Annotated in this window: 96 protein-coding genes, 1 tRNA gene and 7 pseudogenes (1 of these 104 running past the window's edge); 51 read left to right on the forward strand and 53 right to left on the reverse strand. The window is 62.6% G+C overall.

Annotated elements, in window-relative coordinates; all coding sequences use genetic code 11:
• Positions 1-325, reverse strand: a pseudogene (locus AC1DVN_RS10530) (hypothetical protein); the annotation flags it as partial.
• Between AC1DVN_RS10530 and AC1DVN_RS10535 the strand changes: the two are divergent.
• Positions 281-598 (forward strand): DUF2322 family protein, encoded by a 318-nt coding sequence (locus tag AC1DVN_RS10535; RefSeq protein ID WP_020907542.1) that lies wholly within the window; start codon positions 281-283, stop codon positions 596-598. The pseudogene AC1DVN_RS10530 and the gene AC1DVN_RS10535 overlap by 45 nt on opposite strands.
• Here AC1DVN_RS10535 and AC1DVN_RS10540 read toward each other — a convergent pair.
• Entirely contained in the window at positions 569-1,246 is a 678-nt protein-coding gene (locus tag AC1DVN_RS10540; protein WP_046378481.1) for a Pr6Pr family membrane protein, read from the reverse strand. The genes AC1DVN_RS10535 and AC1DVN_RS10540 overlap by 30 nt on opposite strands.
• 53 nt (positions 1,247-1,299) lie before the next feature.
• Between AC1DVN_RS10540 and hrpA the strand changes: the two genes are divergently transcribed.
• Entirely contained in the window at positions 1,300-5,205 is a 3,906-nt protein-coding gene (hrpA, locus tag AC1DVN_RS10545; protein ID WP_477993779.1) for an ATP-dependent RNA helicase HrpA, read from the forward strand.
• A 286-nt stretch (positions 5,206-5,491) separates the two neighbouring features.
• On the opposite strand, the gene nrdR is transcribed toward hrpA, so the two are convergent.
• Positions 5,492-5,989 carry a transcriptional regulator NrdR gene (nrdR, locus tag AC1DVN_RS10550; protein ID WP_020907539.1) on the reverse strand — a complete coding sequence of 166 codons (498 nt, stop codon included), beginning with the start codon at positions 5,987-5,989 and terminating at the stop codon, positions 5,492-5,494.
• 195 nt (positions 5,990-6,184) lie between these two features.
• Positions 6,185-6,925, reverse strand: a complete 741-nt coding sequence (locus tag AC1DVN_RS10555) for a LysM peptidoglycan-binding domain-containing protein (protein WP_477993780.1) — start codon at positions 6,923-6,925, stop codon at positions 6,185-6,187.
• A gap of 256 nt (positions 6,926-7,181) precedes the next feature.
• Here AC1DVN_RS10555 and lexA point away from each other — a divergent pair, with 256 nt between their 5' ends.
• Positions 7,182-7,910, forward strand: coding sequence for a transcriptional repressor LexA (gene lexA, locus AC1DVN_RS10560; protein WP_020723648.1), 729 nt, complete (start codon positions 7,182-7,184; stop codon positions 7,908-7,910).
• A 92-nt stretch (positions 7,911-8,002) separates the two neighbouring features.
• Here the strand turns inward: lexA and AC1DVN_RS10565 are convergent, their stop codons facing one another.
• From AC1DVN_RS10565 to AC1DVN_RS10575, 3 genes are all read right to left on the reverse strand, one after another.
• A complete protein-coding gene (locus AC1DVN_RS10565; protein ID WP_019748214.1) occupies positions 8,003-9,145 on the reverse strand; it encodes an acyl-CoA dehydrogenase family protein in 1,143 nt (380 codons plus the stop codon).
• A 185-nt stretch (positions 9,146-9,330) separates the two neighbouring features.
• A complete protein-coding gene (locus tag AC1DVN_RS10570; RefSeq protein WP_020907537.1) occupies positions 9,331-10,611 on the reverse strand; it encodes a uracil-xanthine permease family protein in 1,281 nt (426 codons plus the stop codon).
• A 75-nt stretch (positions 10,612-10,686) separates the two neighbouring features.
• A complete protein-coding gene (locus AC1DVN_RS10575; protein WP_477993781.1) occupies positions 10,687-12,360 on the reverse strand; it encodes a putative PEP-binding protein in 1,674 nt (557 codons plus the stop codon).
• A 191-nt stretch (positions 12,361-12,551) separates the two neighbouring features.
• Between AC1DVN_RS10575 and AC1DVN_RS10580 the strand changes: the two genes are divergently transcribed.
• The 4 genes from AC1DVN_RS10580 to AC1DVN_RS10595 all read left to right on the forward strand — a co-directional run bounded on the left by AC1DVN_RS10580 (position 12,552) and on the right by AC1DVN_RS10595 (position 16,754).
• Positions 12,552-13,319 (forward strand): DeoR/GlpR family DNA-binding transcription regulator, encoded by a 768-nt coding sequence (locus AC1DVN_RS10580; protein ID WP_020969481.1) that lies wholly within the window; start codon positions 12,552-12,554, stop codon positions 13,317-13,319.
• Positions 13,316-14,311 carry a 1-phosphofructokinase family hexose kinase gene (locus AC1DVN_RS10585; RefSeq protein WP_021344070.1) on the forward strand — a complete coding sequence of 332 codons (996 nt, stop codon included), beginning with the start codon at positions 13,316-13,318 and terminating at the stop codon, positions 14,309-14,311. Before AC1DVN_RS10580 ends, AC1DVN_RS10585 begins: the two co-directional genes overlap by 4 nt.
• 18 nt (positions 14,312-14,329) lie before the next feature.
• Positions 14,330-16,399, forward strand: coding sequence for a PTS fructose transporter subunit IIABC (locus AC1DVN_RS10590; protein ID WP_020969479.1), 2,070 nt, complete (start codon positions 14,330-14,332; stop codon positions 16,397-16,399).
• A gap of 97 nt (positions 16,400-16,496) precedes the next feature.
• Positions 16,497-16,754 carry an HPr family phosphocarrier protein gene (locus tag AC1DVN_RS10595; protein WP_003942144.1) on the forward strand — a complete coding sequence of 86 codons (258 nt, stop codon included), beginning with the start codon at positions 16,497-16,499 and terminating at the stop codon, positions 16,752-16,754.
• Positions 16,755-16,793: 39 nt separating this feature from the next.
• Here AC1DVN_RS10595 and AC1DVN_RS10600 read toward each other — a convergent pair whose 3' ends face one another.
• From AC1DVN_RS10600 to AC1DVN_RS10630, 7 genes are all read right to left on the reverse strand, one after another.
• Positions 16,794-18,119: an alpha/beta hydrolase gene (locus AC1DVN_RS10600; protein WP_477993782.1), complete on the reverse strand. Its 1,326-nt coding sequence runs from the start codon at positions 18,117-18,119 to the stop codon at positions 16,794-16,796.
• Between the two features lie 55 nt (positions 18,120-18,174).
• Complete coding sequence (locus tag AC1DVN_RS10605) at positions 18,175-19,182, reverse strand: hypothetical protein (protein ID WP_477993783.1); 1,008 nt, start codon at positions 19,180-19,182, stop codon at positions 18,175-18,177.
• Positions 19,175-20,650 (reverse strand): GTPase HflX, encoded by a 1,476-nt coding sequence (gene hflX / locus AC1DVN_RS10610; protein ID WP_003942213.1) that lies wholly within the window; start codon positions 20,648-20,650, stop codon positions 19,175-19,177. The genes AC1DVN_RS10605 and hflX overlap by 8 nt, the downstream gene beginning before the upstream one ends.
• A gap of 75 nt (positions 20,651-20,725) precedes the next feature.
• Entirely contained in the window at positions 20,726-21,595 is an 870-nt protein-coding gene (gene dapF / locus AC1DVN_RS10615; RefSeq protein WP_031331591.1) for a diaminopimelate epimerase, read from the reverse strand.
• Positions 21,596-21,627: 32 nt separating this feature from the next.
• Positions 21,628-22,299 (reverse strand): class F sortase, encoded by a 672-nt coding sequence (locus AC1DVN_RS10620; protein WP_020907529.1) that lies wholly within the window; start codon positions 22,297-22,299, stop codon positions 21,628-21,630.
• An 84-nt stretch (positions 22,300-22,383) separates the two neighbouring features.
• Positions 22,384-23,319 carry a tRNA (adenosine(37)-N6)-dimethylallyltransferase MiaA gene (gene miaA, locus AC1DVN_RS10625; protein ID WP_060938481.1) on the reverse strand — a complete coding sequence of 312 codons (936 nt, stop codon included), beginning with the start codon at positions 23,317-23,319 and terminating at the stop codon, positions 22,384-22,386.
• On the reverse strand, positions 23,307-24,065 hold the full coding sequence (locus AC1DVN_RS10630) for a class III extradiol dioxygenase subunit B-like domain-containing protein (protein WP_020907527.1): 759 nt from the start codon (positions 24,063-24,065) through the stop codon (positions 23,307-23,309). The genes miaA and AC1DVN_RS10630 overlap by 13 nt, the downstream gene beginning before the upstream one ends.
• A 139-nt stretch (positions 24,066-24,204) precedes the next feature.
• Between AC1DVN_RS10630 and AC1DVN_RS10635 the strand changes: the two genes are divergently transcribed.
• Positions 24,205-25,590, forward strand: a complete 1,386-nt coding sequence (locus AC1DVN_RS10635) for a DUF349 domain-containing protein (RefSeq protein ID WP_019748202.1) — start codon at positions 24,205-24,207, stop codon at positions 25,588-25,590.
• Between the two features lie 92 nt (positions 25,591-25,682).
• On the opposite strand, the gene AC1DVN_RS10640 is transcribed toward AC1DVN_RS10635, so the two are convergent.
• Both AC1DVN_RS10640 and miaB read right to left on the reverse strand, forming a co-directional pair.
• Entirely contained in the window at positions 25,683-26,273 is a 591-nt protein-coding gene (locus AC1DVN_RS10640) for an Rv2732c family membrane protein (protein ID WP_020907525.1), read from the reverse strand.
• A complete protein-coding gene (gene miaB, locus AC1DVN_RS10645) occupies positions 26,270-27,817 on the reverse strand; it encodes a tRNA (N6-isopentenyl adenosine(37)-C2)-methylthiotransferase MiaB (protein ID WP_477845989.1) in 1,548 nt (515 codons plus the stop codon). The genes AC1DVN_RS10640 and miaB overlap by 4 nt, the downstream gene beginning before the upstream one ends.
• A gap of 231 nt (positions 27,818-28,048) precedes the next feature.
• Here miaB and gluA point away from each other — a divergent pair, with 231 nt between their 5' ends.
• The 4 genes from gluA (at position 28,049) to AC1DVN_RS10665 (ending at position 31,413) form a co-directional block, all read left to right on the forward strand.
• Complete coding sequence (gluA, locus tag AC1DVN_RS10650) at positions 28,049-28,777, forward strand: glutamate ABC transporter ATP-binding protein GluA (RefSeq protein WP_007735175.1); 729 nt, start codon at positions 28,049-28,051, stop codon at positions 28,775-28,777.
• Positions 28,778-28,903: 126 nt separating this feature from the next.
• Positions 28,904-29,740 carry a glutamate ABC transporter substrate-binding protein gene (locus tag AC1DVN_RS10655; RefSeq protein WP_477993784.1) on the forward strand — a complete coding sequence of 279 codons (837 nt, stop codon included), beginning with the start codon at positions 28,904-28,906 and terminating at the stop codon, positions 29,738-29,740.
• Positions 29,741-29,839: 99 nt separating this feature from the next.
• Complete coding sequence (locus AC1DVN_RS10660; RefSeq protein WP_019748198.1) at positions 29,840-30,520, forward strand: amino acid ABC transporter permease; 681 nt, start codon at positions 29,840-29,842, stop codon at positions 30,518-30,520.
• The gene (locus AC1DVN_RS10665; protein ID WP_007735172.1) at positions 30,517-31,413 is read left to right on the forward strand and encodes an amino acid ABC transporter permease; all 897 of its coding nucleotides are present in this window, start codon (positions 30,517-30,519) and stop codon (positions 31,411-31,413) included. Before AC1DVN_RS10660 ends, AC1DVN_RS10665 begins: the two co-directional genes overlap by 4 nt.
• 86 nt (positions 31,414-31,499) lie before the next feature.
• Here the strand turns inward: AC1DVN_RS10665 and recX are convergent.
• The 8 genes and pseudogenes from recX to AC1DVN_RS10705 all read right to left on the reverse strand — a co-directional run.
• Positions 31,500-32,000, reverse strand: a pseudogene (gene recX / locus AC1DVN_RS10670) (recombination regulator RecX); the annotation flags it as partial.
• An 8-nt stretch (positions 32,001-32,008) separates the two neighbouring features.
• Complete coding sequence (gene recA / locus AC1DVN_RS10675; RefSeq protein ID WP_007735170.1) at positions 32,009-33,046, reverse strand: recombinase RecA; 1,038 nt, start codon at positions 33,044-33,046, stop codon at positions 32,009-32,011.
• 337 nt (positions 33,047-33,383) lie between these two features.
• A complete protein-coding gene (locus tag AC1DVN_RS10680; protein WP_003942185.1) occupies positions 33,384-33,578 on the reverse strand; it encodes a DUF3046 domain-containing protein in 195 nt (64 codons plus the stop codon).
• 52 nt (positions 33,579-33,630) lie between these two features.
• Positions 33,631-34,794 (reverse strand): glycosyltransferase, encoded by a 1,164-nt coding sequence (locus tag AC1DVN_RS10685; RefSeq protein WP_020969470.1) that lies wholly within the window; start codon positions 34,792-34,794, stop codon positions 33,631-33,633.
• Positions 34,795-34,806: 12 nt separating this feature from the next.
• On the reverse strand, positions 34,807-36,357 hold the full coding sequence (locus tag AC1DVN_RS10690; protein WP_477993785.1) for a glycerol-3-phosphate dehydrogenase/oxidase: 1,551 nt from the start codon (positions 36,355-36,357) through the stop codon (positions 34,807-34,809).
• 2 nt (positions 36,358-36,359) lie between these two features.
• A complete protein-coding gene (locus AC1DVN_RS10695; protein WP_069146049.1) occupies positions 36,360-36,998 on the reverse strand; it encodes a TetR/AcrR family transcriptional regulator in 639 nt (212 codons plus the stop codon).
• 73 nt (positions 36,999-37,071) lie between these two features.
• A complete protein-coding gene (locus tag AC1DVN_RS10700; protein WP_019748191.1) occupies positions 37,072-37,785 on the reverse strand; it encodes a PIG-L deacetylase family protein in 714 nt (237 codons plus the stop codon).
• 17 nt (positions 37,786-37,802) lie between these two features.
• Positions 37,803-37,979: a hypothetical protein gene (locus tag AC1DVN_RS10705; protein ID WP_003942133.1), complete on the reverse strand. Its 177-nt coding sequence runs from the start codon at positions 37,977-37,979 to the stop codon at positions 37,803-37,805.
• Positions 37,980-38,215: 236 nt separating this feature from the next.
• Between AC1DVN_RS10705 and AC1DVN_RS10710 the strand changes: the two genes are divergently transcribed.
• Genes AC1DVN_RS10710 through AC1DVN_RS10720 form a run of 3 tightly spaced genes read left to right on the forward strand, consistent with a single transcriptional unit; the run spans position 38,216 to position 40,101 of the window.
• Positions 38,216-38,812, forward strand: coding sequence for a biotin transporter BioY (locus tag AC1DVN_RS10710; protein ID WP_019748189.1), 597 nt, complete (start codon positions 38,216-38,218; stop codon positions 38,810-38,812).
• Positions 38,813-38,818: 6 nt separating this feature from the next.
• Positions 38,819-39,499, forward strand: coding sequence for an energy-coupling factor ABC transporter ATP-binding protein (locus AC1DVN_RS10715; protein WP_019748188.1), 681 nt, complete (start codon positions 38,819-38,821; stop codon positions 39,497-39,499).
• Positions 39,496-40,101, forward strand: coding sequence for an energy-coupling factor transporter transmembrane component T family protein (locus tag AC1DVN_RS10720; RefSeq protein ID WP_019748187.1), 606 nt, complete (start codon positions 39,496-39,498; stop codon positions 40,099-40,101). Before AC1DVN_RS10715 ends, AC1DVN_RS10720 begins: the two co-directional genes overlap by 4 nt.
• 39 nt (positions 40,102-40,140) lie before the next feature.
• Here AC1DVN_RS10720 and pspM read toward each other — a convergent pair whose 3' ends face one another.
• From pspM to pgsA, 5 genes are all read right to left on the reverse strand, one after another.
• On the reverse strand, positions 40,141-40,986 hold the full coding sequence (gene pspM, locus AC1DVN_RS10725; protein WP_477993786.1) for a phage shock envelope stress response protein PspM: 846 nt from the start codon (positions 40,984-40,986) through the stop codon (positions 40,141-40,143).
• 31 nt (positions 40,987-41,017) lie between these two features.
• Complete coding sequence (pspA, locus tag AC1DVN_RS10730; protein ID WP_477993787.1) at positions 41,018-41,830, reverse strand: phage shock protein PspA; 813 nt, start codon at positions 41,828-41,830, stop codon at positions 41,018-41,020.
• Positions 41,831-41,986: 156 nt separating this feature from the next.
• Positions 41,987-42,367 (reverse strand): helix-turn-helix domain-containing protein, encoded by a 381-nt coding sequence (locus AC1DVN_RS10735; RefSeq protein WP_003942191.1) that lies wholly within the window; start codon positions 42,365-42,367, stop codon positions 41,987-41,989.
• Positions 42,368-42,457: 90 nt separating this feature from the next.
• Positions 42,458-42,955 carry a CinA family protein gene (locus tag AC1DVN_RS10740; RefSeq protein ID WP_021333594.1) on the reverse strand — a complete coding sequence of 166 codons (498 nt, stop codon included), beginning with the start codon at positions 42,953-42,955 and terminating at the stop codon, positions 42,458-42,460.
• Positions 42,952-43,593, reverse strand: coding sequence for a CDP-diacylglycerol--glycerol-3-phosphate 3-phosphatidyltransferase (pgsA, locus tag AC1DVN_RS10745; protein ID WP_477993788.1), 642 nt, complete (start codon positions 43,591-43,593; stop codon positions 42,952-42,954). Before pgsA ends, AC1DVN_RS10740 begins: the two co-directional genes overlap by 4 nt.
• Before the next feature lie 120 nt (positions 43,594-43,713).
• On the opposite strand from pgsA, the gene AC1DVN_RS10750 reads away from it, so the two are divergent.
• Together AC1DVN_RS10750 and AC1DVN_RS10755 are read left to right on the forward strand one after the other, a co-directional pair.
• A complete protein-coding gene (locus AC1DVN_RS10750) occupies positions 43,714-44,238 on the forward strand; it encodes an amino-acid N-acetyltransferase (protein ID WP_019748183.1) in 525 nt (174 codons plus the stop codon).
• Positions 44,239-44,297: 59 nt separating this feature from the next.
• Positions 44,298-44,582, forward strand: coding sequence for a YciI family protein (locus AC1DVN_RS10755; protein WP_019748182.1), 285 nt, complete (start codon positions 44,298-44,300; stop codon positions 44,580-44,582).
• 10 nt (positions 44,583-44,592) lie between these two features.
• Here the strand turns inward: AC1DVN_RS10755 and AC1DVN_RS10760 are convergent, their stop codons facing one another.
• From AC1DVN_RS10760 to thyX, 6 genes are all read right to left on the reverse strand, one after another.
• Complete coding sequence (locus tag AC1DVN_RS10760; protein WP_019748181.1) at positions 44,593-45,573, reverse strand: TerC family protein; 981 nt, start codon at positions 45,571-45,573, stop codon at positions 44,593-44,595.
• A 45-nt stretch (positions 45,574-45,618) separates the two neighbouring features.
• Positions 45,619-48,390: a DNA translocase FtsK gene (locus AC1DVN_RS10765; protein WP_019748180.1), complete on the reverse strand. Its 2,772-nt coding sequence runs from the start codon at positions 48,388-48,390 to the stop codon at positions 45,619-45,621.
• Between the two features lie 124 nt (positions 48,391-48,514).
• Positions 48,515-49,138, reverse strand: coding sequence for a TIGR03085 family metal-binding protein (locus AC1DVN_RS10770; RefSeq protein WP_172933549.1), 624 nt, complete (start codon positions 49,136-49,138; stop codon positions 48,515-48,517).
• 59 nt (positions 49,139-49,197) lie between these two features.
• Positions 49,198-51,207, reverse strand: coding sequence for a ribonuclease J (locus tag AC1DVN_RS10775; RefSeq protein ID WP_019748179.1), 2,010 nt, complete (start codon positions 51,205-51,207; stop codon positions 49,198-49,200).
• Positions 51,208-52,113, reverse strand: coding sequence for a 4-hydroxy-tetrahydrodipicolinate synthase (dapA, locus tag AC1DVN_RS10780; RefSeq protein WP_003942142.1), 906 nt, complete (start codon positions 52,111-52,113; stop codon positions 51,208-51,210).
• A gap of 43 nt (positions 52,114-52,156) precedes the next feature.
• Complete coding sequence (gene thyX, locus AC1DVN_RS10785) at positions 52,157-52,909, reverse strand: FAD-dependent thymidylate synthase (protein WP_020907513.1); 753 nt, start codon at positions 52,907-52,909, stop codon at positions 52,157-52,159.
• A 154-nt stretch (positions 52,910-53,063) separates the two neighbouring features.
• On the opposite strand from thyX, the gene AC1DVN_RS10790 reads away from it, so the two are divergent.
• The 25 genes from AC1DVN_RS10790 (at position 53,064) to AC1DVN_RS10910 (ending at position 78,386) form a co-directional block, all read left to right on the forward strand.
• Positions 53,064-53,543, forward strand: coding sequence for a toxin-antitoxin system HicB family antitoxin (locus tag AC1DVN_RS10790; protein ID WP_019748177.1), 480 nt, complete (start codon positions 53,064-53,066; stop codon positions 53,541-53,543).
• 86 nt (positions 53,544-53,629) lie between these two features.
• The gene (locus AC1DVN_RS10795) at positions 53,630-54,064 is read left to right on the forward strand and encodes an SRPBCC family protein (RefSeq protein ID WP_020907512.1); all 435 of its coding nucleotides are present in this window, start codon (positions 53,630-53,632) and stop codon (positions 54,062-54,064) included.
• A 180-nt stretch (positions 54,065-54,244) separates the two neighbouring features.
• Positions 54,245-54,637: an Rv3143 family two-component system response regulator gene (locus AC1DVN_RS10800; RefSeq protein ID WP_044480360.1), complete on the forward strand. Its 393-nt coding sequence runs from the start codon at positions 54,245-54,247 to the stop codon at positions 54,635-54,637.
• Positions 54,638-54,899: 262 nt separating this feature from the next.
• Complete coding sequence (locus AC1DVN_RS10805; protein ID WP_003942165.1) at positions 54,900-55,259, forward strand: NADH-quinone oxidoreductase subunit A; 360 nt, start codon at positions 54,900-54,902, stop codon at positions 55,257-55,259.
• 80 nt (positions 55,260-55,339) lie between these two features.
• Positions 55,340-55,894 carry a NuoB/complex I 20 kDa subunit family protein gene (locus AC1DVN_RS10810; RefSeq protein ID WP_003942234.1) on the forward strand — a complete coding sequence of 185 codons (555 nt, stop codon included), beginning with the start codon at positions 55,340-55,342 and terminating at the stop codon, positions 55,892-55,894.
• A complete protein-coding gene (locus AC1DVN_RS10815) occupies positions 55,891-56,553 on the forward strand; it encodes an NADH-quinone oxidoreductase subunit C (RefSeq protein WP_019748174.1) in 663 nt (220 codons plus the stop codon). Before AC1DVN_RS10810 ends, AC1DVN_RS10815 begins: the two co-directional genes overlap by 4 nt.
• The gene (nuoD, locus tag AC1DVN_RS10820; protein ID WP_019748173.1) at positions 56,553-57,884 is read left to right on the forward strand and encodes an NADH dehydrogenase (quinone) subunit D; all 1,332 of its coding nucleotides are present in this window, start codon (positions 56,553-56,555) and stop codon (positions 57,882-57,884) included. Before AC1DVN_RS10815 ends, nuoD begins: the two co-directional genes overlap by 1 nt.
• Positions 57,881-58,705: an NADH-quinone oxidoreductase subunit NuoE gene (nuoE, locus tag AC1DVN_RS10825; RefSeq protein WP_172933548.1), complete on the forward strand. Its 825-nt coding sequence runs from the start codon at positions 57,881-57,883 to the stop codon at positions 58,703-58,705. The genes nuoD and nuoE overlap by 4 nt, the downstream gene beginning before the upstream one ends.
• 1 nt (position 58,706) lies before the next feature.
• On the forward strand, positions 58,707-60,026 hold the full coding sequence (nuoF, locus tag AC1DVN_RS10830) for an NADH-quinone oxidoreductase subunit NuoF (protein WP_019748171.1): 1,320 nt from the start codon (positions 58,707-58,709) through the stop codon (positions 60,024-60,026).
• On the forward strand, positions 60,023-62,440 hold the full coding sequence (locus AC1DVN_RS10835; RefSeq protein ID WP_477993789.1) for an NADH-quinone oxidoreductase subunit G: 2,418 nt from the start codon (positions 60,023-60,025) through the stop codon (positions 62,438-62,440). The genes nuoF and AC1DVN_RS10835 overlap by 4 nt, the downstream gene beginning before the upstream one ends.
• Positions 62,437-63,777, forward strand: coding sequence for an NADH-quinone oxidoreductase subunit NuoH (gene nuoH / locus AC1DVN_RS10840; protein WP_477845969.1), 1,341 nt, complete (start codon positions 62,437-62,439; stop codon positions 63,775-63,777). Before AC1DVN_RS10835 ends, nuoH begins: the two co-directional genes overlap by 4 nt.
• Positions 63,770-64,372: an NADH-quinone oxidoreductase subunit NuoI gene (gene nuoI / locus AC1DVN_RS10845; RefSeq protein ID WP_477845968.1), complete on the forward strand. Its 603-nt coding sequence runs from the start codon at positions 63,770-63,772 to the stop codon at positions 64,370-64,372. The genes nuoH and nuoI overlap by 8 nt, the downstream gene beginning before the upstream one ends.
• Positions 64,369-65,166, forward strand: coding sequence for an NADH-quinone oxidoreductase subunit J (locus AC1DVN_RS10850; RefSeq protein ID WP_019748167.1), 798 nt, complete (start codon positions 64,369-64,371; stop codon positions 65,164-65,166). The genes nuoI and AC1DVN_RS10850 overlap by 4 nt, the downstream gene beginning before the upstream one ends.
• Positions 65,163-65,462: an NADH-quinone oxidoreductase subunit NuoK gene (gene nuoK, locus AC1DVN_RS10855; RefSeq protein WP_003942238.1), complete on the forward strand. Its 300-nt coding sequence runs from the start codon at positions 65,163-65,165 to the stop codon at positions 65,460-65,462. Before AC1DVN_RS10850 ends, nuoK begins: the two co-directional genes overlap by 4 nt.
• 1 nt (position 65,463) lies before the next feature.
• Positions 65,464-67,356: an NADH-quinone oxidoreductase subunit L gene (gene nuoL / locus AC1DVN_RS10860; RefSeq protein WP_477845967.1), complete on the forward strand. Its 1,893-nt coding sequence runs from the start codon at positions 65,464-65,466 to the stop codon at positions 67,354-67,356.
• Complete coding sequence (locus tag AC1DVN_RS10865; RefSeq protein ID WP_477845966.1) at positions 67,350-68,954, forward strand: NADH-quinone oxidoreductase subunit M; 1,605 nt, start codon at positions 67,350-67,352, stop codon at positions 68,952-68,954. The genes nuoL and AC1DVN_RS10865 overlap by 7 nt, the downstream gene beginning before the upstream one ends.
• Complete coding sequence (gene nuoN, locus AC1DVN_RS10870; RefSeq protein WP_020969452.1) at positions 68,951-70,546, forward strand: NADH-quinone oxidoreductase subunit NuoN; 1,596 nt, start codon at positions 68,951-68,953, stop codon at positions 70,544-70,546. Before AC1DVN_RS10865 ends, nuoN begins: the two co-directional genes overlap by 4 nt.
• Before the next feature lie 4 nt (positions 70,547-70,550).
• Positions 70,551-71,234, forward strand: coding sequence for a lysoplasmalogenase family protein (locus AC1DVN_RS10875; protein ID WP_020969451.1), 684 nt, complete (start codon positions 70,551-70,553; stop codon positions 71,232-71,234).
• Positions 71,235-71,264: 30 nt separating this feature from the next.
• Complete coding sequence (locus tag AC1DVN_RS10880) at positions 71,265-71,849, forward strand: RNA polymerase sigma factor (protein ID WP_020969450.1); 585 nt, start codon at positions 71,265-71,267, stop codon at positions 71,847-71,849.
• A complete protein-coding gene (locus AC1DVN_RS10885) occupies positions 71,846-72,565 on the forward strand; it encodes a hypothetical protein (RefSeq protein ID WP_099697714.1) in 720 nt (239 codons plus the stop codon). Before AC1DVN_RS10880 ends, AC1DVN_RS10885 begins: the two co-directional genes overlap by 4 nt.
• Before the next feature lie 20 nt (positions 72,566-72,585).
• A complete protein-coding gene (locus tag AC1DVN_RS10890; protein WP_020969448.1) occupies positions 72,586-73,212 on the forward strand; it encodes a class I SAM-dependent methyltransferase in 627 nt (208 codons plus the stop codon).
• 103 nt (positions 73,213-73,315) lie between these two features.
• Positions 73,316-73,386 (forward strand) — tRNA-Cys (locus AC1DVN_RS10895).
• A gap of 121 nt (positions 73,387-73,507) precedes the next feature.
• The gene (locus tag AC1DVN_RS10900) at positions 73,508-74,299 is read left to right on the forward strand and encodes an ABC transporter ATP-binding protein (RefSeq protein ID WP_477993790.1); all 792 of its coding nucleotides are present in this window, start codon (positions 73,508-73,510) and stop codon (positions 74,297-74,299) included.
• Positions 74,296-75,918 (forward strand): ABC transporter permease, encoded by a 1,623-nt coding sequence (locus tag AC1DVN_RS10905; RefSeq protein ID WP_477845965.1) that lies wholly within the window; start codon positions 74,296-74,298, stop codon positions 75,916-75,918. The genes AC1DVN_RS10900 and AC1DVN_RS10905 overlap by 4 nt, the downstream gene beginning before the upstream one ends.
• 1,022 nt (positions 75,919-76,940) lie before the next feature.
• Positions 76,941-78,386 carry an MFS transporter gene (locus AC1DVN_RS10910; RefSeq protein ID WP_477845964.1) on the forward strand — a complete coding sequence of 482 codons (1,446 nt, stop codon included), beginning with the start codon at positions 76,941-76,943 and terminating at the stop codon, positions 78,384-78,386.
• Here AC1DVN_RS10910 and AC1DVN_RS10915 read toward each other — a convergent pair.
• The 4 genes from AC1DVN_RS10915 to AC1DVN_RS10930 are packed head-to-tail and all read right to left on the reverse strand — an operon-like array spanning position 78,338 to position 93,990.
• Entirely contained in the window at positions 78,338-79,180 is an 843-nt protein-coding gene (locus AC1DVN_RS10915; protein WP_477845963.1) for a siderophore-interacting protein, read from the reverse strand. The two genes, AC1DVN_RS10910 and AC1DVN_RS10915, sit on opposite strands and share 49 nt — an antisense overlap.
• Positions 79,177-80,478 (reverse strand): enterobactin transporter EntS, encoded by a 1,302-nt coding sequence (entS, locus tag AC1DVN_RS10920; RefSeq protein ID WP_007735127.1) that lies wholly within the window; start codon positions 80,476-80,478, stop codon positions 79,177-79,179. The genes AC1DVN_RS10915 and entS overlap by 4 nt, the downstream gene beginning before the upstream one ends.
• Positions 80,475-81,488: a Fe2+-enterobactin ABC transporter substrate-binding protein gene (locus AC1DVN_RS10925; RefSeq protein WP_029538034.1), complete on the reverse strand. Its 1,014-nt coding sequence runs from the start codon at positions 81,486-81,488 to the stop codon at positions 80,475-80,477. Before AC1DVN_RS10925 ends, entS begins: the two co-directional genes overlap by 4 nt.
• Positions 81,489-81,528: 40 nt before the next feature.
• A complete protein-coding gene (locus AC1DVN_RS10930; protein ID WP_477993791.1) occupies positions 81,529-93,990 on the reverse strand; it encodes an amino acid adenylation domain-containing protein in 12,462 nt (4,153 codons plus the stop codon).
• Positions 93,991-94,153: 163 nt separating this feature from the next.
• On the opposite strand from AC1DVN_RS10930, the gene AC1DVN_RS10935 reads away from it, so the two are divergent.
• The gene (locus tag AC1DVN_RS10935; protein WP_477845960.1) at positions 94,154-94,765 is read left to right on the forward strand and encodes a DUF6642 family protein; all 612 of its coding nucleotides are present in this window, start codon (positions 94,154-94,156) and stop codon (positions 94,763-94,765) included.
• Between the two features lie 221 nt (positions 94,766-94,986).
• Here the strand turns inward: AC1DVN_RS10935 and AC1DVN_RS10940 are convergent, their stop codons facing one another.
• The 5 genes from AC1DVN_RS10940 to AC1DVN_RS10960 are packed head-to-tail and all read right to left on the reverse strand — an operon-like array spanning position 94,987 to position 98,894.
• A complete protein-coding gene (locus AC1DVN_RS10940; protein ID WP_019748153.1) occupies positions 94,987-95,439 on the reverse strand; it encodes a flavodoxin family protein in 453 nt (150 codons plus the stop codon).
• A 47-nt stretch (positions 95,440-95,486) separates the two neighbouring features.
• The gene (locus tag AC1DVN_RS10945; RefSeq protein WP_029255214.1) at positions 95,487-96,134 is read right to left on the reverse strand and encodes an isochorismatase family protein; all 648 of its coding nucleotides are present in this window, start codon (positions 96,132-96,134) and stop codon (positions 95,487-95,489) included.
• Between the two features lie 35 nt (positions 96,135-96,169).
• Positions 96,170-97,834 carry a (2,3-dihydroxybenzoyl)adenylate synthase gene (locus AC1DVN_RS10950; RefSeq protein ID WP_477845959.1) on the reverse strand — a complete coding sequence of 555 codons (1,665 nt, stop codon included), beginning with the start codon at positions 97,832-97,834 and terminating at the stop codon, positions 96,170-96,172.
• A gap of 41 nt (positions 97,835-97,875) precedes the next feature.
• The gene (locus tag AC1DVN_RS10955) at positions 97,876-98,676 is read right to left on the reverse strand and encodes a 2,3-dihydro-2,3-dihydroxybenzoate dehydrogenase (RefSeq protein ID WP_378666341.1); all 801 of its coding nucleotides are present in this window, start codon (positions 98,674-98,676) and stop codon (positions 97,876-97,878) included.
• Entirely contained in the window at positions 98,664-98,894 is a 231-nt protein-coding gene (locus AC1DVN_RS10960; protein ID WP_003942230.1) for a phosphopantetheine-binding protein, read from the reverse strand. Before AC1DVN_RS10960 ends, AC1DVN_RS10955 begins: the two co-directional genes overlap by 13 nt.
• 200 nt (positions 98,895-99,094) lie before the next feature.
• On the opposite strand from AC1DVN_RS10960, the gene AC1DVN_RS10965 reads away from it, so the two are divergent.
• Positions 99,095-100,252, forward strand: coding sequence for an isochorismate synthase (locus tag AC1DVN_RS10965; protein ID WP_477845958.1), 1,158 nt, complete (start codon positions 99,095-99,097; stop codon positions 100,250-100,252).
• Positions 100,253-100,262: 10 nt separating this feature from the next.
• Here the strand turns inward: AC1DVN_RS10965 and AC1DVN_RS10970 are convergent, their stop codons facing one another.
• Together AC1DVN_RS10970 and AC1DVN_RS10975 are read right to left on the reverse strand one after the other, a co-directional pair.
• Complete coding sequence (locus AC1DVN_RS10970) at positions 100,263-100,658, reverse strand: DUF1801 domain-containing protein (protein WP_211916861.1); 396 nt, start codon at positions 100,656-100,658, stop codon at positions 100,263-100,265.
• A gap of 636 nt (positions 100,659-101,294) precedes the next feature.
• Positions 101,295-101,624, reverse strand: a pseudogene (locus tag AC1DVN_RS10975) (integrase core domain-containing protein); the annotation flags it as partial.
• Positions 101,625-101,954: 330 nt separating this feature from the next.
• On the opposite strand from AC1DVN_RS10975, the gene AC1DVN_RS10980 reads away from it, so the two are divergent.
• The 4 genes and pseudogenes from AC1DVN_RS10980 (at position 101,955) to AC1DVN_RS10995 (ending at position 105,188) form a co-directional block, all read left to right on the forward strand.
• The gene (locus AC1DVN_RS10980; RefSeq protein ID WP_477993792.1) at positions 101,955-102,587 is read left to right on the forward strand and encodes a TerD family protein; all 633 of its coding nucleotides are present in this window, start codon (positions 101,955-101,957) and stop codon (positions 102,585-102,587) included.
• 9 nt (positions 102,588-102,596) lie between these two features.
• A complete protein-coding gene (locus AC1DVN_RS10985) occupies positions 102,597-103,658 on the forward strand; it encodes a DUF4236 domain-containing protein (RefSeq protein ID WP_477993793.1) in 1,062 nt (353 codons plus the stop codon).
• Positions 103,659-103,727: 69 nt separating this feature from the next.
• The gene (locus tag AC1DVN_RS10990; protein WP_477845955.1) at positions 103,728-103,871 is read left to right on the forward strand and encodes a hypothetical protein; all 144 of its coding nucleotides are present in this window, start codon (positions 103,728-103,730) and stop codon (positions 103,869-103,871) included.
• A gap of 53 nt (positions 103,872-103,924) precedes the next feature.
• Positions 103,925-105,188 (forward strand): annotated as a pseudogene (locus AC1DVN_RS10995) (IS256 family transposase).
• Positions 105,189-105,291: 103 nt separating this feature from the next.
• Here the strand turns inward: AC1DVN_RS10995 and AC1DVN_RS11000 are convergent.
• Positions 105,292-106,281: a hypothetical protein gene (locus tag AC1DVN_RS11000; protein ID WP_477845954.1), complete on the reverse strand. Its 990-nt coding sequence runs from the start codon at positions 106,279-106,281 to the stop codon at positions 105,292-105,294.
• 357 nt (positions 106,282-106,638) lie between these two features.
• Here AC1DVN_RS11000 and AC1DVN_RS11005 point away from each other — a divergent pair.
• Positions 106,639-107,336 (forward strand): annotated as a pseudogene (locus tag AC1DVN_RS11005) (IS6 family transposase).
• Between the two features lie 67 nt (positions 107,337-107,403).
• On the opposite strand, the gene AC1DVN_RS11010 reads toward AC1DVN_RS11005, so the two are convergent.
• Entirely contained in the window at positions 107,404-107,847 is a 444-nt protein-coding gene (locus AC1DVN_RS11010) for a CocE/NonD family hydrolase C-terminal non-catalytic domain-containing protein (protein WP_477917065.1), read from the reverse strand.
• Positions 107,848-108,413: 566 nt separating this feature from the next.
• Between AC1DVN_RS11010 and AC1DVN_RS11015 the strand changes: the two genes are divergently transcribed.
• Positions 108,414-110,708, forward strand: coding sequence for a pentapeptide repeat-containing protein (locus tag AC1DVN_RS11015; protein WP_477993794.1), 2,295 nt, complete (start codon positions 108,414-108,416; stop codon positions 110,706-110,708).
• 117 nt (positions 110,709-110,825) lie between these two features.
• Here the strand turns inward: AC1DVN_RS11015 and AC1DVN_RS11020 are convergent.
• Both AC1DVN_RS11020 and AC1DVN_RS11025 read right to left on the reverse strand, forming a co-directional pair.
• Positions 110,826-110,958 (reverse strand): annotated as a pseudogene (locus tag AC1DVN_RS11020) (transposase); the annotation flags it as partial.
• A 214-nt stretch (positions 110,959-111,172) separates the two neighbouring features.
• Positions 111,173-112,039, reverse strand: a pseudogene (locus tag AC1DVN_RS11025) (IS256 family transposase); the annotation flags it as partial.
• Here AC1DVN_RS11025 and AC1DVN_RS11030 point away from each other — a divergent pair.
• Positions 112,038-112,190 (forward strand): helix-turn-helix domain-containing protein, encoded by a 153-nt coding sequence (locus tag AC1DVN_RS11030; RefSeq protein WP_477993800.1) that lies wholly within the window; start codon positions 112,038-112,040, stop codon positions 112,188-112,190. The pseudogene AC1DVN_RS11025 and the gene AC1DVN_RS11030 overlap by 2 nt on opposite strands.
• Before the next feature lie 70 nt (positions 112,191-112,260).
• Here the strand turns inward: AC1DVN_RS11030 and AC1DVN_RS11035 are convergent, their stop codons facing one another.
• The 3 genes from AC1DVN_RS11035 to AC1DVN_RS11045 form a co-directional block, all read right to left on the reverse strand.
• A complete protein-coding gene (locus tag AC1DVN_RS11035) occupies positions 112,261-113,226 on the reverse strand; it encodes an FUSC family protein (RefSeq protein WP_477845951.1) in 966 nt (321 codons plus the stop codon).
• Between the two features lie 239 nt (positions 113,227-113,465).
• On the reverse strand, positions 113,466-114,455 hold the full coding sequence (locus AC1DVN_RS11040) for a linear amide C-N hydrolase (protein WP_477845950.1): 990 nt from the start codon (positions 114,453-114,455) through the stop codon (positions 113,466-113,468).
• Between the two features lie 159 nt (positions 114,456-114,614).
• Positions 114,615-115,343, reverse strand: the 3' portion of a protein-coding gene (locus tag AC1DVN_RS11045) for an oleate hydratase (protein ID WP_477845949.1). The gene runs 1,038 nt beyond the window's last position; only the last 729 of its 1,767 coding nucleotides appear in the window; the start codon falls outside the window, past its right edge — the gene reads right to left on this strand; it ends in the stop codon at positions 114,615-114,617.

Genomic DNA, 115,343 nt, shown 5'->3' on the forward strand with positions numbered 1-115,343 from the left:
TGGTGAACCACAGGCCCGCCGTCGCATCCAGATACCGAGTGCCCTCGCGGTCCCAGATGTACGCGCCCTCACCGCGAGAGACGACAAACGCGCCGTTCTTCTCCACAGCGCCCATGTCCGCGAACCCGTGCCACAATGCCGAAGCCATCATTGTCCCCTTCGAATACAAACGATGCTGGTGTGCAAACGATGTGCTGCGACTATATCGACACCGGGAATCGGCGGACGACGGCGCTCGCCGGGCACCGGCATTTCCGGGTACACACGTAATCTGTCGACCATGACTTTTGCCGACAATCTCGCCGCACTGCCCACCATCGATCATCTGGCCGCCATCGAGGTACTCGACGCCGACGGAACCGTCATCGACACCGTCGAGAACAAGCCCGGAAAGTCCGGCTCGGTCAAGGTGTACAACCATCTCGCTCAGGTCTACGGCGCGCTCACACCCGAAGCCGCCTCGGCAGGACTGACGATCTTTGCCGAACACACCGAGGACGCGCGGGCGAACCCCGGCAAGCACCCGAACGTGGACCGCCTCGAGCAGGTGCTCGCCTCCGGCAATCCACTAGGACTTCGCAGCGTTCCGTCCGCGTAGCCCGGCTCCCAGCCGTCCGACGGCATTGACCGCCAACGCCATCAGGGCCATCGCGATGCCCAGTACGACAAATCCGATGAACAGGGCCAGATAGCCCTGGTGGCGAGGATCCATGAACGGATACGGATACCAGTCGACGATCGGCCCTCGAATCAACGTGTACACCGCGTAGATCACTGGAAACAGCAGCCACTGCAGCGAGCGGATTTCGGAGATCCTGTGCCTCGAAGCGAAGAACACCCAGTCGAGGAGCATCACCAGCGGAAGAATGCGGTGGAGCGCCGAGTTGATCCACGCGTCGTTCAAATTGACGTCGATGTTCGCCAGTAGAACGGCGTAGATGATTCCGGTGATCACCATGTAGAGCGTCACCGCACCGCGAACCGACTGCCATGTCCGAGACTGCGGATCCCGAAGGGCGCCGACCAGCAATACGATCACCGCAAGGATGTTGCTCTCGATGGTGAAGTAGCTCAGATAGTTCGACAACGAGAATCCGTCGGCGTTTCGAATCGGAATCCACAGCAGCGCCGTGAGTCCGTAGATCGCGAACAACAAGCGAAGTACTCGCACGGCAACAGGCGTCGACGCGACCGGTGTAGCTGCCTCATTTGCGGTATTTGTCGTCACTGGTCGATATTTGCACATCAAAACGATCTGCGAGCGGTAGTTGTGAACGCGTTCGATAGGCTGTCATCAGCATGTCTACAACACCACCGGCCCCAATCTCCCCCAAGCGGAGCGACCTGAAGAGCGCGCTGGCGCAGGTCTCACTCCGCGACGAGAGTCGACTCCGTCGCAAACTCGACCGTGCCCGCACACCAGACGCTTTGGTGGCGCTGGCCGAGGAAATTGAAACGGCGCGCGCACGGTTGGCGGCACGCTCCGCCAATGTTCCCGCAGTCTCGTATCCGGAAGCTCTGCCCGTCAGTCAGCGCAAGGACGACATCGCGACCGCGATCTCGGAGAATCAGGTTGTCATCGTCGCCGGCGAGACCGGCTCGGGTAAGACAACTCAGATCCCGAAGATCTGTCTCGAACTCGGACGTGGCGTCCGCGGCCTGATCGGACATACACAGCCTCGCCGACTGGCAGCACGCACCGTTGCCGAACGTATCGCCGAAGAACTCGACACCGAACTCGGCGACGCCGTCGGATACACCGTGCGGTTCACCGACCAGGTCTCGGACCGCACCTACGTCAAGCTCATGACCGACGGCATTCTCCTCGCCGAAATTCAGCGCGACCGTATGCTCCGACGCTACGACACGCTGATCATCGACGAAGCGCACGAACGCAGCCTCAACATCGACTTCATCCTCGGTTACCTGGCTCAGCTGCTCCCCCGCCGACCCGATCTCAAGGTCATCATCACGTCGGCGACCATCGATCCCGAGCGCTTCGCCAAGCACTTCGCTGTCGACGGTAAGCCCGCGCCGATAGTCGAGGTATCCGGTCGAACATTCCCCGTCGAAATGCGTTACCGGCCACTGACCGTCGAGTCCGGCGACATCACCTTCGACCGTGATCCCGTCGACGCGGTCTGCGAGGCGGTCGACGAGCTGAGCGCGGAGGGCGAAGGCGACATCTTGGTCTTCCTCTCCGGCGAACGCGAAATTCGCGACACCGCAGACGCTTTACGCGATCGGCGTCTTCGCAACACCGAAATCGTCCCGCTGTACGCGCGACTGTCTGCTGCCGAGCAACACAAAGTGTTCTCGCCGCACACCGGCCGACGCGTCGTCCTTGCCACCAACGTGGCCGAGACCTCGTTGACCGTTCCCGGCATTCGGTACGTCGTCGATCCGGGAACCGCGCGCATTTCGCGATATTCGGTGCGCACCAAGGTTCAACGATTGCCGATCGAGCCCATTTCGCAGGCGTCAGCTCGTCAGCGGTCCGGGCGTTGCGGCCGCGTCGCCGAAGGAATCTGCATCCGCCTGTATTCCGAGGAGGACTTCGAGTCACGGCCGGCGTTCACCGAGCCGGAAATCCTGCGGACCAATCTCGCATCCGTCATCTTGCAGATGACGGCCCTCGGTCTGGGCGACATCGCTGCCTTCCCCTTCGTCGAACCGCCGGACCAGCGCGCCGTCAAGGACGGAATCGGACTGCTCGAAGAACTCGGCGCCATCGCGCGAGGTTCCGAGGCAAGCCACCCCGAACTGACGCCGGTCGGCCGCGAGCTGGCCCAGATTCCGGTGGATCCGCGGATGGCACGAATGCTGGTGGAAGCCAAGAACAACGGTTGCCTTCACGAAACCCTTGTCATCGTCGCGGCGTTGTCCATCCAGGACGTTCGCGAGCGGCCCGCCGAGTTCCAGCAGGCCGCCGACGAAAAGCACGCCAGGTTCAATGTCGAGAACTCCGACTTCCTGGCATACCTGAAACTGTGGGACTACTTACGCGAACAACGTAACGATCTGTCCTCCAACCAGTTTCGCAAGATGTGCCGGAACGAGTTCCTGCACTGGCTCCGCATCCGCGAATGGCAGGATTTGCACGGTCAACTCCGGCAGATCACCCGCGGCCTCGGCTGGACGGTGGGTGAGACACCCGCAAGCGAGAACGCGATCCATCAGTCACTCCTCGCCGGCTTGCTCTCACACATCGGGCTACGCGAGGGCGAGAAGCGGGACTACCTGGGCGCCAGGGGCAGCCACTTCGCGATCTTCCCCGGATCAGGACTGTTCAAGAAGCCACCACGCTGGGTCATGGCCGCCGAACTCGTGGAAACGTCGAGACTGTGGGCTCGCATGTCCGCGCGCATCGAACCCGAGTGGGCTGAAAAGCTCGCCCCGCACCTGGTGAAACGGACCTATTCCGAACCTCACTGGTCCTCCAAGCGCGGTTCGGCGATGGCATACGAGCGGGTCACTCTCTACGGAGTTCCTCTGGTGACCGGCCGCGCAGTGACGTACTCACGAATCGATCCCGAGGCCTCTCGCGATCTCTTCATCCGCCATGCGCTCGTGCAGGGCGAATGGCAGACGAACCACAAGTTCTTCCACGAGAACCGTGCACTGCTCGACAACGTCGAGGAACTCGAGAACCGCGCGCGTCGCCGCGACATCCTCGTCGACGACGAAACTCTCTACGAGTTCTACGACGAACGTATCGGCCAGGAAGCCGTATCCGCCAAGCATTTCGACCAGTGGTGGAAGACCGAGCGGCGCAAGAATCCGAGTCTGCTGACTTTCACGCCGGAAACGGTGGTCAACTCCGACGCGGCTGCAGTACTGGGCGGCGAGTACCCGGACGCCTGGCGCCAGGGCGACATGCAGTTTCCGCTCACTTACCAATTCGAGCCCGGAAAGGACGACGACGGCGTCAGCGCGCACATCCCGGTCGGCCTGCTCGCGCAACTTCAGCCGGTCGGCTTCGACTGGTTGGTCCCCGGTATGCGCGTCGATCTGGTTACTGCTCTGATCAAGACGTTGCCCAAGAACATCCGACGCGCTGTCGTGCCCGCACCTGACTACGCCGCCGCAGCATTGGCAGCAGTCAAACCTCGATCCGAGCCGTTGATGACCGCAATGGCCCGCGAACTCTCGCACTTGGGCGGGATCCAGATCGACGCCAAGGACTTCGATCCCGCCGCGCTGCCCGACCATCTTCGGATGACATTTGTCGTCGAGGACGAATCGGGCACGGTTCTCGCGAAGGGTAAGGATCTGGCGCAGCTACGACGCACGCTCGCCCCGCGCGTACAGAAGGAAGTGGCCAAGGCGGCAACCGGTACCGAACGGGCAGCGGCAACCGTCTGGACATCCGAAACGCTCGGCGCGCTGGAACCGACCATCACTCGCTCCATCGGCGGACAGCAGGTAACCGGCTACCCAGCACTGGTGCCGGAAAACGGCGGAGTTGCCGTTCGTGTCCTGAGTACGCCGGCTGCGCAGGCGCAGGCGATGCGGGAAGGCACTCGGGCGCTTCTTCTCGCGGCCGTTCCCACCCAACTCAAGGCCGTGACCGCCGGCTTGTCGAACACTCAGCGTCTGGCTCTCGGCCAGAATCCGGACGGCGGCTTGGAGGCCCTCGTCGAAGATTGCCGGGTGGCAGCTGCCAACGAAGTGATAGCTGCCCACGGCGGACCGGTACGCACGCCTGAGGCGTTCGACGCCCTGGTGAAGATCGCACGCTCCGAACTGGCCGGACGCGTCTCCGCGATCCTGCGCATGATTGTTCCGATCCTCGAACAAGCACACCAACTGAGCGTCGTTCTGGACCGCTCGCGCGGCGAAGCAGCAGACGACGTCCGAGAACAGTTGACCTCACTGCTGTTTCCGGGATTTGTCGCCGAATTGGGCTCGGCCCGCCTGCGCGATTTGCCGCGGTATCTTGCCGCAGCAAAATTCCGTCTCGAAGCTCTACCCGCAAGTGCACAACGAGATCAGCAGGCGATGGACGTCCTCGACCGGGTGTACGCAGCGTACGACCGGTTGTTGAGTTCACTTCCCGAAGAGCGTCGCACTGCTCGAGATGTCGACTCGATCAGCTGGATGATCGAAGAACTGCGCGTGAGCCTGTTTGCGCAGTCCCTCGGTACACCCACACCGATTTCCGAAAAGCGAGTCCTGAAAGCTATCGAAGCGATCAAGCGTTGATGTTCGGCGAGAATTGCGCGATCAGTAGATTGTCTGAATGTTGACGTTGGTGAGGAAACCACCAAAGGTGGCAACAGTGTTGGCGAACCCGAGGGTTACCAGGCTGTTCACGACTCCGAGAACTGCAACTAAGTTCATAACGCCTCCGTGAAGATCCGAGATGCGGACGAACGTACTTGGTCGACACTAAGCGAATAACTTGCCCGATTTGTTCGATTGTTCGCTTTGTGTTCTCAGCGTTACCTACGGCCGCTTTGTGCTCTCAGCGTTACCTAAGGCGACGGCCTCAGTCGACGGAAACGGTCTCGGCGCCGGAAGCCTTGTCGGCAGCACGGGTCTCGGCATGTTCGCGCATGTCGGTGATCTCACGTTCGAAATCCGCGGCAGAACTGAAGGACTTGTACACCGATGCGAATCGCAGGTATGCAACCTCGTCGAGATTTCGAAGCGGATCGAGAATCGCGAGCCCCACCTCGTTGCTGGGAATTTCGGCAGAACCCGAAGCACGTACGGCATCTTCGACCTGTTGGGCCAGCAAATTCAGCGAATCGTTGTCCACTTGGCGGCCCTGGCATGCGCGACGCACTCCTTTGACCACCTTTTCTCGGCTGAACGGCTCCGTCACGCCGCTGCGCTTCACAACCGAGAGAACTGCCGTCTCAACCGTGGTGAATCGGCGGCCACACTCGGGGCACGAACGGCGCCGCCTGATCGCCTGGCCCTCGTCGGCCTCGCGCGAATCGACCACTCGGGAATCAGGGTGCCGGCAGAACGGGCAATGCATCGGGGTTCCTTCGTTGTCGCCGAAATGGCCGCAACTCAGATTCGCTACCGACTGCAAATCCTCCGACGATTTACAGAGCAGATCCACGTACTCAACGCGACCACCCGAGGTGGTGGGACTGTCAAGTGGACAGCTTACTCGCTGTGAACCGACTGCTCTCACGCTCGGTACGCCCCCGCCTGGCACGGGGTACGGTCAGCGGCCCGAGGCCGGCACGATCAGCGTTTGCCCAACGGACAGTCCGGAACTCGACATCGCATTGAGATCCATGATCTGCTCGATCACCGAGCCGACAGCCTGGCCAGGCGCAACCTTGGCAGCAATATCACTGAGGGATTCACCCGCAGCAACACGAACCACTTCGGTCGCACCGTTTGTCGCAGCGACATCACCACTCGACAAAGCGCCGATCCCCAGCAACGCCAACACTGCCAGTGCAGTGAATACGGCGCCAAGGAACACTGTCTTCCAACTGACGTCCTCGGCAGCCACTTCATGTTCGACCCGTGAGACACCGACTCTGTTTCGGTGCGCGAAACTTCCTCCGTACGGGCGTGACGAATCGTGCTCGCCGTCCCACCGGCGAGGAGATTCACGCAATGAACGCGAACCTGAAACCGCGCCCACCGCCGGAACACGACGAACGACGGCCGCCTGCGGTTCGTTGTCGACATACCTGGCCACGCCCCGCATTTCGGCCGTGCCGCGCCGTTCGAACGACACACCGTCAGCGTCGGATCCACCATCGGGCCCATAGAACGAGGGGTGGTACTTCAACGCCGACGTGCCGTCGAAACCAATCGCGTCATCACCAATCGCGTCGTCACCAATCGCGTCGTCGAAAACCCTGTTGCTTCTCAGTGCTGCGTTACCCATCGTGACCTCCGCTGGTCGACACCGATCGATGTGTTCGATCATGCGTTCGATGGAACGCATGTTCGAATTTCTACCACGCCCGGCCGACAATGTCTCTACTTCAAGCGACACGAATCGAACAGATGTTTGAAACCGCGAGCAAATCCGGCTAGATTCGTGTCAGACCACACAGCGGGAATTGCGAAAGCCTCCGTGTTTGTCGACAGCTCGAATGTTGGCAGGAGGCACCGACAGGTTTCTGCGCGATTTGCACCAGGCACTTTCTCAGACACGACTTTTTCAGACACGACTTCTTCAGACACGGAGGCAACAGGCCATGAAGGACGATCGCTCCAGCACAGCCGCGGAGGCAGGAGCTTCTGCAGTTCCGTCTCCGTCGAGCGAGACGCTCACCGAGCGTCAGCGGCGCGTTCTCGAAGTCATCCGCGATTCGGTGACGGAGCGCGGGTATCCGCCGAGCATTCGCGAGATCGGTGATGCGGTGGGGCTCACCTCCACGTCGTCGGTCGCACATCAACTGCGAACGTTGGAGCGCAAGGGCTTCCTTCGACGCGATCCCAATCGCCCTCGCGCAGTCGATGTTCGAGGTCTCGACGAGGTTGCGGCCGATACCGCCATCGCGTCGGTGTCAAAGCATTCCGGCGAGTACAACAGTGCCGACCCGCTACCGGAGCCGGCGTTCGTCCCCATCCTGGGTCGCATCGCTGCCGGCGGACCGATCCTTGCCGAGGAAGCGGTAGAGGACGTGTTCCCACTCCCCCGCGAACTCGTCGGCCAGGGTTCGCTTTTCATGCTCAAGGTTGTCGGCGAGTCGATGATCGATGCAGCGATCTGCGATGGCGACTGGGTTGTCGTCCGTCAGCAGAACGTCGCGGAGAACGGTGACATCGTGGCCGCCATGATCGACGGCGAAGCCACCGTGAAGACGTTCAAGCGTACGAAGAAGGAGGTGTGGCTGATGCCGCACAACGAACTCTTCGAGCCGATTCCCGGCAACAACGCCGTCATCCTGGGCAAGGTTGTCACCGTCATGCGGAAGATCTGAGTTCGCTCGCACCCTCGATCACAAGACTCTGGGCCCCGGCATCAGCCGGGGCCCAGAGTCTTTTCGTGACGATCAGCGGTCCATCACCCGAATCAGAGATTCAGCGAACGTCCGATGATCTCCTTCATGATCTCGGTTGTGCCACCGTAGATGGTCTGCACACGAGAGTCCATGTACGCCTTTGCAACCGGGTATTCCTTCATGTAGCCGTAGCCTCCGTGCAGCTGGAGGCAGCGGTCGATGAGCTTGACCTGGGCTTCGGTGGTCCACCACTTCGCCATCGCAGCTTCCTGCACGGTCAGCTTCTCGGCATTGAGCTGCTCGATGAACTTGTCCACCAGGATGCGCACTGCCGTGGTCTCCGTTGCCAATTCGGCCAGTACGAATCGGGTGTTCTGGAAGCTGCCGATCGACTTGCCGAATGCCTTGCGGTCGCGGCAGTACTGGATCGTGCTCTCGAGAACCGATTCCATTGCGGCAGCGGCAACGACGGCGATCGAGAGTCGTTCCTGGGGAAGGTTCTTCATCAAGTAGAAGAATCCCATTCCCTCTTCGCCCAGCAGGTTGGCAGCGGGAACGCGTACGTCGGTGAAGCTGAGTTCGGCAGTGTCCTGAGCCTTCATGCCGATCTTGTCGAGGTTGCGTCCACGCTCGAAGCCAGGCATGTCCCGCTCGACCACGAGGAGGCTGAAGCCCTGAGCACCCTTATCCGGGTCGGTGCACGCGACAACGATGATGATGTCGGCGTTGATTCCGTTGGTGATGAAGGTCTTCGAACCGTTGAGGACCCAGTGGTCCCCGTCGCGAACCGCTTTCGTCTTGATGCCCTGCAAGTCGCTACCGGTACCCGGTTCGGTCATCGCGATCGCCGAGATCAGCTCACCCGACGCGAATCCGGGTAGCCAACGCTGCTTCTGCTCCTCGTTGCTCAACTCCAGGAGGTACGGTGCCACCACGTCGTTGTGCAGCGTGAAGCCGATACCGCTGAACCCACCCTTGGTGGTTTCCTCGGTGATGATCGCGTTGTAGCGGAAATCCTTGACACCGCCGCCGCCGAATTCCTCAGGGACCGCAGTTCCCAGGAAGCCCTGCTTTCCGGCCTCGACCCAGACGTCACGATCGACGATGTTCTGCTCTTCCCACTTCTCGTGGTTCGGTGCCACGTGCTGTGCCAAGAACTTCTGGTACGACTCCCGGAAGAGTTCATGTTCCGGTTCGAACAGGGTGCGCTCCACGCCGACTCCTTGCAATTCGATATATGGCACTTCAGTGATGTACCCGCTGGGGATATACCCGCTGGGGTGTATTCGCTGAGACTGGGCACGCCGAAGTGCGCGGGCCCACGTCACTGCCTCCGACGGTAGAACCTGTTGCGATACCCGTCGATGACCCGAACGATCACGATTCGTGACTGTAGCGGTTATCTGTTACTTGAAGTACGGAATTTGGCGAGATATCGCATGATCGGGTACGCGACGAGGATGCCGATCGATCCCCAGGCGATGCCGCCCAACTCGACCGAACCGATGGTCAGCGTCAAGTTCCCGATGCCGGCGACCAACGCTGCCGCGGCGACCGTGAGGTTGACCGGATCGGTGAAGTCGACCTTCGCTTCCATCCAGATGCGCACACCGAGAATGCCGATGAGGCCGTAGAGAACCATCGTTGCGCCGCCGATGACGCCGTTCGGAACCGTGAAGACCAGTGCGCCGAATTTGGGCGAAAATGCCAGGATCACAGCGGTAGCGGCGGCTACCCAGTACGCGGCGGTCGAGTACACACGCGTCGCTGCCATGACACCGATGTTCTCGGCATACGTGGTGGTTCCGGATCCGCCACCGGCGCCCGCCAAGGTAGTGGCGAGACCGTCGGCAAACAGTGCATTGCCGGCCAGATCGTCGAGGGACTTACCAGTCATGGCGGACACCGCTTTGACATGTCCGACGTTTTCGGCGACCAGAACGATCACCACGGGGAGCGCGAGCACGATCACCGACCAGTCGAACGACGGTCCGTGCAGACTCGGCAGCCCGAACCAGTCCGCTTCGCGCAGAGCGGACACTCGTTCACTGTCGAGTCCGCCGATGACCGCGGCGAAAACCCAGCCGATCACGACGCCGACCAGAATGCCCAGCCGGCCGAGCAACCCGGGACCGACGACCGTGACCAGCAGGATCGAAACGAGCGTCACCGTGGCGATCAGCGGCTGCGATTCGAAGGAGCCGACCGCCGTCGGAGCGAGGTTGAGACCGATCAGCGCGACGACAGCGCCCGTCACCACCGGCGGCATGACGGCGTCGATGACCCGGCTGCCGATCAGACGTACGGCGACGCCGATCAACATCAACACGATGCCGACGGCCATGACGGCACCGAGTTGCGCGGCCGGGCCCGATCCTGCCGACGCTGTCAGCGGGGCGATGAACGCGAAGGACGAACCGAGATAGCTCGGGATCCGGCCCCGGGTGATGAGCAGGAACAGCGCGGTGCCGATACCCGAGAACAGCAGCGTCGTCGTGACGGGGAAGCCGGTGATGGTCGGAACGAGCAGTGTCGCTCCGAACATCGCGATGACGTGTTGCATCCCGATTCCGATGGTGCGCGGCCAACTCAGTCGTTCGTCCGGCGCCACGACGGCTCCGTCGGCGATCCGCTTGCCGTCTCCGTGGACAGTCCAGCCGATTCCGCCGGCCCCGGTCATTGTTTCTCGTTCGATCACAGGTCGAAATACTAGAGGTCAGGCGCTCGGTCTCCGACCGAGACCAACGAAACCAGTTCAGCTGATTGCGTCGGCCGCCGCTTTGCGCGCTGCCACCGGATCACCGGTTGCCAGCACCGCCGCCGCAGCCGCCTCACATTGCGCCATGGTGACTGACCCGACCTTCGCTCCCACACCCGCGACCGACGCCGCAGCGCACGACAGCGAGGAAACTCCGAGTCCGGCCAGAACACACGCCAACAGTGGATCGGCGGCCGCCTCACCGCAGACGCCGACGCGCTTGCCTGCCGCCTGACCGGCCTGGGCCGTACGTGCGACAAGGGCGAGCACCGCGGGCTGCCACGGATCGGTCAGGTCGGCGAGTTCGGAGGACATCCGATCAGCGGCCATCGTGTACTGAGCGAGGTCGTTGGTACCGATCGAGAGGAATTCGACGTGTTCGAGAATCTGGTCGGCCAACAGCGCCGCCGCCGGGATCTCCACCATCACACCGGGAACAAGATCGCGTGCCCGCACCGCATCGGCAAAACGTTTCGCCTCGGCCGGGGTGGCGATCATCGGTGCCATCACCCACGGCGACGAGTTGGTCGACGCCGCAGCTGATGCGATCGCGTCTAGCTGGCGGTCGAGAATTCCCATGTCCTGCCAGGCGATTCGGACCCCACGAACGCCGAGTGCCGGATTCGCTTCCTCTTGATGGTTGGCGAATTTGAGCGGCTTGTCCGAACCCGCGTCCAACGTGCGAATGATGACCTTCTTTCCTGCGAAGGCCTCGAGAACCTCGGCGTAGATCGCCGCCTGCTCGTCTACGGTCGGTTCGGTCTCACGGCCGAGGAAGCAGAGTTCGGTCCGGAAGAGCCCGATGCCCCCGGCAGCAGTCGACGCCGCGGCGCGAGCGCCCGCGCCGTCTTGAACGTTGGCGAGAACGTCTACCGGCCGGCCGTCCGCCGTCTGGCCCGGTCCGGTCCAGGTGCTGACGCGTTCGCGATCGATCCGGGATTGTTCGACCAGTTCACGCGCGTGCCCGGGATCCGGCTCCGCGATCACGTCGCCGGTTGTTCCGTCGATCAGAATCGGTATTCCTGCCGAGATGGATTCCAATTCCTTCGCGGCGACGATGCACGGGATGCCCAACTGCCGCGCGATGATTGCCGTGTGGCTGGTCGGGCCGCCGTAGATGGTCACGAGTCCGATGATCTTGGATGCATCGAGGCCCGCGGTGTCTGCAGGAGCCAGATCGTCCGCGCACAGCACCGACGGTGTCTCGGGCATCGGAACTCCAGGTTCGGGTAATCCGGAGAGTTCGGCGATCACGCGGTCGCGGATGTCCTCGAGGTCGGTGACGCGCTCGGCCATCAAACCGCCGACCTTGGTGAACAGCACCACGAACTGCTCCGTCGCCGCGATCGCAGCCTGCACCGGGGGCACTCCGCCGGCGATCGACTTCTTGGCCGCCCCGATCCAGCCACGATCAGCTGCCATCGCCGCGTTGGCCTGCAAGACCTCTGCGGCCGCGCCGGTAGCTTCGGCGGCCCGTCCGAGAAGGCGGTTCTCGACAGCCTTCGCCGCTCCGACGAAGGCGTCTACGGCGGCCTCTCGATCGGCCTCGTCGAGTGCCGGCGCATCGGTGACGAGTTCTGGTCGGCTGGACGGCCAGATCGCCGGTCCGTAGGCAACTCCGGGCACCACGGGGGTGCCGTGCACGGTGATTCGGTTGAGCTGTTCGGTCATCTGTCCTCCTTGAGCGATGGGCCCGGTGTCACACCGGATCACCTCGAGCGCGTAAAGCCCTCACCTTCGTTGTGACGAAGATTACTCCCAAGTCTTGACATGTCAACACACTCGGGCGTAAAACAACATAAAGCAACATTCACTGTGATCCACAACGCACCGTCGGATCACACTTCGGAATCGGAGAGCACGTGTACGCGGAAGAACGCCAACAAGCGATCGGCACCATGGTGTCGCAGCGCGGACGCATGTCCGTGGCGGCTCTGTCGGAGACCTTCGGTGTGACCACCGAGACCGTGCGTCGCGATCTGGCCTTCCTCGAGCGGATCGGACAGATCAGGCGTGTACACGGCGGCGCCGTTCCCACCGGATCCCTCCACGTCACCGAACCGGGCATGGCGGAACGCGATCAGACCCGCGCGCAACAGAAGGACCGGATCGCCCGCTGCGCGGTCACCTACCTCCCTCCCACCGGCGGCAGCGTGATCTTCGACGCGGGCACGACCACGGGCCGCATGATCCCCGAACTGCCGACCGAGAACGACTTCACAGCCGTCACCAATTCCGTCCCGATCGGCGCACGCCTGGCATCGATGAACTCGATTTCCCTGATACTGCTCGGCGGTCGAGTACGCGGGGTGACTCAAGCCGTGGTCGGCGAGGACGCCCTACGCCTGCTGAGCACGTTGCGAGTCGACGTCGCCTTCATCGGAACGAACGCGATCAGCGTCGGGCACGGACTCTCCACTCCGGACAGCGAAGAGGCCGCCGTCAAACGAGCAATGGTCAAAGCCGCCAATCACGTTGTGGTGGTGGCCGATTCCACCAAAGTCGGCCGCGAGCACTTGATCAGCTTCGCCCCGCTCGACAGCATCGACGTCCTCATCACCGACGAAGAGATCAGTCCCACAGACACATCCGAGTTCCACGACCACGGAATCGAGGTGGTGATCGCATGATCGTCACACTGACAGCCAACCCGAGTATCGATCGGACCGTGCAACTCGAGCAACGGCTCGAACGAGGCTCCGTCCTACGCGCCCACTCCACTCGCAGCGACCCCGGCGGCAAGGGGGTCAACGTCGCGCGTGTTCTCGCCGCAGCGGACCTCGACGTTCTCGCGGTACTGCCGGGAAACGGTGGTGACCCTCTGCTCTCGGCGCTGGCAGCCGGTGGGATTCCCCACATCGGTGTCGCCACAACGGGTCTGGCTCGCACCAACATCACCATTGCGGAACCGGACGGGACAACGACGAAGATCAACGAACCCGGCGCAACGCTGTCCGGTTCGACGCTCGACGCCCTGGCACAGGAGTTGATTGTTCGCGCCGATACCGCACTGTGGTTCGCGCTGTCCGGCTCACTGCCCCCCGGCGTTCCGCTCGGGTGGTACGGCGAACTCGTCGCGGCGCTGCGCGATCACCCGTGCAAGGTGGCGGTCGACACCTCGGACGCCCCGCTGACGGCACTCGCCGAAGCGTTCCCCGACTCGGCACCCGACCTGCTCAAACCCAACGGCGAGGAACTCGCACAACTGACCGGCGTCGACGGCCACGTCCTCGAACGTGCTGCCGAGAACGGTGATCCCGGGCCTGCGATCACGGCGGCGCAGCGATTGGTCGACCGCGGCGTCGGCAGTGTGCTCGCCACGCTCGGCGCAGCAGGTGCTGTCCTCGTCACCGCCGACGGCGCGTGGATCGCCACCGCTCCCCCGATTGTCGCAGTCAGTACCGTCGGCGCAGGCGATTCGTCGCTGGCCGGCTACATCCTCGCCGAAGCGGGAGGCGGCTCGGAATCCGAGCGGTTACGTCACGCGGTCGCCTACGGAAGCGCCGCTGCCTCCCTTCCCGGCACAACTCTTCCCACGCCCGAACAGATCGATCTGGCAGCGGTTTCGGTATCTGCAGCCGATGCCTCCTCTCCCATCCCCGTCCCCACCGAACTCGCCTGACGCCCTAAGGAACCTGACATGTCCGATACCAACGCAGCCGGCGGTTCCGGCCCCGAGATCATCAGTCCCGAACTGATCTCACTCGACACCGACCTGGGTACGACCAAGGAAGATGTCATTCGTTCTCTCGCAGCGCGATTGACTGCAGCGGGACGGGCGAGCGACGCCGCGGGGCTGGTCGATGCCGCACTCGCTCGCGAAGCGCAGTCCGCGACCGGACTGCCGGGCGGAATCGCCATTCCCCACTGCCGCGCCGAGGCCGTCTCGTCCGCGTCCCTGGGATTTGCTCGACTGGATCCGAAGGTCGATTTCGGTGCACCCGACGGCCCCGCCGATCTGGTGTTCCTGATCGCGGCACCCGAAGGCGCCGGAGCCGAGCACATGAAGCTGCTCTCGTCCTTGGCCCGAGCGCTCGTCCGACCCGCGTTTGTCACGTCGCTTCGTGAGGCGTCGACGCCGAACGAGATCGTGAGACTGGTCGACGAGGTACTCAATCCCGCGCCGAAGGATGCTCCAGCAAAAGCTGCGGCAGCCACACCCACTCCTCCTGTTTCCACCGGGAAACACGCCACCGAGGAGGCCCCGGCTCCAACGCCCGCGGAGCGTCACATCGTCGCGGTCACCGCGTGCCCGACCGGAATCGCTCATACCTACATGGCTGCGGACTCGCTCGTCGCCGCGGGTGAACGCGCCGGGGTCAAGGTTCACGTCGAAACGCAGGGCTCGAGCGGAAGCACCCCCCTTGACCCTTCGGTCATCGCCGGAGCCGCCGCGGTCATCTTCGCCACCGACGTCGGAGTGAAGGGCCGCGACCGGTTCGCCGGCAAACCCGTTGTCGCTTCCGGTGTGAAGCGGGCGATCAACGAGCCGGACAAGATGCTTGCAGAAGCGTTGCGCGCCTCCGAGAATCCCGCCGCCGCCACCGTGGACGGCACCGCCGCCGCGGCTGCGGATTCCGATGCCGGTTCCGTAGGGTTCGGCACCCACCTCCGTCAGGTCCTCCTGACCGGTGTCAGCTACATGATCCCGTTCGTCGCGGCCGGCGGTCTGCTGATCGCACTCGGCTTCCTGCTCGGCGGATACGAGATCTCCGGTCCTGCCAAGGACATCGTTCTCAACAACTCGATCACCAACCTTCCCGACGGTGGTCTGGCCACCTATCTCGGCGCAGTGCTGTTCCAGATCGGTTCGTTGGCATTCAGCTTCCTGGTGCCCGCGTTGGCCGGCTACATCGCCTTCGCTATCGCCGACCGGCCTGGCATCGCTCCCGGCTTCACAGCCGGCGCGGTCGCCGTGTTTGTCGGTGCCGGATTCATCGGCGGCCTGGTCGGTGGTCTCATCGCCGGCGTCGTCGCACTCTACATCGGCCGGATCGCCGTCCCGCAGTGGCTGCGGGGCCTGATGCCGGTGGTGATCATTCCGCTGTTCGCGACGCTGGTTGTCGGAGCACTGATGTTCATCGTCCTCGGTCGTCCGCTCGCTGCGATCACCTCCGGTCTCACCGACTGGCTCAACGGACTGTCCGGCAGCTCGGCCATCTTCCTCGGCATCATTCTCGGCCTGATGATGTGCTTCGACCTCGGCGGACCGGTCAACAAGGCGGCTTACGCCTTCGCTGTAGCCGGACTCAACGTCAACGACCCGGCCACTTTGCGCATCATGGCGGCAGTCATGGCTGCCGGTATGGTTCCGCCACTGGCCATGGCACTTGCCTCGACGGTGCTGCGTCCCAAGCTCTTCAGCGAAGCCGAACGTGAGAACGGAAAGGCTGCCTGGTTGCTGGGTTCGGCATTCATCTCCGAGGGCGCGATTCCTTTCGCCGCTGCCGACCCGCTTCGCGTGATCCCCTCGATGATGGCGGGCGGCGCCGTCACCGGTGCGCTGATCATGGCTTTCGACGTCACTCTCAGCGCCCCGCACGGCGGGATCTTCGTCTTCTTCGCAGTCGGCGGAATCGGCTGGTTCCTGGTCTCGCTCGCCGCGGGAACCGTGGTAGCTGCGCTCGCCGTCGTCGGAGCCAAGGAGTTCTTCCGCAAGGGGCCGTCCGATGCCGAACTCGACCCCGAAATCGTGCCCGCTGCGGCATGATCGACAGCAAGCAACGCTGCAGTCACCACTGTTGTCACCAAATCCGCCCAAGGACCCCACAACGTCCGCACCGATAGATTCACAACGAGGAGATCCCATGCCCAGCAAGACAGTTGCCGTCGGTTCCGCAGTCGGCCTCCACGCCCGCCCCGCCGCTCTCATCGCCGAAGCAGTCGGAGCCTCCGGCGCCACGGTCACCCTCGCAGTCGCCGACGGCGAACCGGTGGATGCAGGTTCGGCACTGATGATCATGACGCTCGGAGCCGCCAAGGACACCGAAGTCACCATCGAGTCCGACGACGCCGACGCACTCGCCAAGGTCGCCGAACTGGTAGCCGCTGATCTCGACGCCTGACCTGATGTCAGTCGGTGCTGTGTAGCGGGCCGGACACTCTCACGGAGTCAGTGCGAGTGTCCGGCCCAGCCAGTCCATTTCGAGTTCCAGAGCAGTGCCCCACACATCACCCGAGTGCCCGCCGGGAAGGGTGTAGTAGTCCACGTTCATGTCGGCGGCGCGCGCAGCCTCGAACATGACCTCCTGCTGAGGGCGGTAGATGTCGTCGTCTTCACCCGCGACAAATACACCAGACAACTGCGGATACCGATTCTGCGCCATCAGGTCTCGGGCGTTGACCGCGTCGAAAGCGTCTTCGTCGCCGTTGAACATCGCAGCCACAGTGTCCTCGTGGTCACCGGTCGACGGTTCGTCCTGGCCGGAGAAGTCCAGGAACGACGGGTATCGGTCCGGGAAGTTCACGGCCATTTCGATCGCGCATGTCCCGCCGTACGAAAACCCACCGATAGCCCATTGCGCAGCGTCCGGATTCACTTGAAGGTTCGATTCGATCCAGTTCGGGACGTCCTGGTCCAGATACGTCGCGACGTTGCCGAGCACAGAATCCATGCAGCCGGGGTTGGCGTCGTAGTCCCCCAACGCGTCGGGCACCACCACCACGGGAGCAAGCCCGGAATGCCTCGATGCATAGGCGTCGACGGTGGTCGCGAGACGGCCACTGTCCAGCCAGTCGCTGGGGCTGCCGGGCTCACCCGCCACCAACACCAGGACGGGCAACTCGGCACGTGGATCGGCAAGATAGGCCGGCGGGAGATACAGCGTCGCCGGCCTCGCGTCGAATCCCGAAACGTTTCCTGGAATCGACGCTTCCGTCACGACGCCGTTGCTCGGCATCCGCACCGGAACCTGCCAATGAGTTTCGGTGGGCAGTCCCCGTTGTAGCCAAGGTTCGGCCCCGGGGAGTGAATCGAAGGCAACGTGCTCGACCGAGCCGACCGGCCAGTGCCCGACCAGTGAGCCGAGTGTGGGATAGGTGCCGGTCTGGGCGTTGACCTGACCCACTGCGACGATCGCGGCCAGACCGGCGAATGCCGTCACCGAAAGGCCACGCGCAAGTCCTGGGCGCCGAAGGAGAACGAGTGCGGCGCCGATGACTCCGAATATCGCCAGCGCTATCCAGACAAAATTCGACGCCGGTAGCTGCGCGGGCAACGGCCGAAAGCTGAGCCACACGAACATCGCGCCGCCGGCAGACCCGACCACTGACAAGCCCAGTGCGACAAGCACGGCCCGACGCGGCAACCAACGAAGCAAAAGCAGCGTGCCGACGCCGACGAGGACGGAACCAACGAGCAGCGCTGCGGTGATGTGTCCGTGCTCGAGTGAGATACGCGAGAGCCGCGTCAGGAGTTGATGCCCGTGCATTCGTTCCAGTATCCACATCTACCGGCAGTCTGCGAATTCGTGGAATTGGTGGGAATCAGCGGCGTCGTCGAGATCTCACGAACGCCGCGCCCCCGAGCGCGCATCCTGCCGCGACCAATCCGGCCCACACGAATGTCCATGGATCGACCCCGACGCCGACCGAACCGGCAGACGAGTCAGCCGTCGATTCGGTCGCTTCCACGAGCGCGCGCATCACGTGAACCGGCGGCAACGCTCCGCCGGTAGATTCCGATCCGATCAGAACATCGCCCGCGTCGTTGAATGCCACGGCCTCGCCCTGAGGCTCCGTCGGGAGCGGGATCCGCAGGGGTTCGGTATCGGTGAGCGTCGCGCCGATTCCGCCGTCCACGACTTCGTACAGGTACAGATCGGAGTAACTCCGAAGCGCGATCGCCGAACCGTCCGACGACACCGCTCCCCCGGTGAACATCACCGACACGGGCTTCTCCGGTCCGAGAGATACGGCTCCGACGCGCTCGAGCGGCGTCGGGCCGGGTTGCGCCAAGTCACTCAGTTTCTGATCCCCGACGGGTGTGTAGACACTGCTGGAGCCGAACAATTCCTTGGTCACGACAAACACATGGCCATCAGGGTCGAGCAGAATCGATTCGGTGTCGTGCGCGCCGTCCGGGTACGTGAGGCGGTGCAACGTACCGTCACCGGAATCGAGGTCCATCGTGATGAACGCCACCGTGTCGCGGGTTCGGAGGTTGTCGCCGGTATCCGACAGAACGAGCGTCCGACCACTCACCGCAAGATCTTCGACGTCGTATGGATCAATCGGAACCGGAATCTGTTTCTGGACAACACAGTTCAGGTCCATTTCGAACACGAAGTCGTCACTGCCACCGTCACCCATCGCGTAGATCCGATCGTCGACGACGACCATCCCCGACAACTCCTGGAGCGCAGGATCGGTAGGTGTACAGAGTGGGGCGAACTCGCTCGGCTCGAACGACGACGCCTGTGCGAGCGCTCCGGGAAGCAGTGCGGTTGCCGTAGTCGCAGCAAGCACCGCGACCACGACCCCGAAACTACGCACTAGGTGCGTACTCCACCAATGCCGAGGCCAACATCTGTGGCACGCGTGCGTGCACCCGCGTTCCCGCCTCTTCGTGAGTCGATTCCAAAATCGTTCCGTCCGAGTGGATTCGAGCCATCAGATCACCGCGCGTGTACGGCACCAGCACGTCGACCTCGACCTCCGGCCGAACCAGCACCTCGCTGAGATGTGCTCGTAGTTCAGCGATTCCTTCACCGGTCCGCGCCGAGACGAACACGGCACCAGGCAGCAGACCACGTAGTTGCGTCAAGGTAACCGGATCTGCCGCGTCGATCTTGTTGACCACGATCAACTCCGGCGGAGCCTTCGAATCCGTCTCGCGCAGAACATCGGTGACGACTTCCCGCACAGCCTTGATCTGTTCTGTCGGCAACGGATCCGAACCGTCGACGACGTGCAGAAGCAGATCCGCGTCGGTCACTTCCTCGAGAGTCGAGCGGAATGCCTCGACCAACTGAGTCGGAAGGTGTCGCACGAAGCCGACCGTGTCGGTGAGTACGTACTCGCGGCCGTCGTCGAGTGCGGCGCGGCGAGTTGTCGGGTCCAAGGTGGCGAACAACGCGTTCTCCACGAGCACACCGGATCCGGTGAGCGAATTGAGCAGACTCGATTTGCCCGCGTTGGTGTATCCGACGATGGCGATCGACGGGATGTCACTCTGCAGTCGACGGGTCCGCTTGGTGTCGCGAGCGGCCTTCATGCCCTTGATCTCGCGGCGCAGTTTTGCCATGCGCTCACGAATACGGCGACGGTCCGTCTCGATTTTCGTCTCACCGGGACCACGCAGGCCCACACCTCCGTTACTGCCGGCACGGCCACCGGCCTGGCGCGACATCGACTCGCCCCAACCACGCAGACGCGGGAGCATGTACTCCATCTGAGCGAAAGCCACCTGGGCTTTACCCTCACGAGACGTGGCGTGCTGAGCAAAGATGTCGAGAATCAGAGCCGTCCGGTCGATGACCTTGACCTTGACGATCTTCTCCAGCGCCGTGAGCTGCGCCGGCGTCAGCTCACCGTCGCAGACGACGGTGTCGGCGCCGGTCGCCAGGACTACTTCGCGCAGTTCCTGAGCCTTGCCGGAACCGATGTAGGTGGCAGCGTCGGGTTTGTCGCGGCGCTGAACCAGTCCTTCGAGGACCTCGGAGCCGGCCGTCTCGGCCAGTGCGGCCAGCTCGGTCATGCTCGCCTCGGCCTGCTCGGCAGTTCCCTGCGTCCAGACGCCGACCAGGACAACTCTTTCGAGTCGAAGCTGGCGGTACTCGACTTCGGTGACGTCCTCGAGCTCGGTCGACAGACCGGCCACGCGGCGCAGGGCGCCGCGATCTGCGAGTTGCATCTCACCGGTCGACGGGTTGCCCGATGCGGACGCTGCCGTGTATTCGGCTTGCGCGTACTCGGACTGCTCGTGAGCGGTGGACTCTTCGTTTTCATGTGTGTTCGTCATACAAGATCCATGGTCCCACGAAACCTGGCCACAGTGCATCCGTATTTCCTGCAGGCGTATTTCCCGCGGGCGATATCACACGAGCGATTGCCACCAGGCATCGCTGATCGTCCCGTTCGCCACCAGAACCGAGGGCCCCCGCAACGACCCTTCGCCGCCTTCGACGGTGACCTGCACTTCGCCGCCGAGCACGCGCACCAGCACCGAGCCTTCGTCGCGGCCGTCGAACTTCAGCGCCGCGGCCGCAGCTGCGACCGTTCCCGTTCCGCAGGAACGAGTCTCGCCCACGCCACGCTCGTGTACGCGCATGTGAACCCCACCGTCGTGGATCGGCGTCACGATCTCGATGTTGACCCCGTGCGGGAAGAACCCCGGATCGAAGCCCGGAGAAACACTCAAATCGAGCGCACTCAAAACTTCTGCCGTCACGTGCTCGTCGACACACGCCAAATGCGGATTACCGACGTCGATGCCGACGCCGGCGAAGACGCGGCCGTCGATTGTTGCCGAACTGGTGCCGAGGTCCTTGATCGGGCCCATCGCCACGGTCACGTCACCATGTGTGGCGTCGTAGCCGTGCACCACGACCGGACGCGCTCCGGCACGACTGCCGACCACGAACTCGTCCTTGCTCTCCAAGCCCGAGGCCTTGAGATAGTGGGCGAATACGCGAACTCCGTTTCCGCACATCTCCGCGATGGAGCCGTCGCTGTTGCGGTAGTCCATGAACCAGTCTTCGGCAGCGACGCCGTCGGGCAGCGCACCGAGCACGCCCGCGTCCGCAAGTGCGCCTGCCCGGGCGACACGAAGGATGCCGTCGGCGCCGAGGCCACGCTGACGATCACACAACGCTGAAACTCGCGCCGGCTCGAGATCGACCCGAACGTCGAGGTCAGGGAGAACAACGAAGTCGTTCTGCGTGCCGTGGCCCTTACTGAAATCCATGGTCGCCATCCTATCCGGACCTACCGACCGACTCACGCAGGTGACGCGGTGACCACGACGTTCTGTTCGTAGGTGAATCCGGACGGCAACGAGGGGTCGGGCACGGTTGCGCCGCCGCAGGTCACGAGGACCAGCCTGGGCGCACCCGTTTCGGAAAAGAACTCGGCCGGCAAAGCCACCTTTTCGTACAGCTTCAGGCTCGCTGCGTGATAGGTGAACATCGTTCCGGTGTCGTCGCTCACGTAGATCGGTGTTCCGGGCTTCATCTGGTGCAGCGCCCACAAGGCGCCGTGCGTGCGATCACCGTCGTCGACGTGGCCGGCAACAAGATTGGTGCCCTCCGAAGATCCGAACTGCACGCCGTTGGTGAAATGCGAAACCTTGTCAGGATGCGGAAGGATCATTCCGCGGTTGGCGCCGAACCCACTGGTCACGATGTCGGCTCGCACATCCAGATCGGGAATCGCAAGCGTGTTCGGCGGCAGATCCGTTGGCGCAGGCGCCCAACTCGCCCCTGGATCGGTTGGAGCTCCCACGTCGAAGGGTGCTTCGGGAACAGGTGCGCTGATGGGCTTCCCGGCCGCACTCACCGCAAAATAGACGAGCACCCCGCCGACCGCGAGAAATGTGACGAGCAGTAGGAGAAGCGGCAGCCGACCCGCGCGTCGGCCTCTCGGTCGCGCGTGTGTCCCGGTCTGCGCCATGTTCGTTGTCCTCCAGTCCGTCGATCGCGAAACGAATGGATCGCGAAAGAGCTAACTGTAAGATAGCTGATCGGCACGATCGTGTTACAGGCCGCGATCTGCTAGGGCAGCGAAGGCCGAGCGAGCCAGCTCCGGATCGGCACCGTCGAGCCAGTGCACGCGTGCGTCACGACGGAACCATGATCGTTGGCGGCGAACGTAGCGCCGCGTCCCGATGAACGTCCGTTCGAGTGCTTCGGCCAAATCGTATTCACCGTCGAAATGTGCGAGCACCTGTGCGTAGCCGATGGCTCGCGGCGCTGTGACGCCCTCACGCAATCCTTGCTCGACGAGTACGGCGACTTCGTCGACAAGTCCGCCTGAAAACATCAGCTCGGTTCGCAACCGAATCCGGGCGTCGAGTTCTTCCGTATCCCGATCCACGCCGAGAATGCGGGTTCCCCAACGAGGGTCACCGATCTGCGGAGCTGAGGCCGCGAACGGCAGACCTGTCAGCTCGACGACCTCGAGCGCCCGAACCATCCGCCGGCCGTCCGTCGGCAGTATCGACGCCGCCGCTACCGGATCAGCAGCAACAAGCGCCGTATGCACCGCACCGACCCCACCGTCGGCCAGCACTGCCTCCCACTTCGCGCGAACTTCGGGATCCGTTGCCGGAAAGGACCATTCGTCGAGTAGGGACTGGACGTACATCATGGATCCGCCGACGATCACCGGAACCTTGCCCTCCGCGATCAGATTCTCGGCGATCGCGATCGCGTCGCTTTGATAACGCGCGACGGTGGCGGTCTCCTTCACGTCGAGAACGTCGAGCAGGTGATGCGGAATCCCGCGACGCTCGGCCGGCGTCAGTTTGGCGGTCCCGATATCCATGCCGCGATAGAGCTGCATCGCGTCGATGTTGATGATCTCACCGCCGAATTCTTCGGCCAGTGCCAACGCGAGATCGGACTTTCCCGACGCGGTCGGACCGACAACTGCGATCGGGCGAAGTTCTTCAGGGACGTTCACGGCCGCCACGTCCCGACGTGGTAAGCGACGCCGAACGGCGCGTCGCTGTAGTCGACCACCGAACGTGTCGTGGTTGACCGAGACGAGTCCATGAAGACACCGGCCAGGACCTGCCACGCCGCACGCCCCTGGGCTCCGACACTCCGGCAGAGCTGCGGATCGAGAGCAAGAAGCGCCTCCGGGTCACCGGCGGTCAGGGCATCGTCGATGGCTGATTGCACGCCAGCGGCGCGCTCGTCGAAGCTTCCGGGCGCCTTTGCCGTCAGCGTGGACGCACCGTCAGCCACGATCAGAAGCCCTTGCGGTCGGTTGTCGCTGTCGAGTTGCTTGCGCAGCTGCTGCCCGAATTCACGACATTCATTCACCGACGCCTTTGCACTGACGACGTGCATGTCGACGGTGATCTCCACGTCCGCTCGGGCACGCAGCCAGCCGGCAACAAGGGCGCACAGTTCGAGAGATGGCAGCGGTTCACCTGCCGCATCCGCGTCCAGGGACGTCCGGACATCGGCACCGAATCCCGCGAAAGTACCGATCTGCCCACGTCCGACGCCCGATCGCCAGAGTTCGCCTGCATTCTCGGGTTCTGCATTCTCGGGGCCGACACCGACGCCCACCCAGTGAACCGCCTCGTGAGAGAGCCGGCGCACGGCGGCCGTCGCCGCGGCGCGCACCTGAGCAGACTCGGCCGAATCACCGGACAATTCCGGCACGAGTAACGGCGCCGAGGGGACGAGAACAGCGGAAGTCAACACAGTTGCCACGCTAGTCGACCCCGAGGTGGCGACCTCACACCCTCTTACCTGATTCAATAGTCGGAGAACGTGAGTACCGGGTTCAATGGAACCAGGAATGCGATCAGGCAGCCGTGACGCGCGGCAGAGACGAGGACCGATGACCGAGAACAGTGAACCCACCACCGGCGCCGACAGCAGTTCGGCCAGCCCGAGCCCGGCAGCACCCAAACCCGGTGCTCCCAAACCTGGTGGACCACGCCCCGGTGCGCCCCGCCCCGGAGCACCTCGCCCCGGCCCGGCAGCCTCGCATGCCGTCACCGCCGCGCCGGCCAGCGACCCGAGCAAGTTCGGCCGCGTCGAGGAAGACGGAACCGCCTGGGTGAAGACCGCTGACGGTGAACGCCAGATCGGTTCGTGGCAGGCCGGCGACGCCACCGAGGGCCTCGCCCATTTCGGTCGTCGCTACGACGACCTCGCGACCGAGGTCTCACTACTCGAGGCTCGACTGACGTCGGGCGCCGGAGACGCCAAGAAGACCAAGGCTGCCGCCATCGCTCTATCCGAATCCCTCTCCACCGCTGCCGTGATCGGTGACCTCGACGCTTTGGCCCGCCGACTCGACGTGATCGTTGCCGGGTCCGACGAGGCCGCAGCACACGCGAAGGAAGAGAAGGAACAGTCTCGCGCCGCGAGCACCGCCCGCAAGGAGGCCCTCGCAGTCGAGGCCGAACAGATCGGTTCGGAGTCGACCCAGTGGAAGACCGCGGGTGATCGACTGCGCGAGATTCTCGACGAGTGGAAGACGATTCGCGGAATCGACCGCAAAGTCGACGACGCACTGTGGAAGCGGTACTCCAAGGCTCGCGAGTCCTTCAACCGACGGCGTGGAGCGCATTTCGCCGAACTCGATCGTGATCGTGCGAGCGCCCGTTCGACGAAGGAAGAACTGGTCGAGCGCGCCGAGAAGCTGTCGACCTCCACTGAATGGGGACAGACCGCTGGAGAATTCCGCGATCTGCTCAGCGAGTGGAAGGCTGCCGGCCGCGCACCGCGCGAGGCCGACGACAACCTGTGGAAGCGCTTCAAGGGCGCTCAGGACGTGTTCTTCGCCGCACGCAACGCTGCTGCATCCGAGCGCGACGCCGAATTCGAGCAGAACGCAGTCGCGAAGGAAGAGCTGCTCGCTGCGAACGCGAACATCGATCCGGCACACGGACTCGAGAACGCTCGTGCAGCGCTGCGCGACCTGCAGGAGAAGTGGGACGCGATCGGCAAGGTGCCGCGCGACCGGATGCAGGAACTCGAAGCGAAGCTCCGGGCCATCGAAACCAAGGTGCGCGACGCCGTCGACGCCGAGTGGCGTCGTACCGATCCGGAAGCACTTGCCCGGGTCGCGCAGTTCAAGGAGCGGGTCAGCCAGTTCGAGGAGCAGGCCGCCAAGGCTCAGGCTGCCGGCAAGACGAAGGACGCCGAGAAGGCTCTCGCTCAGGCAAAGCAGTGGCGTGAGTGGGCCGAAGCAGCCGAGAGCGCTGTCAGCGAGTAGCAGACGACAAACGAGTACGACTACAACGCCGGCTGACTCCGAAAGGAGTCAGCCGGCGTTGTAGTGCGCTATTGGCTAAGAGAACTTCCGTGTCAGCCGACGTTCCATTCCTGATGCTTCTCGGCTTCAGCCGCAGCGATCCGGCGTTGCTCCTCGGCGGCGAGCTGAATGTTGGTTCGCGTCCAGACCACCTTGAGCCAATGGAACGTCAAGAACACGACGGCAAACCATCCGATGACCAGCCCGATCGACGGTCCTGCCACGTTGAATCCGGCGGGAATGGTCTGACGTGACCAGACGGCCATCATTCCCAGAGCACTCGCCACGGCACTACCGGCCAGCGCGACCCACGCCAGACTCCAGCGCCGCGTCACGAGTGCGAGCATCGAGAATCCGATGCCGAAGATGACAACGAACCACACGAACAAGCGTGAGAACAGTGCAATCCGTTCACTTTCCGCGTCCTGGTTGTACGCGAGCACATCCCAGCCGTTCGCCACTCCCGCATGGGGCAGTGCAAGGGTGCCGACCAGCACGAGCACCGCAACCGCGACAACCATGGCGCGCGCACCCGGATCGATTTCTCCCGCGACCTTGCGTTCCGCGTCGTCGAGGTCCTTGCGGTAGCCCTCGAAGGCGTCGTCGCCCGGCTGAGGTGTCTTGTTCTCGTGTTGCGAGGTCATGCGTTGCATCCCATCTGGACGGGTTGTGGGGCTGGGGCACCGATCTTCGGTAGTCCGAGACCTACGCCGATGGGCGGGGTCTTGGGTGTGATGCCCTTTTCGAACGAGTCACCGGCGCGGGTCCGACGGTGTGTGAGCACTCCGTCATCTGCCACGAGGTGATGGGGGGCTCCGTGGGTGACGACGACCGTCACCACGTCGCCGGGTCGGATTGTGCCGTCGAGGTTTCCCTCGGGTCGGAAATGCACCAGGCGGCCGTCTCGCGCGCGACCACTGAGACGGTGAGTCGCTGCGTTCTTGCGGCCCTCCCCCGCGGCCACCAGCAGTTCTACCTCGGTGCCGACGAGTTTGCGATTTTCCTCGATGTTCACTTCTTCCTGGACCGCGAGCAATCGCATGTAGCGTTCCTGGACAACCTCTTTGGGGAGTTGATCGGCCATCTCCGCCGCCGGCGTGCCCGGGCGCTTGGAGTACTGGAAGGTGTAGGCGTTGGAGAATCGCGCCTTACGCACGACGTCCAGCGTCTCCTCGAAATCCTCTTCCGTCTCCCCCGGGAACCCGACGATGATGTCCGTGGTGATGGCGGCGTGCGGCATTGCGGAGCGTACTTTCTCGATGATCCCGAGGTACTTCGACTTGCGGTACGAGCGCTTCATCGCCTTGAGAACCTTGTCCGAACCGGACTGCAACGGCATGTGCAGTTGTGGGCAGACGTTGGGAGTGGTTGCCATCGCTTCGATGACGTCATCGGTGAACTCTGCCGGGTGCGGCGATGTGAACCTGACCCGTTCGAGGCCGTCTATGTGTCCACATGCCTTCAAGAGGGAAGCGAAGGCTCCGCGATCGCGCGGTTGCTCCGGATCGGCGAACGACACGCCGTAGGCGTTGACGTTCTGTCCCAGCAGGGTCACTTCCGAGACACCCTCGTCGACGAGTGCCTGCACCTCGGCCAGGATGTCGCCGGGACGTCGATCCACTTCCTTGCCACGCAGGGCCGGAACGATGCAGAACGTGCACGTGTTGTTGCAGCCCACCGAGATGGAAACCCAACCTGCATAAGCAGATTCGCGCTTGGCTGGCAGTGTCGACGGAAACGCCTCGAGTGCGTCGAGGATTTCGACCTCGGCGCGCTGATTGTGACGCGCACGGTCGAGCAGCGCGGGAAGCGAGCCGATGTTGTGAGTGCCGAAGACGACATCGACGAACGGTGCCTTCTTGACGACGATGTCACGATCCTTCTGCGCCAGGCACCCACCGACCGCGATCTGCATGTCGGGGTTCGCCTCCTTGTTCGGGGCGAGCTGGCTGAGGTTGCCGTACAACTTGTTGTCCGCGTTCTCGCGGACCGCACACGTATTGAAGACGACAAGATCAGGATCGGTTCCGGTCTCCGCCTTCGAATACCCGGCGTCCTCGAGCAGACCGGACAGTCGCTCGGAATCGTGAACGTTCATCTGACAGCCGTACGTCCGCACCTCGTAGGTGCGAACAGGCGTAGCAGTTGCCTCCGGAACTGCAGTCGGCTCCGGAAGTGCAGGGGACATTTCGTCGATCAGTGACACGCTTCAGCCTAGCTCACGTCCACTACGACGTGTAATAACGCCCTGATAAACAGCCGAAACGCGACATAAACGTCGTCACAGTAAAATTTCCATTACATATGGCAAGAACCATGGCGAAATCACGGGCGTCGACGCAAACTACGCCTAAGGTTCTCGTTTATGACCCAAGCCGACGATGCGACGACGCCGACCACCTCCGGCGATTCCACATCCATGATTTCGATGACCTCGGTGAACAAACACTTCGGGGAACTTCACGTCCTGCAAGAGGTCAATCTCGAGGTACCCAAGGGCCAAGTGGTGATCGTCCTCGGTCCGTCGGGCTCCGGTAAGTCGACTCTGTGCCGCACCATCAATCGCCTCGAACCCATCGACTCCGGCACCATCGCCGTCGACGGCAAGACGCTCCCCGAAGAGGGCAAAGCACTTGCCGCACTTCGTGCCGACGTCGGGATGGTCTTTCAGTCTTTCAACCTGTTCGCGCACAAGACGATCCTCGAGAACGTCATGCTCGCACCGATGAAGGTCCGCAAGGCAAAAAAGGACGAAGCCAAGAAGACCGCGCAGGCGTTGCTCGAACGTGTCGGTATCGCCAATCAGGCCGACAAGTACCCGGCGCAGCTTTCCGGCGGTCAGCAACAGCGTGTCGCCATTGCTCGCGCTCTTGCGATGCAGCCGAAGGTGATGTTGTTCGACGAGCCCACCTCCGCTCTCGACCCCGAGATGGTCAACGAAGTCCTCGACGTCATGACCTCCCTCGCGAAGGAAGGCATGACCATGCTCGTGGTCACGCACGAGATGGGCTTCGCGCGCAAAGCCGGCGATCGTGTGCTGTTCATGGCTGACGGCCAGGTCGTCGAAGACACCACGCCCGAAGAGTTCTTCACCCATCCCAAGTCGGATCGGGCCAAGGACTTCCTCGGCAAGATCCTCACGCACTGATTACAGTCTCCCCTCCGACAGTCCTGTCCTCGTCCACAAGACAACTTGCTCGACTGCACCGTTCACCTCGGCTGCACCGTTCATCTCGACTGCACTGTTCGTGTGTCGACAACTGAGAGGATCTTCATGAAGATCAATCGTTCCGTCCGTTTCGGAATCGGAATCATGGCCATCGCGTTCGCTGCCACGGCCTGTGGCGGCGGCGAGGAGAACAAGTCGATCACCGAGAGCGCTTCCGATGGCACTCTCACCGTCGGCATCAAGTTCGATCAGCCCGGCCTCGGTCAGCGCAACCCTGATGGCACCTTCTCCGGCTTCGACGTCGAGGTAGCCCGTTACATCGCAAACGAACTGGACGTAAAGCCCGAAGGCATCACCTTCAAGGAATCTCCGTCAGCCCAGCGCGAGACCCTGATCCAGAACGGCGAGGTCGACTACATCGTCGCGACATACTCGATCACCGACACGCGCAAGGAAAAGGTCAGCTTCGGCGGCCCGTACTTCATCGCAGGCCAGTCGCTGCTCGTTCGCTCCGACAACACCGACATCACCGGCCCCGATTCCCTGACCGGCGGCAAGAAGCTCTGCTCGGTGTCGGGTTCGACTCCGGCGCAGAACATCCAGGACAACTACGCCAAGGACGTCCAGCTCCAGCCGCTCGACACCTACTCCGCTTGTGTCGAGGCTCTGCGCAACGGCGCTGTCGACGCTGTCACCACCGACGACATCATCCTCGCCGGCTACGCTGCCCAGTACCCGGGCGAGCTGAAGGTCGTCGGAGAACCGTTCACGACCGAAAAGTACGGTGTCGGCCTGGCCAAGGACGATTCCGAGGGTCGCGGCAAGATCAACGATGCCATCGAGAAGATGATCTCCACCGGCGCGTGGGAAGAAGCCTTCAACAACACCGTTGGTGCTTCGGGCTACCCGATCCCGGCCCCGCCCACCGTTGATCGTTACTGACCTGCTTTTTTCACCGTCAATCTCGCTGCGGCTCCCCACTTCGGGAGCCGCAGCGCGTGACGCCACCAACGGAGATCCCGTGATCTGGGGAGACGGCAAGTGAACCTTCTGAGCAAGTACGGCGACCAGATTCTGGAAGCCTTCTGGACCACGATCCAGCTGACGTTCTTCTCCGCGATCGGCGCCGTCATCATCGGTGTCCTGATCGCGGCCATGCGCGTGTCACCGGTTCCGGTCGCCCGATTCCTGGGTACCGCGTACGTGACCGTGTTCCGCAACACCCCCCTGACACTGATTCTGCTGTTCTGTCTGTTCGGTCTGTCGCAGACGCTCGGAGTCAATCTCGCCAAGTCGGACTCACCGACGTTCTTGACAGACAACAACTTCCGACTCGCAGTACTCGGCCTCAGTGTCTATACCGCCGCGTTCGTGTGTGAGTCACTTCGATCGGGAATCAATACCGTTCCGGTCGGCCAGGCCGAAGCGGGCCGATCACTCGGTCTGTCGTTTGCACAAAATCTTCGGCTGATCGTCCTGCCTCAGGCATTTCGCGCGGTCACAGCACCGCTGGGTAGCGTACTGATCGCACTGACCAAGAACTCGACCATCGCCGCGGTGATCGGCGTATCCGAAGCGTCAGCGCTGATGAAGAAGATGATCGAAAACGAAGCGGCGATCTTCGTCGTCGGTGGAATCTTCGCTGTCGGTTTCGTGATCCTGACACTTCCCATGGGCTTGATCTTCGGCAAGCTGAGCAAGCGATTCGAGGTTTCACGATGAGCAACCGCGCAACAGTCCTCTACGACGCGCCAGGTCCCAGAGCGCGAAATCTCTACCGATTCGCATCCCTTGTCGTCGCTGCACTCATGGTCGCAATCGGTTACGTCATCTACCGCGCACTCGACGAAAAGGGCCAGCTGACAGCAGCGAAGTGGGATCCGTTCCTCGAATCCACGTCGTGGACAACGTATCTGATACCCGGCATCCGGGGAACGCTGATCGCGGCTGCGATGTCCATCGTCTTCGCGCTCATCCTCGGTTCTGCCCTGGGTATCGGCCGACTCTCCGAGCACAACATCATTCGGAAGATTTGCGGCGTCATCGTCGAATTGTTCCGAGCAGTACCGGTTCTGATTCTGATGATCTTCTCGTATCAGGTGTTCGCCGAATACGAGGTCTTCAAGTCCAAGTACCTCGCACTCGCGGCAGTCGTCGTGGGTCTGACTCTGTACAACGGGTCAGTGATCGCCGAGATCGTCCGTGCCGGAATCAACTCACTCCCACGAGGGCAAAGTGAGGCCGCCAAGGCATTGGGCATGCGCAAGACGCAGATCATGGTGACGATCCTGCTCCCCCAGGCGGTTACCGCCATGCTCCCGGCACTGATTTCACAGATGGTCGTGGCGTTGAAGGACTCCGCCCTCGGTTACCTGATCGGGTATGTCGAGCTGGTGCGTCAGGCCCAACAGCTCGGCACCTTCTACGGAAACTTCCTGCCGGCGCTCATCGTGGTCGCCGCGATTATGATCGCTCTCAACTCAGCTCTGACCTTCCTGGCAACCAAGGTGGAGAAGCGCCTGCGTTCCGGAAAGCGAAAGGGCAAGGGCCCCATCGCGGCTCCGTCCGCCGACCCAGCCGTTTCGGTTCCGGGTATGGACCTGACCAAGCCGTGAATCAGATGGAGCCGTGAGTCGAATCCGGCCGCGTTAGCGCGAATACACAACAGGGCGGGGGTACCACCGAAATTCGGTGGTACCCCCATCGAGACCAGTCGACGCGTGACCTTGTCACGATCATCGACGGGCTTGTTCTTCAGCTTCCGCCGAACCAGCTCCGCTGCTCGCTCGCGCTCATCTTCCGGATCGATCTGCGACAACGCTTCGGAAGCGACGTCCTGGTCGATTCCTTTGAGCCGCAACTCGACTGCAAGCGCACGCTTTCCCTTGCCCGAGTACGTATGCCGCGAATGAACCCATTGGTTCGCGAAGTCCGCGTCGTCGATCAACCCGATTTCCTGGAGTCGATCGAGGACCTTGGTAATGATCTCGGGTTCGAAGCCGCGTCCGCTCAGCTTGGTTTCCAGTTCGGAGCGGCTGCGCGCCCGGTCGGTCAGGAGGCGCAGGCAAGCATCTTTGGCCTGCGCCTCTGTCCCACCTTCTGCGCGTTGCGACGGCTTCTCGGATCGTTGACGGGATCGACGCCGAGGAGCGCCGTACTCTTCACGAGCATTCTCGCCGTTGTCACCGTCGTCGAAGCTCATGACTGAACTCAGAAGTCGGCGGGAGCTTCGTCGGTTGCAGTGACGTCAGCACCGATACCGAGCTTTTCCTTGATCTTCTTCTCGATCTCGTCACGGATATCGGTGTTCTCCAGCAAGAACTTACGAGCATTTTCCTTGCCCTGACCCAACTGGTCACCTTCGTAGGTGTACCAGGAGCCGGATTTGCGGATGAACCCGTGCTCGACACCCATATCGATGAGCGAGCCTTCCTTGCTGATGCCCTGGCCGTAGAGAATATCGAACTCGGCCTGCTTGAACGGCGGCGCGACCTTGTTCTTGACGACCTTGACTCGGGTTCGGTTACCGACTGCGTCGGTACCGTCCTTGAGAGTTTCGATACGACGGATGTCGAGGCGGACCGAAGCGTAGAACTTCAGTGCCTTACCACCGGTGGTGGTTTCGGGAGAACCGAACATCACGCCGATCTTCTCGCGAAGCTGGTTGATGAAGATGACGGTGGTGCCCGAGTTGTTCATGGCACCGGTGATCTTGCGCAGTGCCTGGCTCATCAGTCGAGCCTGCAAACCGACGTGGCTGTCACCCATCTCGCCTTCGATCTCGGCGCGAGGAACAAGAGCGGCCACGGAGTCGATCACGACGATGTCGAGGGCGCCCGAACGGATCAGCATGTCGGTGATTTCGAGGGCCTGCTCACCCGTATCGGGCTGCGAGACCAGGAGTGCATCGGTGTCGACGCCCAGCTTGGCTGCATAGTCGGGATCGAGTGCGTGCTCCGCGTCGATGAACGCCGCGATGCCGCCGTTGGCCTGAGCATTGGCAACTGCGTGCAGTGCCACGGTGGTCTTACCCGAAGATTCCGGGCCGTAGATCTCGATGACGCGGCCACGCGGCAGTCCGCCGATACCCAGCGCGACGTCGAGCGCGATGGAACCGGTGGGAATGACGGCGATGGGCTGGCGAACACCCTCACCCAGGCGCATCACCGAACCCTTGCCGAAGTTCTTGTCGATCTGCGCCAACGCGAGGTCGAGTGCCTTGTCCCGATCAGGTGCCTGTGGTGCCATCGTGATCCCCATCCTTGTTTCAGTCTTCAGTGCCTGCCTGAGCAGACTCCGTCTCTTCAGCGCCTGCCTGAGCCGACCCTGTTGGTGTGTTGCGATCAGAGTAGATCCGGCCACCGACAGACTTTTCGATCTTGCTTTCGCGCTTGTCGATCACTGTGCTTGTCGATCGCTGTGCTTGTCGATAACTGTGCTTGTCGATAACCGTGCTTGTCGATAACCGTGCTTGTCGATAACCGAAAGTTCGCAGTTACGAAAGGAGCGTCACCACCGAACAGCTTCAGCATAGACGAACACGTGTTCGAACAGAAGATGGGAGACGTTCGACACGCCGAAAAAATCAGCGGCGGGCGGGTGGTACGTCGAACTCCACACAGAGCGCACGCCACACTTCGCGAGGCTCCCAACCTGCTTCGACGGCCTCCGCAGCAGTCATTCCGTCGAGACTCTGGAGTACATGGTCGATCAGCATCGAGTCGCCTCGTACCTGCCCGAACTCTTCGCGCACCATTTCATGAAATTCGGTCAACCGCACAGCCGCCACCGTAGTCCACAGAACGGTGCACCTGCATTCAGGCGCAACATGCTCACGCCGTCACACCGCCGTTGACCACCTGTCGGCACACCGCCACCGGATCGGTGACCTGCGACGCAGTCGCGGCAGCGGACATCGCAGCTTCCGCGAATCGTTTGTCGGAGAGCACCTGCAGTACGGCATCGCGAATCGAGCGGGCATCTGCGGGCCGCACGATCACCGACGTCCCTGCCCGCGCAGCGCGATTGGCCAACTCCCACTGGTCCCCACCCCCGGGAACGACGACCGTCGGCACGCCGGCCAGCAAGGCCTTCGCCAACATGCCGTGCCCGCCGCCGCACACCAACACCGACGCGTCACGCAGCATCGCGTCCTGGCGTCCGAGACCTGCACGAACCCAATCGGGATGCTCGCCTTCGGCTCCGTCGAGCATCGACGCGATCAGTCGCACACCGGCGCCGCCGAGTCCTTCGACCGTGCCCTCGAACATTCCCACTGCGCCGGTGTGCGCCGTGGACGGCGCCACCATGACCAGCGGTTCGTCACCTGGCGGTGGGTCCAGAATCACCTCGGTCGGCTCCCAGAGAAGCGGGCCGACGACGTGAGCGTGCTCCGGCCAGTCGGGACGTGGCACTTCCAGTGCCGGAAGTGTTGCGATCAGGCGAGCATGCGGGCCTGGATCCAGGGCGGGTAGCCCGATGCCGACACGGGCCTGCGAGCGCTGCGCCAACCCTTGCTTGATCGAACGTCCTGTTGCGGCGCGCATCAGGGTGTCGCGAAGTCGACCACGAATTCCGATGCCGGGCGCGAGCCCACTACCGATCGGCGGTAACCCCCGCGACGGTGAGTACAGCGGGTGAGGCGAAAGTTCCACCCAGGGGATGCCGAGTCGTTCGGCGGCCAATCCGCCTCCGGCAGTGAGGATGTCGGAGACGACGAGATCCGGGGAGACGGATTTCAGGTCGGGAAGCAGTTCGGTGGAAATATAGGCGGCGCGCGAATGAATCCGAGCGCCTGCATCAAGATCGTCGTCTCCCGGCCGCGGGGCCAAGCCCTTGAGAGGCTCGGCTTCCACGCCGGCCGCTCGCGCTGCCTCGACCCACCGGGTCCCCGTGTACAGAATCGGGTCGTCGCCGGCCTGGATCAACGCCAGCGACAACGCTATTGCGGGAAAAGCATGACCCGGGTCCGGCCCGGCAACAACGGCTACACGCACCGGATCAGAGTGTCACACCGAGTGAAAGGCCTGTTCCGCCGCACCCAGTGCGCGTTCGCGATCCGAAGCCACCAATCCGATTCTCGTCCTGCGATCAAGGACGTCGTCGACGTCGAGTGCGCCTTCATGCGATACCGCGAAATCGAACTCGGCGCCGCAGATCTCCAAGTCCGCAACCGATCGGAGTCGATCGCTGCTCGCCGCGGCCACGACCTCGGCCTCTGTGCCGTATCGCGCCACCAACGACGCCGGTGCCTTGATCTTTTTCAATTCCACCGGTGATGCAGCGCCTACCAGCGGCAACGCGCGTGTCCGACACGCCCCGGCGCTCAGCGATCCGACCTCGACCGCGGCGTCGACGGCGTCTTCGGCCATCTTGCGGTACGTCGTGAGTTTTCCGCCCACCACCGTGACCAAGCCCGAGTCCGAACGGACTACAGCGTGATTGCGCGAGAGGTCGGCCGTCGAGCCGTCACCGGTGTCCAGCAGCGGACGCAGACCCGCGAAGGTCCCCAAGACGTCCTCACGGGTCAGCGGAACTTCCAACGCCGTGTTCACGGTGTCGAGCAGGAAGTCGATCTCGTCCTCGGACGCCGTCGGTACGTCGGGCACCGGTCCCGGCGCTGCTTCGTCGGTCAACCCGAGGTAGATCCGGCCGAGCTGCGCGGGCAGCGCGAAGACGAAACGGTTGGTCTCGCCGGGAATCGGCACGGTCAGTGCTGCCGTGGGGTTCCCCAATCGCGCTGCATCGAGCACCAGGTGCGTCCCGCGGCTGGGGCGCAGGGTGATGCTGGAGTCGACCTGATCAGCCCAGACACCGGTCGCATTGACCACGACGCGGGCACGCATCAAGAACTCGGACCCGGTCAACTCGTCGCGCAAGGTGGCCGACGTTCCGGATACGTCGTATGCACCGACGCGGGTCAGGATTCGCGCGCCGTGGGACGCTGCGGTTCGGGCGATGCCGACGACGAGGCGGGCGTCGTCGATGAGCTGCCCGTCGAACGCGGTCAAGGCGCCGCGTAAGTTCTTTTGCTTGACCGCGGGAGCCAATTCGCGCGCTCGCGCAGCGCTGACCGTCCGTGATCTGGGTAAAACCGAAGCTGGGGTTCGCGCCGACATGCGCAGAGCGTCACCGGCCAGGAAACCGGTACGCACCAGGGCCTTCCCGAAGAACGACGTTTCGGGCAACAGCGGTACGAGTTGAGGCATGGCGCGAACGAGGTGCGGCGCGGTGCGCGTCATGAGAATGCCGCGCTCGACCGCACTTTCACGCGCTATACCGACATTGCCGGAAGCCAGGTACCGAAGGCCGCCGTGTGCCAGTTTCGAACTCCAGCGGCTGGTGCCGAACGCGAGGTCGTGCTTTTCGACCAGCGCAACACTGAGCCCACGAGTCACGGCGTCGAGAGCGACACCGACACCGGTGATTCCGCCGCCGATGACCAGGACGTCAACCGAATCGCCGTTCGCCAACTGCTCGAGCTCACGAGTACGCCTCTGTGCATTGAGAGCTGAATCGCCGCCTGCTGAATCACTGCCTGCTGAATCTCGAGGGTCCACAGCTATTCTCCCGAATTCTTTGCAGGTGCCAGATACGCAGCGACCGCATGTCTGAGTTGCTCGACCGACGCGTCGGCGGAAAGTTCCGGCGCGAGAGTCGGTGCGGAGATGACGACGGACTGAGCCATCAGTAGAACCATCGCCGCAATCTCGTTGACGCTTCCCTCGCGAATCGAACCGTCTTGTTGACCGGCAGCTACGACGGAAGTGATCAGTTCGAGAATCGACTTCTGGCTCGCGCCGAGTCGGTCCACGATGTAGGTGGTGAGCAACTCTTGATCAGCGTGCCGAATCTTCACGAAGAGCGGATGGTCGCGAATCTGGCCGACGACGTCCCCGATCGCTTCCACGAGCAATGTGGCCGCAGACCCGGTGAAGGTCACCTCGGGCAGCACCGATCGAATCTCCCGGGTGAGCAGATCCGCGACGACGGCTCGCGTGTCCGGCCATCGCCGGTAGACGGTCGGCCGGCTCACGCCGGCGCGACGCGAGATCTCCGCAAGTGTGGTTCGCTGCATTCCGAAATCGAGGACACACGACCTTGCTGCGTCGAGAATCACGTCGTCGATCTCGCGGCTGGGGATGCGCTGACCGTCTGCCTTGCGAGGGACAATTGGGCCATCTGCGTTACGGATTACCATCGTGTGTAACACAATACCGGACAAGTCACCGGTAATCCCGTCGGGACTTGCGAGTTCTCTCGCTCAGAGATCATCAGAAATAGTACAACTCGAAACCAACTGCGCGCTCGGCGTCGAATCCAGGCTTCGGTCCGCTGACCATGTCGATCTGTGCGCGCGCCTGTTCCCGGATCGGCGTGGAACTCAACGCCGCCAGATATCGCGCATGTTCTGCGAGCGAATCCACGGCGCGATCGACCGTCGACGTCACGTCGACGCAGTGGGTAGGAGTCATCGTGTTGACCGCAACCCACCGCACACCGGACCACGGCGCCAGTCCCTGAGCCGTCAATGACGGAAAGATCCATTCGTTCGCCGCATCAGCGGTCGCGTCCAGGACGCTGATCCCGAGCGCTCGGTGATCCGCGCTGTTGAGGTAGCCGGGACCCCAGGTATGGGAGAAGTTCATCGTCACCACCAATTCCGGGCGGTGACGACGAATTGCTGCGGCGAGAGTCGAGCGCAACTCCAAGCCTTCCACGAGACGACCGTCGGGCAGGCCGAGGAACTCCACCTCACTGACACCGACGATCGCGGCCGAGCGACGCTCTTCTTCCTCGCGGACCGGGCCGGACTCCTCGGGCGACAGACCGGCAATTCCGGCCTCGCCGCGCGTGGCCAGGACATATCGCACGTCTTTGCCGCGATCGGTCCACTGCGCCACTGCTGCGGCTGCGCCGTATTCGATGTCATCGGGATGCGCCACGATGACAATCGCGCGCTGCCAGTCCTCGGGGAAGTTTTCCATAGGGCAGATCTTGCCCGTCAGAACCGCGAAGCGGGCGAATTGTCGTCACTTCCCGACATCGCCTTCACCAGGAAATAGATTCCGAAGCCGACGGCGCCGACCACCAGAACCCAGAAAAGGCCCTTGATCAGGGCACCGACCACCGCGAGTGCGACCCACACCAGTACGACGGCCAAAACGATCTTCCAAAACATGCTTACCTCCAACGTGCCGTTGAATATCAGTCGAATCGGACAGGTGCTGCGTCGTCCGTAGAACCAGCCTGACAGGTCTGGCGTGACAAAGCAGCAGCTCAGCGGCAAGTTCAGGTAAAGATCAGGGTTCACCCCGAGACCGGCCCTCACGCAGGTCAGGTGTCCAACCCATCGGAGCTTGCTCCTGGCGTAAACTCGCGAAGTTCGATCCCGTATGCCGAAGGAGCACGTCCGCAGTGTCTACGACCCGTTTCCCCGCTCGCGATCTCGCGCATGTAGCCGTCTTCGCCGCACTCATCATCGCGCTGGGCCTACCCGGGTCGATCAACATCGGCATTTCCGGCGTGCCGATCACACTTCAGTCCATGGGCGTCATGATGGCCGGCGCTCTACTCGGACCGCGCAAGGGTGTTCTCGCCGTCCTGACGGTCATTGCCCTGGGATTGGTCGGTCTACCGGTCCTTGCCGGCGGTCGCACCGCACTCGTGTCTCTCTCGAGCCCGACAGCCGGATTCCTCATCGGTTGGATCCCGACGGCGTTTGTCATCGGATGGCTGACTGCCAAGATGCTGCCCAAGTACCGGATCATCGCGGGCATCGGCATCAACCTTCTCGGCGGCGTGGTCATTCTCTACGCGTTCGGCATCGTCGGAATGATGGTCCGCGGACACATGAGCTTCGTTGCCGCATGGTCGGCCAACGCCGCCTTCATTCCTCTCGACGCCGCAAAAGCGGTCGTCACCGCGTTGGTCGCGTCCCAGGTTCATCGGGCATACCCAGCACTGCTGCGCGACTCGGTGATCTCGTCGAACAAGACCGTGGTGGCGAATTAATCTCCGATGAGTGAGATCGTCTTCGAGAACGTCGGACACAGCTTCGGTGAACGAACGGTCCTGCAGCAGATAAATCTGCGACTGAGCGAGCAGCGAATCGGAATCGTGGGTGCGAACGGAAGCGGCAAGTCGACCCTCGCTCGCATGATCAACGGACTGGTCGTTCCAACGGAAGGACACGTCCACGTCAACGGCTTGGACACGGCGAAGAAGGGCCGCGACGTACGCAAGCAGGTCGGATTCGTCTTCACCGATCCCAACCACCAGATCGTGATGCCGACGGTTGCCGAGGACATCGAATTCTCGCTCCGCCGTAGCGGATTGGGCAAAGCCGAGCGTGCCGCAAAGGTGGCCTCGGTGCTCGAACGCTACGGCCTCGCCGGGCACGCCGACCATCCCACCCACCAGCTTTCGGGCGGGCAGAAACAGCTCCTCGCGCTCGCGGCCATCATGGTGACGGAACCGAACGTACTGGTCGCCGACGAACCCACTACGCTCCTCGACCTTCGCAACTCTCGGCTGATCAGCTCGGTATTCGAGTCACTCGATCAGCAACTGATCGTCGTGACCCACCAACTCGATCTCCTCGAATCCTTCGAACGGGTGTTGGTCGTCGACCAAGGCCGCGTCGTCGCTGACGGCTCCCCCGCCGACTCCATCGATCACTACCGGTCGTTGGTCTCGTGACCACTCTCGGCGTCTACCGACCGGGCTGCTCACTCCTGCACCGGATGCCGACGGGGATCAAGCTCTTCGCCTTGGTCGTGGCCATTCTCGCCGTCTCGATCTTCGTGCGTGAGCCGTGGCAACTGGCAGCTCCCACGATCGTCGTTGTGGCCCTGTACGCGATTGCGCGCATTCCTCCGATGACTGCAATCCGGCAGCTGCGTCCGGCGCTGTGGATGTTGCTCTTCATCGGGGCGTTCCAGCTGGTAGTCGCGGGATGGCAGCGAGCGGCCGTCGTTTGCGGGGTTCTGATCATTTCGATCGCCTTCGCGGCGATCATGGGTCTGACCACACGGATCTCCGAGATGCTCGACGCGATCACCAGATTTCTGACACCCTTGCGACGCTTCGGCGTCAATCCCGAACGGATTGCTTTGCTCCTCGCAATGACGATCCGGTGTATCCCGCTGATGTTCGAGGTCATCACACAGGTGTCCGAGGCACGCAAGGCGCGAGGGCTCGGATTCTCGCTGCGATCCTTCGCAGTGCCGGTCATCGTCGGCACCCTGATGACCGCGGACGCAATGGGTGAAGCATTGGCGGCCCGCGGCGCCGACGACTGAGATTTCGAACAGTGTGCATCGATCAGGCGCGAGAGCCGATCAGTTGTACTTGCGGGTGATGTCGTCCACCTCGCCGATGGCGTCGGCAAGCGCCGAGAGTCGCTCGGCGGCCGCGTGCAGCGCCGAGAGTTCTCGGTTGAACCCCACCAGCGCCGACGGGCTGTGAGGCGCTGTCAGAGCAGCTGCAGAGGTCACCAGATCCTCGTACTGATCCAGCCCCGACTGCAACTCACGGACTGCGCCGTCGATGGTGGGATCAAGAGGTTCGGTTACCTTCGGCGTCGCGGCCACGGCGCGTTCCATCGCGACGACATCCGAAGACACCGCGAACATCGCTCTCAGTGCCGAATCGGCGGTAACAGTGATTTCGTCCAACTCACCGGGGTCGATGGTGTCGGCGCGTCTGAGCACACTCAAGATCTCGAACAGCGAAGTCTCGGCGCCGATGAGGCGCGACATCGGGATGAACGCACGAGACGACGACGGTGGCAACCGCCGGCGAATCGGCGCGGACGGCGGTGGGCCGGAACTCATCGAACGGTAGCGGCCGACCGCGATCACGGCGGGAACCGCGAACAGTGCCGCTCCCCCGCCTGCCACGACCACCGACCACTCGGGAGCCGACGCGACGGCGAGGCCGGCCGTGCCGACCACGGATCCTCCGGACATGAAACCCCAACGCTGAGCGCGTCGGCACGCACGGGCACGCTTGCGCTCGAACTTGGCCCGCGGGTCCTGCCACCGCCGAGCGGCATCCGCCGCCGAAAGCCCGACCTCGCGCAATGTATCCGCGGTGCGTCCCAAGGCTCCGAAAGCGCCGGATACGGAAACGGGAACGGCCGACCGGGGCTCACGCCCAGATCGACCGTCTCGTGAAGAAAACATCAGAGCATCACTGCCGACATCGAGGATTCGGCTACAGCCCGGTCTGACCGGCAGCCGGGGGCTGCTTCTCGACGGACGGAGTCGCGGGAGTGGCTGCTGCGCCGCCGGACGGCAGCGCCTCGCCCTTCATGGATGCACGAATCTGCTCGAGGCGACTGTGCCCTGCCATCTGGACCGAGGCCTGCTGGACCTCCATCATGCGGCCCTGAACGGAGTTCTGGGCGAGCTCGGCCGAGCCGAGTGCGTCAGCGTAGCGACGTTCGATCTTGTCGCGCACAGCATCGAGGCTGGGTGTGTTGCCCGGAGCCGACAGCGTGCTGTCCATGGAACGAAGGGACTCGCTCACGCGCTCCTGCATCTTGGCCTGCTCGAGCTGGCTGAGCAGCTTGGTGCGCTCGGCAACCTTTGCCTGCAGAGTCATCGCGTTCTGCTCGACGGCCTTCTTGGCCTGAGCGGCTGCCTGCAAGGACTGGTCGTGCAGTGCCTTCAGATCCTCGACGCCCTGCTCGGCCGTCACCAACTGGGCCGCAAAAGCTTCTGCAGCGTTGGTGTACTGAATCGCCTTGTCGTTGTCGCCGGCAGCAGCGGCCTGATCGGCGAGGTTGACTGCCTGGCGCGCGTTGGCGTTGAGCTTTTCGACCTCGTCGAGTTGACGGCTGAGCTTCATCTCGAGTTGACGCTGATTACCGATCACCGACGCAGCCTGCTGGGACAACGCCTGATGCTGGCGCTGTGCGTCCTCGATCGCCTGCTGAATCTGAACCTTTGGATCTGCCTTCTCATCGATCTTCGAATTGAAGAGCGCCATCAGGTACTTCCAGCCCTTGACGAAAGGATTAGCCATTGGTTTGATCCTGCCTCCATCTGATGCGCCGCGCCGAACGCGACCCGGAGCGCGACCGTCGCGCACCGAAACAAGGGCTGCGCCCTATCTGCTCTGACCCCACCTGCTGGAAACCGGCGGTTACGTACAAAATCTATCGGTTACGGCCGGTAGTGGCTACGCCGCCGCCAACCTTCGAGCGTTCGGTGCCGGAATCACGACGCGGGTGTCGCGTGCGATAGTCGGCGAACCGGAAGCCGAGACAGAGCCGGAAGCCGACACGGCAGGTTCGGCAACCTGCCGACCAGCTACCGGAGCGCTCTTCTTCGTGGCCAGGGTCTCGCTCACGTCGACCAGCACGTCGGACAGTGGGACTGCGAGCGCATCACAGATCGCCGCCAACAATTCGCTCGATGCTTCCTTACGTCCACGTTCCACTTCGGACAGATAGCCCAAGCTCACACGCGCGCTGTTCGACACCTCACGTAGCGTGCGGCTCTGCGAAACGCGCGTACGCCGGAGACTGTCACCGATTGCCTCACGCAATAGCAGCGCCATCTCGCTCCTCCTTCATCCGTGACCTCATCGTGCATGGTCGTACGTCTTCACAATCGTCAACGTCCGAACACATCCGATTGGTTCCCGAGCCTATCGTGCCGCACGCTCTACGACACGATCACGCAACCGCGACACGGCAGTCGCGACCGCGGTTGTCCGAATCTCCCACCGTTCGCCGCCGAGCGCGAGCGGTTCGCATTCGGTTCCGTCAGGGCCGGCGATACCGAGAAACACTGTTCCGACCGGGTGTCCGTCCTGCTCACTCGGACCGGCGACTCCGGTCAGACCGATACCCCAGTCCGCACCGCACTTCGTCCGGGCACCGAGCGCCAATGCCACCGCCGTGCTCTCGGACACGGGGCCGTCCGTTGCCAGGCGGCTTGGATCCACACCAGCCAGCGTTGCTTTCAGGTCGGTCGCGTACACGACCAGGCCCCCGCGCAGCACCGCGCTCGACCCCGGCACCGACGCGACTGCAGCCGTGAACAACCCTGCTGTCAGAGATTCGGCGGCGGCGACAGTCTGCTTCGCGGCGCCGAGGGCCTCGACAAGTTCGACCACTCCGAGTCCGAGCAGCGGGTCGGTCATGACTCGACTGCGCGAACTCCGGCGCGAAGCCTGATCGCCTGCACGATGTATTCGATTCCCGTCGCCACCGTCAGCACGACGGCAGCGGCCATCAGCAGCCCGCTGACGATGTCCCAACTGCTCGGCAGCGGGCAGAGGTAGAACCCGATTGCAACGGCCTGCACGAGGGTCTTGAGCTTGCCGCCCTTGCCCGCCGGGATGACCGCGTGCCGCAGAACCGCGAACCGCAGCAGCGTGATTCCGAGTTCCCTGGCGATGATCACTCCGGTCACCCACCACGACAGATCACCGAGAACCGAGAGCCCGATCAGCGCGGCTCCGATCAGCGCCTTGTCCGCGATCGGGTCCATGAGTTTCCCGAAATCGGTGACCAGACCGTACTTCCGAGCCAATTGGCCGTCGATCCGATCCGTGATCGCGGCGACGATGAACACGCCCATCGCCCCGAGACGCCACCACGTCGAGTGTCCGCCGTCGACGAACAGAACAACGAGAAACACCGGAACGAGAACCATTCGGATCATCGTGAGAATGTTCGCGATGTTCAGCAACGGAACCGGGTTGTCCGCGACAGGTGTGCCGTCGGACGGGCCGACGGCGGCGCGATGGGCGGCGGTCTGATCACGCGGGGTACTCATCGGATCACCGCACAGGCGGTGAGCCGAACCCGGGATACAGCCGAGCGGCGCGGGAATTGCGTGGGGCGGACAGGCACGCGACTTAGAATATCGGTAGGGCCATTGACTAATGTGCACCACATGACTTCGACCGCGCCGACCTATACCGAGAGCCAGTTGATCGTGCGTCGCGCGCGAACGTCGGACATCCCCGAAATCAAGCGTCTGATCGACATCTACGCCGGCAAGATCCTCCTCGAGAAGAATCTCGTGACGCTGTACGAGGCAGTCCAGGAGTTCTGGGTCGCCGAGCGGGGCGACCAGGTAATCGCTTGCGGCGCACTGCATGTGCTGTGGGCGGACCTGGGTGAGATCCGCACCGTAGCAGTCGATCCGACTGCGAAAGGGCAGGGCGCAGGTTTCCACGTCGTCGACAAACTCATCGAGGTCGCCAAGGAATTGGAGTTGGAACGGTTGTTCGTTTTGACGTTCGAGACCGAGTTCTTCCACCGTCACGGATTCGCGGAGATCGACGGCACTCCCGTCACCGCCGAGGTCTATGCCGAAATGTGTCGGTCCTACGACGCCGGCGTCGCCGAGTTCCTCGATCTGAGCTATGTGAAACCCAACACACTCGGCAATACTCGCATGCTCCTGACTCTCTGAACCGTTCAGACTCTTCAAACACACCTGTCTCGATCACCAGCCTCCGAAAGCGGTTCACGATGTCGTTGTTCCTCGTCGAATACACCTACGCACCCGAGAAGACCCCTCAGCGCGACGAAGTCCGCAGCGATCACCGCGCCTGGCTCGCGGATCTGGTTTCCCGCTCGATCGTTCTGTCATCTGGCCCGTTTGCAGATGGAAACGGCGCGCTGATCATCGTCGACGCCGCTGACGCCGACACCGTTTCACTCCTCTTCACCCACGACCCGTTCGCGATCGCCGATTTGATCGAGAAGGTCCGGATCACCGAGTGGGTTCCGGTGTTGGGTCAGTTCAGCGCCTGAGAGCGTCGGCCTACTCCCCGGCCCGGTCGCGAGTCTTCAACAGGCTCGCGACCGTCGTCACCGCCAATACTCCGATGATCACTCCGAGTGAGAGTGCCGTAGAGATTTCCGGCACGGAGACGTGTTCACCTCCGTTGACGAACGAGAGGGTGTTCTCGTGCAACGCGTGAAGTACCAGTTTCACACCGATGAACGCCAAGATTATCGAGAGCCCGTACGAGAGATAGACCAGCCGTTCGAGCAACCCACCGATCAGGAAGTACAGCTGCCGTAGGCCCATCAGCGCGAAGGCGTTGGCGGTGAAGACCAGATACGGTTCCTGGGTCAGACCGTAGATCGCCGGAATCGAATCGAGCGCGAAGAGCACGTCGGCAAAGCCGATTGCGATGAGCGCCAACAACAACGGAGTCACGACGCGCTTGCCGTCGATCCGGGTGATCAACTTGTCGCCGTCGTATTCCTCGGTAGTCGGCAGCACCCGTTTCACGAGCGAGATGATGCGACTGTCGCGCTTCTCCTCGGCTTCCTTCTCATGCCCGTGATCGCGGATCAGGGTGTACGCGGTGTAGATCAGGAACGCACCGAAGAGGTAGAACACCCAACTGTATGCGTTGATGGCGGCGGCACCGACACCGATGAAGATTCCGCGCATCACCAACGCGAGGACGATGCCGATCAGCAATACCTTCTGCTGGAACTCTCGTGGTACCGCGAAGGTCGACATAATGATCACGAAGACGAACAGATTGTCGACCGAGAGCGCCTTTTCCGTGACATAGCCGGCGAAGTACTCACCACCGTACGTGGTGCCCCAGATCCACATCACGACGAGGCCGAAGACGATGGCGATCGAGATGTAGACCGTCGACCAGAATGCGGACTCCCGGAAGGTCGGCGCATGCGGCGTGCGGACGTGGGCGAAGAAGTCGAAGACGAACAGGCCGAGGATCACCACGATCGTGATTCCCCAAGCCAACGGCGTCACATGCACGGGTTCCTCCGGTCGTCTGTCGACGGCTTGTCCGCCGAGGTGTCCCTACTCGTCTGCGGGTGCCTCATCCGGGTCGCCGCCGCGAATCGACCACAGCAGACCGTCGAGTTCCTCAGGCTTCATGAGTACCTCGCGGGCCTTCGAGCCCTCGCTGGGTCCGACGACGCCACGATTTTCCATGAGGTCCATCAGTCGGCCGGCCTTGGCGAACCCGACTCGCAGCTTGCGCTGAAGCATCGACGTTGAACCGAACTGGCTGGTGATCACCAATTCCACGGCCTGCAAGAGGACATCCATGTCGTCGCCGATGTCGGGGTCGACGTCCTTCTTCTCCCCGGCCTTCTGCGCGGTGACACCTTCGGTGTACTCGGGCTCCGCCTGGTTCTTCGCGAAGTCGACGACCGCCGAGATTTCTTCGTCGGTGATGAACGCGCCCTGCATACGGGTCGGCTTACCCGCACCCATGGGCAGGAAGAGGCCGTCACCCATACCGATGAGCTTCTCGGCGCCTGGCTGATCGAGGATGACTCGCGAGTCCGTCAGTGAAGACGTCGCGAACGCCAGACGAGACGGCACGTTGGTCTTGATCAAGCCGGTGACGACGTCGACGGACGGGCGCTGCGTTGCCAGCACCAGGTGGATACCGGCAGCACGGGCTTTCTGCGTGATGCGGACAATCGCTTCTTCGACGTCGCGGGGAGCGGTCATCATGAGGTCGGCCAGCTCGTCCACAATTGCCAGGATGTACGGGTACGGACGGTAGACGCGCTCGCTGCCCAGCGGGGCGGTGATTTCGCCGGACTTGACCTTGGAGTTGAAGTCGTCGATATGACGCACCCGGTTGGCCTGCATGTCCTGGTAACGCTGTTCCATCTCCTCGACCAACCAGGCCAGCGCTGCCGCGGCCTTCTTCGGCTGAGTGATGATCGGCGTGATCAGGTGCGGGATACCTTCGTACGGCGTGAGCTCGACCATCTTGGGGTCGATGAGGATCATCCGTACTTCTTCCGGCGTTGCTCGGGTGAGCAACGAGACGAGCATCGAGTTCACGAAGCTCGACTTACCCGAGCCGGTCGAACCTGCCACCAGGAGGTGGGGCATCTTCGCGAGGTTGGCACTGACGAAGTCACCTTCGATGTCCTTGCCCAGACCGATCACCAGCGGATGGTGATCGCGTCGGGTGCTCGGCGCGTTCAGCACGTCGGCGAGGCGAACCATTTCGCGGTCGGAGTTCGGTACCTCGATGCCCACCGCGGACTTACCCGGAATGGGGGCCAGGAGGCGGACGTTGTCGGTAGCCACTGCATAGGCGATGTTGCGGGCGAGCGCGGTGATCTTCTCGACCTTGACGCCTGGACCGAGTTCGACCTCGTACCGCGTCACTGTCGGGCCTCGGGTGAATCCGGTAACGGCGGCGTCGATCTTGAACTGTTCGAGGACCTCGCTGATCGCTTCGATCATCGCGTCGTTCGCAGAACTGCGGAGCTTGGGCGGGTCCCCTTCGATCAGCAACGTCGTCGGAGGGAGGTTGTAGTCGCCGTCGGTGACCCGATCGGTGACGAAGTGTTCCTTCTCCTCCGGCTCCGGTTCGGGTTTCGGCACAGGCTTGGCGATAGGGACGGAACGGGCCGGCACCTTGGGGCGCGGCGCCGGAGTCTCCACGACGGGCGCGGCAGCAGCCACGACGGGCTCGTCGGGTACTGCGGTGTCGTCGGCGTTCCACAGACCGAGTACTTCGGTCTTCTTGTCGCCGGATTCGAACTCGTCCGTCGGGTAGTTGTCGATCGGTGCGCGTCGGCTGGTCCGCTTGGCGGGCTTGAGCGGTGGCTCGGCGTAGGTGTCGACCGGGTAGCCGTCGGCGTCGAACAGTGAAGGATCGTAAGCAGATTCGCCGTAGTGGTGCTCGCCGTCCTCGTCGAATTCGGATCCGTAGTCGCCGTATTCGTCCGAGCGATACGAGGCACCGAAGAAGGACTGGAACTTGCTCGGCACCTCACGCAGCGTGGTTCCGGTCAGAAGGAGGATTCCGAATCCGGCGGCGATGACCAGCAGCGGCGCAGACAGCCAGACGGTGAGCCCGTTGGTGAGCGGGCCGCCCACGACGTACCCGACGAACCCTGCTCCGTTGGAGCGACCGGTGGAGTCTGTCGGTGAACCCGAGATGATGTGCCAGAGGCCGAGCGCCGGCAGACCGACCAGCAACGATCCCATGATCAGTCGGGGGCGGATCTCAGGTTTCGGTTCTGTGCGCATCAACAGGATCGCGAGGCCGACGCCGACGATGGGGAGCACGGCCGAGGCCGCGCCGAAGATAGCGCGCACAAGGGTGTCGATGCCGCCGCCGATCGGACCACCGGCCTTGAACCAGACGCCGCCGGCGATGACGACGCTGAATGCGATCAGGCCGAGCGCTATTCCGTCGCGGCGGTGGCCGGCTTCGATCTCGCCGACCTTACTGACGGTGCGTGTGGTGGCGCCGACGCCGCGGGCAGCCAGGGACCACCCGGCTCCGATTCCCTTGCCGACAGCCGCCAACGGGCTGGCCCGCTGAGACGTTTTCGATACCGGGCGGCGCGCGGCCGACGACGTACCGGAGGCCTTCTTGGGCGCTGGCTTGGAGCCTTTGCCCGAGGCCGGGCGCCCACCAGCCCTGGCCGAAGTCGTGACGTTCCGAGGAGTCGACACGGTCCGTGTGGTGCGCGAGGTGCGAGGTTTTGCGGTCGTGCGCGCACTCGGAGTGGAGGCTGACGACCTGGTCGATGCCCTGGACGTGGACGTGCTTGTACTGGATCCCCGGGCGCTCGACTTACCTGCCATGGAGTTCAGGCTAGTCTGTGCGACCCCATCTGGACCATCCGCAACACCAGCAACACTGGTCGCGAGTGCGAAACGTGATCTTCGCAACCCGTCGTTCGAGCGCCACTCAGGTTGAAAAAGGCAATCAGAAACTGCGATCGAGCGACATCACGGATTGGACGTCGGCCAGTTCACCTTTGGCTTCGATCTTCACTTCGTTGCGACCGAATGCGTGCAGCAGCAACTCGGCGGGTTCGCCCTGCAAGACAACACTGCGAGTGCCGGATTTATGGACGACCGCACTCTCGCCGGAGGGAAGTTCGAAAATTACCTCGACAGCGGCCTTGCGGTAGCCCATCTTGCCGATCTGGCGTGCGTACTTCCACAGTTGAGCCTGCCGACCCTCCGACAACGGACGCGGCGCCCAGTTCAGATGTGCGCGGCGTACGTCTTCGTGGTGAACGAACATCTCGGTGGTGTTGACCTGCGCGTCGAGCCAGTACATCGGCGACCATCGCGGCGGCCCGCTCCGAACGTCGTCGAGGATCTCCTCCCACGGACGCGCTGCTGCGGCCTTTCGAACGCTCTCGGTGTGACCGGCAAGAGGGCTCAACATGATTCCGGGAGCGGCGTCGAGACGCCGCTCCCGGACAATCAGATGTGCTGCCAGGTCACGATTGGTCCACTCCCCACACAGTGTCGGAGCATCGGGGCCGAACTCGACCATGCTGTCCACCAGGGCGAGTCGTTCGTCATGAGCGAAGGTCACCTTCGCCAAAGTACTCGAACCGGACCGGGTTCGAGCGGAAGCGACCTGCTGTGCCGAATCTACGGAACCGCGATGACCGTCGGAATGATCATCGGACGGCGGCGGTACTTGTCCGCGACCCAGCGTCCGACGACGCGGCGCACGGACTGCGCGATGCGATGAGCGTCGATGACGCCTTCGCTCGCCAACCGGGCCAGGTCCGATTCCACGAGATCCGCGGCGGCCTTGAGTGCCGTCGGATCGTCGGAGAAGCCACGACCGGACACCTCGGGAGTGCTGACTGCACGTCCTGTCGACTCGTTGATGACGATGGTGATGGCGATGAAGCCGCCTTCGCCGAGTACGAGGCGATCGGAGAGCGTCGGCTCGCCGACGTCGCCGACTGAAAGACCGTCGACGTAGACGTGTCCGACCGGTACGCGTCCGACGATCTCGGCGAGGCCATCGACCATATCGACCACGACGCCGTCCTCAGCCAGCACGATGCGCTCTTCCGGAACGCCGGTGGCCTTGGCAAGGGCGGCGTTGGCACGCAGGTGCCGCCATTCACCGTGGACGGGCATGGCGTTGGTGGGCCGAACCGCGTTGTACAGGTAGAGCAACTCACCGGCGGACGCGTGGCCCGAGACGTGAACCTTGGCGCTCTGCTGCGTCACGACGGTGGCACCGCGCTTGGCCAAGCCGTTGACCACGGCAAAAACGGAGTTCTCGTTACCCGGAATCAGCGAGGATGCGAGAACGACCAGGTCGTTGGCACGGATGTTGATCTGGCGGTGTTCGCCGCGTGCCATCCGCGAGAGCGCTGCCAACGGCTCACCCTGCGAACCCGTCGAAATGAGCACCAGGCGATCGTCGGGAAGGGTGGCGGCGGTGTCGATGTCGACGACCAGTCCGTCTGGCACCGTGAGGTAGCCGAGATCCTGGGCGATCTGCATGTTGCGGACCATCGAGCGGCCGACGAAGACGATGCGACGGTTGTACCGAGCGGCAACGTCGACGACCTGCTGGATGCGGTGCACGTGGCTGGCGAACGATGCCACGATGACGCGCTGCTTCGCCTTGCCGATGACGTTGTCGAGCACTCCCCCGATTTCACGCTCGGGCGTGACGAATCCCGGGACCTCGGCGTTGGTCGAGTCCACGAGGAACAGGTCGACACCCTCGTCGCCCAGGCGGGAGAAACCGGCGAGGTCGGTCAGGCGGCCGTCGAGAGGCAGCTGATCGAGCTTGATGTCACCGGTGTGCAGTACAACTCCGGCGTCGGTGCGAATCGCGATCGCGAGCGCGTCGGGAATCGAGTGGTTGACGGCGAAGTACTCGCAGTCGAACGGGCCGTGAGTGGTGGTGTTTCCTTCGACGACCTCGACGAGGTTCGGTCGCAGGCGATGCTCGCGGCACTTGGCGGCAACGAGGGCGAGAGTGAACTTCGCGCCGATGACCGGAATGTCCGCGCGCAGGCGCAGCAAGAACGGTAGAGCACCGATGTGGTCCTCGTGGCCGTGAGTCAAGATGACGGCTTCGACGTCGTCCATACGGTCTTCGATGTAGCGGAAGTCCGGGAGGATCAGGTCGACGCCGGGCTGCTGGTCTTCGGGGAACAGCACACCGCAGTCGACGATCAGCAACTTGCCGCGGTGCTCGAACACCGTCATGTTGCGACCGATTTCGCCGATGCCGCCGAGAGCAACGATGCGCAGACCTGATGCCGGCGCCTTCGGGGGTGTTCCGAGGCGACCTGTGGGATCGACGGCCGGACGGTTCTCGGGGCGCTTGTTTCCGCGCCCGTTGCCCGCCTTCGACGCTGCCGGACGGTTGCCGCCGGCAGATTTGCGTGGCGACCTGTCTTCGGTCGATTTCTTGGGTGCAGCAGATTTAGTGGCTGCGGACTTGGTCGCTGCAGATTTGGCTGCTGCGGCCTTCTTGGGCGGGGCGGCTGCGGCGGGGGCCGCTTCTGCCGCCGGCGCAGCTGGTGCCTCTACCGGTGCGGCCTTCGCGGCCGTTTCGGGAGCCGGAGGCGAAGGCGGACCGGCTTGACGACTGGCACTACGACGTCGGGGGGGACGGGTCATTTACAAAACTCCTGCCGCATGCAGATCGGCGGCAAGACCGTCGATCTGCTCTTTAGTGGGTGCAACCTGCGGAAGGCGTGGTTCTCCGACATCGATTCCGATGAGTCGCAGACCCGCCTTCGAAGCGCTGACACCGCCGAGGCGGGCAACGGAACGAATCACAGGGATCAAACTGAGGTTTATTTCGCGTGCGCGGGCGATGTCGCCGGACACGAACGCGGTGTGGAGGTCGCGGAGGCGACCCGGAACGAGATGGCCGATGACGCTGACGAAGCCGGTAGCACCGACAGCGAGCCACGGCAGGTTCAGCGGGTCGTCACCGGAGAAGAACTGAAGCTCGGTGGTGCCGATCAACTCTGCGCCGGCGTTGAGGTCACCCTTGGCATCCTTGACGGCCTTGATCCGCGGGTGCTCGGCGAGTCGGCGGATCGTTTCGGTCTCGATGGGGACGACGGAGCGGGGCGGAATGTCGTACAACATGACGGGCAGGTCGGTCGCGTTGGCGACGGCGGTGAAGTGTGCAAAGAGTCCGGCCTGGGGCGGACGCGAGTAGTACGGGGTGACGACGAGCAGACCGTGCGCTCCGGCGCGAGCCGCGTCACGGGCGAGTTCGACACTGTGGGCGGTGTCGTTGCTCCCGGCGCCTGCAACGATCTTCGCGCGGTTGCCGACGGCGTCGATCACTGCGCGGAGCAGGTCGAGCTTCTCGGACTCGGTGGTGGTGGGAGACTCACCGGTCGTGCCGGCAAGAACGAGGCCGTCGCAGCCGTTGTCGACGAGATGGGCTGCGAGGCGCACTCCCGCGTCGACGTCCAACTTCCCGTCGGCAGTGAACGGGGTCACCATCGCAACGGAAATGGTGCCGAACGGACGCTCGACAAGAGAAGCGGAATCACCGTAGGTCATGGTCAGAAGGTTACCCGGTTCAGCTCTTACTTCTGCACACGAGTCACGACTCGGCCGCAAATGCACTGACGGCGATTTCCGATCCGTCGCTTCCGCGGAGAATCTCGTAGTCCCCGAACACATTTGGGGCGACGTCACGAAGCTGACGTAGGCACTCGATCGCGACTCGCCGGATCTCGACGTCGGCATGTTCGGTGGCGCGCATCTCGACGAAGTGCCGCCAGGCCCGATAGTTCCCGGTCACGACCAAGCGCGTCTCGGTTGCGTTGGGCAGCACCGAGCGCGCAGCTTGCCTGGCTTGCTTCCCACGCATCGGGGCACCGGGCACTGATTGCAATTTCCCCTCGAGGGCGGTCAGCAGTTCGCCGTAAGCGCGACGGCTCTCGTCGGTGGCAGACAGAAACAGTGCTTCGAGCTCAGGATCACCTTCGACCGCGGGAGGCACGACAACGTTCGCATCATTCTCGCGAACGAATCGCTGCGAGAGTTGCGAGTACGAGAAGTGCCGGTGACGAATCAATTCGTGAGTGCACGAGCGCGAGATACCAGTGATGTAGAAGCTCACCGTCGCGTGCTCTAGCACCGAAACGTGTCCGACCTCGAGCAGATGTCTGAGGTAGCCGGCGTTGGTTGCGGTTCGCGGATTCGGCTTGGACCAACTCTGGTAGCAAGCTCGGCCGGAGAATTCGACGAGTGCTTCGCCGCCATCCGCGTCCGTCTCCCACGGAATGTCCTCGGGCGGGAAGAACTCGGACTTCGCCACCAACTGCACTTTCAGCGACACCGTGTTCGGCACAACCCACTCCTCGACAAGCACGAAACGACCAGCACGAAACCCGGGCGCCGTTCGCCTCAGGTGCTGGGCAACTCTATAGCGGTCGACCACCCCCGAGATCGAGTGACGTCATCACATCCTTGACTGACGTCACTTTTGACGCCACTCTGGTGTCATGGACATTTCGGAGTACACCGCGAAGCTGCAGAATGACCTCGTCACCGCAGCCGAACTCGGCGACGATCACACACGCCGGATTGCGGCGTCGTTGTCCGCCGCCATCGAACCCTCGGTCCGCCTGGTCTTGTTGGCCGCGGCGACGGAGTTGGCCAAGGAGATCGGGACCAAACTCGACGGCCGCGAGGTCAGGGTCAATCTCGACGGCAACGAGATCGTGACCGACGTCGTCCGCCCGACGAATTCGACCGGCGGCGAGGGCGGAAACGAGAAGGCAGACGACGAGAAGAAGGACTCCACTTACTCGTTCGACGACGTCAGCGGCGATATCAGCCGAGTGACGTTGAGGATGATGGAGCAGATCAAAGCCCGCGCCGAGGAGGCAGCCAATCAGAACGGAGTCTCCCTCAACTCGTGGGTTTCACAAGCCGTTCAGGGCGCATTGCGGGACCAGATGCGCAAGAACGGCATGGACTAGTTCGACGCCACCCTGATCGCCGATGATCTAATTGCGCAACTGCAGTAATCACGAACCGTTGCCGCAAGGCGAGAAGGAGCACGTTCATGGCCGTTTCGGGCGTCAAGGAATTCGAGATCAAGGCTGATCCGGAAACGGTGATGAAGGCCGTAGCTGCAGTCGATCGGCTGCCGGAGTGGTCGTCTGCGCACAAGAAGATCACCATCGAGAGCACTCACGACGACGGTCGACCCCATCGCGTTCGCATGGCCGTGTCCATTCTGGGAATCAACGACGAGCAGGTAGTCGACTACACCTTCGAGGGCGACGACAAGGTGACCTGGACCCTCGTCGAGAGCGGCCAGCAGAACCAGCAGGACGGCTCGTACGTCTTGACTCCCACCGACGGTGGAACCAAGGTCACCTTCGAACTGACCATCGATCCCAAGATCCCGCTGCCGGGCTTCCTGGTGAAGAAGGCGCAGAAGACGGCCCTGGAAACAGCAAGCAAGGGCCTGACGAAGTTCGTCGAAAACTTCTGAGCGCACACGCAATTCAGGCGGCCCTTACTTCGGCGTTCATCGCCGGGTAGGGGCCGTTTGCCGTGAAGCCCAGCTGCGATTTCTCGGAAGTTCTTGCCGATGTTGAACATTCGCCGGTAGCCGGGGACCGCCCAGAGTAACGTCGGCCGCGTGTCCGCCGAGACCGCAGAGCCCAACTCCATGGCACCCGTGCGCATCCTCGTCTACAGCGACGACGCACACACCCGCGAGCAGGTTCGGCTCGCTCTCGGAGAGCGCCCACATCCTTCGATGCCCACCATCGATTACGTCGAGGTCGCGACGGCGCCGATCGTCGTCGACAAGCTCGATGCCGGCGGAATCGATCTCGCCATCCTCGACGGCGAGGCGAGTCCGGCGGGCGGCATGGGCGTCGCGAAACAACTCAAGGACGAGATCGTCGACTGTCCACCGATCCTCGTACTGACCGGTCGACCCGACGATGCGTGGCTGGCGTCGTGGTCGCGAGCGGAAGCCTCAGTGCCGCAGCCGATAGATCCGATGGAACTCTCTTCCACCGTCATCGCGCTTCTGCGTCGGCAACTGAGCCGGTGAGCACCCGTTGCAGCGGTGATTCGTTGCGGCGCCGACTACTTCGGACTTTCGAGAGCGAAACTCGGCACCTCGAAAATCAACCCAATGTCGGAGGCCTCCCCTAGTGTGGGTGTCGCAGGTCACATAAGTGTCGAATTGCTGGCAGTATCGAAATTGAACGGCACCTTCGGGTTAACGGCACCTTCGGGTTAACGGCACCTTCGGGTTAACGGCACCTTCGGGCTAGGCGGACATCCGCACAGCGGAGAGGAGTTCGGGTGAGATGAACGCTTACATCCCCATTCTCGTTCTCGGGGTCATCGCGATGGCCTTCGCTGTGGTGTCGGTTGTTCTCGCGTCCGTGGTGGGCCCGAAGCGGTACAACAGGGCGAAACTCGAAGCCTACGAATGCGGAATCGAACCGGCACCCCGTACCGCTGGTGGCGGACGGTTTCCCGTCAAGTTCTATCTGACGGCAATGCTGTTCATCATCTTCGACATCGAGATCGTTTTCCTCTATCCGTGGGCGGTGCATTTCGATTCGCTCGGCTTGTTCGGCCTCGCGGCGATGGGCCTTTTCATAGTCAACGTCTCGGTGGCATACGCATACGAATGGCGGCGAGGCGGTCTCGGTTGGGACTAGCTCAGCGAACACAGGAACAGCACACACGAGTCAGACAAAACCGGTCACACCGCAGCTGTTACGACTGAAAAGAGTCGGATATGGGTCTCGAAGAAAAGCTCCCCAGCGGATTTCTACTGACCACGGTCGAGGGCCTGGCAGGTTATGCCCGCAAAGGATCACTGTGGCCTGCCACCTTCGGGCTCGCGTGTTGCGCCATCGAGATGATGGCAACCACGTCGGGTCGCTTCGACCTGGCGCGGTTCGGTATGGAGGCATTCCGCGCGTCGCCGCGACAGGCAGACCTTCTGATCGTGGCCGGGCGGGTCAGTCAAAAGATGGGCCCGGTACTTCGTCAGGTCTACGACCAGATGGCCGAGCCGAAATGGGTTCTGGCCATGGGTGTATGCGCGTCGTCCGGCGGAATGTTCAACAACTACGCAGTGGTTCAGGGCGTCGACCACATCGTGCCGGTCGACATCTACTTGCCCGGCTGTCCGCCGCGGCCGGAGATGCTCCTGAACGCGATCATCGAACTGCACCGAAAGATCCAGGAAATGCCCCTCGGCGTGAACCGCGAAGAGGCACGCGCGGCAGCCGAGCGCGCCGCACTGGCATCCACCCCCACCATCGACATGAAGGGGCTGCTGCGATGACCTCGGGTAACACCGGCGCGAGAGGGATGTTCGGGGTCCGCGGCACTGGCGACACCTCGGGCTACAGCAGGCTTGCCCCTCCGATCTCTCTAGAGGACAAGGCTTCTCGACCCTTCGGCGGTTATTTCGATGCAGTCGCGGATTCGTTGGACGCGGCATTGAGCAGCGCGGGTGGCACTTTCACCGCTGCAGTCGAGCGTGTGGTGATCTTTCGAGACGAGATGACGCTGCACGTCGAACGCTCCCACTTGCCGCAGGTTGCGCGAAGACTGCGCGACGAACCGGACCTTCGCTTCGAGCTCTGCCTGGGTGTCGACGGAGTGCACTACCCGCAGGACACCGGTCGTGAACTGCACGCCGTGTATCCACTTGCCTCGATTACGCACAACCGCCGAATCAGGCTGGAAGTATCTGTGCCGGATTCCGATCCGCATATTCCGTCGATTGTCGGGATCTACCCGACCAATGACTGGCATGAACGCGAGACGTACGACTTCTTCGGGATCGTCTTCGACGGTCATCCGGCGCTGACCCGCATCGAGATGCCCGACGACTGGAAAGGCCACCCCCAGCGGAAGGACTATCCGCTCGGCGGTATCCCGGTCGAGTACAAGGGCGCCCAGACTCCGCCTCCCGACGAGCGTAGGTCGTACAACTGATGAACGAGACGACAGGAAGCAACTCCGGTGCCACGACGGAAACCGTCGTCACGGCATCGGGTCAGGACTGGGACGACATCGTCACCGCGGCCGCCCGCCAGCGAACCGGCGAGGCGGAACGGATCGTGGTCAACATGGGCCCACAGCATCCGTCCACTCACGGGGTCTTGCGCCTCATTCTCGAGATCGAGGGTGAGACGGTCGTGGAAGCTCGATGTGGAATCGGGTACCTGCACACCGGAATCGAGAAGAATCTCGAATTCCGGAACTGGACGCAGGGTGTCACTTTCGTTACTCGAATGGACTACCTGTCACCGTTCTTCAACGAAACCGCGTACTGCCTCGGAGTCGAGAAACTTCTCGACATCACCGACGACATTCCCGAGCGAGCCACCGTCATTCGCGTGATGATGATGGAACTCAATCGGATCTCCTCACATCTCGTGGCCCTGGCGACCGGCGGAATGGAACTCGGCGCCGTAACGGCGATGCTGTTCGGATTCCGCGAACGCGAATTGATTCTGGACGTGTTCGAGACGATCACCGGACTGCGGATGAATCACGCCTACATCAGGCCTGGTGGTCTCGCTCAGGATCTACCCGACGGGTCGGTCGCGAAGGTTCGGGAATTGTTGAAGGTCCTACCGAAACGGTTACGTGACGTCGAACTGATGCTCAGCGACAACTCCATCTGGAAAGCACGTACCCAGGGAATCGGATATCTCGATCTCACCGGCTGTATGGCGCTCGGGGTGACGGGGCCGGTCCTTCGCGCCACAGGTCTCCCCCACGATCAGCGTCGAGCGCAGCCGTACTGCGGCTACGAGAACTACGAGTTCGACGTAGTGACACACGACGGATCCGATTGCTACGGAAGGTACGTCATCCGCGTCGAGGAGATGAAGGAGTCCCTCAAGATCGTGGAGCAGTGCCTCGACAAGCTACAACCGGGCCCGGTCATGGTGGACGACAAGAAGATCGCCTGGCCTGCCGATCTCGCTGTGGGACCGGATGGCCTCGGCAACTCGCAGAAGCACATCGCCAAGATCATGGAGTCCTCCATGGAAGGTCTGATTCACCATTTCAAACTGGTCACCGAGGGTATCCGCGTGCCGCCAGGTCAGGTGTACGTCGCCGTCGAGTCTCCGCGTGGCGAACTGGGGGTGCACATGGTCAGCGACGGGGGAACCCGGCCGTACCGCGTCCATTTCCGGGACCCGTCGTTCACCAACCTTCAGGCAGTAGCCGCGATGTGTGAGGGAGGCATGGTGTCCGACGTGATCGCTTCGGTTGCCAGTATCGATCCCGTCATGGGCGGAGTGGACCGATGACCGGCCCGAACAGCTCGTCACGCGTGTTCATCGAACTCGGGCCGCGCCGGGAGGAGCCCACGCAATTGGTACGCCCTGGCGCACGATCGAGCTATCCACCCGACGTACTCGCCCGACTCGACGCCGACGCCGAAACCGTCATCGCTCGCTACCGTGAGCCTGACGCCGCCGCGACCACCAGTCGATCCGCCCTCTTGCCGCTCCTTCATCTCGTGCAATCCGAGGACGGGTACATCACCCCGGCCGGGATCGATTTCTGCAGTGCCAAGCTGGGTTTGACGGGCGCCGAGGTCGCCGCAGTTTCCACCTTCTACTCCATGTATCGCCGGGGGCCGACGGGTGAGTATCTGGTCGGAGTCTGCACCAACACGCTGTGCGCGATCATGGGCGGCGACGACATCCTCGCGGCACTCGAAGAGCACCTGGGCTCGACAGGCTCCAGAGATGAAGGTGGACACTCCATCTCGACGTCCGACGGTAAGATCACCCTCGAACACATCGAGTGCAATGCGGCGTGCGACTACGCCCCCGTCATGATGATCAACTGGGAGTTCTTCGACAATCAGACCCCGGAATCGGCGCGCTCACTCGTCGATGCGCTCCGCGCCGGAGAGCGCGTGACACCCGATCGCGGTGCCACGCTGTGCTCGTTCCGGCAGACTGCGCGCACTCTGGCTGGTTTTCCGGATACGCGAATCGAGGCAGCCGAAGCACAGACCGTCGGCGATGCAACTCTTGCCGGACTACGTATCAGCCGATCTCTCGACGACAATCCACCCGGCTCGGCTTCCGCGGCCGACGCTCCCGGCGAAGGGAAGTGACATGACACTCGCCCCCGTCCTGAGTCGATACTGGGATCAACCGAATTCATGGACCCTCGACAGCTACCTTCGCCGCGACGGCTACCAGGCGCTGCGCAAAGCGCTGGCCACGCCCCCCGACGCCGTGATCGAAACCGTCAAGGACGCGGGCCTGCGCGGACGTGGCGGCGCGGGCTTCCCGACAGGCCTCAAGTGGAGCTTCATCCCCCAGGTCTCCGAAGACAAGCCAGGAGACGGCAAGCCTCACTACCTCGTCGTCAATGCCGACGAGTCCGAACCGGGCACATGCAAGGACATGCCGTTGATGATGGCGACCCCACACACGTTGGTGGAGGGAGTGATCATCGCGGCGTACGCAATTCGAGCAGCGAAGGCGTTCATCTACGTCAGAGGTGAGGTTGTCCCGGTTCTGCGACGCCTGCAGACCGCTGTCGCCGAGGCTTACGCGGCCGGATATCTGGGCCGCAACGTCCTCGGTTCGGGTTTCGATCTGGATCTCGTCGTCCATGCCGGAGCCGGCGCCTATATCTGTGGGGAAGAGACGGCCCTCCTCGATTCGTTGGAGGGACGACGCGGTCAGCCTCGACTGCGGCCGCCGTTCCCCGCTGTCGCCGGTCTCTATGCCTGCCCGACCGTCGTCAACAACGTCGAGTCCATCGCGAGTGTTCCGTCGATCGTCCTGGGCGGCCCGGAGTGGTTCCGGTCGATGGGAAGTGAGAAGTCACCGGGATTCACGCTGTATTCGCTCTCGGGTCATGTCACCACCCCCGGCCAGTACGAGGCTGAACTCGGGATCACCTTGCGCGAGCTGCTCGAATACGCAGGCGGGGTCCGCGCTGGACACACCCTCAAATTCTGGACTCCCGGCGGATCCTCGACACCGATCTTCACCGACGAACATCTCGATGTCCCACTCGACTACGAGGGCGTCGGCGCCGCGGGATCCATGCTCGGTACCAAGGCCTTGCAGATATTCGACGAGACAACCTGCATCGTGCGTGCGGTGTTGCGATGGACCGAGTTCTACGCTCACGAATCCTGCGGTAAATGCACGCCGTGCCGCGAGGGCACGTACTGGCTGGTGCAGATCCTGCGTCGGCTCGAAGGGGGAACAGGAACCGAGGCCGATCTCACCAAACTTCTCGATATCTCGGACACGATCCTCGGAAAGTCCTTCTGCGCGTTGGGTGATGGAGCGACCAGCCCGATCATGTCTTCCTTGAAGTACTTCCGCGAGGAATACGTAGCGCATTTCGACGGGAACGGATGCCCGTTCGATCCTCACCGGTCCGTTCTCGCGACAGGAGCGTTCGTCTCATGACTGCAGCCGACGCCACCACTGGAACCGATGCGGCACCGCCGATTGATCTCGTCACCCTCACCATCGACGGCCGGGAACTCCAGGTCCCCCAGGGCACGTTGATCATTCGCGCTGCGGAGATGATCGGCACCCAGATTCCGCGGTTCTGCGATCATCCTCTACTGGACCCGGTCGGTGCTTGCCGCCAGTGCATCGTGGAAGTCGAAGGTCAACGCAAGCCGGTGGCGTCCTGCACGACACCGGTTGCGGACGGAATGGTCGTCACCACACAGCTCACGTCGCCTGTGGCCGAGAAGGCGCAACGCGGGGTGATGGAACTCCTGCTCATCAACCACCCTCTGGACTGCCCCGTGTGCGACAAGGGCGGCGAGTGTCCGCTCCAGAACCAGGCGATGTCGACCGGTCGCACCGAATCCCGGTTCGGTGAGGAGAAAAGGACCTACCCCAAGCCCATCCCCCTCTCGTCCGAGATCCTCCTCGACCGCGAGCGTTGTGTCCTCTGCGCCAGGTGCACGCGATTCTCGAGTCAGATCGCCGGCGACCCGTTCATCGATCTCCTCGAGCGCGGCGCGCTTCAACAGGTCGGGATCTACGCCAACGAGCCCTTCGAGTCCTACTTCTCGGGCAACACCATCCAGGTTTGCCCGGTCGGCGCGCTCACCAGTACGGCATACCGATTCCGGGCGCGACCGTTCGATCTGGTGTCCAGCCCCAGCGTGTGTGAACACTGCGCCGACGGATGTGCTCAGCGCACCGACCACCGTCGCGGAAAGGTTCTCCGTCGTCTCGCCGGGGACGACCCCGACGTCAACGAGGAATGGAACTGCGACAAGGGGCGCTTCGCTTTCACGTACACGACCCAAGGTGATCGGATCACCACTCCCCTGATCCGCAACGCTGACGGCGAATTGATTCCGGCGTCGTGGCCCATGGCACTCGACCTCGTTGCGCGATCCTTCGCGCAGACCCGCGGTGACGCAGGCGTACTCGTCGGCGGACGCTCTACCTTGGAGGACGCCTACGCCTACGGTAAGTTCGCGCGAGTTGCTCTCGCTACCAACAACATCGATTTCCGAATCCGCGCTCACTCAGCCGAAGAGGAAGATTTCCTCTCAGCTCACGTCGCGGGCCGCACACTTGAAGGGTCGGTGACGTACCAGGACCTCGAATCTGCCCCGACCGCGTTGCTGGTAGCTCTCGAGCCCGAGGAGGAGTCACCGATCATCTTCCTGCGACTGCGCAAGGCCGCACGTTTCGGCAAGACGACGGTGCTCTCCAGCGCGCCATTCGCTACGCGCGGCCTGCAGAAGATGGGCGGTGGTCTACTTCGGACCGTACCCGGAAGTGAAGCAGCTCTGATGAATTCGTTGTCCCACCCCAGCAGTGAGGAGGGTCAGCTCCTCCGGCAGCCCGGTGCTGTGATCCTGCTGGGTGAGCGACTGAGTGCGGTAGCAGGCGGCTTCGCCGCGGCGCTGCGACTCGCCGAATCGACGGGAGCTTCTTTGGCTTGGGTACCACGCCGCGCTGGTGATCGCGGCGCCGTCGAGGCCGGCGCGCTACCGGGATTGCTTCCCGGCGGACGCCCCGTTGCGGACCCGGCAGCACGTCAGGAGGTGGAATCGGTGTGGGGGGCCTCCATCCCGGCATCCGACGGTCGCGACGCCGCGAGTCTGCTGGATCCGGGGCAGACGACTGCTGCGCTTCTTGTCGGCGGCGTCGAGTTGAGTGATCTCCCGAACCCGGCGAAGGCAAGGGCCGCGATCGAAGCCGCAGGGTTCGTTGTGAGTTTGGAGATCCGTCACAGCGGAGTCACCGAACTCGCCGACGTCGTCTTCCCGGTGGCACCGGTCGCCGAGAAGCCCGGAACCTTCCTCGACTGGGAAGGCCGCGAGCGCGTGTTCGACACCGCGTTGAGAACGACAGGAGTAATGCCGGATCAGCGCGTTCTCCACGCGATCGCAGCCGAGATGGGCATCGATCTGGGCCTACCCGACGCAGATTCCGCACGCTCGGAGATACACCGCCTCGGCGCGTGGTCCGGATCGCGCCCCAACTCGCCTCAGGTCCCGTCAGGCACCATGCCCACACCGGCACTGGGCGAGGCAGTGTTGTCGAGTTGGCGAATGTTGCTCGACAACGGGCGATTGCAAGACGGCGAGCCCAACCTGGCGGGTACGGCACGGCCGTCGCTCGTGCGTTTGTCGGCCGAGACCGCTGCCGAGATCGGCGCCGACAACGGCGATCACGTTGCGGTGTCGACTGAATCCGGTTCCATCACATTACCGTTGGAGATCACCGACCTCCCGCCTCGAACAGTCTGGCTCCCGCTCAATTCACCGGGTAGCACGATCTACGAAACGCTCTGCGTCACCGCGGGGTCCGTGGTGAAGATTGCGAAGGCGGGAGCGCAATGAACACCCACGAGTACGGGACGGTCGCAGCTCCGGTCGACCTGTCGGCGTTCGGGCACGACCCGTGGTGGTTGGTGATCGGCAAGGCTCTCGCAATCTTCGTGTTCCTCGTACTCACCCCGCTGGTGGCGATCTACGCGGAACGAAAGGTCATGGCACGCATGCAGATGCGTGTCGGACCGAACCGCGTCGGCCCCCGTGGAATGCTCCAGAGCCTCGCTGACGGAATCAAGCTCGCCCTCAAGGAGGGCATCACACCGACCGGCGCCGACAAACCGATTTACCTCCTCGCGCCCGTCATCGCGGTCGTGCCCGCCTTCATGGCGTTTGCTGTCATCCCGTTCGGTCCACAGGTGTCGATTTTCGGAACCCGGTCACCCCTGCAACTGACCGATCTACCGGTCGGCGTTCTGTACATCCTGGCCGTCACTTCTATCGGTGTGTACGGGATCGTCCTTGCCGGCTGGTCTTCGGGATCGACGTATCCCCTACTGGGCGCACTTCGATCGACCGCTCAGGTCATCTCGTACGAGGTAGCGATGGGCCTGTCTTTCGCTGCCGTTTTCCTCTACGCCGGCACGATGTCCACGTCCGGCATCGTCGACGCCCAACAGGGAGCCTGGTACGTCTTTCTCCTCCTGCCGTCCTTCCTGATCTACGTGACAGCCATGGTCGGCGAAACCAACAGGGCTCCCTTCGACCTTCCCGAGGCCGAGGGTGAGCTGGTAGGTGGGTTCCACACCGAGTACTCCTCCCTCAAGTTCGCGATGTTCATGCTGGCCGAGTACGTGAACATGGTGACGGTGTCCGCTCTGGCCACCACGCTGTTTCTGGGCGGGTGGCACGCACCGTTCCCGTTCAATCTTTGGGACGGCGCCAATTCCGGTTGGTGGCCGGTGCTGTGGTTTGTCGCGAAAGTGTGGGGCTTCCTCTTCGTCTTCATCTGGTTGCGCAGCACGCTTCCTCGATTGCGCTACGACCAGTTCATGAATCTCGGCTGGAAGGTATTGATCCCAGCAGCTTTGGTATGGGTGATGGTGATCGCGACCGTTCGTGCGTTCCGCAACGAGGGCTACAACACCTGGGTCGTACTTCTCTGCGTCGCACTGGTTCTCGGAGCTGCGCTCCTGATCGTGTTGGCCGGGACTTACCGCGGCCGACGCCGAACTGCCGCGTTGGTCACCGCTTCGGGGACCTTGCCTTTCGATCCAATGTCGGGCGGCTTCCCGGTTCCACCGCTGCCTGGTCAAAAACTGCCTGGTCAAAAACTGCCTGGTCAGAACGTGCCACCGCCGCGACGCACAGATGTTTCCGACACATCGGAGGACTCCCATGCCTGAATTCCTCGGACCTATCGCGGGTTTCGGAGTGACGCTCTCGACCATGTTCAAGAAACCCGAGACCGAGTTCTATCCGGAGGAGAAGCGCCCCACCGCGCCCGGATACCACGGTCGCCATCAACTCAACCGGTATGCGGACGGACTCGAGAAGTGCATCGGTTGCGAACTGTGTGCCTGGGCCTGCCCCGCCGACGCGATCTATGTCGAGGGTGCTGACAACACCGAAGAAGAACGGTTCTCCCCCGGTGAGCGCTACGGGCAGGTGTATCAGATCAACTACCTGCGGTGCATCGGCTGCGGCCTCTGCGTCGAGGCCTGCCCCACTCGGGCCCTCACGATGACCAACGAGTACGAGATGGTCGACGACAATCGAGCTGGATTGATCTACGAGAAGGACCGACTGCTCGCGCCCCTGAAACCCGACATGACAGCGCCACCACACGCGCTGCGTCCCGGCACAACTCAGGACGACTACTACCGCGGCGACATCACAGCAGTACCCGAACAAGCAGCACCCGAACAAGCAGCACCCGAACAAGCAGCACCCGAACAAGCAGTATCCGAGCGAGAGCCGAACCCGGAGACCGAGAAATGATCGCGGCGGTCACGACCACGATCCTGGCGGAGGGAACGATGACATCGACCTCCACCGGCGAGGCGGTGCAGTTCTGGATCCTCGGAACCCTTGCGGTGATCAGCGCTTTGGGTGTCGTCGCCGCGCCCAAGGCCGTCTACTCTGCACTCTTCCTTGCGATGACGATGATCATCCTGGCCGTGTTCTACATCGTCCAGGGCGCGCTGTTCCTGGGTGTCGTCCAGATCGTCGTCTATACCGGCGCGGTGATGATGTTGTTCTTGTTCGTCCTGATGCTGGTGGGCGTGGATTCTTCGGACTCCCTGGTCGAAACGCTACGCGGACAACGAGTCAGCGCGATCGTGATCGGCGTCGGATTCGGGCTACTCCTTATCGGCGGCCTCGGAAATGCGTCGATCTCGGGCTTCACCGGATTCACCGGACTCGACCAGGGCAACATCGACGCACTCGCCGATCTCATCTTCATCCGCTACGTCTGGGCCTTCGAACTGACCGGCGCGCTGCTGATCACGGCGACACTCGGCGCAATGATGCTCGCACACCGGGAGAAGATCGGAGCCACACTCAGCCAACGCGAACTCTCCAAGCAACGATTCGCGTACCTGGGCAGCGATGAAGACAATCCCGAAAAGGGCTCGGCCACTCCACTCCCCAGTCCCGGCGTGTACGCACGTCACAACGCAGTGGACATGCCGGCCTTGTTGCCGGACGGAACGTTCTCGACGCTCTCGGTCAGCAGCGCGCTCACTCCACGTTCCCCGGATCCGAGCACCGGTGAGGAGACTCAGCGATGAATCCCGAGAACTATCTGTATCTGTCCGTCCTGTTGTTCACGATCGGAGCTGCAGGAGTCCTCCTGCGCCGCAACGCCATCGTGGTGTTCATGTGTATCGAATTGATGCTCAACGCCGCCAACTTGGCGTTCGTAACCTTCGCGCGCATGCACGGCAATCTGGACGGCCAGATCTTCGCCTTCTTCACGATGGTGGTCGCTGCGGCCGAAGTAGTCGTCGGCCTGGCAATCATCATGATCATCTTCCGATCTCGGCGTTCTGTATCCGTCGACGACGCAGACCTGCTGAAGTACTGATATGTCAGGAGGAATCACGTCCGCCATCTGGTTGCTCCCCGCCCTGCCGCTGTGCGGCGCGGCTGTTCTTATGCTGGCCGGTCGTCGCACGAACGCGTGGGGTCACCTGCTTGCCTGCGTCATGGCTATCGCGTCGTTTGTCGTCGCAGTGGTGTTTTTCATCGCCATGCTCGGCCGCGACACCGCCGACCGCACCGTCACCGAGCACCTGTTCAGTTGGGTCCCGGTCGACAGTCTTCAGGTCGAGTTCGGACTGCAACTGGACCAACTGTCGATGTGTTTCGTTCTGCTCATCACCGGTGTAGGTTCGCTGATTCACATCTACTCGGTCGGATACATGGCGCACGACCCCGAGCGTCGTAAGTTCTTCGCGTACCTCAATCTTTTCCTCGCTGCAATGCTGCTTCTGGTGCTCGCCGACAACTTCCTCGGACTCTACGTCGGCTGGGAAGGTGTCGGTTTGGCGTCATACCTGCTGATCGGCTTCTGGCAGCACAAGCCGTCGGCGGCGACTGCTGCCAAGAAGGCTTTTGTCGTCAATCGGGTGGGCGACATCGGGTTGATGATCGCAATGATGTTGATGTTCAGCACATTCGGCTCGCTCTCGTTCAGCAATGTCTTCGGCGACGCGTCCGGCGCAAGCGAAGGTGTCCTGACGGCGATCGGTCTGATGCTCCTCCTCGCTGCGTGCGCGAAGTCGGCGCAAGTGCCGCTGCAGTCGTGGCTCGGCGACGCGATGGAGGGCCCTACCCCCGTTTCGGCTCTGATTCACGCGGCCACGATGGTCACCGCCGGCGTCTACCTGATCGTGCGCTCCAATCCGATCTTCGATCTCGCGCCCGACGCTCAACTCGTGGTTGTCATCGTCGGTGCCGTGACGCTCCTGTTCGGTGCGATCATCGGCTGCGCGAAGGACGACATCAAGAAAGCGCTCGCCGCATCGACCATGAGTCAGATCGGATACATGGTCCTGGCCGCGGGTCTCGGACCAGCCGGATACGCCTTCGCAATCCTTCATCTGATCACCCACGGATTCTTCAAGGCGGGCCTGTTCCTCGGCGCCGGCTCCGTGATGCACGCGATGAACGACGAAACCGACATGCGGCGCTACGGCGGACTCCGGGCGTTCATGCCACTGACTTTTGTCACGTTCGGGCTCGGATATCTTGCCATCATCGGTGTTCCGCCATTTGCCGGGTTCTTCTCCAAGGACAAGATCATCGAGGTTGCAATCGGCGAGGGCGGCGTCAAGGGTGTTGTGCTTGGCATCGTCACGCTCTTGGGTGCGGCGCTCACTGCCTTCTACATGAGCCGCGTGATGCTGATGACCTTCTTCGGGAAGGCCCGCTGGGAGAACCAGAAACCTCACGAATCTCCGGCGGTGATGACGTCTCCGATGATCATTCTGGCGGTGGGATCCGTCGGGGCCGGCATGCTCCTGACCATCGGGTCCAGCTTGCAGAACTGGCTGGAACCGGTTGTCGGCGCCCATCACGTCGAACCGCCGATACCCGCATGGTCGATCACCGCGCTGGCGCTGCTCGCAGTTGCCGCCGGCGTCGCGATTGCTTATCGCGAGTACGCCACACGGGAGATTCCCGTGGTGGCACCGACTCCGGTTTCTCCGTTGACCGTTGCGGCTCGCCGTGATCTGTACGGTGACGCCTTCAACGAGGCGGTGTTCATGAAGCCGGGACAACAACTTACCAAGTCGCTGGAAGTGGTCGACACCAAGGGAATAGGCGGCGTCGTGGGTAGCTTTGCGGTGGTCGTCACCGGGTTGTCCACGCTCACGCGGAAGCTGCAGACCGGGTTCGTTCGTTCGTACGCGCTGGTGATGTTTGTCGGAGCAACACTCGTGGTCGCGACAATGATGGCGGTGACACTGTGGTGATCGAAGCGGCGGTGAGCGACTCTGTGACCAATGCCGGCTTCCCTGCGCTGACGGCGCTCTGGCTGCTTCCGCTCATCGGAGCGGGTGTTGTCCTCGCTCTGCCTGCACGGTCGTACCAATTTGCCAAATCTCTCGCGCTGGCAGTGTCCGTGGCAGTCCTGGTGATCGCCGCCGGTCTCGGAGTTGCGTTCGACCGCGGCGGCGAGCAGTTTCAGTTCGTCGAAAGCCACAGCTGGATACCGGCTTTCGGTACCAGCTACACACTCGGACTTGACGGCATCGCACTCGTTCTGGTTCTTCTCACCGCAGTGCTGGTGCCATTGCTACTGATCGCGGGCTGGAACGACGTCCCCGCGGACCCGGCATCACCCAAGCGGATGCCGCACACCTATTTCGCGCTGATCCTTGTTGTCGAGTCCATGGTGATGATTTCGTTCAGCGCCTTGGATATTCTCCTGTTCTATATTTTCTTCGAGGCAATGCTGATACCGATGTATTTCCTCATCGGCGGGTTCGGTGGAGTTGGCCGATCGCGGGCCGCCGTGAAGTTTCTGCTCTACAACCTCCTCGGCGGCCTGGTTATGCTCGCTGCGGTCATCGGCCTGTACGTGGTCACCACGCGCGACGAGAGTCCCTTCACCAGCGGCACTTTCGACTTCCGAGCGATCGCGTCCGCGGCGAGCAGCGGTGAACTCGGCGTCGGACCCGGGGTGCTCAACGCCTTGTTCCTCGGATTCATGTTCGCGTTCGCGGTCAAGGCACCGCTCTGGCCGCTGCACAGTTGGTTGCCGGACTCCGCGGTGGAATCGACTCCGTCGACAGCAGTGTTGATGATGGCGGTCGTGGACAAGGTAGGCACCTTCGCGATGATTCGCTACTGCCTGCAACTGTTCCCGGAGTCGTCGTCGACTTTTGCACCGTGGATCATCACGCTCGCCGTGATCGGGATCGTCTACGGCGCAATACTGGCGATCGCGCAGACAGACGTCATGCGACTGATCGCCTACACGTCGATTTCACACTTCGGCTTCATCATTCTCGGAATCTTCGCGATGACCAGCCAGAGCCAGGCAGGTTCCGCGCTGTACATGGTCAATCACGGAATCTCCACCGCCGCGCTGTTCTTGATTGCGGGCTTCCTGGTCTCGCAGCGAGGTACACGATCTATCTCGGCGTACGGCGGCGTCCAGAAAGTCGCACCCGTCCTGGCCGGCACATTCCTCGTTGCAGGGTTGGCAACACTGTCGCTGCCGGGTCTCGCGCCGTTCGTCAGTGAGTTCCTGGTGCTGATCGGAACGTACTCGCGCTACCACGTGGCCGCTATCGCGGCGACTGTCGCGCTTGTACTGTCCGCGATCTACATACTCTGGCTCTATCAGCGCATGATGGGCGGACCGGTGAAGGAAGGGCAGGGAACGATCCGCGACCTCGCGCGACGCGAACTCGTGGTGGTCGCCCCTCTGATCGCACTCCTCCTGCTCCTCGGCATCTACCCCAAGCCTGCCTTGGACGTCATCACTCCCGCAGTGAGCCACACGGTCGTCTACGAGGCACCGACGCCGCTCGTCGCCGACCACGAAGGAGGTGTCCACAAATGAGTTCCTTCAACGACGTGACCATCCTCGGCTCGGCCGACGCGGCATCACCCAGTATCGAATACAGCCTGCTCGCGCCGATGTTGATCGTGTTCGGTGTTGCGGTGGTCGGGGTACTCATCGAAGCCTTTGCACCCCGGCGTATTCGGTACCCAGTGCAACTCGTTCTCGGTGTCGGAGGTTTGGCGGCTGCGTTCGTGGCAGTGCTTCTGCTCGCCGGCACGCGGTCGACGGCGATGATGGGTTCTGTTGCGGTCGACGGACCGACGCTGTTCTTGCAGGCCACGATCCTTCTTGTGTCGATCCCCGCGGTACTGCTGATTGCCGAGCGAGGCTCGGGCAACACTGCCGAAGTGATTGCGCAACATGACGCGCTCGGCAGTTTCACCCCTCAAGCGTCGAGCGTCCCGGGAAGTGTTGCGGAGCAAGAAGCAGTGAAGGTCGGTATCGCCCAGACCGAAGTCTTTCCGCTCACGCTCTTTGCGGTCGGCGGTATGTTGTTGTTTCCGGCTTCGAACGATCTACTGACGATGTTCGTTGCGCTCGAAGTGTTCTCACTGCCTCTGTATCTCCTGTGCGGTCTGGCACGCAGACGTCGCCTGCTCTCCCAGGAAGCTGCGCTCAAGTACTTTCTGCTCGGGGCATTTTCGTCGGCGTTCTTCGTTTTCGGAATTGCGTTGCTGTACGGCTATGCCGGGACGGTCACGCTCTCCGGTATCGCCGACGCAGCACGCATCGGGTCGGGCACCGACGCCTTCCTCTGGCTCGGAACGGCCCTGGTGGCAGTGGGGTTGCTGTTCAAAGTCGGTGCAGTGCCGTTTCATTCGTGGATTCCCGACGTCTATCAAGGGGCGCCGACGCCGATCACCAGTTTCATGGCGACTGCGACCAAGATTGCCGCGTTCGGCGCCATCCTTCGCGTCTTCTACGTGGCCCTGCCCAATGAATACGTGAACTGGCGCCCTCTGATGTGGGCGGTCGCGATTCTCACGATGGTTGTCGGATCGATCGTTGCCGTGACGCAGACGGATATGAAGCGAATGCTGGCCTATTCGGCTATCGCGCACACCGGATTCATTCTGACCGCCGTGGTGGCCGACTCGGATGCCGGCCTCGCCTCGTCGATGTTCTATCTTCTGGCTTACGGATTCAGCACCGTGGGTGCGTTCGCCGTCGTCAGTGTGGTCCGGGACGCTGACGGTGAGGTCGCCGCACTGTCGCGCTGGGCCGGATTGGGCAGACGCTCACCATTGGTCGGCGTTGTGTTTGCACTGTTCCTGTTGGCTTTCGCCGGGATTCCGTTGACCAGTGGGTTCATCGGAAAGTTCGCGGTGTTCAGCGCGGCCGCCGAGGGTGGGGCCGCGCCTCTCGTGATCGTCGGCGTCCTGTGCAGCGCGATCGCCGCCTACTTCTACGTGCGAGTGATCGTGTTGATGTTCTTCACCGAATCGGCGGAAGACGCACCGACCGTCGTGGTGCCAAGTGCACTGACCAGCAGTGTGATCGGCCTCGGCGCCGGTGTAACGCTCATCCTCGGCATACTCCCCCAGCCGGCGCTCGATCTCGCCGAGCGTGCAGCGGACTTCGTGCACTGAGCCGATGCGTGAATCTGTTGGCGACGCCGGACTGCCGAGTACCTTCCGGTCGCCATGGTTTGTCGGGTTTTCCGCGGTAGCGATTCTTCATCTGATCCTGAATGCCGCTGATGCTGCGCCCTGGGACGGGATCACCAAGGTCATGCTCGCGCCGATTCTGGCTGCCTGGGTTGTCGACCAAGGCGGACCGAGGATTGTTGCTGCTGCGCTGATTGCCTGCGCTTTCGGAGACCTGTTCCTGATCTGGGACTCCACGTTTGTCATCGGGATGGCCGCCTTCGCGATCGGTCACGTCTGTTTCATCCGATTCTTTCTCTCGCACGGCGCTCTTCGGGAGATACGAAGGCGGCCATGGTTTTTGTGCGCGTACGCCGTTGCCGGAATTGCCCTTGTGTCGTACGCCTGGACCGGTCTCGAACCGGCACTTCGGATTGCCGTCCCTGTGTACGCCGCAATCCTGGTGGGAACCGCGTCCACCGCACTGGCCTACAACACGACCACCGGTATCGGCGGCGCACTGTTCCTCACCTCTGACGCCCTGATCCTGCTCGGTCAGGCGAACAAGTGGCAGCCTGCCGCTGCCGGCATCTGGATCATGACGCTGTACATCCTTGCGTTGTTGCTCCTGACCGTCGGAATCCTCGGCCGGAGTAACACGGCATACCGTCCATTGGCGCCCACGCTGTAAGGATCAGCAACCAGCCGGACATCTCTTCTTATGACGCCGAAATCCGAGGACGGGCCACCACCGAGCGACGAAGAGCGTTTCACCGTCCTGTGGGACGCCTACGCCGGTCGGGTGTTCGCGTACACCTGCCGCCACGTTGATCATCACAGCGCACAGGAAGTTGTCTCCGAGACGTTCCTCGTTGCCTGGCGACGCTTGGACGAAGTGCCCGAACAGGCACTTCCGTGGCTGTTGGTGGTGGCTCGAAACACCGTGAGCAACAACCGTCGGAGCGTTCGGCGCCATGATGCGTTGACCGAGAAGATGCGACGCATCGAACAGATTGCGGCATCGACGCCGGGCGCCGACGTTACTGTCACCGACCGCACAGAACTGCTCGAAGCACTGACAACACTCACCGTCACCGAGCGTGAAGCCCTACTCCTGACTGCCTGGGACGGATTGACCGCCACCGAAGCAGCGCGGGTCGCCGGGTGTTCGGTTCCAGCCATGCATGTTCGACTCTTTCGCGCTCGGCGTCGATTGAGCACCGGGCTGGCTTCAGAACCTGACACCGCGATCCCGATGAACACCGCCCGACCTTGCGCTGCCGCCGAACACGGGAGTACTCCATGAGCAAAGATTTGCTGACCACCCTCGAGAAGCTGCGGCCGACCGATTCTCTTTCCGCCGAACTCTGGCCCGAGAACGTCCAGGTTGCCGCTCGCATCCGAATCATCGCTGACGAAAACAACATTGGAACACCCAGAGTTCCACGCCGCCGGGTAGGCGCCGTAGCTCTCGTCGCGATGCTCTGTGCAGCGGGAATGGTGGGCTGCGCCGCTGCCACGGCGATGATGCCTAAACCGTTTACGGATATGTACACGGGTTGGCAGACCATGCCGGGAACCAACGGCGGAATAGATCCGTCCACCGCCGAGCGGGTCGGGTCCATCCCCGGACCTGACGGAACCGTGTTCAGCGTCTTCGTTGCCCACGGCGCTGATGGCTGGAGGTGCGTCGCCCCGGTTTTCGAGACGTCATCCGAGACCGACAAGGTTGGTCCGTCGAAATTCATCAGCCTCGGACACGGCTGCAGATCGAACGACGACTTGTACGGCGCAGATTCATTCGGGGGCGGCGCCGGGTACGAGGCCGGTTCGCACGAGGCGACCTACGACGCAGGGGCGGGAGGTGCCGTTCGGGCCGAACTTCACACCGCAGACGGCCAAATCTATCCGACAATTCTTGCCGAAGACCGCTTCTACGGATGGATTCCCCTCTCGCTCACCTTCCCGCGTCCAACTCTCGTCGGATATGCCGCAGACGGGACGGTCGTCGGCACCCGGTGAGCTGTCGGTACCCTCGAAAGATGACTGCACAGGCCCCGAACGAGCGCATCCCCAGCCAGTGGGAAGAGATCACTGCAGCCGACTCGACGCATTCCACACGATATGTCGAGCGTTTCCGTTCCATGAGAGCGGACGGCAAGGACATTGTCGGGGAAGCACGTTTGATCGACGCGATGCTCGGACGCGGTGGCCGGGTTCTCGATGCAGGGTGCGGGCCGGGCCGACTCGGCGGTTATCTGCACGACGTCGGGCATGTGGTTGTCGGAGTCGACGTTGACCCGGTTCTCATCGCTGCCGCGGAGGAGGACCACCCCGGCCCGACGTGGCTTGTCGGCGATCTCGCCGAGCTCGATCTACCGGCCCGCGGTGTCGAGGCGAATTTCGACGTCATCGTGTCGGCAGGCAACGTGATGGCGTTTCTCGCTCCGCCAACCAGGCACGCAGTATTGTCAGGATTTGCTCGTCATCTCGCTCCGAGCGGCCGAGTGGTCATCGGATTCGGTGCCGGCCGCGGCTACGAGTTCCCCGAGTTTCTCGCCGACGCGGCCGCGAGTGGCCTCGAGGCTGATCTGCTGCTGTCTACGTGGGACCTGCGCCCGTTCAAGGACAATTCCGAATTCCTGGTCGCGGTGTTCTCCCGCGCCTAGCCCGCCAGTTCACCGCCTTCCCCACAACCCGTCACATGGCGATCAATTCACCCTGATCACAATCCTGGCGACTGTTGTTCACTACGAACATAATTGGATCAATGCGGGTGTGGCCGAGCGGCAAGGCAGCGGTCTGCAAAACCGTCCACGCAGGTTCGACTCCTGCCATCCGCTCAGCTTGCGAACCAGCGACTCATGCCGCGACCAACCACCTACCAATGACATTCGGTGCACGCAGCCTGCATCGCTCCGATCCGTCTCCGCGCACAGGGCTCCGGACAGTTACCCTCGATCGATGCACCCTCTCCCCGAGACAGGCCAGTTGCCTCCCGGACCAATGGCCTTACAGGTGGAACACCTCTGCATGGCGTTCGGCGCGAAAGTTGCTGTGAACGACCTTTCCCTCGCGGTGCCCTCAGGTTCGTTGTTCGGCCTGGTGGGCCCTAACGGTGCGGGAAAAACGACCACACTGTCGATGGCTGTCGGATTGCTTCGCCCGCACTACGGTCGCAGCCTGGTGTACGGCTACGACGTGTGGAACGACCCTGTCGCAGCGAAGAGTCTGCTCGGCGTTCTACCCGACGGTCTGGCGCTACCCGCCCAGTTCACCGGCTATGAACTACTCACCTATTTCGGACGCCTGCGCGGCATGCCAGAGGACGTCATCGCGTCACGACGCGACGAACTGTTGGCCGCGCTCGATCTCGCCGATGCAGGTGGAACGGTCATCGCCGATTATTCAGCGGGCATGACGAAGAAAATCGGGTTGGCCTCGGCCTTGTTGCACGGCCCTCGCTTACTGGTACTGGATGAGCCGTTCGAAGCTGTCGACCCCATTTCTTCGGCCGGAATTCGGAGCATTCTGCTCTCGTTCGTCCACTCAGGTGGCTCGGTCATTCTTTCCAGTCACGTGATGGCCCTTGTCGAACAACTGTGTACTCACATCGGAGTCATCGCAGACGGTCGCGTCGTGGCTTCAGGAACGGTCGACGAGGTGCGCGCAGGGAACACACTCGACGAGGCATTCGTTCGCCTTGTCGGCAGCCGCAGTCCCAATCCCGACGGACTGTCATGGATGCGCGCATGAGCATTACGAGCTTGCCGACGACGCGCAGCGCCCCAACCTCACTGTGGCGCACTGTTCTCCGCATGCGCGTGACCCTCTACAAACGTCAATTCACCGGCGGCAGAGCCGTCATCAAAGTCGTGGCAGCACTCTTCGGCGTTCTGGGGGCAGCTCTGCTGTGCCTGCAAGCCTCGGGGACGAGCGCGAGCTCTTCCGAACTCGTCAGCGGCACAACCAGTCTCGCACTGTCGGCTATCGGCGTGATGTGGATCTTGATGCCGATCATGTCTGGTCTGTCAGATGACAATCTTCACCCCAGACAGTTCCAACCACTCCCCCTGGAACCCGTCCGACTCGCCAGAGCACTGTTCTCGACGTCGCTGGTCGGTATGACCGTGCCGATTACCGCGTTGGCTGCAGCAGCGATTCCAATTTATGCCGCTACACACCACCCTGCCGCACTGCCATTGGCCATTATCGCTTGGCCCGCAACGGTCCTGCTCATTGTAGGCACCTCACGGGTCGCGATGCTGGCGATGTCGCAGCTCCTGCGGAGTCGTCGCAGCCGCGAACTGGGACTGTTGGTATTCGGCACGTTCTTCGGCGGACTGTATCTGCTGCAATTTCCGCTGCAGAGTCGCCTCGGCACGGTCGTGGACGGCGACGTCACGTGGCCGCTCACGGTCGCGCATTCGATACCGTTCGCGTGGGGAATCACCAGTGTCGACGCAGCAGCAGGAGGCGCCTGGCTCCTCGCCGCCGGAGCAGTCCTCGCCCTGGTGCTGGTCGATCTCGCACTGCTGTGGTCATGGCAACGCCTGGTCGTTCGCTACTTCAACGGGAAGGTCGCAGAATCAGCGGGCGCCACTTCCGTGCAATTGAAGAACCAGGGCCGCGACATTCGAACCGGTTGGCGCGCATCCCGACTGGGCACCGTCATCTCTCGCGAGCTTTCGCTCTGGCACGGAGACATGCGCCGACGAACACAACTGCTCTCCGTTGCCATCATGACCTTGGTCTCCGGCTTCGGACCGCTGATCTCGTCATCGATCCCCTTCTCCGCCGCATGGGGTGCCTGGTTCCTGATCTACCTGGCAATGGCAGCCGGATCGAATCTGTACGGATTCGACGGCGCATCGATCTGGCATCTGGTGATGATCCCCGAAGCCGCTGCCGCTGACGTCCGGGGCCGACAAATCGCGTGGGCAATCGTGATGACACCCTTCGTGGTCGTCGCAACAGCTGCTGTACGGATCTTCGGGGACCTCGGGACCGACCGACTGGCCGTGCCGATCGCCGTCGGCATTTCGATGATGGGAGTCGGTGCAGGATTGGTAGTGGCGATATCCGCCAAAGCGCCCTACCCGGTTCCGGAGATGAAGAAGACGTTCTCCTTCAACACCCGCGGGTCCTTCAACGGCTCGTCCTTCGGACTGATCATCCTCGCCATCGTCATCTTCGCCGCGACAACGGCGCCCGGCGTTCTACTCGGGGCGCTGCTACCAAACCCGGTGAACTATTTCGCCATCCCTGTCGCTGTTGCGATTGGTGCACTTGGTGCTTGGATCGGGGGCCGCGTCGCGATCACCCGTATGCAACGCGAGCCGGATCGGATTCTGTTCGCGGTTACAACCACATGATCGTTGCCCAGATAGTCCGAGAATTTCTGGGCGTCAGCGCAGTAGCCGCAGCTTGCACCAAAAAACTCAGTCTGGACAATCGGATCTATCAGGTAGCTAGGTAGGGCAGCCTCATCGGGTTCGGTCCTCGCATATCGCCGTCGCGCTTTCGTGACATAGCTTCCGCTCGAGCCGAACCATTGCCCTGGAAACATCGCACCACCAAGATGTTTGGCATGCCCCCGGAGCACCACGGTTCCGTACGTGTCGCCGAACGTCCCGGCCGATGCGGGAACTGCGCGCACCCGGCCCCTTCGCTCGAGCGCGGCTGGATCGAGCGCTGCCTCAGGTTCGCACCGCAGCCCGCTCGGTGCGCAGAAATCCTGGTGATGGACCACTACACCGGAGCGATGGAATTCTGCCGGTGCCGACATCTGTTCCACGGGTCCTGATCGCGCCGGATCCTCGAGATCCGCTGCCGAGCCGAGTCCCTCGGCGCCCCGGCTCGACAGCGAAATCACACCTGAATCAGCTCAGCGAACTCAGCAGCGGCTCGAGCAGCTTGTAGAGCTCGAAGATGCCGATGATCGTTGAAATAGAACCCATGATGATCCTCCGTGATTCGTGAACTTTCCGTGACGTCGCGTCACAGGCAGAAAGCTAACAAACCCGGCATGCAAACGGGGACCTTGGATGTGTCCGGCAGATGAACTCCCCGCTGGCAGAGCCCTTTTGGTGACCAGCGTCATGTTCGACGAGAAATACGCCTCATCGTCACATCACCTGACCCTGACCGACCACAACAGCGAAAGTCTGCCGGTTGTGGTCTCGCGATACTTCGCGCCAATTCCGCCCCATCCGGCTCTTGCTTTGTGCGCTGAATCCGATTACATTTCTCCACAATAACGGTACGCGTAACGAAATAACAAGACGCTCTACCGCACTGACCTATATACCCAGTGCCACAACCCTTCCGGACTCTTGCTGGGGCGGCGCTTCGTCGTGTCCAGAAGCCCCTCACTCCCCGATCGAAAGAGAGCACGATGACCACAGAGAGCATCTCCGGAAATCAGCCGCGACCGGTAGCAACTATCGCAAGCCTGACCCTGCTGATCGCTGCCGTCGCCGCGCTCGAAAGCATCATCGTCCCCGCACTCCCCCTGATACAGAGAGACTTCGGAGTGACGGCCGACGTCGGAGCGCTCGCATCCGTCGCTCTGACGTTGAGCACTGTTCTCGTCACGCCGATGGCCGGGCGAATAGCCGACGTGTACGGCGCCCGCCCCACCTTGCTCGCGATCACGACAATCGTCGTCCTGGGCGGCAGCGTGTCCGCTCTTGCAACGATCTTCCCGCTGTTCGTCCTCGGCCAGTTTCTCCAGGGATTCGGGCTCGGGTTGTTGCCCGTGAGCTTCGTGGTCCTACGACGCACTTTGTCCTCGGACCGACTCAAGACGGCCACGGGTTTGCTCGGGGCTGTCGTCGTGGCCGGCGGCGCTCTGGGAGTCGTGCTGGCGGGACCCGTCGCGGAAAACGTCTCACGCACCGCGATGTATGCAGTTCCGACCGCGTTCGTTTTGCTCGGCGCAATTGCTTTTGCCGTGAGCACACCACGAGATCATATGTCGAACGTCGGCGGCCGACTCGATTGGCCGGGAGCTGCCGGATTGGCTCTGGGCTTGTTGACGCTGACGGCGTGGCTGGCGAGCGCATCGAGCAACGGGTGGGGCGCACCGACGTCGATGCTGCTGCTTCTCGCTTCCGCTGCCGTGTTCACGATCTGGGCCAGGTATCAGAGCCGGACAACCGAGCCGATGGTCGACCTGACGATGATGCGGCATCGTTCGATGTGGAGCGCCGTGGTCGTCGGCGTGGTTTTCGGGTTCACCTACGGCGCTGTTGTCTATCTACTTCCGCAGCAACTCGCCGTGCCGGCAGAGAGCGGATTCGGCCGCGGTGCGTCGACCAGCGCCATCGGCTTCCTGCTGTGCGTCGGCTACGGCGCAGCGGTCATCGCGTCGGTGATCTCCGGAAAGCTCGCGCAACGGGTCGGCACGAAAGCCATTGCGGTAGCGGGAGTTGCCTCTCTCGGCCTCAGCGGCGCCGCCGGGGTCTTTGCAACCACGATGTGGCAGATCGTTGTGGTGCTGATCCTTGCGGGTACCGGCGTTGCCGCCGCGTCGACGGCAGTGTTCGTCATCTCCGCCGACAGCGCACCGGCAGACCGCGTAGGTGTCACGACGGCAATAGTCACGATCGCCAGATCGCTGGGTTCTGCTGTGGGAACCCAAATTGCCGCCGGGATCATCGCGAGCGCGACTTCATCCGGCGGCCTTCCCCAGCACTCGGCATTCGCCACGGCTTTCGGAGTGGCGGCAATCGTTGCGATTGTCGGACTCGTTGTCGCGGTGACGATGCCGAAACCGGCGTCAACCGATGTTCAGTGGTCGTCGTCCTCGTCGAAGTCTGCGACTCCGCGCTTCCAGTAGCCCGTGATCAGGTGGTCGCCCGAACTCAGGCCGAGTTCGTCGCGCACGAATCTGCGAATCGGCTTGAGACTGGTGGCCTCACCGGAGATCCAGGCGTAGAGGCGCTCACCTTCGGGCACGGTGACCGTCCGGACTGCCTGCTCGAGCAGATCCGAGTGACCGGCTGGGACGTCACCGCGGTGCAGCCATCGCACCTCGACTCCTTCCGGAACAGTGAGTTCGATTTCCTGTGAAGGGTCGGTGATCTCGACGAACACCCACCCGGCGGCAGCAGCGGGCATCATCTCGAGCCAACGAGCAATGGCAGGAAGGGCGGTGATGTCACCGGCCAGCAGATAGCGGTCGTACGTCCATGGAACTACGACGCCGCCGGGCGGACCTGCCACGTGCACCCGAGTGCCGACGGTGGCCGCCTGAGCCCAATCAGAGGCGTACCCACCTTCGTGGAGCGCGAAGTCGAGGTCCAGCTCCCCCGCCTCGGCGTCGTATCGACGGACGGTGTACTCACGCGAGATCGGCAATGGACGAGGCCACTTCAGGCTGAATCCGTCGCGTTCGGGTAGACGCAAAGTTCCGTCTGCATCCGGGTACACCAGGCGGACATGCTCGTCGGGAGCGTGCGATTCGAAGCCCTCCAACTCCGGTCCACCCAAGGTCAGACGCAACAGTCCGGTCCCGACCATTTCGCTGCGAACAACTTCGAGTTCGCGAATGCCGATGGGGTACGGCACTTTTGCGCCGGTGGTTCCCGCCAGAACTTCGGCGATGGTCGCGAGGTGGTCTCCTCGGTTCATGAACTACCTTCCTTTTCCGGCGGAGCATTCCCCACCGGCACAGTGTTTTCGGAGAGATCGACTTCGTTGATCTCCGAAGTTACCCGGCGCACCGAACCCAATGCTGCCAGGAGCACCAGGCCCAGTGTCACACCGGCGAGCCCCAAGACCAGTAGCGCGGCGCCAGGCTCGAGCCACTGCCCGAGGAACCCGGCTGCCATCGAACCGATCGCCGTACCCGTGACGGCTTGCACCATCCACAGACTGGACACGCGTCCGCGCAATTCGTCCGGCGTGTTCTGTTGAAGGACTGCAAATCTCAGAATGTCGTTGAGTGCGCGGCCGAGGCCGAATCCGGCCAGGCCCAGGAACGCGACAATCGCTGCTCCCGACGCACCCAGTACCACCAGGCCGAGAGGCATCAGCGCAACAGAGATCAACATCGCGGCGCCGTTGCGGTGGACTCGTCCCGTCCACCCGCTGGTGAGGGAACCGACCACAGCGCCGACAGCGGGGGCGCCGTAGAGCAGACCGAGCATGGTGGGTCCGCCGCCGAGAACCTGGTCGACGAAGGCAGGCAGCAACACCATAGGCCCGCTGACGAACATGACCAACAGTCCGCTGATCAGGATGCCGCGAATGACTGTGTGCGTGCCGGCGAATTTCACGCCGGTCACAAGCGCGCGCATCGGGCTTTCGTGATTCGTGCCCGGTGCAGGGGAAGGGCCGATGGCTTGGAACAACGTGACAGTTGCTGCGGTGGCCACCGCAGCAACAAAGTATGTCGCGGGGATGCCGCCGGAGGCGATGATCACGCCGGCGATTGCCGGCGAGATCATCGTCCCGATGTCGGTGGTCAGCGCTACCAAAGCGCCGGCCGCAGCCATCTTGTTGCGCGGCAACAACGTCGGCATCAAAGCCATCAAGGCCGAGCTGCTGACACCGCCGGCCAAGCCGTCGACGGCTGCCGCGACGTAGATGACCCACATCGACGGGTGTGGCAAGAGCGCATTGCACCCGAGAATGACAAAGCCGAGACCCGCAGCACTGCGGGCCAACTGGATGGTGCGTCGCCGGTCGTAACGATCAGCGAGCACACCGCCGAACAGGCTGCCGAAGAACATGGCGATGGCCATCGCCGTGGACACTCCGGCAACCTGCAAGGTCGAGCCGGTGAGCTGGTACGTCTGTGCGGGAACGGCTACGACGAGCAGTCCGATCCCGAGCAGCGAGATCAATCGCGCGGAAAACGCGTACCTGAATGGACGGCTGGTCCGCAACGGTGAAACATCGATCACCAGCCCACCGAATCGAGTCATGCGAAGGTCTGGCCGATCAGGTCGAGCGTAGCCATTGCGCCGTCGTAGTCAGGACGGTAGCTGGTGGCGGGGAGCTCGAACGTCGTGCCTGCCTTGAAGGACGGCAGCTGCGAGTAGAGCGGATCGGTGGCAAGTTCGGCCATCGGGCGACCGGACACCGGAATCACAAAGGCGACAGGAGCATCGGCGACCTGCGAGAGCAGTTCCGGGCTGACCTCGAACGAGTCACCCGAGCCGAAGAGCTGCGGGTTGCCGGCCTTGGCCATGACGTCGTCGGCCTTGAAACCGAGCTCGGCGAGCATTGCGGGGAGCGCTGCCGTCGGCGGCACGAGGTACGGCTTGTTGTTGGCGAGCGAGAGAATGTAGACGACGTTGCCCTCGGGAACCTTGATCTTGCCCTTGACCTCTTTGACCTTGTCGTCGTACGCGCTGATCAGTGCCGGAACCTTGTCCGAACGACCTGCGGCATCGGCGACGATCTCGAGCTGCTTGTCCCAGTTGGCAACCGTCTTGGGGACCAACACGGTGGGTGCGATAGCAGTCAGCTGGTCGTAGAGTTCCTCGGCCTGAACCGAGGTGATGCCCTGTCCACCGCCGATGATCAGGTCGGGTTCAGCCGCTGCGACGGCTTCGATGTTGAGCTGCTCGCCGGCCGGCAATTCCTTGGTGCCCTGCGCCTTTGCGGCATCCGACCATGCCGGCGGGAATCCACCGTCGAGGTTCGTGACACCGAGGACGCGGGTATCGGTGGCAACCACCGGTGCGTCCAGGGCGTACAGGTATCCGGCGAGACCGCCGCTCAGAACCACGATGCGCTCCGCCGACGCGGGCACGGTGACCGAGCCCTTTTCGGTTTCGATCACGCGCGTCGTGGGCTCTGCAGCCTTGGTCGGTTCGTCGTTCGAATCGCTACTGCAACCGATCATCGCCACGAGTGCGACGATCAGCAACCCTGCGATGGCGACGAATCGTCGCCAACTCCGTATCGCGAGGGGCGGTGTGGACTTCATCATTGAGCTCCCATTGTGTTTCAACTGTGTGGTTTTCAAACTATGTGGCCGTGCGTTTCGACAAATGGCTGTCGAGCAGCGGGGCAATTGCCGCCCACCCGGCTGGGGTCACCAATCCGGCGTGGTCGTACGGCAGATGGTGTACTGCCATGTCCCGGTCCCCGCGGACTCTGCGCCAGCGATCGGCCAGCAGCTGTCCGGACGCCTCGGCGTCGGCGGTGATCAGAGTAACCGGTCCGTCGTAGGTTGTGTCAGTCGAGCGGGCCACGAGCAAACGAGTGGCATCAAAACCCGCCCGAACATCCTCGACCAGTCCCGGTGCCTGAGTGAGGATCTCGGGTGGCAGGGCGGCGGCCAGATCTCGGTCGTCGGCATCGTCGCGACCGCGATCGTCACGATCTCCCAGTGGATGAGTATCGATCAGACCGGCGAACTCCACCGTCTCGCCGATACCGACCAGCTGAACCGCCATCGCGGCAACGACGTTGCCACCGAACGAGTAGCCGAGCAGGTGGTACGGCCCGCTCGGCTGAACGCCCCGAATCGTGTCGACGTACATCGCTGCCAGTTGGTCCACGTTCGTCGGTTCGAGTGGCTCACCGGCAACTGTGGGAAGTTGCAGGCCGAACAGTGGACGGTCAGCCTCGAGGACACCGATCAAAGGTGCAAAGGGCCAAGCGAATCCACCGGCCGGATGCACGCAGAACAGTGGTTCTTCGCTGCCTTCGGCTCGGAGTGTCAGAAGGCGATCGCGACTTAAATCGATTTCGGACGCCGACTCGCCAAGGTGTGCTGCAAGTTCTGCAACTGTCGGACGGGCCATCAGCGTTCCCACACCGACGCTCACCGACAGGTCATGCTCCATCTCCCCCACCAGTCGCATGGCTCGAAGCGAGTCGCCGCCGAGATCGAAGAAGCTCTCGTCGGGATCGACGGCCTCGACGCCGAGTACCCGCGCAAAGACCTGGCACAGTTGCCTTTCCATCTCGGTTCGCGGTGCTCGGGCCGCTGCTCGGGCGGGGGGTGCCGGCAACGCACCGCGGTCCAGTTTTCCGTTGGGCGTCAGCGGAATCGAATCCACGACGACGATGTCCGACGGAACCAGGTGTGCCGGTACGCGTTCCCGCAACGCAGCTCGCAGATCGGTTGAATCAGCGCCGGGTTCTTCGATGACGTACCCGACCAGTCGCGGCGGCCCACCGCCTTCGCTACGGACTGACGCTGCCGCTCTCAACACTCCCGGCAACGACGCCAGCGCGGATTCCACTTCACCCAATTCGATCCGAATGCCTCGGATCTTGACCTGATGGTCTGCGCGACCCAGATATTCGAGTTCGCCGTCGCGGCGACGCAGAACGACGTCACCCGTGCGGTACATGCGGTGACCGACCGAGTAGGGATCAGCGACGAATACGGAAGATGTCAGCGCGGTCCGGTGAAGGTAACCCATCGCCGTTCCGTCACCGGACATGTACAGCTCGCCCGCCGCTCCGATCGGAACCTCCCGCAGCCCCGAATCGAGTACCCGCGCGGACGCGTTCAGAATCGGACGACCCAAGCACGGTGTCTCGCTCCCCTGAACCGGGGATCCCATCGCGTTGATCGTGAACTCCGTCGGCCCGTAAAGGTCGTACCCGTCGACACCGTCCTGATCGCGCAATCGCGACCACAGTTCGGCAGGTACAGCTTCTCCTCCGAGCATCACCAACACAGGCGTCCGCTCCCCGTCGAGGAGACCGGCGGCCATCAGTTCCCGTGCATACGAGGGGGTTACATTCACGACGTCGATACCGACTTCGCGGTAATGCTTCACCAGAGACGCGGGGTCCAGTCGCGCCTGCTCGTCGATCACGTGAACTTCATGCCCCGCGAGCAACCAGAACAGTTCCTCCCACGACATGTCGAACGAGAACGAGACTGTGTGCGCGATGCGCAAACGTCGGCCACCCACACTGTTTTCGGTCGGAGTGAAGATCTCGGCCTTGTGATTGTGATACATCGTCGTCAACCCGCGGTGACCCACCACGACGCCCTTGGGTTTTCCGGTACTGCCCGAGGTGTAGATGACGTAGGCAGGCTGGTCCGGTGAGGTCGGCCCGCACACCGCGGCCTCGTCGACTACAGGTGCCGGGGACTGCCCGTCGAGTACCCCGGTTACGTCCGGGTCGTCGAGGACCAGACATACCTGTCCGTCCGGAACAACAAGGTCACGCGTCTGAGTCGTGGTGATCACCAGCGCCGCATCGCTGTCGAGGATCAGTTCGCGCAGGCGTGCCGGCGGGTGAGCCAGATCCAAGGGAAGGTATGCCGCTCCGGTTCTCATGACCGCGAAGATCGCTACGACGTGATCGGCGGTACGCGGAAGTGCGAGCGCCACAACACGGGTCGATCCCGCGCCTGGCACCGACTGCCCCAGCGCCGAAGCGAGTATCCGTGCCAGCCTGTCCACTCGAGTGTTCATCTCGGCTGCGCTCAGTGTGACGTCTCCGAAGACCAGCGCCGTCTCGTCCGGAGTTGCCGCTGCCCTTTCGCGGAGCAAGGCGTCCACGCTACCGCCGGCCTGGTCCGGCCGCGGCATCACAATGTGCTCCGAAGCGAATTCCGCGGGGGTGCGCGAAAGCGGAACCGCCGTGTCCGCCACCGTGGCGGTATCGGAATTCGCCATCACTTCGAGGATCGTGATGGTGCGTGAAAGAACGTCCCGAGCCACGTCGTGGGGAATCAGGTCGGGACGATTTTCGAGAGTGAGCGCCATCGGCGCATCCCCGACCCCCGGATCCACGTCGAGCGTGAGCGCATAGTGGGTGCCGTCCACTGCGTCGAACCCGACGATTCCACTGCGCCCGAACGTGTCTCGACGTGCCTGTTCGTCACGAGGCGTGTTGCGGAAGACGTAGAGCGTGTCGAACAGTGTTGCGAACCCAGCGCTTCGCTGCACGTCGCCGAGCCCGAGATGGTGCTGCCCCAGCAGCGATCCCTGTGCACGGAACAGGCGTCCGAGCAACGCCGAGATCTCCTCGCCTGGCCGGACCCGGACACGCACGGGAATGGTGTTGAGCGCCAAGCCCACCATGCGGTCGGCGCCCTCGACCTCGGGTGAACGTCCCGAAACCGTCGATCCGAAGACCACGTCGTCACGCCCCGTCACGGCGCGCAATGCCAGGCCCCACGCCGCAGAGACGACGGTGGACAGCGTCACTCCGCTACGTCTGGCCAGCTCGCGAACGTGCTCGGTGATGCTCTGTTCGAGCTGAACGCGGGTGAACACCGGCAACGGAGCGCGTCCGCCTGATCCCGTACCACCCACGAGTGTGGGTTGCTCGAGATCCGCGAGGTAGTCCTTCCAGGACGAGAGGGCGTCCGTGCGATCCGCTTCGGCGATCCATCGCAGGTGATCACGGAAGTCCGCAGGCTTGTCGAGCGCGCCGTCGAGTCCAACCGGGTCCGTGCCGTGAGTGCGAGCAAACTCGTAGAGCGCAAACAACTCCGCGTACATCAAGGTCTGCGACCAACCGTCGGTCAGCAGGTGGTGCTGAGTGAAGACGAGATGCGCTCCCCCACCCGGTAACCAGACCAGCACCATTCGAATGAGTGGTGGTGCACTCAAGTCGAAGAGCGTGCCGAATTCGGCCTCGTCGACGGCGCGAACCTCGCGATCGATGTCCTCGGTCGCAACTGCGCTCAGATCGATCTCGCGGAAAGGCATTTCGGCTGCCCTGGGCACGAACTGCACCGGAGCGTCGAAACCGGCGTGTGTGAAGCCGGCCCGCAGGTTCGGATAGCGCCGCAAGAGCGCATCCCCCGCTGCTCGGAGTGAGCGAACGTCGACGGCAGCATCGGCGGAGAACTCGAATCGCGGCTGCATGTGATAGACATCCGTACCGCCGGCGCCGTCGAGAACCGACTGGAAGTACATGCCTTCCTGCAAGGGACCGAGTGGCAGCACGTCCTGCCAGCCCGGGCTCAGCGACTCGAGCCGTGCCCGACGATCCGCATCGACGGCTACGAGTGGGCTCGGCACACGATCCGGCGCGGTGTCGGGCAATGCCTTTCGGTCCACCTTGCCGTTGAGGGTGAGCGGGAGTGCTTCGAGCACCGTGATGCTCTGCGGCACCATGTGCTCGGGGAGCAGCCGCGCAATCTCCTTGCGCACCAGAACCGAATCGAGCGTGGTTCCACCTTCGGGAACCACATATCCGTGCAGACTTCCGGTGCCCGCCGCATCGACACGGACGGTGGCTGCCGCGCGGAACACACCGGCCACCGATCCGAGCGCGCCTTCGACCTCGCCGAGCTCGATGCGGAAACCGCGAACCTTCACCTGATCGTCCGCACGACGAAGGAACTGCAAAACCCCTCGCCTGCGTCGGACCAGATCACCGGTGCGGTAGAGGCGTGCCCCCGGCAGAGAAGGATCGGCAACGAACCGAGCTACGGTCAGATCGGGGCGATTCAGGTATCCGCGGACCACCTGCGCACCGCCCAGATACAGCTCGCCCGCAACGCCTTCCGGAACCTCACGCAGGTCGTCGTCGAGGATTCGCACGTGCACGTCGGTCCAGGGCTGACCGATCGTGACTCGGTCGCCGGTCGTGATGACCGAAGATGTCGCCCACACCGTGGCCTCGGTGGGTCCGTAGACATTCCGGACCGAAGCAGCGTTGGCCACCAGATCGTCAGCCAGATCCTGCGGGAGGGCTTCCCCTCCCACCAGGGCTCGCACCATGGCGAGCCCGACTGCGTTCTCGTGTTCGGTGACCACTCGCCACAGAGCCGGCGTTGCCTGCATCACTGTCGCATCGCTTGCGATGATCAACGCCGACAACGCATCCGGATCGCGAACCGTCCTGCGGTCTGCGATCACGACAGTCGCGCCCGCTGCGAGCGGGCACAGCAACTCGAGTGCGGCGATGTCGAACGACACCGTTGTCACCGCGACGATGCGATCGCCGGGCCTGATCCAGCAATCCTCGAGTACCGTGTCCGCGAAGGCCGCGAGGTTGCCCGTCGAGACCATCACGCCCTTGGGGCGACCCGTCGAACCGGAGGTGTGGATCATGTAGGCGAGGTGATCACCCGCCGCGGGCGGTGAAGGAAGCACAACGCCCGAGTTGGTGAACTCACCGTCCACGAAGACACTCGTGGCGACCGTCGACGGAAGTTGCCCGGCGCTGTCGATACTGGTCAGGACACACACCGGGGCCGCGTCCTCGATCATGAACTCGAGCCGCTCACTCGGGTAGTCGACGTCGAGTGGCAGGTACGCCGCACCAATACGCAGTACCGCGAGCAGTCCGGCCACCAGATCCGCATCTCGATCGAGCGCGACGGCGACTACCTTCTCGGGTCCGGCGCCGGCCGCGAGAAGTTCGCGGGCCAGCTCGTCGACGCGCGCCGACAGTTCCCCATAGGTAATTCCGACCTCGCCGGAGATCACCGCGACGTCGTCGGGGTGACGGCTGACGTGTCGAGCGAACAACTGCGAGATCCCCGACGGCGGCGTCGCGCGTCGGCCCGGATCGCGATCCCACTTGCTTTCCGACAATCGCAGATCCGCGACGACAGTGCTGTTTTCGTGACCGAGGACCGCGATCACACCGTCGAGCAATGCGTCCGCAGTCGCGGCGTCGAACAGCCCGGCATCAACCGTCAATCGAAGTTCTGTTGCGGTTCGGACGAATTCGAGGTCGACGCTATTTCCGGGCGAGTGACCGACACGGGCAGCGAACAGACTGCTGGTGGGACGCCCGAGTAGATCGGCGATTCGGTCCAGGCTGACATCGGAATGCGCAAGTGCCTCAGAGACAGCGTTTTCGACTCGTCGAACGACATCGGCAATTCTCGGCCGACCGGACAGATCGACCCGAATCAGGCTGTCAGTCCCTTCCGAGAACAGTCCGACCGCAAGGTCCCGACCGCCACCGAAGCCGTTCAGCGTCGCCGCCACTGCGGCCAACAGCACCGCGTCGAATCCTGATCCGTCACCGAACCGAGCATCGCGTAGCTGACGAACGTAGGTGTGCGGGCGGTACTCTTCGCCGCGCGGGCGATCGTAGGGAAGGTCCGTTTCGAGGGGCAAGCCCGCGAGCGTGCGAACCCAATACCGCTCGTGATCAGGATTTCCCGCCACTGCCGGGGCGCGGAACGTCGCCACGGTCACGGCGGGTCGATCGACGACAGCAACCGAATCCGGCGAGAACTTCTTCTGATCGACGCGTGCGGCCATTGCAAGACCGTGGGGGGTCGGGGTGTCGAAGACATCGGAGACGACGACGCGTATTCCCAGCTTCCGCAGACTTCCCACCAACCGCATCGCTGTGAGCGAGTGACCGCCGAGAGTGAAGAAATTGTCGCCCGGATCGACGTCGGGAATCTCCAACACCGTTGCGACACAGGCGCACACTGCATCGACGACCGCTGGATCGACATCGATCGCTTGATCAGACGCGGCCGCCTTTTTCGTGACAGCCACCATTTTTGTGACAGCCACCGCATCGGCAACGCGGCGGGTCTGTCGGACAACCGAGAGCACCGCGGATGCGGGAGCTGTCGGCTCGGTCAGCAACCCACGCAGGATCTCCGCGAGCCGTGTGACCATTCGCTGCGCCGTGGCTTCGGAGACAACTGCCGGATCGTGGTACAGGACCAGATCCAGACCGGTGCTCGGCGGCGCCATCAACGTCATCGGATAGTGCGTGACTCCGCGGTTGGTGAATCCCTCGACTCGAAGTGTGTGCGATGCAGGCTGTCCCGCACCGGAGTTCGGGAAGTTCTCGAACACCAGGAGCGTGTCGAACAGTTGACCGATCCCGGCGATGCGTTCGATCTCGGCCAAACTGGTGTGCTCGACGTCCACGATGTCGAACTGCGCGTTCTGCAGACCGACGAACTGATCCAGCAAGGGCTGATCCGCGACGATGTCGAGGCGGGCCGGAATCGTGTTGCTGAACAACCCGACCATTCCCTCCACCCCGGAGAGTTCGGCAGGTCGGCCGGACACCGTGGCCCCGAACACGACGTCCCACTGTCCCGTCGCTTCGGCGAGCGCCGCTGCCCACGCACCCTGAACCAGGGTGTTGACCGTCAGCGCTCGCGCACGACCGAGTTCGATCAGCGCTTCGGCGTCCGATGTCGCGAGAGGAACCTCGAGCGCGACGGGCACACTTCGCGGCGCCCCTGCGTCGGCAACGAGAGTCGGCGCGGTGAGCCCACGCAGACGCTCACTCCACACTGCGCGGGCAGAGTCCTGATCACGGCCGGCGATCCATGCCAAGTAGTCGCGATACGGCGTCGGCGCAGGAAGGTGCGCATCGCCGTCGTGGTAGACGTTCATCAGCTCGCGCAGGACGATCGGAGTCGACCACCCGTCGGTGAGCAGGTGATGCGCATTGAGGACCAAACGGTGCACCCCGCCGGGCAGCCGAATCAGCAGCGCACGCAGCAGAGGCGGTGTACTGACATCGAAGACGTAATCGGCGGCCTCGTCCTCGAGCTGATCTGCAGAGCGGAATGCAGTGTCAGCTGGAACGGAGGTCAGGTCGACCGAACGCCACTCGACTTTTGCACCGCGCGGAATGATCTGAACGGGCCGTTCGAACTGCTCGTAGTGGAAAGCTGCGCGTAGGTTCGGGTGCCTGTCGATCACGGTCTCGAACGCGTCGGCCAACTTCACCTCGTCCAACGGGCCGGAGAGGTCGAAGCGTGCAGTAAGGGTGTAGACGTCTGCTTCGCCGTCACGGACCGCGTGGAACAGGAGGCCTTCTTGTAGCGGCGACAGCGGAAGTACATCGGCAAGCGGTCCGTGGACGGCTTCGAGTTCGTTGATCCCGGCTTGATCGACCACCGCGCCCTGGCCGAAGATCGTCGCCGAGCAATCGGAAGGCGTCAAACCACCCTCGAAGAGCGCGGCATGCGCGGTCAGGGCAGCGAGCGCACGTTCCCAATGCTCTTGCAGCTCGACGATCGTCGCGGCGTCGAGCACTGAACCCGCCGCAGTCCATTCGACTGCCAGCGTCGTCGAGTCGTCCTCTCGGACAAATGCGTTGAGCGCCAGCACTTCCGACATTGCCTTGCTCGCCGGTTCGATGACCGCGAATGGATCCTGCTCCGGCAATCGCCATCCGGTTCCGGGTAGGGACGGGAAGCGGCCGAGATAGTTGAGCAACAGTTCAGGTGTAGCGCACGCGGAAAGGTCAGGTGCGGTGTCGCGATCCAGATGCCGCAGAACTCCGTAGCCGACTCCACCTCCGGGTACGGCGCGTTTTGCTTCCTTCACCGCACGAAGCAGATGCCCGGCTGCTGCTCCGCCGCTCAGTGCGTCGGCAAGATCGTCTGCGGTGAGCAGTGCATCGGTGGGAACCCGGACGGGGAACTCACTGGTGAACCACCCGATGGTTCCGGCGAAGTCGGTGTCGCTGGTGAGCGCGTCGCGGCCATGGCCTTCGACGGTGACTGTCTGCGCGGGCATCCCGATGAGGCCGCGGCCGTGCTGCCATGAGCGCAAGGCAAGCATCAAACCCGCGAGAAGCACTTCGTCGGCCTTGGCTCGATACGCCGCCGGAAGCGTGGTCAACAGCGCGTCGGTGACAGCCGGGGGTGCAACAGTTGTCGTGCGAGAGGCGGTTGCGGTGACGTCGACTTTCGGGTCGAGACGACGACTGCCGATCGGCTCGTCGTCCGCCTGTACCGACGCGGATTTCCAGTACTCGAGCTCTGACGCCCTGCTGCCCGAGGCCCCGAATTCTGCGAGCAACCCCGCGTATCGGCGCCACGAACTTCCGCCAGCACCCAGCCGGGCCGACCTACGCTCGCGCGCTGCATCGGTAGCTTCGTGGAGGTCTGGAAGCAGAATTCGCCAGGACACACCGTCGACGATCAAATGGTGAGCCACGACGATCAAGTGGTCGGGTCGACCGGCCGCGGTATTGACCAGTACGACTCGCAGGAGTTCACCGGCGCGCGGGTCGAGACTCGCCGCCGACGCCTCCGCGAGCTCTCTGATCCGGGGCAGCTCCGAGGTGTCGGACACCTCGCGAACGAGTCCCTCGCTGCGCACCGCGCCGGCGTCCCGGACGATCAATTCGGTAGTGCCGCTGTCGTTGTCACGGCGCAGGAGCAGACGTAGAGCGTCATGGTGATCAAGGATCGTCTGCACGCCGGACTGCAGGTCGCCCAGCGAGAGGCCGTCGTCGATGCGCACTGCGGTCCACTGCGCGTAGCCCGCAATTGCCTCGTCTGTCGGATTCTTGTCGATCAGTGCCCGAACGATCGGCGGAGCGATCACGGTGCCGGTCGCCACGTCCGCAACCGAGGCTACGGCGTCGGCGTCATCGGCAATCTCACGCGCCGCAGCGGCGATGGTTCCCAGATCTCGCTGTGCAAGTAGCTCTTTCGGAGCAACGACCAGTCCGCGCACCCGCAGGCGACTGCTGACACTGATTGCCGTGATGCTGTCACCACCGAGACCGAAGAAATCCTCGTCCACGCCGACGCGCTCGCGGCCTAGCACCTCGGCCACCACGTCACAGAGGATTTCCTCGTGCGGTGTCGATGCAGCGCGACCTTCCGATTCGGTAGCCGGCGCAGGTAGTGCCGCACGATCGAGCTTTCCGTTCACCGTGACGGGCAGTTCGTCCAGAACGACGATCGCGGCCGGAACCAAATGATCCGGTACGCGACCGGCGAGGTCTCGGCGCAATTCTTCCTGCGGCGGAAGCGTTGTGCCGGCGGCGGCTACGACGTAGCCGACCAGGCTGGGCCGTCCACCATCCGTACGGATCAGCGCGGCGGCCGCGCCGATTCCGGGCACCGATCCGAGAACAGCCTCGACCTCGCTCAACTCGACGCGATGTCCGCGGATCTTCACCTGCTTGTCGCTACGACCGATGAAGTCGTATCCCCGCCCGGGTACCCAGCGCGCGACGTCCCCGGCGCGGTACATCAGATCCCCCGGAGCCCCGAAAGGATCTGCGACAAAACGCTCGGAGGTCGCTCCGGCGCGACCGAGGTATCCCCTGGCCAATTGCGGTCCGGCCAGATAGAGCTCACCTCGTTCACCGTCGGCGACCGGTTCGAGCGCGCTGTCGAGCAGGTACGCACGGGTCCCCGCGAGCGGGTACCCGATACGCGGTCCGGCACCTTCGACCGTGGTCGCGATCGCGTCGACCGTCGTTTCGGTGGGGCCGTACAGGTTTCGAGCGGGAACACCGGATTCGATGATCGCGTCCCACAGTGCGGGCGGTGCCGCCTCGCCGCCCACGACGAGGAGCTGCAACCGCTGCGTACGCAGCAATCCGTTGTCCACCATCGCTGCCGCCATCGACGGCGTCGTGTCGACCACGTCGACGCAATCTCGCTCGAACGCCGCGACCAGGGCAACGGCATCCTTCTGCAGTTCTTCGTCGTATACGTGCACCCGATGACCACAAAGCAGCCACAACAGCTGATCGAGAGACGCGTCGAAGGCGAACGACGCCGTATGCGCGGTGTGCAGTTGCCGATTTCCGACGCGTTCGGCCGTGTCCCGGTAGATGGTGGCGCGGTGATGGTGAAGCAGGTGCGCCAATCCACCACTTCTGACCAGCACTCCCTTGGGCTTGCCTGTCGATCCCGAGGTGTAGATGACATACGCCAGGTGATCACCATGCCGCGCCGTCGCCAGTTCACCGAGTTCGAGTGGAAACTCGGAATGGGCACGGAGGTCTTCGCGCACTGCGGCGGAATCGAGTACGAGCGGGTCGGGTCGAGAATCTCCGACGAGTTGCTCGGCCAGCGCGGAAGTGGTGAGCACCACTTTCGGTTGCGCGTCGTCGATCAGATCCCGCAACCGCTCGGCCGGGTGCTGCGGATCCAGGGCCACGTACGCTGCGCCCGCGTTCAGTGTCGCGAGCAGAGCCACCACCATCTCGGAGGTACGCGGAAGTGCAAGTCCGACAATGTCGTCCGGGCCGACATTGCGAGCCCGAAGCAACCGGGCGAGTTTGTGGACGCGGCCACCGAGTTCTGCGCCTGTCAGACGTTCCTCACCGCACACCAGGACCGTGTCATCCGCATGATCGGCGACGATGCGGTCGAAGACGTCCGGGACGAGGGCGACGGAGCCAGGCACAGGTTCAATTTCACGGCCGGCAAGGATCCGCGCAGCTTCGGGTGCCGGCATCATCTGCACCTGTCCGACGGCAGGGTCTCCCTCCCCCACCATCGCGTTGACGATGCTCACGAAACCAGCGAGGCGACGCTGAACCGAATCCCGAGTGTTGGTGCGCGCGTCCACTTCGAACCCGAGGAGAACTTCGCCGTCCGCGATGGGGGTGACCGTCAAACCCAGGTCCTCGGGCGGACCTCCGGCGACGTTACGTAGTACACCCACAGCGCCGGCGAAATCGAGGGCGAAGTCGAAAGCCTTGAGATTGATTCCGATCCCGTGAAGCAGTGCGCCCGTGCCGGCGACGCCCAGGTCCCGAGCAAGATTCTCACCGCGGTAGCGCTGGTGTGCGCGCAGGCTTTTCATCGTGGCGGCCACCTGCTTGCTCAGGTCACCGAGTCGATCGTGGCTGCGAATCGTCAACCGGAGAGGCAGAACGTTGACTGCCATGGCCGGGGTCTTGAGTGCCGTGCGCCCCACGCGCGCCATGAGTGGCATCGCGACGACAACATCCGTCTCACCGAGCAACCGGTGGAGAAACGCGCCGTAGCAGGCGATCAGCGCCTCGGCCCACGTTGTTCCCGTCGCGTCTGCCACCTCTTTGAGGCGGCCGAGGGCGTCGGCACTGATGACCTCGCGAACCTGGATCGTTCGTTCCGCCGGACCGGTGACCTGCTGGCCGCGTCCGTCCAACGCGGGAAAAGGCGTCAGGACATCACGCCAATAGTCACGATCTTCGACGAACTGGTTGCCCGCCCGGTACGCCTCGTCCTCGCTGACCAGATCTGTCATAGAACCGAATCGCGTTGGCGCGACCTCGGTTCCCTTCTTCGCGGCCGTGTAGTGCGCGGCGACTCGACGCGAAATCATTGCTGCGCTGTATCCGTCGACGATCAGGTGGTGATAGAGCTGGATGCACCAGATCTCGCGATCGGACAGCCTGATCAGCGAGTACGTGTACAGAGGGCGCTCCACCATCAGGCGGCAGTACTCGGACGCCCGGCTGCGCTCGGCGTCGACCAGTGCGTGCGCCACGGCTACGGGATCGCGCTCGTCACGGACGTCGGTGATCGGGATGATGCCAACCGGCTCGTCGGAGATGTACTGACGCGGGCCGTCCGCCGTCTCGATCATCCGCAGCCGCATGGTTTCGGCTTCGCCGATCGTCGCCCTGATGGCGGCCGTCAGAAGTTCGGTGTCGATCGGTTCGTCGCCCGAGATTTCGAGCACCTCACCGACGAGATAGCTCCGAGATTCGGGATCAAGCCTTTGTGCGTTCCAAATCCCGAGTTGAGCTCCTGTGAGAGCAAACGTAGCTTCGTTTGCCGCTCCGGAGTTCGAACCTGGAAGAACGCTCACACTGATCCCCTCGTCTGTGGACACACGTCACCCAAGGGTGACCTAACGTCGTTTTGGGTAGCCTAAACTAAATGTCGATGAATCGGGGAATCCGCCTCGCCGGTCCCTCCGGCCGACGACACAACTGATGTAACGCAGTCACATTTCAACGGATAACTACGCCATGACTACAAAAAGACCACCGGGAGTGTTTTGCTTGGAGGGCGAATGGGAGGAAAGCATCGAAAGTAGACTGAGCATTGAGCCTGCATTACGTCTGCTCGAGGCTCGCGACGATATTCGGCTGGTTCACCGTGACATTGCTACTCTCGCAGAACTCGAGTACTACTTGGATCGGTGGCTCAACACGCGACTCCGGGGATATGACTTCGGATACTTGGGATTTCATGGGAGTGCCGAGCGACTCGATGTCGGTCACGAACAAATGTCACTCGACGACCTCGCAGAATTGATCGACGGGCGATGTCAGGGCAAAGTCGTCTACTTCGGTTCGTGCAGCGTGCTCTCAGCGCCAGACGAGGTATTGACGAACTTCTGTCGCAGAACGGGTGCCCGCGCGGTTGCCGGATACACGAAGAATGTCGATTGGATCGAAACTGCCGCATTTGAACTACTGCTGGTGACTAAGCTCGTCCATTCGACAAACATGAAGCCGGCTTACACCTCGCTCTGCAAGACCTATCCCGACATGACACGCCGACTTGGCTTCCGCATGGCCCACTCGGCATGGGCGTCCGATCGCAATATCGCCGTTCAGGCGTCTCACTCAACGTGACTTACCGCGCCGCGAACCGCGACTGCGCACCTCGACCTGCCTGAGCGCTACAACAGATCCGAATCGCTTTGCGCTACAGCAGCATTTCCCTTGGGTCTCTGGATCGGTGAGCGAGCTTCGGCAGCGTGAGAAAACCGCGCTGCCGTCGCCTGCCGGCCGCTTCTGTTCGACTCGTGTCCACGTCGCACTCCCTCGAAGTCGGGTCGGCACCAGTGAATGAGCTAGTCCATCAAGGTCGCGGCGACGGTTCCGCCCAGTTCATAACATCCATCGCGGACAGATTTGTCCACGCTCACAGTCACTTCGAGCGGATCCGCCACCGCGACCAACCCGAGCCCTGTCGCGAGTTTGCGCACCGACGACACGGCACCAGCAGTGTCGTTGTTGCCGTGAACCCACAGGCCGTACGGCCGATCCGACACCGCACCGAGACATTGGTAGTACGTGGTGTCGAAGAAGTACTTGAGCGCACCCGACATGTATCCGAAATTGGCAGTGGTACCGAAAAGATAGCCGTCAGCAGCGAGTACGTCGGGCACCGTCGCCGCCAACGCCGGCACCACCTTCACCTCGACGCCCTCGATCTCCGGATCGCGAGCACCGGCAAGGACTGCATCCAACAATTCGTGGGTTGTCGGCGAGGGCGAGTGGTGAACCACCAACAAAGTCTTCACACACCTGACAATACGGCGACGGGTGGCGCACCCGTCGCCGTTCACGCCTACGCCGAAACCGTTTCCGCGCTCATCGCCTTGACCAGGTCATCGGTTCGGGTGACCGAGGCGCAGCGCCCGGCCGCGTACTCGAGGGCGCCGACATGCTCGCCTAGGGAGAAGTCGGCCACCGCGTCGCCCACGAAGAAGATCTGCACGTCTTGCATGAACCCGTCCAAAGCGGTAGTCAGGCAACCGATGTGGGCATAAATTCCGGTGATGATCAGCTGGTCACGCCCACTCTCGTGCAGCCGCTCACGCAGATCCGTTTTGATGAAGGCGCTGTAGCGCCATTTTGTGAGCATCACGTCGTCCGGATGCGGAGCCAACTCGGCGATCACGTCGGTGTGAGCGGGATCTGCCTTCAGACCCGGTCCCCAGAAATCCGACAGCAACGCACGCTCCTCGGGATCCTGATCTCCGGGTTGCGCGGTGTAGACGATCGGGATTCCGGCAGCTCGCGCCGACGAACGAAGCCGGTCTATGTTCGGAACCACGGTTTGGAGCGGGTCGACGCTTCGGTCGTACGCGTTCACGAAATATTCCTGCATGTCGTGCAGAAGCAGCACCGCTCGGGAAGGATCGAGAGTCCAGTCGACCCGATTCTGCGGAAACTCGGTGGGCATCTCGTATCGGACTGCGGTGGGTAGCGCCATGAAAATCTCCTCGAGAGAGTGGGAGTGAGAACCGATCAACTCGACAGCGTCTGCGCCGCAATCGATTCACTGAGAACACGGCGCAAGGCCGCCTTACTGGTCTTTCCGACGCCGGTGACGGGGAACTCGGTCACGAATTCCACTCGATCCGGAACCTTGTACGCCGCAACGCCTCGGCCTCGTATGTATCGCTTGATCTCGCCGACAGTCGGCGATTCTCCCGAAATCACCAGGACTGCACACGTTCGCTCGCCCAGGTACTCGTCGGGAACAGCCACGACGGCCGCGTCGTGGACCGCAGGATGCGAGAGCAGGTGGTTTTCGATCTCCTCCGCTGCAACCTTCTCACCGCCGCGGTTGATCTGGTCCTTTGCACGCCCCTCGACTATCAGGTGACCCGTGGCGGTGACGCTGACCAGATCGCCGGTGCGGTAGAAACCTTCGGCATCGAAGACCTCGGCGTTGTGCGCATCCGCGCGGTAGTAGCCGCGGATCGTGTACGGCCCCCGCGTCAGCAGGTGGCCCGTGGTTCCGGGCTCGACGAGCGCGCCCTCGTCGTCGACCACACGAACCTCGTCGTCGGGTGAAATGGGCCGACCCTGCGTGCTGACGATCAATTCTTGCGTGTCGTCGAGGCGGGTGTAGTTGACCAGCCCCTCGGCCATCCCGAACACCTGCTGGAGGGTGCAGCCCAACTCCGTGGGTACCCGTGCAGCCGCTTCGGCGCTGAATTTCGCTCCGCCGACGCCGAGAACCCGCAAGCTCGACAGATCGTGATCTACCTTACTGGGGGCGGCCATCCACGCCAAAGCGATCGGTGGAACCAACGAAGCGTGCGTGACTCGCTCTGATTCGATCAGACCGAAAGCTGTGGAGGGCATGGTGTCCGGCGCCAGAACCACGGAGCCGCCCGCGTGGAAAACACCGAGGATGCCTGGCGAACTCATCGGAAAATTATGCGCTGCAGGAAGAACCACCAACATGCGCGTCGAGTCGTCCACGCCGCAGATCGGGTTGGATGCTCGCACCGAGTAGAGGTAGTCGGCGTGCGTCCGCGGAATCAGCTTCGGAACACCGGTCGTGCCACCGGAAAGCTGAAGAAAGGCGACCGACAACGGATCGACGTCGGCAAGAACGGGAACCTCGTATCCGCGCAGCGAATCGAAACCGACAAACTCTTCGGGGTCACCCGCCACGATCACAACAGGCGGAATTTCGAGGCCTTCGTTCACCTCGCGCGCCAATGCGCGGTAGTCGAACCCGCCATGACGGTCGGCCACGATATAGGCAGCGACATCAGCGAACTGGCAGAAGTATCCGATTTCGGTTCGGCGATGCGCCGGCAACCCGAAAACCGGCAGTGCGCCGAGCTTCAGCACGCCGAACAATGCTTCGACGTATTCCACGATGTTCGGTAGCTGCAGGAGCACACGGTCACCGGCACGAACACCCAACGCGAACAGGCCTCCGGCCACTGCCGAACTACGACGATCGAGCTCGGAATACGTCAACCGTGTTTTTGCTCCAGCGGCATCGCTACCGAACACAGCTTCGTTGTCGGGATGTCGTGCGGCCGCATCCGTGATGAAACCGGCCAGCGTCTCGTCCGTCCAGTAGCCTCGTTCCCGATAGTGTGTCACCAATTCTGGTGGATACTGTGCGACGGGCGCCAAGGGCTCGCGAGCGATCCTCGAGGTCATGCAAGTGACTCCTCTTCGAAAGTACTGTCAGCAAATACGTCTCACGCTTTGAGCGTCGCACCACCGTCGACGTACAGCGCCTGCATGGTGATGTGGGCCGCCCGGTCGGACAGCAGGAAGTGCACCGAGTCCGCGATATCGTCTGCGGTGGCCAATTTTCCGAGCGGAATGCCCAGGCGATAGTTCGCCAGATTGCCTTCGATGACCGCGTCGGCACCCGAATCGTCGGTAGGGTCCGACCACAACGAACGCTGCATTGCGGTGTCGGTGGACCCAGGAGCGACCACGTTCACACGAATCCCGTCGGCGGCCAACTCCAGTCCAGTGGTTCGAACCAACATCGTCGCAGCAGCTTTGGACGAGCCGTAAGCACCCATCCCGATACGTGGCACTCCGGCTGCGTTGGACGAGACCACCACGATCGACCCGGTCCGCTGACGACGCATTTCCAGTCCCACACTTTGCAGCACGTTCAGCAAACCGAAGACATTGACGCCGAAGATCTTCCGCCACTGATCGGGATCAGAGTCCAGCACCGATCCGGTGTCGAGAATTCCTGCGACGTGCGCGAGCGCGTCGATCCGGCCGAACGTGTCCATCGTGGAGGCCACTGCTGCATCGACTGCTTGCCGGTCGGTCACGTCCACGACGTGGGACTCGATCGAGGCGCCATCGGCGATGGTTTCTGCCAATTCCGCAGCTACCCACTTCAATTCGACGTCGTCGCGATCAAGAAGCGCCAGCGAATACCCGTCGCGCGCAAGAGTCCGGGCAACTGCAGCGCCGATACCTGCCGCCGCACCGGTGACCACGGCGATTCGGTGCGCGCTCACTGCGGGCACAGGACCTGGACCCAGGCATTGATCGTGGGTTCTTCTGCCAACTCGGCGAAGTCGGCATCCGCGCCCGCTCCTCGCCACCGTTCGACGAGCGTCATCAAACGAACCGAGTCCAGGCCCTCGTCACCCAGGTCCGCGTCGTCGCCGAGTTGTTCTGCCCTCATCGACAGAACCTCGGCGACGTCGCGCACGATCTGGTCACGGTCCACGGTGTTGCTCATCGGTCTCCTCGAGTAGTGGTCGACGCGCTCAGATCGAGCCAACCCACCCTCGTGTCGACCCCGTCCGCACGCCTTGACTTTAGGCCAGCCTAACCATAACGGTACGGAAGTACATAACCCGGACGCTCACGACACACATTCGCCCAAACTAAGGGTAGCCTCAACATAGCAAGTAATCCTGTCGAACTGGAAGGGTGTCCATGCCAGCACTCGCCGAAGTCTCCGAATTCCCGTTGCGCAACAACCGGACTGACAATGGAACGAACTCCGTTTTCCTGCTCTCACGTAGGGAAACGTCGATCCGCACTTCGGGAGTAGTCGAAGAATTCGACTCGGCCTTCGACGCGGCTGAAGCCCTCAAGACGGGGCGTATCGACTCGGTCGTCGGTGCCCTGCCCTTCTCCCCGGAGACACCGTCCGCCCTCACTGCGCCACTGAGTTTCACGCGAGTCCGCGGTGATCTATATCACTCGAACACTCCGAAACTTCCCTCTTCGCGGGTAGCAGGATTCGGACCGAGCCCGCAGATCCACACCGACAGGGTCCGCAGCGCCATCGTCCGTCTTCAAGCAGGCGAACTCGACAAAGTTGTCCTCGCACGCTCACTGACCATCGAAGCCGAGTCCGCGATCTCCCCCTCCGCTCTGGCCGAGAATCTGATTGCACTCGACCACGCGCACAACGGCTTCTGCGTCGACCTGTCCCCCGCCGGTGGCGGGTACCGCGGACGTTCGCTGGTCGGCTCGACACCAGAGGTTCTCATCGAGCGGCGAGGCGACGTCGTCACCTGCCACCCGTTGGCGGGCTCGATTGCACGGCATCCGAATTCGGATCAGGACGAGGCGAATGCCGAGCAACTCCGCGCTTCGACCAAAGATCTCACAGAACACGCTTTTGTCGTCGATTCCATCAGCGCGATCCTCGGACCGCTGTGCACGTCGTTCACTGCACCCAGAGCTCCGGAACTGCTTCGGACACCGCAACTGTGGCACCTCGGGACCAAGATCGAAGGAGTCCTGACCGATCCGAGCCTGACCTCGCTCGAACTGGCAATGGCGCTGCACCCGACTCCCGCTGTCTGCGGAACACCAACGGACGCTGCACGCGAGCACATCACCGCAACCGAGGGCGATCGCGGATTCTATGCCGGTGCGATCGGCTGGTGCGACCGCACCGGAGACGGTGAGTGGATGGTAGCCATTCGTTGCGCCGAGATCGCCGCAGACGGTCTGTCCGCGCGGGCGTACGCCGGCGGCGGCATCGTCGCTTCTTCCGATCCTGAAACCGAGCTGCGAGAGACCAGTACAAAATTCCGCACGCTACTCAGCGCGTTCGACCTCGCTGAACATCAGCTCTGACAGGGAGTCACTATTTCGAGGTGTTCAAGGCGATCGCGGCGTGAACGAGTGCCTTGAACGCCTTTTCGTTGACGGTTTCACCCTCGTGAAAGTCGATCGCCCGCCTGGTATTGCCCTCGAGGCTGGAGTTGAAGAGGCCTGAGGCGTCCTCGAGCGATGCGCCTTTGGCAAAAGTCACCTTGACTGCGCTCTTGTAAGTCTCACCGGTACAGATCATTCCGGCGTGGTACCACACCGGGACTCCTCGCCACTTCCATTCCTCCACTACATTCGGGTCCACCTCTTTGATCAGGGTGCGTATCCGCGAGAGCGTCTCGCCCCGCCAGTCTCCGAGTTCCTCGATTCGCTTGTCGATCAACTGAGACGGGGAGTCTGCGCCTTGCTTTTCGGAATCACTCTTCGCCATCGCTTCGTCACTTCCTGCTCGTTGTCGCCGATCTCCGGTGAGTCGAGTATCCCCTCCGGCACCCACATTCATTCGGCGAACCATAGATCTCCGCGGCTTCGACGCTCTGTGCACACCCACCGATGCGGGCCTTTCCGAGCTGTCCGGACTCACCACCACAACAACCGGGATGTACGCAATCGGCGACAGCGGCTCTGACGATCGCGTCGCCGAACTCGATTCGAACTGCCAAGTTCAGCGATGGATCAATGTGGGCGCTCCTCGCGTCGATGTCGAGGACCTCCGACGACGAATGGGCACACGCCGTACAATAAGCCACCGAAAACGTCACCCGCATCGAAGACCTCAACCGCGCAAGCAACCAACGCGGAAACTCCTGGTCGCTCCCCATCCCCGGCGGCACCTACGCCCACACCCCCACCTGGACCAGCCGCACACACTGGCAACACCAAGTCCGCACCCTCCTCAACGGCTCTGTCACGTTGTTGAACGCGGCAAACTGGGAGAATGTGGCGTGAGCACTTGATTCCTCAACGTGATTTCGCCGGATGCGGCAATCCAGCACATATCCAGTTGGGAACCAATCACAACAACCGCAGTGAGTACGCGCTTCGGCGACGCAATATCGCCAGCCCACTAGCTGTATGAGGCATGGACGTTGGTAACTCGGTGCCGGCGGTAAGCTGCGGGCGGTCGTCCTCCGCGTGCTGAATGCGGTCGGTGATAATTGTAGTGAACCTCCAGATCTCGATGGTGGTCCGTCGTTGCGTCTCGCTAGTGTATTCGCGGGAGTACAGCAGTTCTTCGGCGAGGATGCGGTTGTACCGTTCCACTTTTCCGTTGTTTTCGGCGTGTACGGCCGGATTCGGTAGTGCCGGGCCTCGCGGAATGAAGCGGTGAAATATGCTGCCCGGTAACATGATTCGTGCCGGTGATCATGCGTTCGATCTGGGCGATGCCGTGAGCTAGGAGCCTGTGAACGAACTCGCCGACCTCACCACGCCGAAGCGATCCTCACGATGATGTACCGCAAGGTGCTCCGTTCGGCCGTCTCGCAGCTACACCCAACAACTAAACGGAAAGGGGGCCGCTGCGCAGTGCTGCATGTGCTGCAGCAGTTTCCATCCGGACTGTGACATGTTTCTAACCACCGGTTAACGATGTCTCCACTGCTTCGCATCGAGTCGGCCACCGGTCGAGGATGTCCGCCGCGCCGTCTGAACTACCCGGCGGTCGAGCAGGCTGGAGGTACTTCCTGATTTGATGTAGCTCAGTCGGTACAAGGGAGTACATCACGTGCAGTTAAGCAAGGGACAGAATGCTCCACTCGATCAGGCCGAGATCACTGTGCACTGCACATGGCACCAACGCCCCGAGATCGACGCCGACATATCAGCGCTCCTGCTCACCCCCGACGGGAAGGTCCGCGGCGACTTCGATTTCGTGTTCTACAACCAGGCCGAATCCAGAGACGATTCCACCCACCACGGAGGCAAACGAAGTGCCGGAACATCGATGGAAGACCGCATCACAGTGGACCTGTACCGCCTCGATCAGGAGATCGAGCGCATCGCAATCGTCCTCAGTCTCGATGCGCCTACCCCGGCAACTCTCGCGGACCTGGGACAAGCAGACATCGCCGTTCGCGACGCAAACGGCAGCACACTCGCCACATTCACCATCGACGACTGGAGCAGCGAAACCGCGGCCGTCACCGTCGAAATCTACCGCCGCGACCACCACTGGAAGATCCGTGCCGTCGGCCAGGGCTACCACGACGGACTCGCCGGTCTGGCCCGCGATTTCGGTGTCACCGTCGACGACGACACCGACGCCCCGACCTCCGAAGCCGCTGCCCCACCAGTAGTCCACGGCCCACCGCCCATCGACTGGTCCAACCCGCCCGTCCCCGCCGGATACGAACTGTAGGAGCCGATCATGGGTTTCAGATTCCGCAAAAGCATCCAGATCGTCCCCGGAGTTCGCGTCAACGTCAGCCGCAGCGGCATCGGCTACTCCGCAGGCGTCAAGGGCGCCCGAATCACCAAACACGCCAACGGCCGCGTCAGCCGAACCCTGTCCGTGCCAGGTACCGGGCTCTCGCATCAAACGACGATCGGGGGCAACCGATCCCGACCGACCAGCACATCCGCTCCCCGCCGCCGAACTCCCACTGCCGCAGCGACGCCGGTCTCCCAACTCCCACCAACGCCGCCCGTTCCGGTGATGCCGCCTCCCCATGCGCCGGCCTGGGAGCGTGAACTGTTCCAGATCCTGCACTCACGGACACCAGCCGACTACGTCGGCGTCGCGCAACGACACGGGCATATCGCCCCGAACATACGGATCCTCGCCGCAGCATTGGAAGGCTTGCTGCACTTCGAATTCGCCGACACCAACCCCGCCGCCGCCCACCGAGCACGTTCACTCCTCGGATGGGTCGTCGCCCAACACGTCAACCTGTCCGCAGACCCCTTCGTGCAGAGATACATCCCCGAACGCAGGTGGCCGGTAGAAATCGTCCACGGCGTCACAGCTGCCCTGCGCATCAGCGACGACGTCCTCATCCTCGCCGCCGCCGAACTGCACCAAAGCGCCGACAACCTCCCCGCCGCGATCTGGACAGTCGAATACGCGACCCCCACAGCCCACGCAGCACTCTCGCTGGCGGACCTCTACAGCTCCGCCGACCGACACCAAGACGTTGTCGATCTGACCAACGGCATCACCAACGAGGACGACGCCACCGCGCTACTGCTCGCTCTACGCGGGCGAGCATTCGCTCAGCTCGGATACAACGACGCTGCACGCGAAAGCTTCAAAGAAGCACTGCGAGTCCGCTCCCGCGCCTCCGAAGTGCGCCACCGCACTCTCCTCGAACGCGCCCAGGTCGATCTCGCCCAGAACCGGAAAGCAGCCGCACGCAAGAGCATCGAAAAAATCCTCGCCGAAGACCCCACCTACCCAGGACTTCACGAAGCACTCGCAGCACTACCCTGACCACGTCCATCGCAACAAATCCGGTCTTGACCACGACCAAGGACGTCATGGACAGAAGCACCGTAACCGGTGCAGCGGTTCTACGACGCAATTCGCAAAGCCACCGCGTACATCGCCGACCCGGCCAACATGGACACTGTCGTCACCGCCCTCTCGAAACTCGTCGGACTTCCGGAGGGTCGGTCCACCCCGATCTACGGGGACTGTCTCTAAATCGGTGTTTCGGCCCGACTAGCTGAGTGAATGCTCAGTGAGGAGGTGCCGAGATGACGACACTGGAAGATGTGACGAAGAAGAGGGCCGAGCCCTCTGCGGAAGCTGCGGCGGCTGCGGAGTTGGTCAGGTAGGCGAAGGAGCAGGGTCTGTCGCTGACCGGGCCGGACGGTTTGCTCAAGCAGTTCACCAAAACCGTTCTGGAAACCGCGTTGAACGAGGAGAATGACCGAGCACCTCGGGCACGACAAGAACCAAGCCCCGCCGGAACGTGGCTCGACGAATATTCGCAACGGGACTCGGTCGAAAACGGTGTTGACCGAGGCCAGCGGCCACGTTCCGATCGAGGTCCCTCGTGATCGGGAAGGAACGATCGAGCCGCAGATCGTCAAGAAACGCCAGCGTCGATTGAACGGGGTCGATGAGATCGTGTTGTCGTTGCATGCCAAAGGGTTAACGACTGGTGAGATCAGTTCGCATTTCGCTGAAATCTACGGCGCCTCGGTCTCGAAAGAGACCATCTCGCGGATCACCGACAAGGTCCTCAAGGAGATGCAGGACTGGTCTGCCCGACCGCTCGACGAAGCCTACGCTGCGATTTTCGTCGATGCGATCGTCGTCAAAGTCAGGGACGGGCACCGCGACGTGCTCGGTTTGTGGGCGGGAACCGGCGGTGAGGGCGCGAAATTCTGGATGTCCGTGCTGACGGATATCCGAAATCGGGGCACCCGGGACGTGTTCTTCCTGGTCTGCGACGGATTGAAAGGTCTACCGGAGGTCGTCGAGAATGTGTGGCCGGCGACCACGGTGCAAACGTGTGTAATCCATTTGATCCGCAATACGTTTCGGTTGTCGTCACGGCAGCATTAAGATGCGCTCAAACATGATCTCAAGCCGATCTACACTGCCCCGACCGAGGCCGCCGCGAGTGCAGCGTTCGAGGATCTCGCTGACCGTTGGGGCAAGCAGTATCCGGCGATCATCCGATTGTGGAACAACGCCTGACAGGAGTTCATCCCGTTCCTGGACTACGACACCGAGATACGGCGAGTGCTGTGCTCTACCAATGCGATTGAGTCTTTTAGTGCCCGATACCGGCAGGCTGTCAAGGCTCGTAGGCATTTTCCCACCGAAGCTGCCGCACTGAAATGCCTCTACCTGGTGACGCGTTCACTGGACCCGACAGGCAAGGGCCAGGCACGATGAATAACGAGGTGGAAGCCTGCGCTGAACGCGTTTGCGATCACGTTCGCCGATCGTTGGCCCGGATCGGAAACTTACTGTTGGAAAACCGCCGAAACACCGTTACCGAGATAGACCCCGACTGTTCGCAGTTGATCGAGTATGGATCCTTAACGACGTTACTTTCCAACGTGTTACGTGGGCCGAAGGGCAAAGTTGTTTCGGATGTCGCTGTTTGCTATGTGCCGGCGTGTTGGCGGTGGTGTGATGCGCTCCAGGCGGCGCCGAGGGAGAAGTGGCTGACGACGCCGTAGTGGTTCATCGCGTCGGCGACTCGGCGGCGCCCGGTTCGGGTGGTCATTCCGAGTGCGGTTGATGCTGATTCCATCGTCATGCCGGAGTTCATCAGGTGCAAAATGGGGTCCCAGGGGTTTTCCCATGGCTGGTCGTGCGCGGTGACGGGTATTGCTTCCTCCCAGATGCGGTGATAGATCCAGGTCATCGTCTGCGCGAGGGTGGGGGAATCGATGGCCATGATGCTGCTTGGCCATGCTTGTCCCCAAGTGAGGGGGATTCCGATGCGGGTGTGGTCGAGTATCCAGAAGAAGCTCGGTGGGTTCGGATGCATCCGAACGTGTGAGCCTGCGTTGATTTCGTGGGCAATTTGGTTGCGTCCGAGATCGGAGTTCGCGTCGGCGGTACTGACGATCAGGCGGATGTCGTGATCGGGTACGGCGTTTTTCTCCCAGTAGGATCCGGGTTCCTGTTCGAGAAGCGCTGTGTACAGGGGTGTGGTGTCGGGCATGCATGCGTAGGAGGTGCGGGGTTTCGCTCGTGAGGCTTGCAGTTTGTACATGTCTGCGGCGGCGAATGGGCCGTGCATGACGTCGATGGGCAGACCGTGGGCATCGGTGTCGCCGTATTGCCAGGCTTGCAACAGTTTCGGCAGTGTGGCGAGAATTCCTTGGGTTGTGGTGATCGTATCGGCGAGATTGTGGGACAAGCTGGTGAGGATGTGGTGGGTGACGTCGGCGACTGCGTTGTCGGGGCGTCGGTAGGTGATGATTTCGTTTGAGAGTGAGAGGAATCCGAGTTCTTCGAGTCGTTGAACCTGTTGTTCGGTTGTTTCGGGTGACGCACCCACTGCGGCGGCGAGTTCGGCGACAGACTCGATCCGGCCGCGTAATGCCGTATTGAGAAACTCTGCGAGTTCGGCGGTCCGGTTCATGCGGGTCCCTTCGTCCGGTGTTCGTCAGGTATCTCGTGCGAGTAGTGCGGATTTCGGATTCCGCACTGTCGTTCAGCGTGCAGTTCGGCTTACTTCGTGTCGTGAACTCACATCCCTCGATGTGGCTGACGATGATCGTACGGGGCCAATCGCCCGACAGGCGCAGGGTCGGTACCGGATGTGCAGCTTGACGGGAGATCGACGTAACCGGCTCAGGTGCTCGATTCGTGCACAATTCGCGCAGGACGTTTGATCCTTGTTCTCCGCCAGGCGGAGGCGCACTGACATCGCATCGCCGATGGCACCGTCACGTTGTTGAATGGGGCAAAACTGGGAGAATATGGCGTGACCAGTCCGATGCCGTCGTACAAAGGCCACCGTTACCCGGTCGAGATCATCAACCACTGCGTGTGGTTGTACTCTCGGTTCCCACTCAGTTTCCGTGAGGCCGAGGAACTTATGCTCGAACGCGGTGTCGTGGTCAGTTACGAGACGGTCCGGCGGTGATGCGCCAAATTCGGGCCGGCCTACACCAACGAGCTTCGCCGGCGGCGCCTACAACCCGGTGACAAGTGGCACCTCGACGAGGGCTTCATTCGGATCAATGGTCGGCAACATTATTGTGGCGTGCTGTCGATCAGGACTGCGACGTGCTCGATGTGCTAGTTCAGTCACACCGAAACGCGTTGGCGGCCAAACGGTTCTTCCGTAGGCTGCTCAAAGGTGTGGAGTATGCGCTGCGGGTGATCGTCACCGACAAGATCGGCAGCTACCAGGTGGCGCACCGCGAGATGCAGGGAACGGTCGAGCATTGCCAGTCGAAGTATTTGAACAAGCGAGCCGAGAACTCGCACCAACCGACCCGACAACGCGAACGTGCGATGAAACGCTTCAACTCACTTGGGCACGCGCAACGGTTGCTGTCCGCGTTCAGCAGCATCTCGCCACATTTCCGGCGGCGCCGACACCTGCTAACCGCCGCCGAATGGCGTTCCGAGATGGCCGACCGATTCGCAGCCTGGCGGGAGACCACCGCGACATATTCCGCCGCCTGAAGGTGAACGGCCCGGCGGTGTCCGGTATCAATCTGCCCCAAACTAGATGTGCCGCTATATTTTTGGATCAAAGCGACAGCGCCACCGTACGGGAGTGCGGGTGGTGCGGATTGCCCTCGGTGGTTCGCTCGTCCAACTCGCGGCGCGAGGCCTTCAGATAACCGGAGGTGATCAGCTGACGCTTACCGTCCTGGGCGTAATCACATAGGTGCAGAATGAAATTCAAATCACTCTGGTCGATCTCCGCGAAGGGGTCCGCGGCTCCGGCGCCGATCATCTCCGTGGACTCCTCTAAAACCGTTGTGCCCCAAGCCAGGATTTCGACGTTGCCAGTCACGGCGAGGGCGGCCTGGTAGAAGCCGTCAGAGTCGGCGCACTCGACGCCCATGGGCTCCGGTTCGGTAGCGAGTTTGTGACGCGGGCGCAGGTACAGCGATTTGTAATCGATAGCCATTGGTGACCAATGGTTTCCGGCGGCCAGTTCGTGTGAGCCTTTGACGAAGACGCTCACGGCCGATCGTCTATGACAAGTTGCCCGGCGCGATAGACCGAATAGGCGCGGGCCCAGTTGGTTCCGGACGAGCGGGTACTCCAACTTCGCGGGCGGCTGCACGGATGCTCCATTCACGGCCTCCAATTCCATGAAGCGGCGGCGCTTGGCGGAGTGTAGGCGCCGGCCCTGCCCCCCTTAACACGACAAGACGAGACGAGACGATGACAACATAACCCCAGAATCTCAGGCCTGTTGCAACGATCGATTAAGACCATCGGGTCGGGACTGGACTAGCTTTCGACCCTCGCTCACACTCAGGCATAGATCGAGATTCGATTCGGCCGTCCACCTCTACCTGACCATCAGCCGCCTATGAACCGCAACCGATCCCCGCAACGATCGGTGCATCGGGGCGAGCGGCCAGATTCGGCCACTTACGGCCCCAGTAAAGGAATGTCCTATAGTGGCCACCCGAAAATCCCACTTCTCTGACGAATCGCCCTATACCTTCCGGTAGTGGTCGCCTTTCGCGACTGCTCTTCGTATCCCGACACGGGGCGTAGACAATTGGAAGGCAAGTACCTGTGACTGTTCTCGAGCGATTGCACCCACCCCCACGTCGGTACAGATCCGCCGCAGCATTCAGCGTCGGCACGCTTGCGGTTGTCATGACCTTCAGTGGTGCGGTCGGGACCGCATCCGCGGATACCGTTACCGCTGTCTGTCCCGATCAAGTCCACTGCACGGAAACCTTCACCTTCACGGGCTCACTCCAGAATTGGGTGGCGCCCGCCAATGTGACTGTGGCGACGGTGAGTGTGTTCGGCGCCGAAGGCGGATGGACGCCGGACGGCGTACCAGGCGGCCACGGCGCCCATGTGTCCGCCACCGCGCCCGTGGTCGCCGGCCAGACATACCCGGTACAGGTCGGCGGCACTCCGACGGACATATACCAGGGGGGCTATGGTGGCGGCGGCCGCCCCGGCGGGTGCCGTCACGCCGACGCTTCTGTCGGCGGCGGCGGCGCGTCACAGTTCGGCACCGTACAGCCGAACGGTGTTGCGCTGATCGCCGGCGGCGGGGGCGGTGGTGGCGGCCATGGATACGGGTCCCACGCTGGAGACGGTGGCAGTGGCGGTGCGAGCGGCGCCGCCGGCGGCCACGGAGAGAATATCAGCGGCATGTTCAAGGACTCGAAGGGCGGCACCGGCGGCGGCGCCGGCGCTACAGCGGCCGACGGAACCGGCCACGCCGGCGGCCCCGGCCACGGCGGCGACGGCGAAGACCCTGGCTACCCCGGCTCGTCGGGAACACTGGGAGCGGGAGGCAACGGAGCTGCGGCAAATTACAACAACTGCGAGGGCGGCGGCGGCGGCGGCGGTGGCGGCGGCTACTACGGTGGCGGCGGCGGCGGCGGCGCCAGCTACAACGGAACCCACGCCAAGACACTGGGCTCTGGCGGTGGGGGCGGTGGCGGCGGGTCCAACTACGTCTCACCTTCTGCAACGAGCATCGAAGTCACCGACGGAGTGGCCGCAGGAAACGGCCAGGTTGTCATCACCTACATCAAGCCAGCCGAGCAGACCATCACGTTCACCTCCACCCCACCGACAGACGCATCTTTTCAAGGCGAGCACTATTCACCACGAGCAACCACCACTTCCACTCTGACGGTCGGCTTCTCAGCGTCCGGGGCATGCACAGCCAGCAGCGATCCGCACTACCTCCCCTATGTGGAGTTCACCAGTGCCGGCACCTGCACAATCACTGCGACCCAACCCGGCGACGAGTTCACCCTGCCCGCTCCACCACAAGTCCAGAGCTTCCCCGTCGAACGTGCCGAACAGCGCATCATAATTACCTCCCGCCCGGACAGTCCGTCAAGGGTGGGATACACCTACGGCCTCGCTGCGATCGGCGGAGACAACATCGCTTTCGGTGCAACCGGACCGTGTAGCATCGTCGGCCGATTCGTCACGTCCACAGGCATCGGCACCTGCACCGTGACCGCCGATCTGGCGGGCACTGCGACCTACAAACCCGCGCCGCAGGTCACCCAGACCATCACCATCGAACAGGGCAACCAGACCATCATGTTCACCTCCACTCCGCCGACCAACCCACTTCTCGGGGACACCTACACCCCTACCGCGTGGGGAGCGCCGTCCAATGTGCCAGTCACGTTCGGCGCCACCGGGAGCTGCGCGATCAGCACAGCCGGGGTTGTCACCTTCACAAGTACAGGTGAATGCATCGTCGCCGCGAATCAGGCCGCTGCACTCGGTTGGAACGCGGCCCCGCAGGAAACCCAAACCATCAATGTCACAGAGACGCCTGCCCACATCATCACCAGGGTGTGCGGAAATTACGTCTCCAACCCCACCCCCGAGAGCTATACCAATTGCTCCGGTAAGGAATTGACCGGTACGAACCTCGAAGGTGTGAACCTGACCGGCGCCAATCTAACCGGCACAAGTCTCGAGAACGCGAACCTGACCGGCGCCAATCTAACCGGCACAAATCTTGAGAACGCGAACCTGACCGGCACAAATCTAACCGGCACAAATCTCGAGGGCGCGAACCTGACCGGCACCTCAGCGCTTCCGAACAACATCACCGTGATCGCCGAATCCGCAGACGGCGCTCGTGCCACCTGGACCGACCCCGCCATGCCCCTAGGTTTGATCTTCGGCACCTGCACACCCACCTCCGGGACAGTCTTTCCTGTCGGCACAACCATCGTGACATGCGCCGTCACCAGCGTGACTGGGGACACCCCGACAACAGGCATCGGTACCTTCACCGTCACCACCGAACCGGCCATCGCCCCACCTATCATCGGATCCCTCGGATCGCTGGGACCAATCTTCGGCAGCTGACCATCCGCACATCCCGTCCCTGAACAGCCGGCCGTGCCCCCATCATGATTGGAGGCACGGCCAATTTTCCTGTTCGACCACTCTCGATGGACATCGACACCGAGGGGGTTGCCCTGCACCCCGCCATTTCCTCGAGCACCTTGTCGGTAATCCGAGAAATGGTCTCTAGGAATAGCCTTTTGGACACCGACACGCCATAGATATTGGCGAAGCGAGCACTGCTCTCACCGGTCGTCAATCCTTTCGCATACCAGCGGAACTCGAATCGCTCTGCTCAACTCGGTACATAGCAGGATTCGACCGCGAACTCGTCGAACGTATCGAACAACTCGACGAGACCGATCAACGCGTGTTCGCGCACTGGTGCGTGCATCGCGCCTTCGACCGCCCCTGAATCTCCCACATCGCCTGGATCGCCAAGGGATTGGGGTCTATCTCTTTAACGGTGTTTCGGTCGGTCTCCATCAGTAAGTTTCCGATCCCGGCCAACGATCGGCGAACGTGATCGCAAACGCGTTCAGAGCAGGCTTCCACCGCATGATCCATCGTGCCTGACCCTTGCCTGTCGGGTGAAGCGAACGCGTCACCAAATAGAGGCACTTGAGCGCAGCAGCCTCGATAGGAAAATGACCACGCGCCTTCACCGCCCTACGGTACCGCGCATTGAGGGGCTCGATTGCGTTGGTAGAGCCGAGAACTCGCCGTATCTCAATGTCGTGATCGAGGAACGGGATGAATTCCTGCCGGGCATTGGTCCACAGTCGGATGATCGCCGGATATCTCTCGCCCCAATGCTCGGCGAGATCGTCCAGCGCCGCATGAGCGGCCGCCTCGGTCGGGGCGGTGTAGATCGGCTTGAGATCGTGTTTGAGCGCACACCAGTGCTGGCGACCCGAGAGCCGAAAAGTGTTTCAGATCAAGTGCACGATGCAGGTTTGGACCGTGGCGGCCGGCCACACGTTCTCTACGCCCTCCGGCAGGCCTTTCAATCCGTCGCAGACCAGGAAGAACACGTCCCGGGTGCCCCGATTTCGAATGTCTGTGAGCACGGACATTCAGAATTTGGCGCCCTCGCCGCCCGTTCCGGCCCACAATCCGAGCACGTCGCGGTGTCCGTCGAGATTGACGCCGATCGCGGCGTAGATCGGCCGGTTCGCGACCTGCACGTCTCGAACTTTGACGACGATTGCGTCGATGAAGATCGCTGCGTACACCTCGTCGAGCGGTCGGGCGGACCAGTCCTGCATCTCGTCGATCACTTTGTCGGTGATCCGCGAGATGGTTTCTTTCGAGACCGAGGCGCCGTAGATTTCAGCGAGGTGGGCGGAGATCGCCAAGTCACTCGGAAGATCCCCGTCCACGATTGCACGCGAGATCGCCCGCAACGGCGGACGGATCGCTAACGGGGCAAGCAAGAGTCGGAAACCGCCTCCTTGCGGAATCGTAAATGCCGATGCCGGATCAACCAGTGCATCAAAGTGAGTACAGTTCCCGACTCGATTCGCCTTGGGCCGAAATCCCTTGCAGAACTGCATGTTTAAGTCGACCTCGTTCACGCTTCTGTGTGGGTGTGATCCCGGTTCAGCCACTTGTGATAGTTGCGGAGCACGAAATACAGCACGACAGCGACCGCACCGGCGACAAGGACGGCGACAACGCGTTGTGCTCCGAGATCGACCACTCTCGACGATCCGGTTAACGAAGCCATGAGAATCACCGTCGGTGTGAGCAACGAGATGTAGAGCAGCCGTTTGTCATCCTCGAGGTAGGCGAGCGTCAGTATCGCGCAGACGAGAAGCAGTACCACCACGAGCGGCGTCGGGAGAAACGACGCCAATGCCGTGACGGCGATAGCGCCGATCGCAGTCCCGAGGATGCGTTCACTGATCTGTCCGGGGTGCTCGTGTGGATCTGGAACGAAGATCAGGCAGAATGCAAGCAATGCCCAGGTCACTCTGGGTAGGTCGAGCAGATCCATCAGACCGACAATCAAAACGCAGCCGAGTGCGAGCAGAATGCCGTATTCGAATGCTTGCCGTGCAGGCAACGCGTGCCGGGTAGGGGTCAGACGGGCAATGTATGCCGCCGCAACGACGAGCAGGGAACCGAGCAAGGTCCCCGCCGCGGCTTGCCACGGCGAGGAGCCCGGCTCGAACCCACTGAACACTACGAAGTTCACCGGTGACCCCGAGATCGCGGCCACGCTGCCACTCGCGAACGCGCCCTGCACGAGGCACACGCCGATCAGCACGACCAGGATCAACCACCTGTCGCTGCCGGCCATCTGGACGCCCAGGAAACTCACCGCGCTGGCCCATAGTGCGGCGAGCAGTTGCTGGCGTCGGGACAGCCGACGAATCGCTGGAACCAGAAACATCATCCCGAGGTAGGCAGCATTTGCGAAATGGGGTCCGCCGACGAACGCAATGCTGCCTATCACGATCACCGCTGTCAGGACGAGACCGGCAGCCGTCATCACCGATTTGCGTGAAACACCGAACGCTTGAACGTCAACCATCTCACTCCTGTGCCGCCGGGTACGGCCCGGTTCGAGAAGTTGCTTACTGCAATAGAAATACACTGGTTAGTGACGATCAATCGTTGCAACACTGGTCTATTGATAGACCAATGGCGTGCGACTGTGCTGCCTGCCGCCCGGCCAGCTCGCCAATATGACAGTGCCTCGGTCACGAACAGTGCCAGCGAGGGTGGCCACCTGCGTGGGCGGCCATCCTCCCTGCGAACGGCTGACTTCGATCAGGCCGCCAGGGTCAGGAATTGCATCGCTGCTGTCTTCTCGAATCGGCGGGAGACGTTGCCGGCGAGCCCTCCTTCGAGGGATGTATCTCCCATCAGGTCGAGTTTGCCCGCAGGCGCACCCTCATTGAAGTTCAACTTGTCCAGGTCCACCCAGACGACATTGGGTCGCGTGGTCGAGTCGAAGACGTACCGCTTGTTGGTCAAGTCTGCCACCGTCTGCCAGATCGTTTGCGATGCATAGGGTTTGTCCGGGTCAGGGATGCGGAAAGGTTGCGCCGCATTGCGGATGACACTGAAGATCCCTGCGACGGCCTCGATTTCACTCTTGGGTTGGGGCAGTCGGCCTACGTAGTATGCGGCGCGGGCGAACCGGTCGGCTGCGAGTGTGGTGCCAGGCAGAGGCGTAGTGCCCCCGAAGCCGTCGACCTCTTTGAGAAGTTCGATCTGCTTGTCGTAGGCCGGGGAATTTGTCATCACGAGGTGTTCGCGGCTGTGCCAGACGGTGGCCTTGCCATCCAAGTATTCGATGATCGCCGAATCACCGGTCGCATCGTCCAATGCAAGATGAACTGCAGGCACTTCGCCGGTCGCGGGATCGCCCAGTGGGACAACCTGAACGTCGACCTCGCTGATCCACGCGGCGGCATCGGCAACGGTGGAGAAGTTGTCCAGGAAGTACTGCAGCCAGACCGCCATGCTCAGAGCCGGTCTCGACGTATCATGAGTACCGTAATCCGATTCCGCTAGCCACAGAACATGACCTGCTAATCCCGCTTCGTTCATACCGTCAACCGACATCATGTCGAAAGCGCCGGCCACGACACTGCCGTATTCGGCAGTCCAACTCAGAGAACCGCCTACGCCGTCGTCGCGTTTGATCCCACGCGGAAGCGACCACAGGTTCGTACCGGTGTCCCGATGGTAATCCATATTTCGTCCGACAAGAACAGATCCGGCCGCATCAGGCCACATCACCCTGGTACACATTGATTTTGCCTTCCGTAGTTTTTCGAGAACTTCATAGTTGCCCGATGTTCAGCCCCGAGGTCCAGACCGAGATTCAGCTCCGAGACGCCCCTTCGACCACACCCGAACGAGCATTTCCTCTCAGAAGCCCTCATTGACAAAGACATTCAGAAACCCGCGTCATTCTCGGGGGAGAATGTGGTATTCGTGCAGCAGCTGTCCGATCTCGTTCTCGTCGAGCTTCTTGTCCAGTCTGCGGCGAAGTAGCTTCGGCAACGGCACGCTCTCCTCCTTCTTGTCATTGAGGAAGTAGGTTGCTTGGAGAAGTTTGCGGATGTCGTAGGTGGAGCCGAAAACTTCCGGGACTCCGCGTTCGATCCCGAGCAGGGTGTACGCGGCCTCCATCCCGGTGCGGACCGAGTACTCCGTCGTGAAGATGCAGTCGCGTGTTGTTTCCGCGAACTGGCCGAGGAAGGCGAAGTTGACAGCACCATCCGGTACAACCGCAGGCCGGTCACCGGCCTGACGGGGCATGAAAAAGGAAGTGACATAGGGCATCATCACTGGAACGGTCTTCGCCGCATTGGCCGCGAGTTCCGGGATGTCCTCGACTGGAACGCCCATGTGATAGAGCCACTCTTGGGTGATTTCCTCGCCGGTGCATTCCTGCATCGGCTTGTCGACGTAGTCACCGGGGACGTCGACGAATAGTGAGTAGACCCAGACGACGACCTGATCCTTGGGTTGTTGTTTGAAGTGCGGTTGCCGGTTTACGGTCCAGCTCATCAACCACTTCGAATCTCGTGCTGTCACGATGCCGCCGGTGACTACGCGTCCACTGAATGGGTCACGCTTGCATATCTTTTCGATGTATTCTGGGATTCGGGCATCCAACGTGGTCACTGTCGC

Source organism: Rhodococcus sp. P4_E4, assembly GCF_056401575.1.

What these genes read in the sequence shown, in the direction of transcription:
- gluA (WP_007735175.1), top strand. Translation starts at nt 28,049, where the DNA reads ATGATTTCGATGACCTCGGTGAACAAACACTTCGGGGAACTTCACGTC.
- nuoI (WP_477845968.1), top strand. Translation starts at nt 63,770, where the DNA reads ATGCCTGAATTCCTCGGACCTATCGCGGGTTTCGGAGTGACGCTCTCG.
- AC1DVN_RS10705 (WP_003942133.1), bottom strand. Translation starts at nt 37,979, where the DNA reads ATGTTTTGGAAGATCGTTTTGGCCGTCGTACTGGTGTGGGTCGCACTC.
- AC1DVN_RS10570 (WP_020907537.1), bottom strand. Translation starts at nt 10,611, where the DNA reads ATGACCGGGGCCGGCGGAATCGGCTGGACTGTCCACGGAGACGGCAAG.
- AC1DVN_RS11000 (WP_477845954.1), bottom strand. Translation starts at nt 106,281, where the DNA reads ATGAACCGGACCGCCGAACTCGCAGAGTTTCTCAATACGGCATTACGC.
- AC1DVN_RS10740 (WP_021333594.1), bottom strand. Translation starts at nt 42,955, where the DNA reads ATGACCGACCCGCTGCTCGGACTCGGAGTGGTCGAACTTGTCGAGGCC.
- nuoL (WP_477845967.1), top strand. Translation starts at nt 65,464, where the DNA reads ATGTCAGGAGGAATCACGTCCGCCATCTGGTTGCTCCCCGCCCTGCCG.
- AC1DVN_RS10535 (WP_020907542.1), top strand. Translation starts at nt 281, where the DNA reads ATGACTTTTGCCGACAATCTCGCCGCACTGCCCACCATCGATCATCTG.
- AC1DVN_RS10965 (WP_477845958.1), top strand. Translation starts at nt 99,095, where the DNA reads ATGCCAGCACTCGCCGAAGTCTCCGAATTCCCGTTGCGCAACAACCGG.
- entS (WP_007735127.1), bottom strand. Translation starts at nt 80,478, where the DNA reads ATGACTCGATTCGGTGGGCTGGTGATCGATGTTTCACCGTTGCGGACC.
- AC1DVN_RS10640 (WP_020907525.1), bottom strand. Translation starts at nt 26,273, where the DNA reads ATGACCTCGCAACACGAGAACAAGACACCTCAGCCGGGCGACGACGCC.
- AC1DVN_RS10775 (WP_019748179.1), bottom strand. Translation starts at nt 51,207, where the DNA reads ATGACCCGTCCCCCCCGACGTCGTAGTGCCAGTCGTCAAGCCGGTCCG.
- AC1DVN_RS10795 (WP_020907512.1), top strand. Translation starts at nt 53,630, where the DNA reads ATGGCCGTTTCGGGCGTCAAGGAATTCGAGATCAAGGCTGATCCGGAA.
- AC1DVN_RS10970 (WP_211916861.1), bottom strand. Translation starts at nt 100,658, where the DNA reads ATGGCGAAGAGTGATTCCGAAAAGCAAGGCGCAGACTCCCCGTCTCAG.
- AC1DVN_RS10620 (WP_020907529.1), bottom strand. Translation starts at nt 22,299, where the DNA reads ATGGCGCAGACCGGGACACACGCGCGACCGAGAGGCCGACGCGCGGGT.
- nuoD (WP_019748173.1), top strand. Translation starts at nt 56,553, where the DNA reads ATGAACGAGACGACAGGAAGCAACTCCGGTGCCACGACGGAAACCGTC.
- AC1DVN_RS10900 (WP_477993790.1), top strand. Translation starts at nt 73,508, where the DNA reads ATGCACCCTCTCCCCGAGACAGGCCAGTTGCCTCCCGGACCAATGGCC.
- nuoF (WP_019748171.1), top strand. Translation starts at nt 58,707, where the DNA reads ATGACACTCGCCCCCGTCCTGAGTCGATACTGGGATCAACCGAATTCA.
- pgsA (WP_477993788.1), bottom strand. Translation starts at nt 43,593, where the DNA reads ATGAGTACCCCGCGTGATCAGACCGCCGCCCATCGCGCCGCCGTCGGC.
- AC1DVN_RS10735 (WP_003942191.1), bottom strand. Translation starts at nt 42,367, where the DNA reads ATGGCGCTGCTATTGCGTGAGGCAATCGGTGACAGTCTCCGGCGTACG.
- AC1DVN_RS10915 (WP_477845963.1), bottom strand. Translation starts at nt 79,180, where the DNA reads ATGAACCGAGGAGACCACCTCGCGACCATCGCCGAAGTTCTGGCGGGA.
- AC1DVN_RS10765 (WP_019748180.1), bottom strand. Translation starts at nt 48,390, where the DNA reads ATGGCAGGTAAGTCGAGCGCCCGGGGATCCAGTACAAGCACGTCCACG.
- AC1DVN_RS10810 (WP_003942234.1), top strand. Translation starts at nt 55,340, where the DNA reads ATGGGTCTCGAAGAAAAGCTCCCCAGCGGATTTCTACTGACCACGGTC.
- AC1DVN_RS10575 (WP_477993781.1), bottom strand. Translation starts at nt 12,360, where the DNA reads ATGACCGAACAGCTCAACCGAATCACCGTGCACGGCACCCCCGTGGTG.
- pspA (WP_477993787.1), bottom strand. Translation starts at nt 41,830, where the DNA reads ATGGCTAATCCTTTCGTCAAGGGCTGGAAGTACCTGATGGCGCTCTTC.
- AC1DVN_RS10935 (WP_477845960.1), top strand. Translation starts at nt 94,154, where the DNA reads ATGACTACAAAAAGACCACCGGGAGTGTTTTGCTTGGAGGGCGAATGG.
- AC1DVN_RS10585 (WP_021344070.1), top strand. Translation starts at nt 13,316, where the DNA reads ATGATCGTCACACTGACAGCCAACCCGAGTATCGATCGGACCGTGCAA.
- AC1DVN_RS10590 (WP_020969479.1), top strand. Translation starts at nt 14,330, where the DNA reads ATGTCCGATACCAACGCAGCCGGCGGTTCCGGCCCCGAGATCATCAGT.
- pspM (WP_477993786.1), bottom strand. Translation starts at nt 40,986, where the DNA reads ATGTTTTCTTCACGAGACGGTCGATCTGGGCGTGAGCCCCGGTCGGCC.
- AC1DVN_RS10835 (WP_477993789.1), top strand. Translation starts at nt 60,023, where the DNA reads ATGACTGCAGCCGACGCCACCACTGGAACCGATGCGGCACCGCCGATT.
- AC1DVN_RS10665 (WP_007735172.1), top strand. Translation starts at nt 30,517, where the DNA reads ATGAGCAACCGCGCAACAGTCCTCTACGACGCGCCAGGTCCCAGAGCG.
- hrpA (WP_477993779.1), top strand. Translation starts at nt 1,300, where the DNA reads ATGTCTACAACACCACCGGCCCCAATCTCCCCCAAGCGGAGCGACCTG.
- AC1DVN_RS10905 (WP_477845965.1), top strand. Translation starts at nt 74,296, where the DNA reads ATGAGCATTACGAGCTTGCCGACGACGCGCAGCGCCCCAACCTCACTG.
- recA (WP_007735170.1), bottom strand. Translation starts at nt 33,046, where the DNA reads ATGGCACCACAGGCACCTGATCGGGACAAGGCACTCGACCTCGCGTTG.
- nuoE (WP_172933548.1), top strand. Translation starts at nt 57,881, where the DNA reads ATGACCGGCCCGAACAGCTCGTCACGCGTGTTCATCGAACTCGGGCCG.
- AC1DVN_RS10695 (WP_069146049.1), bottom strand. Translation starts at nt 36,998, where the DNA reads ATGGTAATCCGTAACGCAGATGGCCCAATTGTCCCTCGCAAGGCAGAC.
- nuoK (WP_003942238.1), top strand. Translation starts at nt 65,163, where the DNA reads ATGAATCCCGAGAACTATCTGTATCTGTCCGTCCTGTTGTTCACGATC.
- miaB (WP_477845989.1), bottom strand. Translation starts at nt 27,817, where the DNA reads ATGTCCCCTGCACTTCCGGAGCCGACTGCAGTTCCGGAGGCAACTGCT.
- AC1DVN_RS10700 (WP_019748191.1), bottom strand. Translation starts at nt 37,785, where the DNA reads ATGGAAAACTTCCCCGAGGACTGGCAGCGCGCGATTGTCATCGTGGCG.
- AC1DVN_RS10880 (WP_020969450.1), top strand. Translation starts at nt 71,265, where the DNA reads ATGACGCCGAAATCCGAGGACGGGCCACCACCGAGCGACGAAGAGCGT.
- AC1DVN_RS10890 (WP_020969448.1), top strand. Translation starts at nt 72,586, where the DNA reads ATGACTGCACAGGCCCCGAACGAGCGCATCCCCAGCCAGTGGGAAGAG.
- nrdR (WP_020907539.1), bottom strand. Translation starts at nt 5,989, where the DNA reads ATGCATTGCCCGTTCTGCCGGCACCCTGATTCCCGAGTGGTCGATTCG.
- AC1DVN_RS10815 (WP_019748174.1), top strand. Translation starts at nt 55,891, where the DNA reads ATGACCTCGGGTAACACCGGCGCGAGAGGGATGTTCGGGGTCCGCGGC.
- AC1DVN_RS10985 (WP_477993793.1), top strand. Translation starts at nt 102,597, where the DNA reads ATGGGTTTCAGATTCCGCAAAAGCATCCAGATCGTCCCCGGAGTTCGC.
- AC1DVN_RS10540 (WP_046378481.1), bottom strand. Translation starts at nt 1,246, where the DNA reads ATGTGCAAATATCGACCAGTGACGACAAATACCGCAAATGAGGCAGCT.
- AC1DVN_RS10595 (WP_003942144.1), top strand. Translation starts at nt 16,497, where the DNA reads ATGCCCAGCAAGACAGTTGCCGTCGGTTCCGCAGTCGGCCTCCACGCC.
- AC1DVN_RS10555 (WP_477993780.1), bottom strand. Translation starts at nt 6,925, where the DNA reads ATGCGTTCCATCGAACGCATGATCGAACACATCGATCGGTGTCGACCA.
- AC1DVN_RS10755 (WP_019748182.1), top strand. Translation starts at nt 44,298, where the DNA reads ATGTCGTTGTTCCTCGTCGAATACACCTACGCACCCGAGAAGACCCCT.
- AC1DVN_RS10805 (WP_003942165.1), top strand. Translation starts at nt 54,900, where the DNA reads ATGAACGCTTACATCCCCATTCTCGTTCTCGGGGTCATCGCGATGGCC.
- dapF (WP_031331591.1), bottom strand. Translation starts at nt 21,595, where the DNA reads ATGGATTTCAGTAAGGGCCACGGCACGCAGAACGACTTCGTTGTTCTC.
- AC1DVN_RS10945 (WP_029255214.1), bottom strand. Translation starts at nt 96,134, where the DNA reads ATGGCGCTACCCACCGCAGTCCGATACGAGATGCCCACCGAGTTTCCG.
- AC1DVN_RS10960 (WP_003942230.1), bottom strand. Translation starts at nt 98,894, where the DNA reads ATGAGCAACACCGTGGACCGTGACCAGATCGTGCGCGACGTCGCCGAG.
- AC1DVN_RS10750 (WP_019748183.1), top strand. Translation starts at nt 43,714, where the DNA reads ATGACTTCGACCGCGCCGACCTATACCGAGAGCCAGTTGATCGTGCGT.
- AC1DVN_RS10635 (WP_019748202.1), top strand. Translation starts at nt 24,205, where the DNA reads ATGACCGAGAACAGTGAACCCACCACCGGCGCCGACAGCAGTTCGGCC.
- AC1DVN_RS10910 (WP_477845964.1), top strand. Translation starts at nt 76,941, where the DNA reads ATGACCACAGAGAGCATCTCCGGAAATCAGCCGCGACCGGTAGCAACT.
- AC1DVN_RS10715 (WP_019748188.1), top strand. Translation starts at nt 38,819, where the DNA reads ATGAGTGAGATCGTCTTCGAGAACGTCGGACACAGCTTCGGTGAACGA.
- AC1DVN_RS10600 (WP_477993782.1), bottom strand. Translation starts at nt 18,119, where the DNA reads ATGCACGGGCATCAACTCCTGACGCGGCTCTCGCGTATCTCACTCGAG.
- AC1DVN_RS10950 (WP_477845959.1), bottom strand. Translation starts at nt 97,834, where the DNA reads ATGACCTCGAGGATCGCTCGCGAGCCCTTGGCGCCCGTCGCACAGTAT.
- AC1DVN_RS10655 (WP_477993784.1), top strand. Translation starts at nt 28,904, where the DNA reads ATGAAGATCAATCGTTCCGTCCGTTTCGGAATCGGAATCATGGCCATC.
- AC1DVN_RS10885 (WP_099697714.1), top strand. Translation starts at nt 71,846, where the DNA reads ATGAGCAAAGATTTGCTGACCACCCTCGAGAAGCTGCGGCCGACCGAT.
- lexA (WP_020723648.1), top strand. Translation starts at nt 7,182, where the DNA reads ATGAAGGACGATCGCTCCAGCACAGCCGCGGAGGCAGGAGCTTCTGCA.
- nuoN (WP_020969452.1), top strand. Translation starts at nt 68,951, where the DNA reads ATGAGTTCCTTCAACGACGTGACCATCCTCGGCTCGGCCGACGCGGCA.
- AC1DVN_RS11035 (WP_477845951.1), bottom strand. Translation starts at nt 113,226, where the DNA reads ATGGTTGACGTTCAAGCGTTCGGTGTTTCACGCAAATCGGTGATGACG.
- AC1DVN_RS11040 (WP_477845950.1), bottom strand. Translation starts at nt 114,455, where the DNA reads ATGTGTACCAGGGTGATGTGGCCTGATGCGGCCGGATCTGTTCTTGTC.
- AC1DVN_RS10850 (WP_019748167.1), top strand. Translation starts at nt 64,369, where the DNA reads ATGATCGCGGCGGTCACGACCACGATCCTGGCGGAGGGAACGATGACA.
- AC1DVN_RS10925 (WP_029538034.1), bottom strand. Translation starts at nt 81,488, where the DNA reads ATGAAGTCCACACCGCCCCTCGCGATACGGAGTTGGCGACGATTCGTC.
- AC1DVN_RS10800 (WP_044480360.1), top strand. Translation starts at nt 54,245, where the DNA reads ATGGCACCCGTGCGCATCCTCGTCTACAGCGACGACGCACACACCCGC.
- nuoH (WP_477845969.1), top strand. Translation starts at nt 62,437, where the DNA reads ATGAACACCCACGAGTACGGGACGGTCGCAGCTCCGGTCGACCTGTCG.
- AC1DVN_RS10875 (WP_020969451.1), top strand. Translation starts at nt 70,551, where the DNA reads ATGCGTGAATCTGTTGGCGACGCCGGACTGCCGAGTACCTTCCGGTCG.
- dapA (WP_003942142.1), bottom strand. Translation starts at nt 52,113, where the DNA reads ATGACCTACGGTGATTCCGCTTCTCTTGTCGAGCGTCCGTTCGGCACC.
- hflX (WP_003942213.1), bottom strand. Translation starts at nt 20,650, where the DNA reads ATGACGAACACACATGAAAACGAAGAGTCCACCGCTCACGAGCAGTCC.
- AC1DVN_RS10790 (WP_019748177.1), top strand. Translation starts at nt 53,064, where the DNA reads ATGGACATTTCGGAGTACACCGCGAAGCTGCAGAATGACCTCGTCACC.